105 protein-coding genes and 1 tRNA gene (1 of these 106 only partly in view) are annotated in these 111,653 nt (G+C 62.4%); 48 read left to right on the top strand and 58 right to left on the bottom strand.

Going from position 1 to position 111,653, the window contains the following annotated elements; translation table 11 throughout:
* Positions 1–125 precede the first annotated feature (125 nt).
* The gene (locus BPNPMPFG_RS25270; protein ID WP_258591339.1) at positions 126–1,493 is read left to right on the top strand and encodes a cytochrome P450; all 1,368 of its coding nucleotides are present in this window, start codon (positions 126–128) and stop codon (positions 1,491–1,493) included.
* Between the two features lie 158 nt (positions 1,494–1,651).
* On the opposite strand, the gene BPNPMPFG_RS25275 is transcribed toward BPNPMPFG_RS25270, so the two are convergent.
* The 7 genes from BPNPMPFG_RS25275 to BPNPMPFG_RS25305 all read right to left on the bottom strand — a co-directional run bounded on the left by BPNPMPFG_RS25275 (position 1,652) and on the right by BPNPMPFG_RS25305 (position 8,087).
* Positions 1,652–2,629, bottom strand: coding sequence for a complex I NDUFA9 subunit family protein (locus tag BPNPMPFG_RS25275; RefSeq protein WP_258591340.1), 978 nt, complete (start codon positions 2,627–2,629; stop codon positions 1,652–1,654).
* Positions 2,630–2,797: 168 nt separating this feature from the next.
* Entirely contained in the window at positions 2,798–3,250 is a 453-nt protein-coding gene (locus BPNPMPFG_RS25280; protein WP_258591341.1) for a DoxX family protein, read from the bottom strand.
* 359 nt (positions 3,251–3,609) lie between these two features.
* Entirely contained in the window at positions 3,610–4,611 is a 1,002-nt protein-coding gene (locus BPNPMPFG_RS25285) for an Ldh family oxidoreductase (protein ID WP_258596914.1), read from the bottom strand.
* A gap of 145 nt (positions 4,612–4,756) precedes the next feature.
* Positions 4,757–5,566: an ABC transporter permease gene (locus BPNPMPFG_RS25290; protein ID WP_258591342.1), complete on the bottom strand. Its 810-nt coding sequence runs from the start codon at positions 5,564–5,566 to the stop codon at positions 4,757–4,759.
* Positions 5,566–6,279: an ABC transporter permease gene (locus BPNPMPFG_RS25295; RefSeq protein WP_258596916.1), complete on the bottom strand. Its 714-nt coding sequence runs from the start codon at positions 6,277–6,279 to the stop codon at positions 5,566–5,568. Before BPNPMPFG_RS25295 ends, BPNPMPFG_RS25290 begins: the two co-directional genes overlap by 1 nt.
* Positions 6,280–6,421: 142 nt before the next feature.
* Positions 6,422–7,219 carry a transporter substrate-binding domain-containing protein gene (locus BPNPMPFG_RS25300; RefSeq protein ID WP_258591343.1) on the bottom strand — a complete coding sequence of 266 codons (798 nt, stop codon included), beginning with the start codon at positions 7,217–7,219 and terminating at the stop codon, positions 6,422–6,424.
* A 55-nt stretch (positions 7,220–7,274) separates the two neighbouring features.
* The gene (locus BPNPMPFG_RS25305) at positions 7,275–8,087 is read right to left on the bottom strand and encodes an ABC transporter ATP-binding protein (RefSeq protein ID WP_258596917.1); all 813 of its coding nucleotides are present in this window, start codon (positions 8,085–8,087) and stop codon (positions 7,275–7,277) included.
* 220 nt (positions 8,088–8,307) lie between these two features.
* On the opposite strand from BPNPMPFG_RS25305, the gene BPNPMPFG_RS25310 reads away from it, so the two are divergent.
* From BPNPMPFG_RS25310 to BPNPMPFG_RS25320, 3 genes are all read left to right on the top strand, one after another.
* Positions 8,308–9,156: a dimethylarginine dimethylaminohydrolase family protein gene (locus BPNPMPFG_RS25310; RefSeq protein WP_258596919.1), complete on the top strand. Its 849-nt coding sequence runs from the start codon at positions 8,308–8,310 to the stop codon at positions 9,154–9,156.
* Complete coding sequence (locus BPNPMPFG_RS25315; protein ID WP_258591344.1) at positions 9,153–10,742, top strand: 5-guanidino-2-oxopentanoate decarboxylase; 1,590 nt, start codon at positions 9,153–9,155, stop codon at positions 10,740–10,742. Before BPNPMPFG_RS25310 ends, BPNPMPFG_RS25315 begins: the two co-directional genes overlap by 4 nt.
* 191 nt (positions 10,743–10,933) lie before the next feature.
* A complete protein-coding gene (locus BPNPMPFG_RS25320; protein ID WP_258591345.1) occupies positions 10,934–11,641 on the top strand; it encodes an SDR family NAD(P)-dependent oxidoreductase in 708 nt (235 codons plus the stop codon).
* A gap of 115 nt (positions 11,642–11,756) precedes the next feature.
* On the opposite strand, the gene rpsA is transcribed toward BPNPMPFG_RS25320, so the two are convergent.
* The 3 genes from rpsA to aroA form a co-directional block, all read right to left on the bottom strand.
* Positions 11,757–13,454 (bottom strand): 30S ribosomal protein S1, encoded by a 1,698-nt coding sequence (gene rpsA / locus BPNPMPFG_RS25325; RefSeq protein WP_258591346.1) that lies wholly within the window; start codon positions 13,452–13,454, stop codon positions 11,757–11,759.
* 208 nt (positions 13,455–13,662) lie between these two features.
* Positions 13,663–14,313: a (d)CMP kinase gene (cmk, locus tag BPNPMPFG_RS25330; protein WP_258591347.1), complete on the bottom strand. Its 651-nt coding sequence runs from the start codon at positions 14,311–14,313 to the stop codon at positions 13,663–13,665.
* Between the two features lie 277 nt (positions 14,314–14,590).
* Positions 14,591–15,949, bottom strand: a complete 1,359-nt coding sequence (aroA, locus tag BPNPMPFG_RS25335) for a 3-phosphoshikimate 1-carboxyvinyltransferase (RefSeq protein ID WP_258591348.1) — start codon at positions 15,947–15,949, stop codon at positions 14,591–14,593.
* Positions 15,950–16,156: 207 nt separating this feature from the next.
* On the opposite strand from aroA, the gene BPNPMPFG_RS25340 reads away from it, so the two are divergent.
* Both BPNPMPFG_RS25340 and BPNPMPFG_RS25345 read left to right on the top strand, forming a co-directional pair.
* Positions 16,157–16,546: a TIGR02300 family protein gene (locus tag BPNPMPFG_RS25340; protein ID WP_224663773.1), complete on the top strand. Its 390-nt coding sequence runs from the start codon at positions 16,157–16,159 to the stop codon at positions 16,544–16,546.
* 173 nt (positions 16,547–16,719) lie between these two features.
* A tRNA-Ala gene (locus BPNPMPFG_RS25345) sits at positions 16,720–16,795 on the top strand.
* A gap of 193 nt (positions 16,796–16,988) precedes the next feature.
* Here BPNPMPFG_RS25345 and BPNPMPFG_RS25350 read toward each other — a convergent pair.
* Positions 16,989–17,636: an Abi family protein gene (locus tag BPNPMPFG_RS25350; RefSeq protein WP_258591349.1), complete on the bottom strand. Its 648-nt coding sequence runs from the start codon at positions 17,634–17,636 to the stop codon at positions 16,989–16,991.
* Between the two features lie 1,002 nt (positions 17,637–18,638).
* Here BPNPMPFG_RS25350 and BPNPMPFG_RS25355 point away from each other — a divergent pair.
* Positions 18,639–19,106 carry an ATP-dependent DNA ligase gene (locus BPNPMPFG_RS25355; protein ID WP_258596921.1) on the top strand — a complete coding sequence of 156 codons (468 nt, stop codon included), beginning with the start codon at positions 18,639–18,641 and terminating at the stop codon, positions 19,104–19,106.
* On the opposite strand, the gene BPNPMPFG_RS25360 is transcribed toward BPNPMPFG_RS25355, so the two are convergent.
* Positions 19,033–19,269 carry a DUF6894 family protein gene (locus tag BPNPMPFG_RS25360; RefSeq protein WP_258591350.1) on the bottom strand — a complete coding sequence of 79 codons (237 nt, stop codon included), beginning with the start codon at positions 19,267–19,269 and terminating at the stop codon, positions 19,033–19,035. The two genes, BPNPMPFG_RS25355 and BPNPMPFG_RS25360, sit on opposite strands and share 74 nt — an antisense overlap.
* Positions 19,270–19,495: 226 nt before the next feature.
* Here BPNPMPFG_RS25360 and BPNPMPFG_RS25365 point away from each other — a divergent pair, with 226 nt between their 5' ends.
* Both BPNPMPFG_RS25365 and BPNPMPFG_RS25370 read left to right on the top strand, forming a co-directional pair.
* Positions 19,496–20,215 (top strand): Crp/Fnr family transcriptional regulator, encoded by a 720-nt coding sequence (locus tag BPNPMPFG_RS25365; protein WP_258591351.1) that lies wholly within the window; start codon positions 19,496–19,498, stop codon positions 20,213–20,215.
* Positions 20,216–20,252: 37 nt separating this feature from the next.
* The gene (locus tag BPNPMPFG_RS25370) at positions 20,253–20,657 is read left to right on the top strand and encodes a hypothetical protein (protein WP_258591352.1); all 405 of its coding nucleotides are present in this window, start codon (positions 20,253–20,255) and stop codon (positions 20,655–20,657) included.
* Positions 20,658–21,109: 452 nt separating this feature from the next.
* Here the strand turns inward: BPNPMPFG_RS25370 and BPNPMPFG_RS25375 are convergent, their stop codons facing one another.
* The 4 genes from BPNPMPFG_RS25375 to BPNPMPFG_RS25390 form a co-directional block, all read right to left on the bottom strand.
* Positions 21,110–21,379 carry a hypothetical protein gene (locus BPNPMPFG_RS25375; RefSeq protein ID WP_258591353.1) on the bottom strand — a complete coding sequence of 90 codons (270 nt, stop codon included), beginning with the start codon at positions 21,377–21,379 and terminating at the stop codon, positions 21,110–21,112.
* Positions 21,376–21,597 (bottom strand): SOS response-associated peptidase family protein, encoded by a 222-nt coding sequence (locus BPNPMPFG_RS25380; protein ID WP_258591354.1) that lies wholly within the window; start codon positions 21,595–21,597, stop codon positions 21,376–21,378. Before BPNPMPFG_RS25380 ends, BPNPMPFG_RS25375 begins: the two co-directional genes overlap by 4 nt.
* 846 nt (positions 21,598–22,443) lie before the next feature.
* The gene (locus BPNPMPFG_RS25385) at positions 22,444–22,740 is read right to left on the bottom strand and encodes a hypothetical protein (RefSeq protein ID WP_258591355.1); all 297 of its coding nucleotides are present in this window, start codon (positions 22,738–22,740) and stop codon (positions 22,444–22,446) included.
* 201 nt (positions 22,741–22,941) lie between these two features.
* Entirely contained in the window at positions 22,942–23,316 is a 375-nt protein-coding gene (locus BPNPMPFG_RS25390) for a Rap1a/Tai family immunity protein (RefSeq protein ID WP_258591356.1), read from the bottom strand.
* Positions 23,317–23,626: 310 nt separating this feature from the next.
* Between BPNPMPFG_RS25390 and BPNPMPFG_RS25395 the strand changes: the two genes are divergently transcribed.
* Together BPNPMPFG_RS25395 and BPNPMPFG_RS25400 are read left to right on the top strand one after the other, a co-directional pair.
* Positions 23,627–24,184 carry a hypothetical protein gene (locus BPNPMPFG_RS25395; protein ID WP_258591357.1) on the top strand — a complete coding sequence of 186 codons (558 nt, stop codon included), beginning with the start codon at positions 23,627–23,629 and terminating at the stop codon, positions 24,182–24,184.
* The gene (locus BPNPMPFG_RS25400; RefSeq protein ID WP_258591358.1) at positions 24,181–24,369 is read left to right on the top strand and encodes a hypothetical protein; all 189 of its coding nucleotides are present in this window, start codon (positions 24,181–24,183) and stop codon (positions 24,367–24,369) included. Before BPNPMPFG_RS25395 ends, BPNPMPFG_RS25400 begins: the two co-directional genes overlap by 4 nt.
* Positions 24,370–24,425: 56 nt before the next feature.
* Here BPNPMPFG_RS25400 and BPNPMPFG_RS25405 read toward each other — a convergent pair whose 3' ends face one another.
* Positions 24,426–24,665, bottom strand: coding sequence for a helix-turn-helix domain-containing protein (locus tag BPNPMPFG_RS25405; protein WP_258591359.1), 240 nt, complete (start codon positions 24,663–24,665; stop codon positions 24,426–24,428).
* Between the two features lie 123 nt (positions 24,666–24,788).
* Here BPNPMPFG_RS25405 and BPNPMPFG_RS25410 point away from each other — a divergent pair, with 123 nt between their 5' ends.
* The 3 genes from BPNPMPFG_RS25410 to BPNPMPFG_RS25420 all read left to right on the top strand — a co-directional run bounded on the left by BPNPMPFG_RS25410 (position 24,789) and on the right by BPNPMPFG_RS25420 (position 26,489).
* Positions 24,789–25,556 carry a hypothetical protein gene (locus tag BPNPMPFG_RS25410; RefSeq protein WP_258591360.1) on the top strand — a complete coding sequence of 256 codons (768 nt, stop codon included), beginning with the start codon at positions 24,789–24,791 and terminating at the stop codon, positions 25,554–25,556.
* On the top strand, positions 25,553–25,768 hold the full coding sequence (locus BPNPMPFG_RS25415) for a hypothetical protein (protein ID WP_258591361.1): 216 nt from the start codon (positions 25,553–25,555) through the stop codon (positions 25,766–25,768). The genes BPNPMPFG_RS25410 and BPNPMPFG_RS25415 overlap by 4 nt, the downstream gene beginning before the upstream one ends.
* Before the next feature lie 211 nt (positions 25,769–25,979).
* Positions 25,980–26,489 carry a hypothetical protein gene (locus BPNPMPFG_RS25420; RefSeq protein ID WP_258591362.1) on the top strand — a complete coding sequence of 170 codons (510 nt, stop codon included), beginning with the start codon at positions 25,980–25,982 and terminating at the stop codon, positions 26,487–26,489.
* A gap of 70 nt (positions 26,490–26,559) precedes the next feature.
* Here BPNPMPFG_RS25420 and BPNPMPFG_RS25425 read toward each other — a convergent pair whose 3' ends face one another.
* The 3 genes from BPNPMPFG_RS25425 to BPNPMPFG_RS25435 all read right to left on the bottom strand — a co-directional run bounded on the left by BPNPMPFG_RS25425 (position 26,560) and on the right by BPNPMPFG_RS25435 (position 28,363).
* Positions 26,560–26,922: a hypothetical protein gene (locus tag BPNPMPFG_RS25425; protein WP_258591363.1), complete on the bottom strand. Its 363-nt coding sequence runs from the start codon at positions 26,920–26,922 to the stop codon at positions 26,560–26,562.
* 257 nt (positions 26,923–27,179) lie between these two features.
* Positions 27,180–27,836, bottom strand: a complete 657-nt coding sequence (locus BPNPMPFG_RS25430; RefSeq protein WP_258591364.1) for a hypothetical protein — start codon at positions 27,834–27,836, stop codon at positions 27,180–27,182.
* 47 nt (positions 27,837–27,883) lie between these two features.
* Positions 27,884–28,363, bottom strand: coding sequence for a DNA-packaging protein (locus BPNPMPFG_RS25435; protein WP_258591365.1), 480 nt, complete (start codon positions 28,361–28,363; stop codon positions 27,884–27,886).
* A gap of 124 nt (positions 28,364–28,487) precedes the next feature.
* On the opposite strand from BPNPMPFG_RS25435, the gene BPNPMPFG_RS25440 reads away from it, so the two are divergent.
* Complete coding sequence (locus BPNPMPFG_RS25440; RefSeq protein WP_258591366.1) at positions 28,488–28,733, top strand: hypothetical protein; 246 nt, start codon at positions 28,488–28,490, stop codon at positions 28,731–28,733.
* 254 nt (positions 28,734–28,987) lie between these two features.
* On the opposite strand, the gene BPNPMPFG_RS25445 is transcribed toward BPNPMPFG_RS25440, so the two are convergent.
* From BPNPMPFG_RS25445 to BPNPMPFG_RS25500, 12 genes are all read right to left on the bottom strand, one after another.
* Positions 28,988–31,270 carry a hypothetical protein gene (locus tag BPNPMPFG_RS25445; RefSeq protein WP_258591367.1) on the bottom strand — a complete coding sequence of 761 codons (2,283 nt, stop codon included), beginning with the start codon at positions 31,268–31,270 and terminating at the stop codon, positions 28,988–28,990.
* Between the two features lie 100 nt (positions 31,271–31,370).
* Positions 31,371–31,532 (bottom strand): hypothetical protein, encoded by a 162-nt coding sequence (locus BPNPMPFG_RS25450; protein ID WP_258591368.1) that lies wholly within the window; start codon positions 31,530–31,532, stop codon positions 31,371–31,373.
* 156 nt (positions 31,533–31,688) lie between these two features.
* The gene (locus tag BPNPMPFG_RS25455) at positions 31,689–33,554 is read right to left on the bottom strand and encodes an SGNH/GDSL hydrolase family protein (RefSeq protein ID WP_258591369.1); all 1,866 of its coding nucleotides are present in this window, start codon (positions 33,552–33,554) and stop codon (positions 31,689–31,691) included.
* A gap of 586 nt (positions 33,555–34,140) precedes the next feature.
* A complete protein-coding gene (locus tag BPNPMPFG_RS25460; protein WP_258591370.1) occupies positions 34,141–34,545 on the bottom strand; it encodes a hypothetical protein in 405 nt (134 codons plus the stop codon).
* 225 nt (positions 34,546–34,770) lie between these two features.
* The gene (locus BPNPMPFG_RS25465; protein WP_258591371.1) at positions 34,771–35,562 is read right to left on the bottom strand and encodes a DUF3037 domain-containing protein; all 792 of its coding nucleotides are present in this window, start codon (positions 35,560–35,562) and stop codon (positions 34,771–34,773) included.
* Positions 35,562–36,323 carry a HipA family kinase gene (locus BPNPMPFG_RS25470; RefSeq protein ID WP_258591372.1) on the bottom strand — a complete coding sequence of 254 codons (762 nt, stop codon included), beginning with the start codon at positions 36,321–36,323 and terminating at the stop codon, positions 35,562–35,564. The genes BPNPMPFG_RS25465 and BPNPMPFG_RS25470 overlap by 1 nt, the downstream gene beginning before the upstream one ends.
* Positions 36,324–36,566: 243 nt before the next feature.
* Positions 36,567–37,529: a toprim domain-containing protein gene (locus BPNPMPFG_RS25475; protein WP_258591373.1), complete on the bottom strand. Its 963-nt coding sequence runs from the start codon at positions 37,527–37,529 to the stop codon at positions 36,567–36,569.
* A complete protein-coding gene (locus BPNPMPFG_RS25480) occupies positions 37,519–39,003 on the bottom strand; it encodes a DEAD/DEAH box helicase (RefSeq protein WP_258591374.1) in 1,485 nt (494 codons plus the stop codon). The genes BPNPMPFG_RS25475 and BPNPMPFG_RS25480 overlap by 11 nt, the downstream gene beginning before the upstream one ends.
* Positions 39,000–39,482, bottom strand: a complete 483-nt coding sequence (locus tag BPNPMPFG_RS25485) for a YdaU family protein (protein WP_258591375.1) — start codon at positions 39,480–39,482, stop codon at positions 39,000–39,002. Before BPNPMPFG_RS25485 ends, BPNPMPFG_RS25480 begins: the two co-directional genes overlap by 4 nt.
* Complete coding sequence (locus tag BPNPMPFG_RS25490; protein ID WP_258591376.1) at positions 39,479–40,339, bottom strand: ParB/RepB/Spo0J family partition protein; 861 nt, start codon at positions 40,337–40,339, stop codon at positions 39,479–39,481. Before BPNPMPFG_RS25490 ends, BPNPMPFG_RS25485 begins: the two co-directional genes overlap by 4 nt.
* A gap of 605 nt (positions 40,340–40,944) precedes the next feature.
* The gene (locus BPNPMPFG_RS25495) at positions 40,945–41,616 is read right to left on the bottom strand and encodes a hypothetical protein (RefSeq protein ID WP_258591377.1); all 672 of its coding nucleotides are present in this window, start codon (positions 41,614–41,616) and stop codon (positions 40,945–40,947) included.
* A 95-nt stretch (positions 41,617–41,711) separates the two neighbouring features.
* Positions 41,712–43,055, bottom strand: a complete 1,344-nt coding sequence (locus tag BPNPMPFG_RS25500) for a site-specific integrase (protein WP_258591378.1) — start codon at positions 43,053–43,055, stop codon at positions 41,712–41,714.
* A 561-nt stretch (positions 43,056–43,616) separates the two neighbouring features.
* Between BPNPMPFG_RS25500 and BPNPMPFG_RS25505 the strand changes: the two genes are divergently transcribed.
* Genes BPNPMPFG_RS25505 through BPNPMPFG_RS25510 form a run of 3 tightly spaced genes read left to right on the top strand, consistent with a single transcriptional unit; the run spans position 43,617 to position 44,204 of the window.
* Positions 43,617–43,805, top strand: a complete 189-nt coding sequence (locus BPNPMPFG_RS25505) for a hypothetical protein (protein WP_319945954.1) — start codon at positions 43,617–43,619, stop codon at positions 43,803–43,805.
* Entirely contained in the window at positions 43,769–43,903 is a 135-nt protein-coding gene (locus tag BPNPMPFG_RS42935) for a type II toxin-antitoxin system RelE/ParE family toxin (RefSeq protein WP_319946004.1), read from the top strand. Before BPNPMPFG_RS25505 ends, BPNPMPFG_RS42935 begins: the two co-directional genes overlap by 37 nt.
* Positions 43,904–43,907: 4 nt before the next feature.
* Entirely contained in the window at positions 43,908–44,204 is a 297-nt protein-coding gene (locus BPNPMPFG_RS25510; RefSeq protein WP_258591379.1) for an addiction module antidote protein, read from the top strand.
* 35 nt (positions 44,205–44,239) lie between these two features.
* On the opposite strand, the gene dgoD is transcribed toward BPNPMPFG_RS25510, so the two are convergent.
* Positions 44,240–45,388, bottom strand: a complete 1,149-nt coding sequence (gene dgoD / locus BPNPMPFG_RS25515) for a galactonate dehydratase (protein ID WP_258591380.1) — start codon at positions 45,386–45,388, stop codon at positions 44,240–44,242.
* A 10-nt stretch (positions 45,389–45,398) separates the two neighbouring features.
* Positions 45,399–46,145, bottom strand: coding sequence for a FadR/GntR family transcriptional regulator (locus tag BPNPMPFG_RS25520; RefSeq protein ID WP_413776806.1), 747 nt, complete (start codon positions 46,143–46,145; stop codon positions 45,399–45,401).
* A gap of 200 nt (positions 46,146–46,345) precedes the next feature.
* Between BPNPMPFG_RS25520 and BPNPMPFG_RS25525 the strand changes: the two genes are divergently transcribed.
* The 9 genes from BPNPMPFG_RS25525 (at position 46,346) to BPNPMPFG_RS25565 (ending at position 56,054) form a co-directional block, all read left to right on the top strand.
* Positions 46,346–47,338 (top strand): arabinose ABC transporter substrate-binding protein, encoded by a 993-nt coding sequence (locus BPNPMPFG_RS25525; RefSeq protein ID WP_258591381.1) that lies wholly within the window; start codon positions 46,346–46,348, stop codon positions 47,336–47,338.
* 85 nt (positions 47,339–47,423) lie between these two features.
* Positions 47,424–48,935, top strand: a complete 1,512-nt coding sequence (araG, locus tag BPNPMPFG_RS25530) for an L-arabinose ABC transporter ATP-binding protein AraG (RefSeq protein ID WP_319945955.1) — start codon at positions 47,424–47,426, stop codon at positions 48,933–48,935.
* Positions 48,936–48,946: 11 nt separating this feature from the next.
* Positions 48,947–49,897 carry an L-arabinose ABC transporter permease AraH gene (gene araH, locus BPNPMPFG_RS25535; protein ID WP_258591383.1) on the top strand — a complete coding sequence of 317 codons (951 nt, stop codon included), beginning with the start codon at positions 48,947–48,949 and terminating at the stop codon, positions 49,895–49,897.
* Between the two features lie 24 nt (positions 49,898–49,921).
* Positions 49,922–50,701 carry an SDR family oxidoreductase gene (locus BPNPMPFG_RS25540; RefSeq protein ID WP_258591384.1) on the top strand — a complete coding sequence of 260 codons (780 nt, stop codon included), beginning with the start codon at positions 49,922–49,924 and terminating at the stop codon, positions 50,699–50,701.
* Positions 50,702–50,716: 15 nt separating this feature from the next.
* Positions 50,717–52,429, top strand: a complete 1,713-nt coding sequence (locus BPNPMPFG_RS25545; protein WP_258591385.1) for an IlvD/Edd family dehydratase — start codon at positions 50,717–50,719, stop codon at positions 52,427–52,429.
* Positions 52,430–52,440: 11 nt separating this feature from the next.
* Complete coding sequence (locus tag BPNPMPFG_RS25550; RefSeq protein WP_258591386.1) at positions 52,441–53,346, top strand: dihydrodipicolinate synthase family protein; 906 nt, start codon at positions 52,441–52,443, stop codon at positions 53,344–53,346.
* Positions 53,347–53,597: 251 nt separating this feature from the next.
* Entirely contained in the window at positions 53,598–54,770 is a 1,173-nt protein-coding gene (gene ssuD, locus BPNPMPFG_RS25555; protein WP_258591387.1) for an FMNH2-dependent alkanesulfonate monooxygenase, read from the top strand.
* Between the two features lie 122 nt (positions 54,771–54,892).
* The gene (msuE, locus tag BPNPMPFG_RS25560; RefSeq protein ID WP_258596925.1) at positions 54,893–55,453 is read left to right on the top strand and encodes an FMN reductase; all 561 of its coding nucleotides are present in this window, start codon (positions 54,893–54,895) and stop codon (positions 55,451–55,453) included.
* A 115-nt stretch (positions 55,454–55,568) separates the two neighbouring features.
* Complete coding sequence (locus tag BPNPMPFG_RS25565) at positions 55,569–56,054, top strand: hypothetical protein (protein ID WP_258591388.1); 486 nt, start codon at positions 55,569–55,571, stop codon at positions 56,052–56,054.
* Positions 56,055–56,074: 20 nt separating this feature from the next.
* Here the strand turns inward: BPNPMPFG_RS25565 and BPNPMPFG_RS25570 are convergent, their stop codons facing one another.
* The 6 genes from BPNPMPFG_RS25570 to BPNPMPFG_RS25595 form a co-directional block, all read right to left on the bottom strand.
* Entirely contained in the window at positions 56,075–56,614 is a 540-nt protein-coding gene (locus tag BPNPMPFG_RS25570; protein WP_258591389.1) for a sarcosine oxidase subunit gamma family protein, read from the bottom strand.
* Positions 56,607–59,489, bottom strand: coding sequence for a sarcosine oxidase subunit alpha family protein (locus BPNPMPFG_RS25575; protein WP_258591390.1), 2,883 nt, complete (start codon positions 59,487–59,489; stop codon positions 56,607–56,609). The genes BPNPMPFG_RS25570 and BPNPMPFG_RS25575 overlap by 8 nt, the downstream gene beginning before the upstream one ends.
* On the bottom strand, positions 59,486–59,752 hold the full coding sequence (locus tag BPNPMPFG_RS25580; protein WP_258591391.1) for a sarcosine oxidase subunit delta: 267 nt from the start codon (positions 59,750–59,752) through the stop codon (positions 59,486–59,488). The genes BPNPMPFG_RS25575 and BPNPMPFG_RS25580 overlap by 4 nt, the downstream gene beginning before the upstream one ends.
* Positions 59,753–59,823: 71 nt before the next feature.
* Positions 59,824–61,077, bottom strand: coding sequence for a sarcosine oxidase subunit beta (locus BPNPMPFG_RS25585; RefSeq protein WP_258591392.1), 1,254 nt, complete (start codon positions 61,075–61,077; stop codon positions 59,824–59,826).
* A gap of 82 nt (positions 61,078–61,159) precedes the next feature.
* Positions 61,160–63,571: a GcvT family protein gene (locus BPNPMPFG_RS25590; RefSeq protein ID WP_258591393.1), complete on the bottom strand. Its 2,412-nt coding sequence runs from the start codon at positions 63,569–63,571 to the stop codon at positions 61,160–61,162.
* 178 nt (positions 63,572–63,749) lie between these two features.
* Positions 63,750–64,409: a TetR/AcrR family transcriptional regulator gene (locus BPNPMPFG_RS25595; RefSeq protein ID WP_258591394.1), complete on the bottom strand. Its 660-nt coding sequence runs from the start codon at positions 64,407–64,409 to the stop codon at positions 63,750–63,752.
* 274 nt (positions 64,410–64,683) lie between these two features.
* Here BPNPMPFG_RS25595 and BPNPMPFG_RS25600 point away from each other — a divergent pair, with 274 nt between their 5' ends.
* Together BPNPMPFG_RS25600 and BPNPMPFG_RS25605 are read left to right on the top strand one after the other, a co-directional pair.
* On the top strand, positions 64,684–66,123 hold the full coding sequence (locus tag BPNPMPFG_RS25600) for an aldehyde dehydrogenase family protein (protein ID WP_258591395.1): 1,440 nt from the start codon (positions 64,684–64,686) through the stop codon (positions 66,121–66,123).
* A gap of 90 nt (positions 66,124–66,213) precedes the next feature.
* Positions 66,214–66,789 (top strand): DUF1349 domain-containing protein, encoded by a 576-nt coding sequence (locus tag BPNPMPFG_RS25605; RefSeq protein WP_258591396.1) that lies wholly within the window; start codon positions 66,214–66,216, stop codon positions 66,787–66,789.
* 125 nt (positions 66,790–66,914) lie between these two features.
* On the opposite strand, the gene BPNPMPFG_RS25610 is transcribed toward BPNPMPFG_RS25605, so the two are convergent.
* From BPNPMPFG_RS25610 to BPNPMPFG_RS25625, 4 genes are all read right to left on the bottom strand, one after another.
* Entirely contained in the window at positions 66,915–68,129 is a 1,215-nt protein-coding gene (locus BPNPMPFG_RS25610; protein WP_258591397.1) for a glycosyltransferase family 4 protein, read from the bottom strand.
* A gap of 121 nt (positions 68,130–68,250) precedes the next feature.
* Positions 68,251–69,774 (bottom strand): mercuric reductase, encoded by a 1,524-nt coding sequence (locus BPNPMPFG_RS25615; protein ID WP_258591398.1) that lies wholly within the window; start codon positions 69,772–69,774, stop codon positions 68,251–68,253.
* Positions 69,764–71,095, bottom strand: a complete 1,332-nt coding sequence (locus BPNPMPFG_RS25620; protein ID WP_258591399.1) for a glucoamylase family protein — start codon at positions 71,093–71,095, stop codon at positions 69,764–69,766. Before BPNPMPFG_RS25620 ends, BPNPMPFG_RS25615 begins: the two co-directional genes overlap by 11 nt.
* A gap of 330 nt (positions 71,096–71,425) precedes the next feature.
* On the bottom strand, positions 71,426–72,235 hold the full coding sequence (locus BPNPMPFG_RS25625; protein WP_258591400.1) for an IclR family transcriptional regulator: 810 nt from the start codon (positions 72,233–72,235) through the stop codon (positions 71,426–71,428).
* A 222-nt stretch (positions 72,236–72,457) separates the two neighbouring features.
* Here BPNPMPFG_RS25625 and BPNPMPFG_RS25630 point away from each other — a divergent pair, with 222 nt between their 5' ends.
* Genes BPNPMPFG_RS25630 through BPNPMPFG_RS25655 form a run of 6 tightly spaced genes read left to right on the top strand, consistent with a single transcriptional unit; the run spans position 72,458 to position 79,142 of the window.
* Positions 72,458–73,438: an ABC transporter permease gene (locus BPNPMPFG_RS25630; protein WP_413776886.1), complete on the top strand. Its 981-nt coding sequence runs from the start codon at positions 72,458–72,460 to the stop codon at positions 73,436–73,438.
* On the top strand, positions 73,438–74,280 hold the full coding sequence (locus tag BPNPMPFG_RS25635) for an ABC transporter permease (RefSeq protein WP_258591402.1): 843 nt from the start codon (positions 73,438–73,440) through the stop codon (positions 74,278–74,280). The genes BPNPMPFG_RS25630 and BPNPMPFG_RS25635 overlap by 1 nt, the downstream gene beginning before the upstream one ends.
* A gap of 3 nt (positions 74,281–74,283) precedes the next feature.
* Positions 74,284–75,357 (top strand): ABC transporter ATP-binding protein, encoded by a 1,074-nt coding sequence (locus tag BPNPMPFG_RS25640; protein WP_258591403.1) that lies wholly within the window; start codon positions 74,284–74,286, stop codon positions 75,355–75,357.
* Complete coding sequence (locus BPNPMPFG_RS25645; RefSeq protein ID WP_258591404.1) at positions 75,354–76,385, top strand: ABC transporter ATP-binding protein; 1,032 nt, start codon at positions 75,354–75,356, stop codon at positions 76,383–76,385. Before BPNPMPFG_RS25640 ends, BPNPMPFG_RS25645 begins: the two co-directional genes overlap by 4 nt.
* Positions 76,386–76,421: 36 nt before the next feature.
* Positions 76,422–77,687: a CaiB/BaiF CoA transferase family protein gene (locus BPNPMPFG_RS25650; protein ID WP_258591405.1), complete on the top strand. Its 1,266-nt coding sequence runs from the start codon at positions 76,422–76,424 to the stop codon at positions 77,685–77,687.
* Positions 77,688–77,705: 18 nt separating this feature from the next.
* Entirely contained in the window at positions 77,706–79,142 is a 1,437-nt protein-coding gene (locus tag BPNPMPFG_RS25655; protein ID WP_258591406.1) for an NAD-dependent succinate-semialdehyde dehydrogenase, read from the top strand.
* 86 nt (positions 79,143–79,228) lie between these two features.
* On the opposite strand, the gene BPNPMPFG_RS25660 is transcribed toward BPNPMPFG_RS25655, so the two are convergent.
* Together BPNPMPFG_RS25660 and otnK are read right to left on the bottom strand one after the other, a co-directional pair.
* Complete coding sequence (locus BPNPMPFG_RS25660) at positions 79,229–79,867, bottom strand: class II aldolase/adducin family protein (protein ID WP_258591407.1); 639 nt, start codon at positions 79,865–79,867, stop codon at positions 79,229–79,231.
* Positions 79,867–81,231, bottom strand: a complete 1,365-nt coding sequence (gene otnK / locus BPNPMPFG_RS25665) for a 3-oxo-tetronate kinase (RefSeq protein WP_258591408.1) — start codon at positions 81,229–81,231, stop codon at positions 79,867–79,869. The genes BPNPMPFG_RS25660 and otnK overlap by 1 nt, the downstream gene beginning before the upstream one ends.
* A gap of 131 nt (positions 81,232–81,362) precedes the next feature.
* Between otnK and BPNPMPFG_RS25670 the strand changes: the two genes are divergently transcribed.
* Positions 81,363–82,100 carry a GntR family transcriptional regulator gene (locus BPNPMPFG_RS25670; RefSeq protein ID WP_082525546.1) on the top strand — a complete coding sequence of 246 codons (738 nt, stop codon included), beginning with the start codon at positions 81,363–81,365 and terminating at the stop codon, positions 82,098–82,100.
* A gap of 33 nt (positions 82,101–82,133) precedes the next feature.
* On the opposite strand, the gene BPNPMPFG_RS25675 is transcribed toward BPNPMPFG_RS25670, so the two are convergent.
* From BPNPMPFG_RS25675 to BPNPMPFG_RS25690, 4 genes are all read right to left on the bottom strand, one after another.
* Complete coding sequence (locus BPNPMPFG_RS25675) at positions 82,134–83,363, bottom strand: aminotransferase class III-fold pyridoxal phosphate-dependent enzyme (protein ID WP_258591409.1); 1,230 nt, start codon at positions 83,361–83,363, stop codon at positions 82,134–82,136.
* 117 nt (positions 83,364–83,480) lie between these two features.
* Positions 83,481–85,043: an ABC transporter substrate-binding protein gene (locus BPNPMPFG_RS25680; protein WP_258596926.1), complete on the bottom strand. Its 1,563-nt coding sequence runs from the start codon at positions 85,041–85,043 to the stop codon at positions 83,481–83,483.
* 84 nt (positions 85,044–85,127) lie between these two features.
* Positions 85,128–87,302 carry a dehydrogenase E1 component subunit alpha/beta gene (locus BPNPMPFG_RS25685; protein ID WP_258591410.1) on the bottom strand — a complete coding sequence of 725 codons (2,175 nt, stop codon included), beginning with the start codon at positions 87,300–87,302 and terminating at the stop codon, positions 85,128–85,130.
* Positions 87,303–87,588: 286 nt separating this feature from the next.
* Positions 87,589–88,368, bottom strand: coding sequence for a helix-turn-helix transcriptional regulator (locus tag BPNPMPFG_RS25690; protein WP_258591411.1), 780 nt, complete (start codon positions 88,366–88,368; stop codon positions 87,589–87,591).
* A 184-nt stretch (positions 88,369–88,552) separates the two neighbouring features.
* Between BPNPMPFG_RS25690 and BPNPMPFG_RS25695 the strand changes: the two genes are divergently transcribed.
* From BPNPMPFG_RS25695 to BPNPMPFG_RS25715, 5 genes are all read left to right on the top strand, one after another.
* Positions 88,553–90,640 carry a hydantoinase/oxoprolinase family protein gene (locus BPNPMPFG_RS25695; protein WP_258596928.1) on the top strand — a complete coding sequence of 696 codons (2,088 nt, stop codon included), beginning with the start codon at positions 88,553–88,555 and terminating at the stop codon, positions 90,638–90,640.
* A 13-nt stretch (positions 90,641–90,653) separates the two neighbouring features.
* Entirely contained in the window at positions 90,654–92,858 is a 2,205-nt protein-coding gene (locus BPNPMPFG_RS25700; RefSeq protein WP_258591412.1) for a hydantoinase B/oxoprolinase family protein, read from the top strand.
* Positions 92,855–93,340 (top strand): acetone carboxylase subunit gamma, encoded by a 486-nt coding sequence (locus tag BPNPMPFG_RS25705; protein ID WP_258591413.1) that lies wholly within the window; start codon positions 92,855–92,857, stop codon positions 93,338–93,340. Before BPNPMPFG_RS25700 ends, BPNPMPFG_RS25705 begins: the two co-directional genes overlap by 4 nt.
* Before the next feature lie 77 nt (positions 93,341–93,417).
* Entirely contained in the window at positions 93,418–94,245 is an 828-nt protein-coding gene (locus BPNPMPFG_RS25710) for an SDR family NAD(P)-dependent oxidoreductase (protein ID WP_258591414.1), read from the top strand.
* A 342-nt stretch (positions 94,246–94,587) separates the two neighbouring features.
* Positions 94,588–95,904, top strand: coding sequence for an O-antigen ligase family protein (locus BPNPMPFG_RS25715; RefSeq protein WP_258591415.1), 1,317 nt, complete (start codon positions 94,588–94,590; stop codon positions 95,902–95,904).
* 176 nt (positions 95,905–96,080) lie between these two features.
* Here BPNPMPFG_RS25715 and BPNPMPFG_RS25720 read toward each other — a convergent pair whose 3' ends face one another.
* On the bottom strand, positions 96,081–97,346 hold the full coding sequence (locus tag BPNPMPFG_RS25720; protein ID WP_258591416.1) for a polysaccharide biosynthesis/export family protein: 1,266 nt from the start codon (positions 97,344–97,346) through the stop codon (positions 96,081–96,083).
* Between the two features lie 83 nt (positions 97,347–97,429).
* Positions 97,430–98,107 (bottom strand): sugar transferase, encoded by a 678-nt coding sequence (locus tag BPNPMPFG_RS25725; RefSeq protein ID WP_258591417.1) that lies wholly within the window; start codon positions 98,105–98,107, stop codon positions 97,430–97,432.
* Positions 98,108–98,639: 532 nt separating this feature from the next.
* Between BPNPMPFG_RS25725 and BPNPMPFG_RS25730 the strand changes: the two genes are divergently transcribed.
* Complete coding sequence (locus tag BPNPMPFG_RS25730; RefSeq protein WP_258591418.1) at positions 98,640–98,981, top strand: exopolysaccharide production repressor protein; 342 nt, start codon at positions 98,640–98,642, stop codon at positions 98,979–98,981.
* A 63-nt stretch (positions 98,982–99,044) separates the two neighbouring features.
* Here the strand turns inward: BPNPMPFG_RS25730 and BPNPMPFG_RS25735 are convergent, their stop codons facing one another.
* From BPNPMPFG_RS25735 to BPNPMPFG_RS25760, 6 genes are all read right to left on the bottom strand, one after another.
* A complete protein-coding gene (locus BPNPMPFG_RS25735; protein ID WP_258591419.1) occupies positions 99,045–100,889 on the bottom strand; it encodes an ABC transporter ATP-binding protein in 1,845 nt (614 codons plus the stop codon).
* A 5-nt stretch (positions 100,890–100,894) separates the two neighbouring features.
* Positions 100,895–101,875 (bottom strand): phosphoenolpyruvate carboxykinase (ATP), encoded by a 981-nt coding sequence (locus BPNPMPFG_RS25740; RefSeq protein WP_258591420.1) that lies wholly within the window; start codon positions 101,873–101,875, stop codon positions 100,895–100,897.
* Positions 101,872–103,788 carry a lasso peptide isopeptide bond-forming cyclase gene (locus BPNPMPFG_RS25745; RefSeq protein WP_258591421.1) on the bottom strand — a complete coding sequence of 639 codons (1,917 nt, stop codon included), beginning with the start codon at positions 103,786–103,788 and terminating at the stop codon, positions 101,872–101,874. The genes BPNPMPFG_RS25740 and BPNPMPFG_RS25745 overlap by 4 nt, the downstream gene beginning before the upstream one ends.
* Positions 103,785–104,177, bottom strand: a complete 393-nt coding sequence (locus BPNPMPFG_RS25750) for a lasso peptide biosynthesis B2 protein (RefSeq protein ID WP_258591422.1) — start codon at positions 104,175–104,177, stop codon at positions 103,785–103,787. The genes BPNPMPFG_RS25745 and BPNPMPFG_RS25750 overlap by 4 nt, the downstream gene beginning before the upstream one ends.
* Before the next feature lie 109 nt (positions 104,178–104,286).
* Positions 104,287–104,601 carry a PqqD family protein gene (locus BPNPMPFG_RS25755; protein ID WP_258591423.1) on the bottom strand — a complete coding sequence of 105 codons (315 nt, stop codon included), beginning with the start codon at positions 104,599–104,601 and terminating at the stop codon, positions 104,287–104,289.
* Between the two features lie 136 nt (positions 104,602–104,737).
* Positions 104,738–104,890: a lasso peptide gene (locus tag BPNPMPFG_RS25760; protein ID WP_010913078.1), complete on the bottom strand. Its 153-nt coding sequence runs from the start codon at positions 104,888–104,890 to the stop codon at positions 104,738–104,740.
* Positions 104,891–105,408: 518 nt separating this feature from the next.
* On the opposite strand from BPNPMPFG_RS25760, the gene BPNPMPFG_RS25765 reads away from it, so the two are divergent.
* The 6 genes from BPNPMPFG_RS25765 to BPNPMPFG_RS25790 all read left to right on the top strand — a co-directional run.
* The gene (locus tag BPNPMPFG_RS25765; protein ID WP_258591424.1) at positions 105,409–106,536 is read left to right on the top strand and encodes a nucleotidyltransferase family protein; all 1,128 of its coding nucleotides are present in this window, start codon (positions 105,409–105,411) and stop codon (positions 106,534–106,536) included.
* 109 nt (positions 106,537–106,645) lie between these two features.
* Entirely contained in the window at positions 106,646–107,668 is a 1,023-nt protein-coding gene (locus tag BPNPMPFG_RS25770) for a glycosyltransferase family 2 protein (protein WP_258591425.1), read from the top strand.
* Between the two features lie 289 nt (positions 107,669–107,957).
* Positions 107,958–108,353 carry a hypothetical protein gene (locus tag BPNPMPFG_RS25775; protein ID WP_258591426.1) on the top strand — a complete coding sequence of 132 codons (396 nt, stop codon included), beginning with the start codon at positions 107,958–107,960 and terminating at the stop codon, positions 108,351–108,353.
* A gap of 151 nt (positions 108,354–108,504) precedes the next feature.
* On the top strand, positions 108,505–109,374 hold the full coding sequence (gene exoK, locus BPNPMPFG_RS25780; RefSeq protein WP_258591427.1) for an endo-1,3-1,4-beta-glycanase ExoK: 870 nt from the start codon (positions 108,505–108,507) through the stop codon (positions 109,372–109,374).
* 67 nt (positions 109,375–109,441) lie between these two features.
* Positions 109,442–110,773: a UDP-glucose dehydrogenase family protein gene (locus BPNPMPFG_RS25785; protein WP_258591428.1), complete on the top strand. Its 1,332-nt coding sequence runs from the start codon at positions 109,442–109,444 to the stop codon at positions 110,771–110,773.
* A gap of 99 nt (positions 110,774–110,872) precedes the next feature.
* Positions 110,873–111,653, top strand: partial view of a GMC oxidoreductase gene (locus tag BPNPMPFG_RS25790; RefSeq protein WP_258591429.1) — the 5' portion only. The gene runs 662 nt beyond the window's last position; the window shows 781 of its 1,443 coding nt (coding positions 1–781); the start codon lies at positions 110,873–110,875; its stop codon lies beyond the right edge, outside the window.

Consider the following 111,653-nt stretch of genomic DNA (forward strand, 5'->3'; position numbering starts at 1 on the left):
CAGACTGTCTGCCGCTGCGTCCCCCGGCCGTCGCGGTCCCGGCCTGCCGTCCGGTCACGCTGCCGTTCGGTCACATGGACGCCCGGATTGCCAGCCACTACATTGAGGGATCAGCGGAGCACAAGATGGATATCCAGCCCGCCCCTTTCGTTCCCCCGGCGCCGAAGCCGCGCACGACGCCTCCCTCGACGCTGGAGATGATCCGCATTGTCTACCGCAATCCGCTCGAACTGTGGGGTGAGCATACCTACAACGAGCCCTGGATTTCGGCGAGTGGCGTCGGTGGGCATCTGATCGTCGCCAACGATCCCGGCCTTATCCGCCATGTGCTGGTCGACAATGCCAAGAACTACAAGATGGCGACGGTACGCCAGAAGATCCTGCGGCCGATCCTGCGCGACGGCTTGCTGACCGCCGAGGGCGAGGTCTGGAAGCGGTCGCGCAAGGCGATGGCGCCGGTGTTCACGCCGCGCCACATCTTCGGCTTCGCCCAGCCGATGCTGAAGCGTACGCAAGAATTCGTCACCCGCTACGAGGATGGCGGCACGTCGGACATCGCCCACGACATGACGCTTCTTACCTACGACATCCTGGCCGAAACGCTGTTCTCCGGCGAGATATCGGGCGAGCCGGGCAGTTTCGCCAATGAAATCGACCGCCTGTTCGAGACCATGGGCCGCGTCGATCCGCTCGACCTGTTGCGCGCACCCGACTGGCTGCCGCGGCTGACCCGCATCCGTGGCCGCAAGACCATGGCCTATTTCCGCAAGATCGTCACCGACACCGTCAAGATGCGCGAAGCGAAGTTCAAGCGCGACCCCGATGCCGTGCCGCAGGATTTCCTGACGCTGCTGCTCAAGGCCGAGGGGCCTGAGGGGCTGACACGGGCCGAGGTCGAGGACAACATCATCACCTTCATCGGCGCCGGCCACGAGACCACGGCGCGCGCGCTCGGCTGGACGCTTTACTGTCTCGCGGAATCGCCATGGGAGCGCGACAGGGTCGAGCGGGAGATCGACCAGGTGCTGGCGCGCGAACCCGATCCGACGAAATGGCTCGATGCCATGCCGTTCACGCGGGCGGCTTTCGACGAGGCACTCAGGCTCTACCCGCCGGCGCCGTCGATCAACCGCGAGCCGATCGAACCGGAGATGTGGAAGGATCTCTATATCCCGAAGTACGCCGCGGTTCTGGTGATGCCGTGGGTCGTGCATCGCCACAGGAAGCTGTGGGACCAGCCCGACGCCTTCCTGCCGGAGCGTTTCCATCCGGGAAATCGCGAAAAGATCGATCGTTTCCAGTATCTGCCGTTTGGCGCGGGACCACGCGTCTGCATCGGCGCCAGCTTCGCCATGCAGGAAGCGATCATCGCGCTGGCCATCCTTTTGTCGCGCTTCCGCTTCGATACCACGGACGAGACCAAGCCATGGCCGGTGCAGAAGCTGACCACGCAGCCGCAAGGCGGGTTGCCGATGCAGGTCACGCCGCGTTAGGCGCATCGATATTCAGGTGATGCCGGCCTGCGAACGATAGCCTGCTGCGCTTCCAGTGCTCACGTACTTCAAGTACGCTCCGCTCCGGTTCTCGGACCCCACCGTTCTCGACTCGGCCTGACCTGAATCTCGACACGCCTTGGGGTGGTTGTACTGATTCAGGCTGCGGGCTTGCGCTGCTGGAACTGGCCGGCGGCGCGGAAGCGCCAGAGGTAGCTGGGCAGGATCGTCGCGATCGATTGCGGCTGGATGCCGAGCCCCGCCAATGTCCGGTTGGCCTTGGCCGCCGCGTCGGAAACGATGTTGTGTTCGCGCAGCTGCATCACCTGGTCCTTGGTCAGCAGCGGATTGGGCAGCAGGCCGAGGATCGAGGCCTGGATGTTGGCCACCCACCACGGCACCGGCACCAGTAGGCGCTTGCGCTCGATCACCTCAAGCAGTTCTTCCATGCACTCCTTGAAGGTGAGCACCTTGGGGCCGCCAAGCTCGTAGATCTGGCCGCCACCGACCTTGCCGTCGACCGAGCGCGCCACCGCTTCGGCGACGTCGCCGACATAGACCGGCTGGAACTTGGTCTGGCCGCCACCGATCAGCGGCAGCACCGGCGAATAGCGCGCCATGTTGGCGAAGCGGTTGAAGAAGGCGTCCTCGGGCCCGAAATTGACCGATGGCCGGAAGATCACGGCGTCCTTGATCGTCTCCAGGACGGCCTTTTCACCAAGCGCCTTGGTGCGTGCATAGTCCGATTCGGACTCCCGATCGGCGCCAAGCGCCGAAATATGGGTGAGGCCGGCGCCGACGGCGCGCGCCGCCTCGGCAACGGCGCGCGCGCCGAACTCGTGCACGCTGGGGAATTTCTGCCGGCCGGTCTCATGCAGGATGGCGACCAGATTGACGACATGGTCAGCACCCTGCACGGCACGGTCGACCGACCATCGCATACGCACATTGGCCTGCACCGGCTGGATCTGGCCGACATTGCCGAGCGGCTGCAGATGGCCGGCAAGATCGGGCCGCCGGCAGGCGACCCGGATGCGATAGCCGCGCTTGGCCAGCGCGCGCACGACGTGGCGGCCGACAAAGCCTGACCCGCCAAAGACGACGACGAGCTTTGGGGTCTGCAGGATTTCGGTCATGGCGGGCTCCGGCGCACGTTCCAGATGGCTTGGCTGAAGCCGTTTCATAGTCCGTTTTGCGCCAAAGGCAAAGGGTGACGCGTCGTCGCTGTCCCCCTTGTTTTCAGAGCAATTCCGGGAAAAGCGCATAGCGCTTTCCCTTGGGAATTGCGTCAGGACAAAACCTTGTCAAAACGCCTTGCCGATGCGAGCGTCGACCGAGTGGCGGTTGCCGCCACGAATGACGAAGAAGAGCAGGATCGCGGCCCACAGAAGCGACTTCTCGGCACCCGAAAAGCCTTGGCCCATGGTGATCCAGTGGAACCAGACCGTGACCAACAGCACGAACAGGCCGGCAAAGGCGGCCGGCCGCGTCAAAAGGCCGATGGCGATGAAAATGCCGCCGAAGAATTCGGTGCAGGCGAGCAGCAACGACCACAAGGCGCCGGGATAGAAACCGAGGCCCTCGACCATTTCGGCGGCGCCGAAAGGATTGGTGATTTTTTGCGAGCCGTGGACGGTTAGAAAGATGCCGGCCACCGCGCGCAGCACGGTTTCGGCGGCGTCATGCAGCGACGAATACAGGCGGCCAAGCGCCGGAATGATCAGCTTGCCGCGGGAAGCGTCGGTGGTTACGGACATCGTAGCTCCTGTTTTTGTGATCGTCCTTTGCAAACGCCCGATGGTTTCCGTCAAGTCAAGTTAACAAAAGTTAACTATCATAATCAGGTTTTATCAAATGCGGTCGAAACGCAGAAAACCCCGCCGAAGCGGGGTTTTCCGGGTGAGCTCGGTCGAAATCAGGGTCCAACGAGGCGGCCGACCTGAGACGGTATCGGCATGGCGTGAGACCTCAGCCCTTGACGCATCCGACAGAAGACACCGACCGGGCAAGCCCGACCCGGACAAGCATTGGTCGCTGGAACGCACCGGAAGGTTCAGCGAAGGCGCGGAAAAATCCGTTGGCGCACAGCCGCTCGACCCAGCTTGAGCAGATGTCTTCAAGCGGAATAGCGGGCGGCGAATTCGGAAATGCGCTGCACCACAGCCTTTGACGCGGTGATGCCCCGCGCTTGCGCCTTCTCGGCGGCTTCGGCGCGGGCACGCCCGGGCACGTGCACGCCGAAGCGCCGCCGCAGCCGGTCGAGCTGGTCCTTCATGCGCTGCTCGAAGTCGGGATCGAGCAGCTTGGGCTCGACGGCAAGCACGAACAGCCCGGTTCCGGGACTGTCCGGTCCGCCGGTGAACCATGGCGCGTCGAGCGACCAGTTGGCGCCCGACAGGCCCGCTGCCAGTACTTCGACCATCAGCGCGATGTTGGCGCCGCGCTGGCCGCCAAAGGCAAGCATGGCGCCTTTCATGGCGGCGGCCGGATCGGTGGTCGGGTTGCCGCTGGCATCCAGCGCCCAGCCTTCGGGGATTGTCTTGCCGTCCTCGGCAGCCTTGCGGATGTTGACGAAGGCGGTAGCGCTCGACGACTGGTCGATGACCAGCGGCGCGCCGTCGGCGGCGGGTGCTGCAAACGACATCGGGTTGGTGCAGTAGACCGGCTTGACCGAGCCCGAGCCGGCAAGCACGGCCGGGCCGTTGGTGGCGGCGAACGACACCAGCCCCTGCGCTGCCAGCCTTCCGGTGAAATAGCCGAGCGCGCCGCATGTATAGGCGTTCTTCTGCGAGAAAATGGCGACGCCGAACAGCTTTGCCGCCTTGGCGAGATCGTCGATGGTGCGGTCGAAGCCGGTATGCGCCAGACCGCCGCGCGCGTCGGAAAGAAAGACGGCCAGCGCCGGCCGGGTGATCACCGGATCGGCATTGCCATCGATGCGTCCGGCTTCCAGCGCCTCGAGATAGTCGATGAAATGCGACAGTCCGACGGTCGAGAGCCCTTCCGCTTCGGCTGATATGATCGAGGCGGTGAGCGATTGCGCCGCTTCCTCGTTGGCGCCGGCGCCGAGTGCCGCCATCCGGCACAGTCCTTTTGCCTGTTCGAGACTGAGTTGCATCATGGAAGTCCTAAGGGAGTAGGGGAGTACGGGAGTAGGGGACAGTGGGCAGTGAATAGCGAATGGGGATTGAAATGTGAATGTGAATAGTGGCTGCCTACTCCCCTACTCCCCTACTCCCCTACTCCCCTACTCCCCTACTCCCCTAACCGATCTTGTTGGGGATCCGCGCCTCGATCCTGCTGAAGGCGAAGACCAGAATACCGGTGATCGTCATGTAGATCAGCGCCAGCAGCAGCAGGGGTTCGTAGGTGAGGTAGGTGTCCTGCCGCACCTTGGACGAAACGGCGAAGATGTCGATGACGCTGATCGTCGCCACCAGCGGCGTCGACTTCAGCTGCAGCACGGTTTCGCCGGTCAGCGTCGGCAGCGCCCGGTAGATGGCTTGCGGCAGCCAGATGCGGCGAAATGCCTTCCAGCGGCTCATGCCGAAGGCGCGGGCGGCCTCCAGTTGGCCCTTGGGGACGCCGGCAAAGGCGCCGCGCATCACCTCGCCCTCATAACCGGCGAAAGACAAGGTCAGCGCCAGCACGCCATAAGGCCAGGCTTGTCGCAGATATGGCCACATCCAGGATTCGCGGATCCAGGGATATTGCGGAAACAGCGAGCCGAGTCCGTAATAGAGCAGCCACAGCTGAATCAGCAACGGCGTGCCCCGAATCACCGTGCAAATGACCTTGGCGGGCGCGGCGAACCAGAAGGAGCCGGTCGCCTGCGCCAGCCCGAGCGGCACGGCGAGCAGGAAGCCCAGCACACAGGTGACGGCCAGGATCCACAGCGAGCGCCAGATGCCGATCAATCCCATTTCATAATATTGCGGCAGCCAGTCCCAGCGCATGAAAAAGACGGCGCTCAGCGCCAGGCCCAGCGCGATCAGGATCAGCACGATGCGGTGCGGCTGCAGCCACAGCGACGTCCGCGCGACGATGTTGATGATGGCTGCCTCGTTGGCCATCAGCGCGCCTCCTTGAGCGAAGGCATGCCGCGCCGGGACCAGGCCTCGACACGGCCGATGACGAGATTGGAAAACAGCGACAGCAGCAGATAGAGCACGCCGGCGGCGAAAAAGAAGGTGAAATAAGCTTTGGTGACGCCCGCGGCCTGCCGCGTTGCCAGCGCCAGTTCATAAAAGCCGACGACCGCCAGCAATGCGGTGTCCTTGGTGGCGATCAGCCAGAGATTGGCGAGGCCCGGTATGGCGAAGGGCAGCATTGCCGGCAAGGTGATGCGCCGCAGGAGCAGTCCGGGAGACATTCCATAGGCGCGCGCGGCTTCGATCTGGCCCTGCGGAATGGCCAGGATCGCGCCGCGGATCACCTCGGTCGAATAGGCGCCCTGGACAAAGCCGAGCACGGCGATACCGGCGGCAAGCCCGCTGATGTCGACGCGCTGATAACCCATTGCCGTCAGCGCCTGGTTGATCAGGTCGGTTCCGGCATAATAGAGCAGCAGGATCAGCACCAGTTCCGGCACGGCGCGCACGACGGTGGTGTAAACCGCCAGCAGGTCGCGCACCACCGGCCCGCCATAGAGCTTGCCGTAGGCGCCGCCGGTGCCGATCAGGAGACCGAGGCACGTGGCGCCCACCGCGATCTCGATCGAATGGAGCAGCCCGACCAAAAGAGTTCCGCCCCAGCCCGGCGGGTTGGGCGAGAGAAGTTCGATGATGCCGGCCGCCGAGGCCGAAAGGAATGCGTCGATCAGCGTCGCCCCCGAATTGCTGGCGTCAGCCGCTGTCAAGTGTCGTCAGCGGCTTTGACGAAACCGCACGGCGAGATGCCGTGCGGTTTTTGCTCATGCATGGACGATGTCAGTTCGACTGTGTCGAGCCGCCGTAAATATCGAAATCGAAGTATTTCTTCGAGATTTCGTCATACTTGCCGTTGGCGCGGATAGCCTTGATGCCGGCGTTGATCTTGTTCTTCAGGTCGGTGTCCTCCTTGCGCACGCCGGCGCCGACGCCCGGTCCGAGCACTTCATCGTCTGGAGCCACCATGCCCTTCAGATCGCAGCAAGCCTTGCCCTGATCCGACTTGAGGAATTCGCCAAGCGCGATGGAATCGGCCTGCACCGCGTCGAGGCGGCCGGCGGCAAGATCGTTGTTGGCTTCGTCCTGGGTCTGGTATTCCTTGATCTCGGAAGCCGTGGCGCCGAAGTGCTTCTTGGCGTAGACGGCGTGCACGGTCGACACCTGAACGCCGATGACCTTGCCCTTGAGGTCGGCGGGCGCGGGGCCGAATTTCTGGTCCTTTGGTCCGATGATCGCCGTCGGCGTGTTGTAGTACTTGTCCGAGAAGTCGATCGTCTTCTTGCGCTCATCGGTGATCGACATCGAGCTGGCGATGAGGTCGATCTTCTTGGTCGTCAGCGCCGGGATGATGCCGTCCCAGGCAACCGGCGTGATGACGCAGTCGAGTTTCTCCTCGGCGCAGACGGCGTCGATGAAATCGATCTCCCAGCCGACCCACTTGCCCGAGGCATCCGGCGAGGTGAAGGGCGGATAGGGCTCCGCGGCGACGCCGATCTTGACCGGATCGGCCTTGGCCACGCCCATGGCGGCAACGCCCAGCAGCAACGCTGCGGCGAATGTCTTCAGAACAGTCTTCATTTTCACGACTCCCAGTTTGTTGTTGGTTCCCGGTTTTCTTCCGTCTCGGCCTGTCCTAGCCAATGTTGCGGATGAACTGCTTGAGCCTTTCGGATCTGGGCGCGCCGAAGATCTGCTCCGGCGGTCCTTCTTCCTCGACCAATCCATTGTAGAGATAGACGACATGCGTCGCGACCTCGCGGGCGAACTTCATCTCGTGGGTGACCAGCACCATGGTGCGGCCTTCGCGCGCCAGGTCGCCAATCACCTTCAGCACTTCGCCGACCAGCTCGGGATCGAGCGCCGAGGTCGGCTCGTCGAACAGCATGACACGAGGATTGATGGCCAGCGCCCGGGCGATCGCGGCGCGCTGCTGCTGGCCGCCCGACAGATAGGCCGGATAGACGTCGCGCTTTTCGGCCAGGCCGACGCGGGCGAGCAGCTTTTCGGCCTCGCCGATCGCCACATCGCGCTTGACGCCAAGCACATGGACGGGAACCTCGATGACATTCTCGATCAGCGTCATGTGGCTCCATAGGTTGAAGTTCTGGAACACCATGCCGAGCTTGGAGCGGATGCGCTCGATCTGCTTGCGGTCGGCCGGAACCGTGTGGCCATGGCTGTCGGCCTTCAGTTTGATCTCCTCGCCATTGACGCGGATGATGCCGCTGGTCGGGTTTTCCAGGCAGTTGATGCAGCGCAGCAATGTCGATTTGCCCGAGCCTGAGCCGCCGATGATGGCGATGACCTCGCCGTCGCGCGCCGACAGCGAGACGCCTTTCAGCACATGCAGCTCACCGAACCTCTTGTGCAGGTTCTCGACATGGATGGCTTCGGCGGCGCCGTCCTGCGCCGTGTGTTTCAGTGCGGGTGCGGCGCCTTGCGCCATCATCCCTTCGACGCTCCGTGGAGCGGTCGAGCCCGTCGCTGCTGGAAGTTTTTACTCATTACCCGTCACTGGACAGAGTTCCCATTCTCAAGATGGACCGTTCCGCTTGCCTCCGTCAACCATGGTTTTTGGACTATTGATCACAGCTTGCTGTAGTGGTTAGTGGCGGCAACGGACGTTTCGGGAGAATTGAGTGGGCAAATCATACGGGTCGCAGTCCATGGCCGGACCGCTGCAACGCGTGCTTATGCGGTCCGCCGCCAGCGCCATGCGTCATGCCAAGGCCTCCGAATGGCATTACGGTCCAGGCTTCGATCCACGCAAAGCCGCGGCCCAGCACCAGCAGTTGGCGGGGATGGTCGAGGCCGCGGGCGCCGAGATCGAATGGCTGACGGACGCCGATGACGGGCTGGCCGATTCCGTCTTCACCCATGATCCGTCGCTGATGACCGACCACGGCGCGATCATTCTTGCCATGGGCAAGGCGCTGCGCCGGGCCGAGCCCGGTCTGCACGAGGCCGCCTACATCAGCATGGGCATTCCCATTCTCGGCCGCATCGATGATCCGGGCCAGGTGGAAGGCGGCGATTGCGTCTGGGTCGACGCGAACACGCTGGCCGTCGGCCGTGGCGTGCGCACCAATCAGGACGGCATCCAGCAGCTTTCAAACCTGCTGTCGCCCAAGGGCGTTTCGGTCTTTGGCTTCGATCTGCCGTTGTGGCACGGTGAGGAAGCCTGCCTGCATCTGATGTCGGTTATCAGCCCGCTGGCCGACGATCTGGCGCTGGTCTACGCGCCCTTGCTGCCGGCCGCCTTCTACCAATTGCTGCGCGCGCGCGGCATCACGCTGGTCGAGGGCGATGCCGACGAGTTCTTCGCCTCCAACGGGCTGAGCCTCAACGTGCTGCCGACCGCGCCGCGCCAGGTCATCGCCGTCGCCGGTTTTCCCAAGACCGCTTCTGCCATGCAGGCGGCGGGCTGCGTGGTTTCCACCTTCGAGGCGGATGCGCTCTGCATCGCTTGCGAGGGTGGTCCGACCTGCCTGACGCGGCCGGTGCTGCGCCAATGACCACCATTGGGACGACGGTCGGCGAGGCGCTCATTTCACTGCTCGAGGCCCATGGCGTCGACACGGTCTTCGGCATTCCCGGCGTGCATACGGTCGAGCTCTACCGCGGGCTGGCGCGCTCCAGGATTCGCCATGTCACGCCGCGCCACGAACAGGGCGCCGGCTTCATGGCCGACGGTTATGCGCGCGCCAGCGGCAGGCCGGGCGTCGCCTTCGTCATCACCGGACCGGGGCTCACCAACACCATCACCGCCATGGGACAGGCGCGCGCCGATTCGGTGCCGATGCTGGTGATCTCAGGCGTCAACGCCATGCCGACGCTGGGCAAGGGCCTGGGCTATCTGCATGAACTGCCCGACCAGCGCGGCATGATGGAGAAGGTGGCGCTGTTTTCGCAGCGGGTCACCGAGGCCGGTGAATTGCCCGGCGCGCTGGCGCAGGCCTTCGCCTTGTTTTCATCGGCCCGGCCCGGTCCGGTGCATATCGAAATCCCGACCGACGTCATGGTCAAGCCGGCAGATGGCATCGTTGCCATGCTGAGCAATGCCGCGCCGCCCGCGCCGGATAGCGCGGCAATTGCCGGCGCGGCCAAACTCATCGCCGCGGCGCGCCGTCCGCTCATTCTTGCCGGCGGCGGCGCCAAGCGCGCCGAGGCGCCATTGCGGCGTCTGGCCGAACGACTGGGAGCGCCGGTCGTCCAGACCGCCAATGCGCGCGGCCTCCTGCATGCCCATCCGCTTTGCGTGCCGGCCAGTCCCAGCCTGAAGGCTGTGCGGGCGCTGATGGCCGAGGCGGATCTGGTCATTGCCGCCGGCACCGAATTCGGCCCGACCGACTATGACGGCTACAGCGATGGCGGTTTCGTCCTGCCCGCCAACCTGATCCGCATCGATATAGGCGCGGATCAGCTTGCCCGCCGCCCAGCGACGGTTTCGATTCAAGCCGATTGCGCCGAGGCGCTCGAAGCGCTGCTCCTGGAAATCAGCCATGTCAGGCCAAGCGAAAGCGGCCCATCGCGCGCCGCCGCGACACGGAAAGCGGCTTTTGCCGAGCTCAGTCCGACGCTGCAGGCGCAGGTGCGCGCCGTCGAGATGATCCGCGACGCGCTGCCGGGTGCGCTCATCGTCGGCGATTCGACGCAGCCGATCTATGCCGCCAACCTCTACTACGACCATGACCGCCCCGGCGGCTGGTTCAATGCCGCCACCGGTTTTGGCGCACTCGGCTACGGCCCACCGGCGGCGATCGGCGCCGCCCTTGCTGTGCCTGGTGCGCCGGTGGTTTGCCTGACCGGCGATGGCGGTTTCCAGTTCACGCTGCCTGAACTGGGCGCGGCGCTCGACGCCCAGGCGCCGGTCATTTTCGTCGTCTGGAACAATCGTGGCTACCGCGAGATCGAAACCTCGATGCTCGATGTCGGTGTCGAGCCGGTCGGCGTGTCGCCGGCGCCGCCGGATTTCTGTAAGCTGGCCGAAGCCTATGGCATAGGCGCCGAACGGCTTGCCGATATCGACGCGCTGGCGGACGCGCTGAAACGCGCGCGGGCAACCGGACTGCCGCGCGTCATCGAAATCACAGTCGACTGAGGTGTGGCGGCGCAACCTGCTTCCTGTCTCGGCAGTCATGAATCACGGCTGGCTGCGGCGCGACGCATGCAAAGACGCAACATCTGCCATGTCGAGATTTCAGTTGAGTGATCGTGCAAAAGGCGCGACGCTTTGCGTCGGCGCGGCATAAAAAACGACATAATCATAAAAAATGACAGGAGCTGTCCAGGATGACGGAAACACTTGAAGGCAGGCATATCGTTGTGACCGGTGGGACCGGGGCGCTCGGTGGCGCGGTTGTCGGCAAACTGCTGGATGGCGGCGCGATCTGTCATGTGCCCAATGCCCATGCCGCCACGCCCACGCATTTCCCCTTCACCGAGCATGACCGCGTCAAGCTGGTCCACAATGTCGATCTCTCGGACTCCGCCAAGGTAGAGGCCTTTTACCACCAGGTTCCAGGCCTGTGGGGCTCGATCCATTTGGCCGGTGGCTTTGCCATGGCGCCGGTGGAAAAGATCGAATCCGCGTCCTTTGCCGAGATGATGGACACCAATGCACGCACTGCCTTCCTGTGCTGCCGCGCGGCCGTGCGCTCGATGCTGTCATCGGGCACCGCGGGCCGCATCGTCAATGTCACCGCGCGCGCCGGGCTCGACCCGCGGCGCGGCGCCGGCATGGTCGCCTACGCCGCCAGCAAGGCGGCGGTGGCGGCAATGACGGTGGCGATGGCGGAGGAACTGAAGGCCAAGGGCATCCTGGTCAATGCCGTGGCGCCGTCGACGCTCGACACGCCGGCAAACCGCGCCGACATGCCGGATGCAGACTTCGGCAAATGGGTCAGTCTCGAAGCGGCGGCTGAAGCCATCGCCTATCTCGCTTCGCCGGCCAATCAGGCGATGAGCGGCACGCTGGTGCCGCTTTACGGCCGGGCCTGAGCCATCGGTAAAGGTCTTCAGTTTCAGGCGTGAGCCAAAGAAAAACCCCGCCGGATCGCTCCGGCGGGGTTTTTATGACGGGCCGCGCGCAAGGCGCACGGCAGGCGGCTGAGGCTTAGCTGCCCTGCTTCTTCAGCGCGGCGCCCAGGATATCGCCCAGCGAAGCGCCGGAGTCGGTCGAGCCGTACTGGGCGACCGCTTCCTTCTCTTCGGCGATTTCCAGCGCCTTGATCGAGACCTGCAGCTTGCGGGTCTTCTTGTCGAAGGCGATGACGCGGGCATCAACCTTCTGGCCGACGGTGAAGCGCTCGGGGCGCTGCTCGTCGCGGTCACGGCTCAGATCGGAGCGCTTGATGAAGGTCTCGATGCCGCTGTCGACCAGCCGCACTTCCAGACCGCCATCCTTGACGCCGATGACTTCGCAGGTGACGACCGCGTTCTTGCGCAGTTCGCCGCTCGTCGCTGCTTCGCCGACCGAATCCTTGGCCAGCTGCTTGATGCCGAGCGAGATGCGCTCCTTGTCGATGTCGACGTCGAGTACCTGCGCCTTGACCATGTCGCCGCGATTGTACTCTTCGATGACCTGCTCGCCTGGACGGGTCCAGTCGAGGTCGGAGAGATGGACCATGCCGTCCACGTCGCCTTCGAGGCCGATGAACAGGCCGAACTCGGTCTTGTTCTTGACCTCGCCCTCGACCTGGCTGCCGACCGGATGGCTGCTGGCGAAAGCCTGCCACGGGTTCTCGAGCGTCTGCTTGAGGCCGAGCGAGATGCGGCGCTTGGCCGGATCGACTTCGAGCACCACCACGTCGACTTCCTGGGTCGTCGAAAGGATCTTGCCGGGATGCACGTTCTTCTTCGTCCACGACATTTCCGAAACGTGGATGAGGCCCTCGATGCCCGGCTCCAGCTCGACGAACGCGCCGTAGTCGGTGATGTTGGTGACGGTGCCCTTGATCTTCTTGCCGATCGGGAACTTGGTGCCGATCTCGGACCACGGATCGCTCTCGAGCTGCTTCATGCCGAGCGAGATACGGTGGGTTTCCTGGTTGATGCGGATGATCTGCACCTTGACCGTCTGACCGATGTTGAGGATTTCGGTCGGATGGTTGACGCGGCGCCATGCCATGTCGGTGACATGCAGCAGGCCGTCGATGCCGCCGAGGTCGACGAACGCACCATAGTCGGTGATGTTCTTGACGACGCCTTCGACAACCTGGCCTTCTTCGAGGTTCTGCACGATTTCCGAACGCTGTTCGGCGCGGCTCTCCTCGAGCACGGTACGGCGCGACACCACGATGTTGCCGCGGCGGCGATCCATCTTGAGGATCTCGAAGGGCTGCGGGTTGTGCATCAGCGGGGAGACGTCGCGGATCGGGCGGATATCGACCTGGCTGCGCGGCAGGAAGGCCACGGCGCCGTCGAGGTCGACGGTGAAGCCGCCCTTGACCTGGTTGAAGATGACGCCTTCGACGCGCTCACCCTTGGTGAACTTCTCTTCGAGGCGGACCCAGCTCTCTTCGCGGCGGGCCTTTTCACGGGAAAGCATCGCTTCGCCAAGCGCGTTCTCGATGCGCTCGACATAGACTTCGACCGTATCGCCGACCTTGAGGGTGGTGTCCTTGCCCTTGACGCCGAATTCCTTCAGCGGCACGCGGCCTTCGACCTTCAGGCCGACATCGATGATCGCCATGTCTTTTTCAATGGCGGTGATGATGCCCTTGACGACCTGGCCTTCGCCGGAATGGCCGGCGGTAAAAGATTCTTCAAGCAGGCTCGCGAAATCGTCGCGAGTGGGATTTGCAGCTGACATTGTTTCTCCTGGAATGCCCCGCATCTGTTGCGGGACGGGCGCCGTGGGTTAGCGTTGCGTTGGCCTGCCGGCGTTCCGGGCTACAAAAGCCCTGGGCCGCTCTCTAAGCGGCAATTCCGGCGCATGAAGAATGCTGGCAGGCTGGTTCGTGCCCGATATGGGTATTTTCTTCGCCTCCGACAACGGAAACACGAGGGAAAAACCCGGCTCAGGCCTTGTCTCTCTTGGCCAAGGCGTCGTCGATGATCGCCATGGCTGCAAGAAACGCGGCTTCTATAGCCATTTCGCTGGTATCAAGCAAGTGCGCGTCAGGGGCGGGCTTCAGCGGCGAGTCGGCGCGGCCCATGTCGCGCTCGTCGCGGCGCACGATGTCGGCAAGGATTTCGGTGAAATCGGCGGTGCCGCCAATACTCTCGATCTCGGCAAGCCGCCGCCGTGCCCGCACCTCGGCGCTCGCCGTCACATAGAGTTTAATGTCGGCGTCGGGGCAGACGACAGTGCCGATGTCGCGCCCGTCGAGCACGGCGCCGGGTGGTGCCTTGGCGAAGTCGCGCTGCTTTTCGACCAGGATGCGCCGCACGGTCGGATACACCGCGACTTTCGAGGCCGCCTCGCCGACCGCATGCGCCGACAGCACCGCCCGGTCAAGCTTCGTCATATCGACCTGGCGCGCCGCGGTTTCGGCGGCCGAGACATTGTCGAGCGGCAGCGCGTGCTGGATCAGCGCGTAGGCCACCGCGCGATAGGTGAGGCCGGTGTCAAGCAGGTTCAGCCGGTAGTGGTCGGCGAGCCGCCGCGCCAGCGTGCCTTTGCCGGCACCGGCCGGGCCGTCGATGGCGATGGTGAAGATTTGTGTCATTGGTAGGCCGCCATGAGCGGAATCGAAAAGCGCAGCGGTCGAAACAGGGGTAGCGATCCTTCGCGCCCCCCTCTGTCCTGCCGGACATCTCCCCCTCGACGGGGGAGATTGGCAGCTTCAGCGCTGCCCTCAATCCTGCAACGTTTGTAGTTGGCGAAAGCAAACGCGACATCCGATCTCCCCCCTTGTGGGGGAGATGCCCGGAAGGGCAGAGGGGGGCGCTGTCCCGCCGACATTCCAGTCGGGCCGCAATCTCCAAGGTCCGCGATTGCCACTGTCACCCGATCTCCGCGCCCAGCCCCTTCATCAGGCCCATGAATTCCGGAAAGCTGGTCGCGATCATAGCCTGGTCGTCGATTGTGACCGGCTTTTCCGTCGCCAACCCCATGACCAGGAAACTCATGGCTATGCGGTGGTCGAGATGGGTCTGCACGGTCGTGTCCTGGCCGTTGGGGTGGCCGCCTAGGCCCTTGCCGCCCGGTTTGCCCCGTACCGCGAGCGAAGCCTCGCCCTCGGTGCAGTCGACGCCGTTGAGCTTCAGGCCGTTGGCGACGGCCGACAGCCGGTCGGATTCCTTCACTCGCAGCTCTTCCAGCCCCTGCATCAGCGTTTCACCCTCGGCGAAGCTGGCGGCGACGGCGAGCACCGGGTATTCGTCGATCATCGACGGCGCCCGTTCCGGCGGCACGGCGACACCCCTGAGTTCGGAATAGCGCACGCGCAGATCGGCGACATCCTCGCCGCCGGCGTTGCGCGGGTTGAGGATCTCGATCTTGCCGCCCATTTCCTGCAGCGTCAGCAGAAGTCCGGTGCGGGTCGGGTTCATCAGCACATTCTCGATGACGATGTCGGAGCCCGGCACGATCAGCGCGGCCACCAGCGGGAAGCCGGCCGAGGAGGGGTCGCCCGGCACCGCGATGGTCTGGCCGGTCAGCTTGCCCTGACCTTCGATGAAGATGTGGCGCACGCCGCGCTCGTCGGTCTCGACCGACAGGTTGGCGCCGAAGCCTTTGAGCATCTTTTCGGTATGGTCACGCGTCATGACAGGTTCGATCACGGTGGTGATGCCGGGCGTGTTCAGCCCGGCGAGCAGCACCGCCGACTTCACCTGCGCCGAGGCCATCGGCACGCGGTAGGTGATGGGTGCGGCGTGCTTAGGCCCATGCAGCGTGATCGGCATGCGGTCGCCGGGCGTCGCCTTCAACACCTGCACGCCCATCTGGCGCAAGGGTTCGAGTACGCGGCCCATCGGCCGGCCGGACAAAGAGGCGTCGCCGATGAAGGTCGTTTCCATGTCATAGGTGCCGACCAGGCCCATGGTCAGCCGCGAGCCGGTGCCGGCATTGCCGAAATCGAGCGGGCCTTCAGGCTGCAGCAGCGCGCCATTGCCGGTGCCGCGGATCACCCATTCGGCGCCGCGCTTCTCTATATGCGCGCCCATCGCCTTCATGGCGGCACCCGTGCGCATCACGTCCTCGCCTTCCAGCAGGCCGGTGATACGGGTCTCGCCCGAGGCCAGGCCGCCGAACATGAAGGAGCGGTGCGAGATCGACTTGTCGCCCGGCACACGCGCGGTGCCGGCAAGGGCTGGTGATTTGCGGGCGGTGGCCGACTTTGGGGCGGCGGCGTGAGACATGGAATTTCCCTGGACGGATTGCCGGCGGGCCGGCGCTTTTCATTTGGTGCGGCGGTCTCCTATCACGGTGGGCCGAAATGGTCATCCCCCATGGTCGTCACTTGACGCGAGGCCTTTCAATGCATGGTTTTGTGACGCCGGCTTTTCGCTTTGACAGCGCTGCAAACTGTGGTTAAGGGGACCACTCTTTTATTGACGAGGCTTGCCGTGGCAAAAACTGAACTTGGCACAAAACGCATCGACCCGGAGACGGGCCGAAAATTCTACGACCTGAACAAGGACCCGATCGTCTCGCCCTACACCGGCAAGACCTACCCGCGTTCCTATTTCGAGGAAGGCAAGATTGCCGCCATCGAAGAGGAAGAGGAAGTGGCCGAGAAGGAAGTGGACGCCGAGGAGGAAGAGGGCGTTGAGGTCGTCTCGCTCGAAGAGGCCGACGAAGACGTCAAGGCCGACGACCTGCCGGATCTCGGCGACGACGAGGACGATGTCGACCTCGGCGACGACGAGGATGACACTTTCCTTGCCGACGAAGAGGAAGAAGACGACGACGTCGCCGACATGATCGGCGTTGGCGACGACGACGACGAGGTCTGATCGGCCTTAGGAACCAGGCGTTTGCAGGCTTTCGTGGCCTGTGGAGAAAAAGCGGCTCTCGAAGGCTTGATATCTGGGAAAGGCGGGGTTAGAAGCCGCCAGCACGAACGGCGCGGTCACCAACCCGCGCCGGATCTCTTCGCCGGAAACGGCGCCGGTTGACTGCCGGAAGTGGGGCCATAGCTCAGTTGGGAGAGCGCTTGAATGGCATTCAAGAGGTCGTCGGTTCGATCCCGATTGGCTCCACCAAGTTTCTTCAAAGAAATCAATGTGTTGAACGCAGGCCCATCCTGGGCCGAGAGTCTGCTGTGGCGCTGGGCACCCCCCGGGCACCCCCGAAAAGAAATTCGGCGTGCTTTCCGATGCGACGAGGTGGGAATAGCCGGGATCTGCCGGGGATGGCCGAGTGAGGTACCCGAGTCCGCATAGCAACGGGTAGGAGTTAGTTCCAGAGAGGCAAAGCTTGCCAATTTGGCGGGAATCCGGCGGAAGCTATTGTGATATGCGGGCTTTGAGGAAATGTGGCCACGTGCGCCTTCAATCTGTCAGCCCACTTGGTTCTCGGATTAACCGTTTTTAGCAGCGTCTGCATGATCGCCAAGGCCGCGTAGAGACGCTTGTTCGAGTCCGGATCTCCCAACAGGTGATCAAGGTGTGGAACCTCTTGGGCTCTTGGAAGGCTTGGCTGGTCGACCAAAGGCCGGTTCCAAAACCTCGAATGATGCGCGCAAACATTCCGAATTCCACACAATGCCCGGACCCAGGACTTTATCAGATGGGGCCGTAGGCCGCCATAACTGGCCGAAATGGCCATCAGATCGGGATATTTCATGCCAGATAGGAAATGAGATAGAGGGCCAAACTCTAGGAGTTCTACCGCAAAACTGGGCGCGTCGTCACCTTCACCGGCCTGCAGAAAATCTATCAACGTCTCCATCAGACGCTCGGCGATCAGCTTGTTCATAACGAGGCTGATCGGACCGGTGTCGGTATCGAGTTCCAGCAGCCCAAGCAGCCTATCTCGCGAGAGCAGGGTAACGTCGGTGGCCAACAGCTTATTGAAGCCGGTCGCGCTAGGCTTGCGTGTCATGTCGAAGGCCACCCCCGTTTAAAGCCCGAGTTCCACATGCCCATGGAACCTTAGGTTGGGAAAGCCTCTGATGCTTCGCCAAAATTGGATAGTAGCCGGCGACATAGGGGGCGGGGGGCGTTGGGGTTCCTAGCAGCGCCCCCTCTGCCCCGATCCGCAGCCCAGAAATTACAATTTGCGGAGTACGCTTAACGACAATCTCATATTTCGACGCCCATGTATCAGGTTTGCGATTTGGGTGGTTCAATGAAGTTCGTCTTCGCGGCAATTGCATTGGCTCTTTCGGCAACCCATAGCTTGGCAGACCAACAAAGGGTCGACAAGAAATGGCCGTCAATCATCTACTATGGCAACGCGACGAACCAACCGAAGAGTGAATGGCTATACGTTCTGGGCGCCGGACCCTCGGCAACTCTGCCTCCCACAGATTCCAGGACAAGCACAGGTGCGGTCCCTCCAGGGCCACCTAACGGGTACCCGCGCCGAGGTAAGATCGTTCAGCCCCCCAATGGCAACGCCCGAAAATAGCAAGGGTCCCGGCGAGGCGCGGGCCATCCCCTTCAGGTAAGACGAAGCGATGAAAATCCGTAAGTGTTGGCGCTTACCGTTTTCTAAGGTAACGCGCGAAAATCGTCAGCTTCTCTTCGTAGCCGATCCGCACAATAGCCATGCAGCCGTCGCATCTGAAGCTCGCGATCGTTCTAAGCCAAGAGCCCGTCTTCACCATTGGATGTGAACAGTCGGGGCATCGAAAGTCGAGCGGCACATCGCGCAGTTCGTCAGTTAGGGGCATCCTGCATCTTTCTCCGGTCAGCACTCAACAAACGGCATGGCCAATGCAGCTAATCTCGCCATCTAAATTAGGTTCCGCTGAAATAGGGATTTTGCGCCCGTTGGCTCCGGCCGGCGGGCTTTTTGCATTTTGGAACCAATTCAGCGCAAGCTAATTGAATCGCGGTCTTTGCGAGTCAGTGCATGCGTTTGAAGTTCATCCCGCCCTTGATGCCGACCCTTGTCGAGCAGCCTCCCGAAGGCGACGACTGGATTCACGAAGTCAAATTCGATGGCTACCGCTCACAGATCATCATCGACGAGGACGGTACCCGGATCCACACGCGCAACGGCATTGACTGGTCTGCCAAATATCGCGACCTGGTGAAAGAGGCGCCAAGTCTGGGCGCCGAAAGCGCCATCGTCGACGGCGAGATCGTCGTCCTGAACGCCGCCGGCCTGTCCGACTTCGGCGAACTGCGCAAGGCGATCACGCGCCGGCAGCAAGACCTCTATTTCGTTGCCATCGATCTACTCCACCTCAACGAGATTCCACATACAAAGGCCAGGGAGGTCCATCATAGGTCAAAGTTAAATGCGGGGAACGATTTAGCGAGCGCTGAACTCAATCACACCACCCAGAAGAGACCACCAGCGATGCCTCGAAGATATGGCGCCCGGTCTCGTCCCGCACCTTGACGGTAATGGCGGTGCGGTCGTTCTCGATCATCTCGTCGCGGACAATGTCGGGCAGGATGCGTATCGCCTCTCGCCGTAAGCGTTCGCGTGTTTCGAAAACCTGGCCGTCATCGTCGACCGTGAGACCGTCGCCATTGTACAGGTCGAGATAATATCGAGGCATGATGGGCTGAACCTCAAAACCGTTGTTGTTGACGAGAGAGATTCAACGGACAATTCCCGGACTGAGTTGTTGTTCCGCCAGCGGTGGCATTTTCCGGGGAACAACGCGCTCCAACAAATGTTAATGCCTTGCGTATTTCGAACGTTTAGTGCTGCCGCGCGGCCCGCCCTTGCATCCGACAGAAACAGTTGGCGATCAACTCTGAGCCCCTTCGCTGGAGATAGCGGTGCTTGAATCCCTTTATCTGAACCTTGGTCAGCACGACGCTCTTTCAGACGCCGAGAAGGCGTTGCTGGCCGGCGCCATGACGTTCGAGCGCCATTTTGCCATCGGCCAGGACATCGTCGCCTCGGGATCGCGGCCGACCTACTCGACGCTGATTCTTGATGGCCTCGCGGCGCGCTACAAGGTGCTGGAGAATGGCGGGCGACAGTTCACCTCATTGCAGGTACCTGGCGACTTTGTCGATCTCCATGCCTTCCTGTTGAAGACGATGGATCACGGCATCGTCGCCCTTTCGCCCTGTCATGTCATGTTCGCCGATCATGGCCGGCTTCGGACCATCACCGAGCAGGCGCCGCATCTGACCCGGCTGCTGTGGCTGGACACGCTGGTCGACGGTGCCATCCACCGCGAATGGATCGTCGCCATGGGCCGGCGCTCCAAGACGTCGCATCTGGCCCATCTCGTCTGCGAGCTTTTTGTGCGGCTGCAGGTCGTCCAGCGCACCAATGGCATGAGCTTCCATCTGCCACTCTCGCAGGCTGAAATGGCTGACGTGCTCGGCCTATCGGTGGTGCATATGAACCGCGTCATCGGCGCCTTGCGCAAGGTCGGTGTCGTCAGTTGGGCAAACCATACGGTGACCATTTTGGACTGGCACCGGCTACAGGAAATCGCCGAGTTCGACCCGACCTACCTCAGCATGATGCGGGAGCCGCGCTAGCGTCGAGCGTGAGGCTGGCAAGCCGGCGTTCGCGCTGATGGCCGACCGCGCGACCGGGCGCTATGTCGGCTCGGCCTTCATCAACTCCAGCCGGCCAATCCGCGAGCGGCTATGGAAGCGCGTGCAGGAACACGCCGGGCCGCCACCCGAGGGCATGAAGCGGCCGGCGGCGCAGTGGGTCAAGCCGGGCCTGATCGGTCGCGTGAAGCACTTGCGCGGCGAAGAGAATTTGCGGCACGCTTCGCTTCAAGATTTTCGGGAGGAAGACGACAATGGCCACGGCAAGGGGCGGGTCGTTCCCGAGTATTGGCAGGAATACGCCGACGCATGGGTCCAAGGCTTCGACGGCGTCCCCCTGGCCGTGACCAATAGGATCAAGCCGATCGGCGACCAGATGGAAGCAGAAGTCGACGAAGCCGGGGTGAACGAAGCCGAAACTTAGGCCTGCGGAACCATTTTCCCCGGTCGGAATTTCATGGGTCGACCAGCAAGGGGAGGCCCATTTGACTCAACGGCACATGGACAAAGAAAGATGGGAGCGTGCAGACCGCGAGTATCGAATTGCGGTCGATGCCGAGCGTAAAGAGCGCGAAGCGAAATCGGAGCGACTGCGAAAGCAGCGCCTAGCGCTTGAAGCGGCAGCTCCTAGGCCCGCTCCCGTCAAGAAATGCTCGGTGCAAAGGGTAAAGAAGCCGGTGCGAAAAATAATTGAAGTCGACTGATCCAGCCGCCGGCCATTGAAATCTCGTCGGCGGCCGATTATCGATCTGCAACGGTCGCGCCCCCTTGCGCACCTTTGCTGCAACCCCTCATGCTCGCAGACGTGGTTTTCGATCCGCGCACGCTCGCGTGGCGCGGCCGTCATGCCTTCGGCAAGTCTGGCAGGTTCGTCGCTCATCCGTAGACCTCTAGGATGTCGGTGATAGTCCATGCCGTTGGCGTCCAGACCACGGCATGAAATTCGACGTCAGTATCCCAACGCGCCCAGTGCGGCCGCTCGCCCGGTTCCAAGTCTTGGTCGGCGCGCCAACGAATATGGGCGACATTGCCTTCCCGGTCGCGAGCGGTAATCGGGGTCCCATCCATCGGCGCCAGCACCATGGAACGAATGACATCTGCCGCCGCGAACTCCGCTTTCGGGCTTATGCGTTCCTTGAGGCTCATAGCGGGTTGATCGGGCCGACTAGGGCAGGATGGTCGTTCGGTAGCTTGTTGACGACTGTCTTGTTGACGTCGCGGCCGACGCGGTTGAACTGCAGCTGGCCGTCGATATCGTGGCTGAGGATGTCTTTCAGGCTGTCCTTCGGCGTCGCCGGGTCCAGCCAGGCATCATAATAGGCCTGGTCGAGAATGACGGGCTGCCGGTCGTGCAGGTTCTTCATAGGTTCGCCGGCTGGCTCCGTGATGATAGTGCAGCTGGTGATGTCGAGATTGGAGTTGTAAGAAGGAATATATGGACGCCGAGCTATTTCACCCGGTCGGGCAGGAGCTTGAGACCATCCGGTTCCGGCGACTGGTCGAGATCAGGTGGGAGAAACGCGTGATCTGGAAAGACGAGTGACAAAACATCGGCTTGATGGAACATTAGCCATCACTAACAGTTTCTCGCTTGCGGCAGGAGTGCCTCCATCACGCTGCCGAAGATCGGGCCAATAAGCCCTGATCGGCCCGCGCCCTTCTGGCCGAGGGCACGGGCTTTTTCAACTCGACCAGAGCGGAAGCGATGACCGACAAGCCCGCGACGACATACGTCGCGAAAAGGGGGTGTGTCGCTGTTGCGGCCCTCCGGCGGCCCGGCAACCCCATAGCGGGGTAGAGTCACTGGGTTGCCGGGCCATTGACCAGCGAGTTGAAGAGGACGCCGTGCTGGCTGACCAAACATACGCTCAAGCTAACGGAACTAGCATCATGCGAATGACCGATAAGCCAGTAACGACCCATAGCCCCAACCAGCGTCATCACAATGAAGGGCGACGCTAGCAAGCGTTCGTGGGACCATGTCTCAGAGTGAGATAGGTGCGTTTCACGGAGAGAAGACTGATGGCAGCAGTGGGCCTTTACCGATGCCCGGGAAATCCGCCGTGGGCCTGTGTGCTGGAAGGGGCGAAAGGCACCTACGTCGCAGAGCATCATTATCGCGAAGGTGGCTATCAGCCAAACTTTGACAACTTGCCATGGGAGAGCGACTACAAGGCCGCTAAGGAAAAAGCGCTGGCCGCAGCTAGATCCTATCCATTTCCGTCGGTTGTAGAGCCTTCGTCGATCGTAAAGACAGGCAAATAAGCGTTGGCGATCAGCCATTCGGTTACGATTGTTCGGATCAATTCCGCCTTCAAAACGCACATCTCTGCGGCTAGCCCATCTAGGGTTTCCTCGATTTTCGGCTCCAGGTCCACGCCACCATCGCCGGCATTCCGGAGCATCAGCGCCGCCCGGCGCAGTAGGACCTTGAGTTTCGCGGGCGAGATCTCCGCGTTGCGATCGGCGGCACCTTCAAGCTCTTCGACAAATGATTGGCGGCTCATTGCGACTTGTTTGCCACTCCCTTTGTCTGCAGGTCGTCACCATCGCGCGGTGCGTGGTTGAATGCAAGGCGGTTGGCAAGGGATCGCTTCGGCCGGATGCGCCGGCCAGACGTCCCATTAGGTCCGCCGCGCCTCAGATATATCTGAGTCTTTCCGTTGCATCATGTCGGCGCAAGTCGGAGGTCGGGCGGGTAGATCGATCTATTGGCAAGGCCAAGTCTGACTTAACGCTTCCATCACCCCATAGCCTAGCGATTCCTGCCAATTCTTCGGGTGAGCCTGCGCCCAATTCACAAATGCCTGTACGTAGGCGCCATAAGTAGGGGCCGGGCTGCTGATACAAGTCATGCCCAATGTCGCCGGGGTGCCGGCTTTCTTCGCCGCCCATCCGTTGACTGCCATCGTGTCGGCCGTGCCACCGACATATCCGAGACAATAGGTAAAATCAAAGCTTCTACTGTCTTCCGTGCAAGCCGCCAAAAGGGTTTGGACATTGGAAGTACGCTCGGCATTCGCCTGAGGTGCGAACAAGGGTGACATCATAAGTGCGATTAGGCCGATCAAGCTCCGTTTCATGTTGCCCACCCCGAATTGATACCTAGGCTAACATCGCCCGATCAGAGCAACAACACGAGCAGTTTCCAAAAGCGTGCATGAGATCCGCCCGAGACTTTATCATCGCTGCGATCTGCGGCGCTCTCAAGCTCTTCGGCGATGGAAAGGCGCGTCATCTGAAACTCAAATCACCTTTTGTTGCCACCACTCAATTCCCGTCGACTTTTCCCAGCCTGTGGAAGTCGGAGAGTGCCGAAAAAAGGCGCTGCCCTCGCTGTAGATCTGCATCAGACTTTGTCGAAGCGGTGGGTGAATGGAACCGGAGATAACGATGCACGGTAATTTCCCTACTTTCCGTCGCGCTCGCATTGTGCGCCGGGATGACACTTGGACCTTCGTTGAAAGCGAATTGCTCCGCAAGCACTGGCCCGATGTTGAACTGTTGCGAAAGCTTCTCCCTCATCGCAAAGAGACCGCAATGCGTCATATGGCAAAGCGTTGCGGCCTCATACCCGACAAGGTGCAAAACATCTGGACCGGCGCCCAAGATTCGAAGCTACGCCGGTTTGCCGCCCAAGGCATCGACCGCAAAACCATAGCGCAAGAACTGGGCCTGACTGTCCAGCAGGTCGCCAACCGTCTCAACTACAGGAAATTGAACCTTGCCAAACGCCCGCCGCTGCCCACAGGGAACCACTTGGTCGACGCCATCCGGCGCAGAGCATTTGATTTGCGGATGACATCAGCCGACCTAGACAGGTCGCTGGGCGGAAAGAAAGTCTTCCGAAATTGTTACAAAGGAAGAGGTAAGCCCATACCAGCCGCGCACATTCAGCAGGCGGTTAGTGCCCTGGGCGGTCGTCTCCTGATCGAATGGATGGAGGAATGAGCAAGTTCTTCCGACGCCGTGTCGAGGCGACTATTGAGCACATGATCGGCATGCTGGACGAGATGGATGGTGACGCCGATCTTGAGCCCGAGACCGTGGAGGAGCGGCACGACCGCGAGGCCGTCGACATCATCAGCTTTGTCATAACGGAGATATCCAAACGGAGGCGGCTTTCTCGTCACTGACATTGAACTGGCGAAGGTCGGCCGGGGTTTGAAACCTCCAGCCGGCTTTTTTGTGCCTACAGCTTGGCCTTCAACCTGACGCCTGGGCTTCCATGGTTCAGGAACTCGATGCCGGCCGCTTCAAGCGCCCGCTGTACTGCCTGAACGTTCTGCGCACGTCCGGTAATTGGGGACGGCCCCGCCGCTTCCATGCTCCTTATCGTGTTGACGTGTACGCCGGCTGAAGAGGCGGCGTCCTGTTGCTCCATGCCGATAAGTGCACGAGCCGCTTTGAGCTGATTTCCGGTGGTAAGCATTGATGTCCCCAATTTTCAAAAATGTGTACCATACACAGAAATAAGTTGACAACATACATTTCTAGATTAGGTTAATGATACACAGCTTACCGTGTGTGAAACACAAAAACCGGAGATTTTGCAATGTCGAACGCCCCCGTTCTGGCAGCCGCCGAAGGTATGCCCAATCTCAATCGCCGTACTGCTCTGGCCGTGACCAGCGCCGGCATCGTTTCCGCTATCACCGTCCTCTCTACGCCTGCCAAGGCAGTGTCCGCCGAACCCGCCGGAGTACCGGCCGAGTTGCTGGCGCTGATCGAGGCCAAGCATGCTGCCTACACCCGCTTCATCGTGGCGATCGACCGCGCCACACCCTTGGAAGAGGAATACCTGCCGAAGACAGCCGAGATGTATGTTCCGCTGTCGATCGGGGGCGGGCAATCGCGCAGCCTCCGCTATTCCGAACTGGAGCGCGTGGAAGACGATCTGCGCGACGAAATCAAGCGCCGCTACCGCGAGCAGGGGCAGAAGCTGGCCGCGCTGCATAAGGTCGCCCCTGATCTGGCGAAACAATCGACCGCGGCGCTTCGCAAGGCGGAACAGTCCGACCTGCGAACCTTGAAGCGCCTCATCGAGGAAGAGCGCGCAAGGCGTAGTGCTGTCGGCCTTGAGCAGGCTCTTCAAGAGCGCGACGCGGCTTCCGACGCCGAGCGCAGTTCGATCAACGCCGTCTGCGCCTACCGGTGCACCATCATGGAAGAACATCGGATCAAGGCAGAATTCTTGCTGGAATTCTGCACTGGCAAATACGGCGACCTCCAGTCCGAAGACATTGATGCGCTGCTCTGGTCGTTCCTTCCGGTCGAGGCCTTGGAAAGCGCGGTTAAGGCCTCGGAAGGCGGTGCAGCATGAGCGGCCCTTCCGACAACCTCAACGACCTCGAAGGCGACATCCTCAATCTGTCGACGCTCATGAGCGTCATTTTTGATGTCGTGGTGGAGAGCGATACGGACGCTAACATCCAGCGGCTTTTGTGGATTGCCCGCGATCTGGCTGAGCAATTGACCGCCACCGCGTCGGCCTGCCACCACAAGGTAATGAGCGAGCGCCGAGCCGCCGCCTGATCAATTGCCCTTCGGACACTTGAAGCCCGCTGCCTCACGGTAGCGGGCTTTTCCATTTCATGGGCTTCAGGGTTCAATGTACGCAGAGCCTTAACTTGAGAGTTTAAAGCCCGCTACTTCGCTTCCTTTTTGGGATACGGTGTCCAAAAAGCCTCGCATTCTCGACTCTTCCAAAGAGTGACGGCATGATCCCTATTTTGGGGAGGGGACAATGCCGCGTTATTTATTTCTGCCGCTTGCACTACTTTTGTCCTGCGATCCCGCCCTTGCGATTCAAAACATGAGGCGAAGCCTCGTTTTGCTGGTTTTGCTATCCCTCTCCGCATGTGATGCCGGCGACGGCAATTCGGCCTCGCGCATCGTTGCCGAATGTCTGCTGCCATCCTCACAAACAGCGATCTGCGGCGACAACACCGAATATTCTGTCGACAAATTCACGGTCAATCCGGCCGGAAATGTCGTCCGTCGGGAATGGCGGACGTTGACAGGCCCCTACGTGGGGAACAACGGCGCCTTTTTTCTGGATGGGTGTAAGGTTCTGGATACGACCAACTGGCGATGCGAGAAGGCTGTTCCGAACGGCCTTGATGTCTGGAAAATGGAAGACGGGATTTACTCAGAAACCTATATCGGCACGGGGATGTCGGTTAGCTCGTCTGAGCTCGAATATTACCTCTACGAAATTGGATTTCACGCGCCAGCAGATGGTTTCAAGCCCTAGACCCGAGCTCGACCTCTGCCAGTAGCCAGCCAAACACGGCTAACGGGGTGTATTGGCGCGACCGAAAGCCTCAATTCACCGCCGGGCCCGCGCCAGTGAATGTTTCAGCCCGCATGCCGGAAATACCCTCCAAGGTCTCAATAGTGCGATCAATTAGGTGTCGGACACACTCCGTTGCCATGCGCTCGCCGGCATCATTCACAGATGCGAATGCCAACGGTAGCAAGGTGCGGGCCGTGGCCGCGAAAGCCAGTGCGTCGGCTGGGGTTTCAGATCGTGAACCAATCAGGCTAACCAGCAATTTCAGCATGTGATCGCCCTGCGTTGGCGCACCCAGGGAATTTAGGCGAACCGCCGAAGCCATCTCCTGCGCTACATTGGCTGCCCGTCGAAGATCTCCACTGGCAGTCGGTCGCTGAAGCTCGTCATTCATAAGCGCCTCCGGTAATGTTACGGATCGTTTCGTTTGCACACGCCACGAGCGCGGCACAGGCGCGTCGAGCGGCCACTGCCTCGCACGTGTAACGACCGTGCTTGTATTGGCCATGAGCGGACCCCTTGGGTGCTCCAGCTCGCGCTCCATGCATACGGCAGACCTGTTTTCCCCGAACAGCAGGAGCCTGACACTTCACGCCGCTGCGCTTGCTTTTTGCGTGACACCTGGGGGCAGCGTGGGCGCTTTGCATGCGGTTACCGGTCATCTTCTTGAGCCACCCCACCCCCATGAGCAACGTTGCCAACGATGGCCTGCCCACCTTTCTCGACGGTGACACGCTCCACAATCACCCGCTGCTCGCCCTTGCTGCGATAGCGCTTCAATGCCTCTACCTGGGCCGCAAAGGTGCGTGCGAGCTTATTGAACGTCTTCTCTGCGCTGTCCTGTTGCGGAATGGTGTCGACGTTCGCGAGCCGCCTGGCGAAGGTCATTGTCGCCATATGCACCGCTGCCATCTGGGCGGCCAGCATCGCCTCTACTTGGTCCTGCGGTGCAATGCCACCAACGATTGCAAGGGCGAAGTTGGTGCCGGGTTCGTCCGGTACCTGGCCTTGGCTGCCGATGTTGACCAGTTGCCCGATCATGCCTTTTGCGAAATCGTCGCTTGTGGTGCCCATTGCCTCCTTCAGCAGGGCGCAGCCCACATCTGGGTCAGTATGGTCGTTTGTTATCTTGATGCCGGAAACCTTGATCCGAGGTACGACGGGCGCCTTTCTGCGACGAGAATAGTGCTTGGCCAGTGTTCCCTTTTCGCGCTCAGTCTTCTCGGGCGAGATGGCCGGAACTGACTTATCGGCGCCATTCTGGGGCGAGGCGTCTAGTTGTTTCTTGAGCGGAACGACGGTGTTCAAAGACGTATCTCCGTGAAGAGCGCGATCAGATTGAATGTGAGACTTTTTCACTTTCCACTCGGGAGGCCCCTTGTGGCTCCGTCCACGGCTGCGAGCAGTTCGGCAACACCGTCAGAAAGGCCATGCCTGTGGTCCTGCTTCTCAGCCAGGCCAAGTTCACGCGCGATTATATTCGGATTCAGCAGATCAGCAGCGGCGCCTTCGAACTTCTGAGTTCGGATGATCTCATCCACGCGCGATGTGATGTCAGAAAAATCTTCTCGGGACCGATAGTCCGTCCACGTCTGGAGCGTGATATCGAGGAAGATGCACAGACCGGAAATGGTCATGGCCCGCATCTTGGGCAGGTCAGTGACAGTCACCGCGCCCCGGAATGCAAACGGCTTGGCTTCCCATAGCGGATTGGCTTCGACCCAATCGAAATACTCTGCCGCCGCCTCCCACAAGTCACCTGGAGAGGCGAAGATCGGGCCTCGACCATGAGAGCTGCGCGCTTTCCAGAATTCGTTACCGAGTGGAGCGGCCATTACCAGCCCCTCTCGCGAAGTTCATAACGCTCTTGACGCCTTTTGAGATGTTGCTTGATCGGATCGACCGTCAATTGCGTGTCTCCTGGTGAAACGGCATGATCCTCACTTTCAGGAGGGGACCATGGACGATTGGAAAGACAATGAAGTGCTTTGTGCTTTCTTCGCTCAAAATGCGCTCGCAGTGGCTCTGATAAACCTAGGCATATTGAACCGAGAGCGATTCATTGATCAATTGCTTGATCTGATGGCCGGAATGCCTCCTGAACAGAAGGCAAGCCACTACGGTCGATACGTCGAGATAATGATACAGGTCTTTGAGAGGACCCAATTTCCCTACCCTGGATCAGAGCCCAAACCCGTCGATTGAACTCTTCCGCTGAGATGTGATCTTCCGCTTTCATTGGATCTCTCCTATATTTCCCAGCCATGATCCCGAGATGGCTCTACTACGCGTTCTGCCTTGCCGTGTTCCTGCCGATGATGTGGGTAGTTGGGGTCGTCCTTCGGCCAATTACCAACTGGACCTCTAATGAATTCGGCTGGACCGGTCTTGCTGTGGCGCTTGCGGCTTGCGTGGCGCTCATGGGTTTCGGCTATCTCCGCAATCGCCGTGCTGGCCGGCTACCATGGCAACTCGAAGCTGCGCGTCGGACGAGGCAAGACAGCGGGCGCTAGTGTCTGCCCATTTGCGCCGCCTTCCATCATCATTGCTCGCGCAATCATCTTTGCCTTCTCGCTTATGGCAGACGCCACAGGCGACGACCGTTCGTAGGCCAGGAGCGCATCTGCAACCTTCTGGCGCGTTGGTGATGTCAGAACCTGTGCCATGCTGGACTTGGCGGCATCATTGGCGGCAGCGCGCCCGGAATTGATCGCATCCGCCACCATGCCGGCGCCCTTGCCGGCAAGCCAGCTCACCGGGAGCCCGGCCACAGATCCTAGAACCGGTGGCAAACCAAGAGAGGTTGCTAGTTGCTCGCCAATGAGCACGCCCGAAAGAGCGCCGCCACCGTGACCACCGGCACTCGCGCCCGCCTGGTTGATCAGATTAGGCTGCGGAATATCTGCATCCGCTGCCGTAGCCATGGCAGTCTTCGAACCGTTCAAGGCGGCATTGTTCGTGGCCTGCATGGTGGCTTGGTTGTCGAGTTCCTTTAGCAGGCCGTCGGTCTGCTGATCCCCGATCACCTGCCTCAACTTCTGCACCGGATAGCCGTTTTCGTTGGCGAGGCGCGCCTTGACCCCCGCAGCGTCGGTGCGAGCTTGCCCCATCGTATCGGTCAGCGCTTTACGGGTGCCAAGTTGAAATGCTTCCTTTTCCGGCTGCGACATTGAGGAGAGGCGCGATTCCAGCAGATCGGGATCATAGACCTGGCCTTCCGAACGCGGCGCGAAGATCGAGCGGCCGTTCTCGAAGGCATTCTCGATCGATTTGTCGGATGCATATTGGGAACGCGCCGTAGCATAGTCTGGATTGGCTGCGTCCATCTGGCCAAGAAGCTTGGTCCTGACGCCCCAGAGCGCCTTAGCTTTGGCGTTGTCACCACTACGGAAGGCCGAGGACGCCATGTCGTCAATCACATCCTGGGCGCGGTGTAGGACTTCGGTGCTGCCGTTTGTGAAATCGGGGCCTGCGATGTACCCCCTCGCCTGCTTCAGTGCCGCCGAGATCGGATCGAGCGTCGTACCGGCCATAGCGCTTGGCATGATCTGGGAATCGATCTGAGCGACTACAGGCGTAACATCGATTTTCTCCGGACTTGCTTCGGCCTTCGTGTAAGCCGCAGCGCCGTTGGTCGTCGTGGTAGCCTTGAGACCAGCCATCTGCTGCGGTGCGTTGATATCTGGGCCAGCTGCTGCATCTACGGCCGAATTGATGCGAGGGCCGAATTGATCGGCGCGGGTCGTGAGATTTTGCACCATCTGCGGCGAAACACCGGTTTCGGTCGTGGCCATGCGTGCGGTAAGACCCTGCGCCGCCGGTCCCGTGTCGGCCAAGACTGCACCGGGCCCAAGATCAGCCTGTTTCTGAAGGGCCGACGAAACCGTGTCGCCTTGGCGGCTTAGATTGCTCACAAGGGATTTCGCAGATTGACCCGGCACATCTCCCCCATGCATCAAGCCATAGTAAGCGTCGATGACCTTTTGAGCGCCCGCGCCGATAACCTTACCCGCTACGGCGCCACCAGGCACGGCTGCCATGCCAAGGCCAAGACCCCATTCTGCGCCCGTCTTGGCATCGGACAGCCGATTGCCGGGATCAGCACTCAAAGCGCCCTGAATGGCGCCCATGCCAGCACCTACGAGGCCGTTAGCGCCCAACACGGCGGGAATGCCGCCGCCAAGTATCCGCGCCCCTGTAGACGCCAGCGCAGCACCGCCAAGGCCCGGAAGCAATGCGCCCGCCAATTGTCCACCTGCTGACAGGTAAGGGTGTTCCGCAAACTGGCGATCCTGCACCTGTTTTTGCGCGGCCTGGTTTACATCGTAATTATCTTGGAAATTGCCGCCCTTGGCCGCCGCAAGGGCCGCCGCCGCAGCGGATACCGCCTCGTCGCCACCGCCAAGCGAAACGCCCTGGAATGTCGGGGCGAGGCCGCGAGTGCTATCGAGCCCGGAACTAGCGCGCTTGAGCAGCGCCATTTCCTGAACCGCGGTGTTGCGGTCGCCGCCATTGTCGCTCGGCCGAACGATCGAGAGGTCGGGCCGATCGGAAATTGAGTCCGTGGTAGCGCCGTGGATGATGACGCCGGGAGGTGGGGCGCCATAGGGCTCGGCAAACGGATCATGGTCGACCGGAACTAGATGAAACCCATCAGGGGGCGGCGGGACCGTGCCCTGCGGGTCTTGGAGGACAAACCCAGGCGGGGGAGGAGGAATATTTTGCGGCGGGGTCTGGCCCATCTGAACCGGAATTCCTTGGAAGCGCGGACCTTTTCCGGCGCCCCCGGGAGGCGCGGCCGGCGCCCACGGGTCATTATCGACTGGGACGAGTTGGACCATCCTAAAATTCCCCAACCCTGCGGGCCTCGAACAGGCTGCCGGCCTGTCGAAGCATCTCGCTCAACGACATATTGCGCTGACGGGCAACGGCCATCAGCTTGCGCTTTTGTTCAGCCGGGATTCGAACGATGATCCGATCTGTCATTCCCGCTTTGGAACGCATCTGTAGGGCCTCCTTTAGGCTCTCGGTTCGCTGGATCGAAATACCTGCTATCGCGGGGTCAGCGGCTGGCGGGGGATTAAAGAAACGGGCCCCCACCATAAGCGACCTAGTTCAGGTGTCCGATAACGCAACGAGCCTCCCTGAACCGACCTTAACTCAAGGATAGAAACTCAACCCATCTAGACTGGTCCATGTCGCGCTCGCGGTGCCGACCCAGTACATGGTGCCGTTTGTCCTGACGCCGATGCCGATAGGCGTGCCTCCGCTGGTCATGGCACCGCCAAGCCTCGCTTCAATGGATGCGCGAAAGCCAACCGGGAGGGTACCGAAATCAGTGCCGCTGGTGATTGTGCCATTCTTGATGGCGCCTTGCAGATGAACTTTGCCGTCGATTCCGATGCGACAACCAATAAGAGTGCCGGTCGCATCCTGGACCCATGTGTTGGCCAATGTGATTGTCGCGAGTGAGCCGGTAAATGCGGTCCATGTATTTGCGCCGGTGTTTTTGCGACGAATGAAGGTGGTGCCAGAGCCATCGACGTGAAGGATTTGCGTTGTCAAGTCGAGGTCGCCGGACTGGAACGCAGTCACCATGCCGTTTGCCGGCCAGCCGTTAGCTGTCGTCACGCGATACTGACTGATGCCCTTTTGGAAGGCGTTTGGGAGAGCGGAGAAAGCAAGAGCCGCCACGGCGGCCACAGGAGGGTTTAAAAACTTATTGGTCTTGTTGTCGGGCGTGACAAGAGCCTGATCAAGGTAATACTTGACCGCGCCCCAAATGGTCGACCATCCAATATCGTTTGGGTGAAGCGGGCCGTAACCTGGAATGGTGTTGGTCGGATAGTCTGACCAAGCCCCGTCAGTCCAGCGATAATTCGAAGTGTATGCGTCATTCCACCGATGATAGGTGTCGATGTACATGACGTTGAATTCTCGGCAGATCTGCTTAATCAGCTTGATCGCAGTTTCGAGATAGCGGAAATCCTGATAGCCGGTATTCTGCGCAGCATTCGGGCCGAAATATATAATAGAAGTCGCGTCCAGAGTCCCGTATGTCTGCGAGCGGATTGACGCTAAGCCGGCGCGCAAGTCGGCAGCCAATTGCGTCCACGCCGCCACCAGCCCCGCTGTACGAGGCGCTCCACCGGTCGGATAGCCGGGCGAACCTTTGTTGGCCTCGTTCAGGCCAAATTTCATCATAATAAGTTTTTTCGTCGGCCCCAGGTTGGAGACTATGCTTGTTGAATCTTTTGTGTTGCCGCTTATGGCGTCGTTAAAAGTGGTGCCAGCCTTCGCAATATTGTTCATAGAAAACGCAGTAGGCAGACCGATCTGCGCTGCTATCGCGTTCAGCGCGTTTTCAGGATAGTTGTTCGTATTGGAAATGACCGCAGACGGATTGGCAAAGGTGCTGTCACCATAGATGGTGCCGGTGATGTTGTTGCCTGCCAGAATCTCTTTGCGAACAGCGTACAGATATTCTTCGCCAAACACGTCCATGTTGGCGTCGTTACCCCAGTTAAGACGGGCAAGACCACCCAGCAGCGCTGGGGAATTCGCGGCGACCGTGGTGACAATTTCGCCCGGCCCCGTGTATTGGGCTGCGTTAAAATTCTGGTAGCCTGTGACGTTGTAAGATTTTGATAGATAAACTTCGCCGCCGATAGGCACGGCATGGAGCATGGCCAAAATAGCAGCCGTGTCATCCCCAGGAGAAGCATCCGAGGTGAAGCCAACAGCACCGGAACCGGACTGTTCGGGGGTGGTAGCCGCCGTGAGATCGACATAACTCTTCGTGGCCGCGTCCGTCCCCGAGATCGGATTGGCCACGCCGGTGACGCGATTGTTGCCCATGGGCAGGTTCGCAGTCATGGCCTTGACACCGTTTATCGGTAGCGAACCGGTGATCTCGTTGCCGATATCCGCGATCAAATTGTTGTACGGCGTGCTCTGGATCGTCGTATTCGGGACGGCTGCGGTGCCCGCTGGCTGGACGAATGTACCTGAACCATTTCTGGGCAAATGCCGCCTCCTGCTCGTTTCGGGTTCGTGCGGCTGTCAGCCGCAAATTACTGTACGCACAGTACCATCAAATGCGTCTCGGGAGCAAATTTAGCTTGTTATTTCAATTGGTTGTCCTGGTGCGTCCCTAGGTGTCCCGGCGTATCCCCATGTGTCCATTTTGGACGGCAGCCTTGGGCGTGCAGTGTCAAAAACGCAAAAAAATTCCCAAAATAACGCGGATCAGAAAATGTCTTCTAACTTCAGAAGGGAATTCTGGGGGGTCGGCGAGCCTTCAGCGCCAGATCTGCAAAAAATTGCGGAGCTTTCCAAAAGTTGCTCAAATCGGCGTGCGCAGTTGCGCTCGTCATACGTGCCCAGCTTCGCCCATAAGCAGGATGGAGGTGAGTGCGTGCCCGTCTCGACGATTGCCGCATGGATTTTCGCTATTGCGGTTTCGATATACCGCCATGTCGATCGGGAGATCCGCGCATCCTCGAGAAAAGAGCGCGCTGGATCTCGTCCGGTACGCGAGAAACCGCGATGTCGACCGCGTCGACTCCTCAGTCACCGCCGCGATGGCGTAGAAGGCGGCGATTATTTCAAGCTAGTTGCCGATCGGCGGCACATCGACCCCTAAACTGGCGCAGCGTTTTATCAGATCGTCGGTTTCCGATTGATTTTCAGGCATTGTGAGAATGTCGAAGGCTGGCAGATATTTTGTCCCGCTGTCGGCGCTATCGAACTGGCCCCTATAGGCCGTCTCGCCGGAATACCCGGCAAAGCCGCTCTTTGCATAATACCTACCGCAAACAATGATTGACCCGGTTGAAGTCGTAGTGGCACCGGGTTTGCCGAATGTTACGTTTGTTTGGTCTTTCAGCAGGGATCTGATGGTCTGCTCTATGACTCCGATTTGATCGGCGGTCAGTTGAACCGGCTTCGCCTCGGTAGCAATGATACCCAGTGCCAGGGTGCCCATCGTCAAGATGCTGAAGTGCAAACGTTTCATTCCCGATCTAGCCGTCTTTTCCCAATAGCCACAAGCCCTGGACGCAATATCAGCGGTTTGCATGCCACACCTGGCAGCTGGCCGTCGTCACATCCATTTCATCATCCGATTGATTAGGGACGGTCTTCGATTGCCGCCGTGTTCATGGTGTAGGTCGCGCCGTTGCGCTCAACCTTCCGCTCCATCTGTCCACCGTTGACAGATGGGCGAGCGGTTCAAAAAAATCTACCGGATAGCCGCATTCTTGCGAATATCGACAATCAAAGGGCCTATTTCGTCTAACCTATAGAACGTGACATCGTGGCGTTCCATTTGATCAGCCACCATGTTTACGAAGTCTGAATCTAGCTCGTCCACGTCGCCCACAATAACCAGCTTTTTCTGCTCCGCCGCCCGCGTTGCGTCGAAAAGCAACCTGCCCTCAATCATATGAGGGCTTGCCTTTTCCAACGCATGGTCGGGACCGCCGTCAAGCGTGACGGCCTTGATCAGGTTGTAATTGCCGTTTTGATATCCGTATGCCGCCTTCACCTCCACGCCAGAGGGAAGCAAGATCGGATCTGGTTTCTGCAAAAGGCCTTCGACGCCCTGCAACCGAAGCTGTTCTTTCAGTTTGGTGCCGGCGCGTCTTCCGTACGTTTGCTGAGGCAACTCCCCTACCAGATCATCAAATAGTCGTTTAACGGCGTCCTGCGGGCTCTCAACGAATATCGACCGAGCGGGTAAAAGCCTTACCTTTCCAGACCTAAGTTCGATGAATCGGTCGACGGAATCGCGGTTCCATCCCCTAGCAAATTCGAGTGCCAGCCTATCCTTTAGGGAGTCTCTGATATTACGAAAATGCACTCCCGGATTGGAACGGAAAACCCTCTCGACACGGCTTGGGCGCTCAACAAATTTTGAAAACACAAACGGGCTCACGTCGGCGAAGAGCACAACACCAATGTTCACAAATTCAGCCCGCTCCGGGTACTCGGAGTACTGAATCAGCGAAAAATATCCTTGATGTTCACGCATTACGATTGCAATCCGGGGATGGGCGGATCGTCAACTAAGCGAACCGCTATTGTCTTCACCACATATTCTGCACGCCTGCAAATCAATTCCATAAGCGAGGCAGACGCCTGCTGGCCCAAGCCCCATTGTGGCGGCACGGAGTTAACGACTTCCTCTACAAATGCGCCGTCAAGCTGGGCTAGCCGAGCCAGTGAGTTCGCTACCGAGCGATGAGTGATATATGGGTCGAACTCAGGAAACTTGCCATAGACCGTCGTCTCTTCGATGGCGTCGATTTGAGGGGAGGCTATGGGGAAGTCTGCATCAAATGCCCAAGCATGATCGATAGGCACAAGATCATATTTGCGGCTCTCCCCCCTGCGGACGAAAAGCAGATTGTCTGAATTGTCGTCCGCGAGACCATGTCTGTCCCAATTTTTTACCCATGTATCGAAGATGACCAACTTGGCTACATCATCGCGGTCCCGAAGCTTCGAGAGGAAGATATCTGTTCCGTCGCGCGGGGAGCCATCGACCTGCATTGAGAAGAACAGCGGACCCTGCATAATCTGCCCGTTCTTTCTCATGACAAGCTCGATATTGCATTCTGGAATAATGGCAAACGGCGGCACCTTAAGGCCGAGCCAGGTTCCCAATTCCGCCGCGACCAATTCGGCGATGAGGGCCGCGCCGCCATATGGATTGTTCAGGGCCTTGATGAACCCGGGCGCCACGTCAGTAACAACCTGAATTGGGCTCGCGCTCGATGTAAATGCCTGCACCTCTCGCTCGATCCGAGTTGGCTGACAGATCGCCCCACATGCAAGTGCCATCGCTCGTCCCACACGGCCCGAACGTTGCAATACTGCGCATCCCACGAAAAATCGAGTCTTTGGTACGCGAAGTACAATATGCGGCTCAGAAGTGTCAGGACGGCGCGACGTTTGTCTTCGGTTGTGCGACGCAGACCATGTTCGGCATTGGCGCCACCGATGAACCAGGAGTGCCTACCTCACGTCTGACTATCAAGACGTTCGACCGTCTTTCCCATGTCTCAGTAGAACATCGTTCCAGTCCTGGCCAACCACGGGTGGCAATTCGACGAAGGCGCTCAGTCCTTTCGCCTTGAGGCGCTGGCAGAGGGAGTAGGCAGCGGCTTGGCCGGTGCTGCTGGCATCGTTGTCGCCGAAGATAAACACCGTCTCGACCGATGCCGGCGGCGTCCATTCCTGAAGCAGGCCAGCGGTTAGAGCGGCCCATACCGGCATGTTGTAGAGGACCGAGGCCGACAGTGCTGTTTCGATTCCTTCGGCAATGCCAAGCGTGTCTTGGTGCGGCATCAGCCGCACAGCTGCACCTGTCGGCATCGCGCCGAGCATCTTTCGCGGCGCCAGCACATCAGCCTTGCCCCCAAATTTGTCGAGATAGGTCCGATGTATCGCCGCGCGCTCGCCCTGCGCGGCCGCCTGATCGCTTGGGTCTACCTTCGCGACCATCGCCGGGTGCCAAGATGGCTTCGCCCCGGCATCAACATATCGCTCATCTTCGGTGAATCTCAGGCTACTCGGGAATTCCACCAGTCCTGTGCGGCGGTGAAGATACCGGCCGGCGTGATCATCGAGAGAAATCGGCTTCGACCGCTTCCATAGCGAAGTCATCTCGTTGCGCTTCTGGTCGTCGGTCGCCGGCTGTCTGTTGCCCGGCGCCATGATTGGAGCGGCCCCGATATATTTCTCGATCTCGACGGCGGCCTCTTTGAAATCGAGACCCCGGAACAGCTTGACCAACTCGATGCCGTCACCGGCACCACAGTGCGAACAGAAGAACGTGCCGCGTCCTCCTTTGTCGTCGAACCGAAAACGGTCCTTACCCCCGCAGATCGGGCATGGGCCGTGCTTGTTCTTGAGGCTTTTCGACGGAATGCCGATTGCGGAAAGGATGCTAAACCACCGACCTTCCGCCCGCGTTTTCAAAGGCTCACGCTGCATGGCGAGCCTCCTTTTCGCGGCGCTTGGCGTAGGCGATCTGCCGCGATTTGAGCCAGTTGAGGAACGGGGCGTCAGGCGCCATCGGCATTTCGTGCAGGTTGCGCGGCCACTCGGCATAGCGATCGAAGAACTTTGCTTTTGCGAACTTCGGGCTGTAGTCGCGCTCTTTCTGCAACCACAGCAGCATCGAATACACTTCCTGCTTCGAATGCGGCGCGGCGTTTTCCTTTCGCTTTTTCGTGCCCTTGAGCTGCACGAGTTCGCCGGCCTTCTCCTCGATGAGCGACTGGCGCTCTGGCATGAAACCGCACGCCGGGCACTTATGCACGCCTGCCGGCCTCAGGAACGAACAGGCCGAGCATTCCTTGGGTAGCTGAGTCGCCTTCTCCTTGCGTTGGTTGGTGCTCTGCTGGTGCTTGCTCATGTCCAACGTGGTGTGGTGGATATCGTCGACGAAGCCGAGCCGCAGTGTCGTGTCGGAATGATCGAGGATCAGGCACTCCGCTTTTCCTTCGGCGGTGCGAAGGCCGCGCCCGATGATCTGGGTGAACAGGATTTCGCTTTTCGTGGGGCGCGCCAGGATGATGCAACGCACGTCCCAATCGATGCCAGTGGTCAGCGTGTAGATGTTGACGACGACCTTGATCTGACCATGGGCCAGACGCTCTCTGATCAGCCTCCGTTCATCGGGCGGCGTGTCCATGTCAACATAAGCCGTCGGTACGCCAGCCGCTTCGAACTCGCCCGCCAGTTTTTTGGCGTGAGCCCGATCGACCGCAAAGCATAGCGTCGGCCTGTCCTCGCCAAGCCGAAGCCAAGTCGAAACCGTATCGGCCACCAGCACCGGTTCGCTCATGGCCGTTGAAAGCTCGCCTTCGTGAAAGTCGCCGGCAACGGTCCTCACCTTTGACAGGTCGGGGTGGGACGGCGCAAACACCTTGAACGGCGAGAGCAAGCCCTTGGTGATCAGCTCTTTCGTCGTCGTCGGGATCAGAAGATCGTCGTATTGCTTGCCCAGGCCTTTGGCCCATGGCGATGCGCTGAGGCCAACAAACGGGATCTTCTGCCATTCGGGCATAGCCATCCATTTGCCGTAGAAATCATACCAGCGGTGCGCCTCGTCGATCAGGACGATACCGGCCTTCGGCAGAGCGCGTCGCATCAGGGTCTGAACGCTGGCGACCTGCACGGGCTGCTCGTGGTCGGTCTGCGGGTGATAGCCTTGCATGACGCCGACGCTATGAATCCCTTGCTCGGCGAACTTGGCAACGGTCTGATCGACCAGTGACAAGAACGGCACGACGAATAGCGCGGGATTGCCCTTGCGCAGCGCGCCCTCGACAATCGCAGCGGCGATCACCGTTTTGCCGAAGCCGGTCGGGGCTTGCATCATCGGTCGGCGATGCCCGGCCAGGATCGAAGTGCGAAGCAGGTCGAGTGCGTGGTGCTGGAGCGGATGGAGGTCGAACTTCATTGTCCGTCCTCCCTGCCGTTTACCACCGCAAGTGTTGGTCTTGTCCTGTCTCCTGCTCTACCTTCTCTACCTTCTCCTAGGTCTTTTTCCCCTTGGCTTGGACTCTTATGTGATGGTGATTGTGATTGCGATCCCATTGCGATCGCATTGCGATGGGTTCCCCACCGCTTTTCATTGCCCTTTATGCCCGCCTTTGACCGTTTTTCGTACTGCTCGACGGCGTTACGAATCTCCACATCGACGCGGCTGTGTCGCCAGCCGTCCTTGAAAAAAGCCCGGATCACAGGCCTGTTCTTCTTCCATTCGGCAAGTGTCATGCTGGCAATGCGTGCTAGCTGCTCGTCATCATCAGGCAGGCCGCCCTGCTGCCAATAGTGCAGGATTAAAAGGAAGTAAGCGCCGTGCTGGGCTGCGCTTAGGTGTGCGGTATCCCTTCGGTAGTCGCCGACATAGAGCGGCATCCAGGCCAGGGCGCTCATTGGTCGAGGCCCTCCATGATCGCGCTCATGCGATCAGCGAGGCCGGATGCTCGTTGTCCCAGGACGGCGCGCTTACGGTCGGCACCAGTGATGAGATCCGGTATTGAGAACGCCTCGATCTCGTCGACAAGCTTTATGAAACGATCGAATATTTCGGCCGCGGTAGGCATCTGTGACGCCGCAGCCGCATAGCGTCCAGCTATGCCGCCTTGGCGCGGTTGATCGGCCTTCGATCGTTCATAGGCAAGGTCGCGCTTGGCGGCAAAGACCTGCTCGTTGGGCCGCAATCCTTTCAGCCTGTCGAGATAAGATCCGGTGTCGAGCTTGGTCCCGCGAATGAGGTCCACAACCTCGTCAATGACCTTCTCACCGCGTTCCGCGTTAAGCTGCACCAGACGTTCGGATTGGCCTGTGACGGTCGCGGTGGCTGCTGTGAACCTAGGGATTTCAGGAGTCGCAAAGTTTGCGACACCAGAGCCTTCAAGGTTTCCGCCATGTTTCGTTTCTGGGTGCAGCTCGATGTAGATCGCTTTGCGACGCGCGGTTTGCTTCGCCCGATCGACTGGAGAAAGCTCCGCTCGACAAAGGTTCTCATCGATCATCACCAGTTCGGCGTGAAGGTCGTCGTCGTCCACTATCGTGGCGTCGATCTCGGTCCAGCCGAGCGAGTCGCAGGCAGCAAACCGATGATGACCGGCTATGACTTGGTAGCCGTCGCCGTGACGCCGGACGCGGATTGCATTGATAAGGCCTACTTCGGCGATGCTATCCGCAAGGCCGAGCAGACTTTCGTCGTTCAGAGGGCGAGCGCCTGGATGACGGCGGATGTCCTCAATTGGGATTTTGACGGCGGTCATTGCGCACCGCCGATCTTCGCCAAGGCGCAAACGAGCCTTGCTGTCGGCAATGTGAGCCGAAAGCGTCGGGCGATCGTGGCTACAGCGTAGGAGGCAACATCCGGGTCGATTGCAATTTTTGAGTGGTGGGAGTAAAGGGGAGCCGCAACAGCAATCCTATCTACTGAGCCGCCGCACCTGATCCGTGCGGCGGTTTTGCTATGTAGGGCCATGTTTCACGCCGCCTCCCTTTCGGAAGTGGAGGCGCGTTTGCGAGCCTCGACCCATGCGGTTAGATCCTTGGGATCGTAACAGACGGCGCGACCCAATTTAGCGTAACGGGGTCCACCGCCAGTCAGCCGAAGTTTTTCAAGAGTAGAGATAGATAGCCCGGTGAGACGTGCCGCACCGTCGGTGCGAAGCATCTGGGGTCCATCGGTCATATTTTGCATTTTGCTTCCTCGTTTCAAGTGCCGCGCAAGTGCAGCGAACACGAGGAAAGTCAGCGATAGTAAGCGTTGTTACAATCGGGCGGAGGGTCGTGACCTTGGTGAGCCGATGGACCTGACTTTGGGTCCGACCCATCGGTAAGTGTCTGTTCCTAAGATGCTATTTGGGTCCGACCCTTATGCTGGCTTTTTATCGCTTTTTACCTTTTCGCGGGCCGTCTTGATTCCGGCTTGGCTCTCGAAATCACGGATTAACGTCGCGGCAGCCTCCCTTAAGGTCTTTGACAAGGGAGGGTACCCTGGGAGCTTGGAAAGCCGGACCAAGGTTGCTTCTACAAGGTCTTTGGATGGCTGATTATCTTGGGTGATACCTAAGGTATCACTGACGGCGATCATGAGCCTGATGTAAGGCGAGAGGTAGCGACCGTCATCCTTCGGCATGGGAGCGCCAAGGCTTGCTAGACGCCTATCAAGACTATCTCGGCTCACATAAATCCAACATTGATCGCGATCCCCCCATTCGGCTTCTTGGGCGTCGATCGGGTCAAAGCGATCGCGACCGTTCAACAGCCCAAATTTGAAGCGGCTCGCGATATCTTCCGTGTGCCAATAGTCCACAGACAGAACCTCGATCTCCCCGCCAAATCGGTCTCGTATTCCGCTTTCCAACACCCCAGCTATGAGGTCTTTGTGCACTTGGTCAATGACAACTGGTGAAGACCCCTGGGCGGGAATGTCGTCGCCAGTGATCACTTTGCCAAGCTGTTTGACCGCTCTACGCAGGAACACGTAAGACGGGGTATCGACGGGCCACGACTTTTCGTCGTCCAATGAAAATTTAGTCGCCATCGCAGCACCTTCGCGATTGCACCGTGAGGGCTGCGAGGAAACCGGCGGTGCTGCCGGCTTGTCGGACGCCTCCTATCCCCGCAGGTTCGTAGCCTTCACCCCTTATCGGCGCGAAGTTTAATGACCTTCTCAGCCGATGGCGGTTCAGAATCGCTCATGGCTTCGGAAATGCGCTTGCCGATTGCGTTCGACGCCTTGCGCAGCGGATCGGCTTCGAGGTGCGCATAACGTTCTGTCGTGCGGGACTGCGTGTGCCCGAGCAGCTTGCCCACGATAGGCAGGCCGAGGTTGGCGCCTACACCGATTGACGCGTGAGTGTGCCGCAAATCATGGATGCGTACCCTAAAGCTTGGATTGTCAGCCTGGGCGGCGAGGCCGGCCCGCTTACGGATCATCTGCCACGGCCGCTTGAGGTCGGAGCGGGGGCGGCTTTCCATCTTGCCGTTTGGGAGTTTTCGAGGCTTGCCTGGAATGACGTATCGATCGACATGCGGCAGCTCGGACAGAACCATCTGGGCCGGAGCGTTCAGGATGATTGTCTTCTGGCCGGTCTTGCTGTCGGGAAGGAGTAGCAGGCCGCGCTCCAGATCCACCATGGACCATTCCAGATGGAGGATTTCGCGCAACCGAGCGCCGGTCAGGATGAACAGCCGAAGTGCCGCCGCCGATGCCGGGTCAAGCTTCACGATGCGATTGCCGGCCTTGGGGGCATGCTTTGTCTGTTTCGCCGGATCAGGCTCCCATGCGATGCCTACCGTCTCAGCTTCGCGGATTGCATTCCCCAACTGCAAAATTTCCTCCGACGACAGAAACCGCTCGCGCTTCGCCTCCCGATATTTGGCGATGCCGGCGGCCGGGTTTTCCATCTTGGGCAGGATCTTGCCCTTTATGGCCCATCCGTACATCGAGCTGACCACGTCCCGAACCCGGTTCGCGGTTATGGGCTTGGCTTTCAGATCCAGGTGTAGCGCGGCGATATCGCTAGGGGTGACGGCAATGGCTTTGCGCGTTCCAAATTTCGGAATGGCATATGCGTTGAGCATGTGGGCGTACTGCGCATGCGTGTTCGCTTTCTTTAGCGCTTCGACATGGTGCAAAAATCCCTCAGCTAGCTTCGCGAACGTGATTGCGTCGCGCTCATCCGCTCTGTCCTTGGAAGGATCTTGCCCTTTCACCACAGACGCCAACAGGTCTTTTGCTACATCGCGGGCTTGATCGGGCGTGACCTTGCCGACCTTGGCTATGGTTACGCGCTTTGCGGGCGCGCCTCTACCAAACCCTGCGCGGTAGCGAACGATATAGGACATGCCTCCGTCGGCGCGGACACGGATGCCGAAGCCGACCAGTTCACTATCGAACACATAGAAATCCGAGCCGTTCGGCTTGATAGCGTCCACCACCCGCTTGGTGATCTTCACCGACTTCTCGCGGTCCGACATTTCCGACATCCGTTTTTAGGCTTTGGGCACCCCCCGGGCACCCCCGGAAAGGAAAGACCGCGATACAGTCGGAAACATCATAGCTGATTTGCGTTGAAAACAATAGGTATTCGGATACAGGGGGAAACGAACGGAAACAGAACGAAAGTCAGACCCTATGAATGGCATTCAAGAGGTCGTCGGTTCGATCCCGATTGGCTCCACCAAGTTCTCATTTAACATTTTCAGCTAGTTAGGTTGCTGCCCAGTCTAGGCGGGGCGGCTGAGAATGGCTCGGCACGCCGCCAGGCGCGGTTTCGGTCGCGCAACAATATTTTTTTGCTATCTGTCCCCTTGTCTCGGTTTCTGTTGTGAGCCGGTCGGAGGTGTCGCCAAGTTGGCGACTGCTCGAATGTTGGTTACTTCGATGAATGGTTTCGGGATGTTTTGCTTCGTAGGCATCCTTCCTTCGCGCGGTGAATTCAGTCCGCTCGGAGGGCGCTAGGTGAGGTGCGCGGAGATTTTCATCGCGCTCGGCACAGGCCAGTTGACATATAGGGATATGTAACTTATAAGTTACGAATGATCGAAGTTCGCCAAACAGCTGAATTTCGCAACTGGCTTAACGGCCTCGCCGACACGAACGCGGTGAAGAAGATTACCATCCGCATTGCGCGGGTACAGTCGGGCCTTATGGGCGATGCCAAGTTTTCGACGGCATTGGCGAACTGCGGATCGACTTCGGCCCCGGCTATCGCCTCTACTTCGTGAAGCGCGGGAACGCGGTCATCATCCTGCTTTGCGGCGGCGCCAAGTCCAGCCAGAAGCGCGATATCAAGAAAGCCCTCAACATGGCCAAGGAGGCCTGACACCATGCCCCTCGAAACCACACCCTTTGATGCCGCTGAATATCTCGACACCCCCGAAGCACAAGCCGAACTCCTGGCCGATGCTTTTGCGTCTGGCGATACCGGCTATATAGCAAACGCGCTTGGCATCGTTGCCAGAGCGCGCGGAATGACGAGCGTGGCGAAGGAGGCCGGCGTCACTCGTGAAGCATTGTACAGGGCACTCAGCCCTGAAGGTGATCCTCGTCTGTCAACACTGCTTGGAGTCGTGCGGGCTCTTGGCGTCACTCTGACGACAGAGCCGGCGAAAGTCGGGCAATAAACCCCCGCGCCCTGCGCGACTGACGCTCGCTCCCATCACCACTCGGCGAAAGAACCGTCCTTGTGGCGCCAGATCGGGTTGCGCCAGCGGTGGCCTTCCTTGGCGCGCTCCTTGACGTAGTCCTCGTCGATCTCGACACCGAGGCCCGGGCCATCGGGAATGGCGACATAGCCGTCCTCGTATCGGAAGACATCCTTGTTGGCGGCGTAGTCGAGCAGGTCGTTGGCGGCGTTGTAGTGGATGCCGAGGCTCTGCTCCTGGATGAAGCAGTTGTAGCTGACCGCGTCGAGCTGCAGGCAGGCGGCGAGCGCGATCGGTCCCAGCGGGCAGTGCGGCGCCACCGCCACGTCATAGGCTTCCGCCATGGCCGCGATCTTGCGGCATTCGGTGATGCCGCCGGCATGCGACAGGTCTGGCTGGATGATGTCGACGACGCCTTCCTCGAACACCGACTTGAAGTCCCAGCGGCTGTAGAGCCGCTCGCCGAGCGCAATCGGCGTCGAGCCAAGGGCGGCGATTTCCTTCAGCGCCTCGCGGTTTTCGCTCAGCACCGGCTCCTCGATGAACATCAGCCTGTAGGGCTCGAGCTCCTTGACCAGGATGCGCGCCATCGGCCGGTGCACGCGGCCGTGGAAGTCGACGGCAATGCCGATGTTGGGGCCGACGGCCTCGCGCACCATGGCGACCCGCTCGATCGCGGCATCTATCCTGTCATGGCTGTCGACGATCTGCAGTTCCTCGGTGCCGTTCATCTTGAGCGCCAGGAAGCCGCGCGCCACCACTTCCCTGGCGCCCGCCGCAACCTCGGCCGGCCGGTCGCCACCGATCCAGGAATAGACTTTGATCGTGTCGCGCAGCTTGCCGCCGAGCAGTTCATGCACGGGAACCCCGAGCGCCTTGCCCTTGATGTCCCACAGCGCCTGGTCGATGCCGGCAATCGCGCTCATCAGGATCGGCCCGCCACGGTAGAAGCCGCCGCGATGCATCACCGTCCAGTGATCCTCGATCAGCCGGGGGTCCTTGCCGATGAGATAATCGCCAAGCTCCTTGACCGCCGCCTCGACGGTCAGCGCCCGGCCTTCGACGACCGGCTCGCCCCAGCCGGTGACGCCGGCATCGGTCTCGATCTTCAGGAACAGCCAGCGTGGAGGGACGATGTAGGTGGTGAGCGAGATGATCTTCATGCGGTCTGTCTCAGTTGCTCTTGAGTTTCTTGGCGCTGACGAGGTCGCGCGCCGCGAGGTCGAGAATTCGGTTGGCCGCGACACGCGCGGCTTGCGCGTCGCGCATGCGCAACGCCTCGACCACCTCGCGGTGCGCCGCCACCGCTTCCATGCGCCGGTCGAGCGAAATCACCGCCGTCGCCTCGAGCGAGAATTTCAGCCCCGTGTCGATCAAATTGCCGATCTGGCGAAAGATCGGGTTGTGGCTCGCGGCATAGACGATCTGGTGGAAAGCGATGTCGCTGCGCGAGAAGGCGGCGAGGTCCTCGCCGGCGCCTGCCATGCCGCGCCAGGCCGCTTCGAGATCGGCGATCTCCTGCAGCGTCGCGCGTGTGGCGGCGAGTTCCGCGACCAGCGGTTCGATGGCCCGGCGTGTTTCCAGGATCGCGTCGAAGAGCTTGTCGTCCAGCGCATGCGGTGCGTGCCAGGCCAGCACCTGCGGGTCGATGATGTTCCAGTCGTCTTCGTTGCAGACGATGGTGCCGACGCGCGGCCGTGACAGCACCAGCCCCTTGGCCGCCAGCACCTTCAGGGCCTCGCGGATGACGGTGCGGCTGACGCCGTACTCGACGCCGAGTTCGTTTTCGGTCGGCAGGGAGGACCCGGCCGGGTAACGTCCGGAAAAAATGTCCGAGGCCATCGCCTTGGTCACGTCGGGCATGACGCGCGGACGGCGTGTGGTCGCGCCGCCCGGTGCCTTCTTCAAAATCTCGGTCACCTCAGCCCTCCTCCAAGGCCGCGAACCTGCCAGTTCGCACAACCGGCCCGGCATTAGCCGATGCAAATGCGTTGCGCCAGCGATCGTTGGTCAGAGCATGTACATTAATTATCATACCAGATCAATTGACGAGTATGATAAAAGCGATTAGAGACTCCGACACCCGGGCTGAGCGCCCGGCCTATCGCTGGGAGGTAATCATGCGACTTTTGAAGACCGCGCTCGTCGCGGGCGCGCTTGCCGTGCTGTCCGTCACGACCATCGCTTCTGCCTATGCTCAGGACACCAAGATCGGTTTCATCGTCAAACAGCCCGAGGAACCTTGGTTCCAGGACGAATGGAAATTCGCCGACCAGGCCGCCAAGGAAAAAGGCTTCACCCTCGTCAAGATCGGTGCCGAGGACGGTGAGAAGCTGATGTCGGCGATCGACAATCTCGGCGCCCAGGGTGTCCAGGGCTTCATCGTCTGCACCCCGGACGTGAAGCTCGGACCCGGCATCGTCGCCAAGGCCGCCGCCAACAATCTCAAGCTGATGACCGTCGACGACCGCCTGGTCGGCGCCGACGGCAAGGCGCTGGAAGAGGTGCCGCATATGGGCATCTCGGCCACCAAGATCGGCGAGGCCGTCGGCCAGGCGATCATCGATGAAATGAAGGCGCGTGGCTGGAAGGCCGACGAGGTCGGCGCCATCCGCGTCTCCTACGACCAGCTGCCGACGGCGGTCGATCGTGTCGAAGGCGCCATTTCGGTGCTGAAGGCGAACGGCTTCAAGGCCGAGAACATCTTCGACGCGCCGCAGGCCAAGACCGACACGGAAGCCGCGCTCAATGCCGCGACGGTCGTGCTGAACGCCCATGCCGGCATCAAGAAGTGGGTCTCCTTCGGCCTCAACGACGAAGCCGTTCTGGGTGCGGTGCGCGCCTCCGAAAGCGTCGGCATTCCGGCCGATGGCATGATCGGTGTCGGCATCGGCGGCGCGGATTCGGCGATCAACGAGTTCAAGAAGCCGACAGCCACCGGCTTCGTCGGCACCGTGATCATCTCGCCGAAGCGTCATGGCTATGAGACGGCGCTCAACATGTACGACTGGGTTGCCAACAACAAGGAACCGGAGAAGCTGATCCTCACCTCCGGCGCGTTGGCCAAGCGCGACGACTATCAGAAGGTCCGCCAGGGCCTCGGCATCGAATAATCCTCCCTGTAAAAACAGGCGGCGGCTCATCCCGCCGCCTGTTTGTCATGGCCCAAGAAGGATGGCACAAGAAGGATCGACGCTCGTGTCCTTTCTCGACTTCTCGCACATCACCAAGACCTATCCGGGCGTCAAGGCGCTGTCGGACGTCTCGTTCGGCGTCGACAAGGGTGCCGTGCATGGCCTGATGGGCGAAAACGGGGCTGGCAAATCCACCCTGATCAAGATCCTGTCCGGCGACCAGCATGCCGACGAGGGCGAGATAAGCATCGACGGCAAGGTCCAGGCCTATGCCTCGACCCGCGATGCCTTCGACAACGGCGTCATCGTCATCCACCAGGAACTGCAGCTTGTCCCTGAGTTGACCGTTGCCGAAAACCTCCGCCTCGGCCGCTTTCCCGCCAGCGCCGGTATCATCGCCGGCAGCAGAATGCTGGAAGACGTCGGCGCTAAGCTGAAATCGGCCGGCATCGACATCGACATGCGCCGCAAGGTCAAGACGCTGTCGATCGGCGAACGCCAGATGGTTGAGATCGCCAAGGCGATCATGCTCGACGCGCGTGTCATCGCGCTGGACGAGCCGACTTCGTCGCTGTCGTCGCGCGAAAGCGAAATCCTGTTTGCCCTGATCGATCGGCTGCGCGGCGAGGGCAAGGTCATCATCTACGTCTCTCATCGGCTCGACGAGGTGTTCAGGCTCTGCGACAGCCTGACCGTGCTGCGCGACGGCAAGCTCGCTGCGCACCATGCTTCGCTGAAAGGTGTCACCCGCGACCAGATCGTCGCCGAGATGGTCGGCCGCGAGATTTCGGACATTTGGGGTTTTCGTCCGCGCAAGGCAGGCGATATCAGGCTGAAGGTCGAGGCCCTGTCAGGGGCAAAGCTGAGGACGCCGGCCAGCTTCGAGGCCCGCGCCGGCGAGATCGTCGGCTTCTTCGGCCTGATCGGCGCCGGCCGCTCGGAACTGATGCGGCTGGTCTTCGGCGCCGATCCGCGAACGGGCGGCGCCATCACCGTCGACGGCAAGATCGTCCGCGCCACCGATCCGCATGGCGCGATCCGGGCCGGCATCGTGCTGTGCTCGGAAGACCGCAAGCATGACGGCATCATCCAGGGCCGCTCGATCGAGGAAAACATCAACATCTCGTCGCGGCGCCATCACACGCGTTTCGGCGTCTTGAACCGCGCCAGCGAGATTGCCACCGCCGAGACCTTCATCCAGAAGCTCAAGGTGCGCACGCCGTCGCGCAAGCAGGACATCATCAACCTCTCCGGCGGCAACCAGCAGAAGGTCATCCTGGGCCGCTGGCTGTCCGAGCAAGGTGTGCGGGTCCTCATCGTCGACGAGCCGACGCGCGGCATCGACGTCGGCGCCAAGTCGGAAATCTACGAACTGCTCTACCAGCTTGCCGAAGACGGCATGGCGATCGTCGTCGTCTCGTCCGAACTGCCGGAGGTGATGGGCATCTGCGACCGCATCCTGGTGATGTGCGGCGGGCGCATCAGCGCCGAACTGACCCGCGACCGGTTCGCCGAGAAGGCGATCCTCGCCGCCGCTCTTCCCGACACAAAAACCCCCGACGCGATCGCATCCTGAGGACCTCTGCCATGACCGACCGGTTGAAGAAGATCCTGCTCGGCGAACAGGGGCTCGTCGTCATCTTCGCCGTTGCCTTCGCGCTGGTGTCGGCTCTGGTGCCGAACTTCCTCACCGACCGCAACATGCTCGGCCTGCTGCAGTCGGTGGTCACTGTCGGCATCGTCGCCTGCACCATGATGTTCTGCCTGGCGGCGCGCGACTTCGACCTGTCGGTGGGTTCGATCGTCGCCTTTGCCGGCATGGTCGCTGTGATGGCGTCGAACGCCACCGGCTCTATCCTGCTCGGGCTGCTGGCGGCAATCGCCTGCGGCGCCTTCGTCGGTTTCATCAACGGCGTCGTCATCGCCAAATTCCGCATCAACGCGCTGATCACCACGCTGGCCACCATGCAGATCGTGCGCGGCCTCGCGCTGATCGCGTCCGACGGCCGCGCCGTCGGCATCAACAGCCCGGACTTCTATCAGCTCGCTCTGTCGAAGTTCTTGGGCGTACCGACACCGATCTGGGTGCTGGCCGTTCTCTTCGGCATTTTCGGCTTTGTCCTCAACCGCACCGTCTTCGGCAAGAACACGCTGGCCATCGGCGGCAATCCGGAGGCCTCGCGTTTGGCCGGCGTCAATGTCGACCGGACGCGCATCTGGATCTTCGCGCTGCAGGGCGTCGTCTGCGGCATTGCCGGCATCCTGCTGGCGTCGCGCATCACGTCCGGCCAGCCCAACGCGGCGGTCGGGCTGGAGCTGTCAGTCATCTCGGCTTGCGTGCTCGGCGGCGTCTCGCTTGCCGGCGGCCGCGCCACCATGTCGGGGGTCATCGTCGGCGTGCTGATCATGGGCATCGCCGAAAACGCCATGAACCTGCTCAACATTCCGGCCTTCTACCAATACATCGTGCGCGGCGTTATTTTGCTCCTGGCGGTGTTGCTCGACAATCTGCGCTCCTCGGCTTTGGGCCGACGTTGACCGTCTTCGACTTGAGGGACAAAAATGGCTGAGCGTCTGCCCGGCAAACGCATTGTCCTGACCGGCGCCGCGCAAGGCATCGGGCTCGCCATCGCCGAGGCCTGCCTCGCCGAAGGGGCGAAGCTGTTCCTGATCGACCAGGATGGCGGGTTACTCGACAAGACCGTCGCCGGCCTTGCCGCACCGCAAGGCCATGTCGGGCATGTGTCAGCCGACATCAGCGACGGCGCCGCGATCGCCGCTGCCGTCAGACGGGCAGGCGACGAGATCGGCCCGATCAATGCGCTGATCAACAATGCCGGGGTCAATGTGTTCTCGACGCCGCTCGAAGCGACCGAGGCGGAGTGGAACCGCAATTTCGACGTCAACGTCAAAGGCGCCTGGAATTGCAGCAAGGCCGTGTTGCCGGGAATGATCGCCAGCGGCGGCGGCGCGATCCTCAACATCGCCTCGACGCACAGCTTCACCATCATCCCACACACTTTCCCTTATCCCGTCGCCAAGCACGCGCTGCTCGGCCTGACCAAATCGCTGGCGCTCGAATATGCGGGCCAAGGCGTGCGCGTGAACGCGCTGGCGCCCGGCTATGTCGAAACGCAGAAGGCCATCGATTACTGGAACAGTTTTGCCGATCCGGTGGCGGCGCGCGCCAACACGATGGCGCTGCATCCCGGCGGCCGCATCGCATCAGTGCGTGAGATCGCGCTTGCCGCGGTGTTCATGATTTCCGACGAGTGTCCGTTCATGAACGCGGCCTGCCTCGTCGTCGATGGTGGGCTCAGCCAGCTGCAGCATCCCGCCTGAACACTGGGAAAGATCATGACCAAGAGACGATCGCAGCACTGGTTCGGCGGCCTGGGCAAGGATGCCTTCATTCACCGTAGCTGGATGAAGAACAACGGCCTGCCCGACGACGCTTTCGACGGTCGACCGGTGATCGGCATCTGCAACACGTTTTCCGAATTCACCCCGTGCCACGTGCACTTTCGCGGCCTAATCGAGCACATCAAGGCGGGCGTGCTCGAAGCCGGCGGTCTGCCGCTCGAATTCCCCGTCTTCTCCTGCGGCGAATCCAATCTGCGCCCGACGGCAATGCTGTTCCGCAACCTCGCTTCGATGGATGTCGAGGAGGCGATCCGCGGCAATCCAATGGACGGCGTCGTGCTGATGGCCGGCTGCGACAAGACCACGCCGTCGCTGGTCATGGGCGCGGCTTCCTGCGACCTGCCGTCGATCGTCATCTCCGGCGGCCCGATGCTCAACGGCCGCTTCCACGGCCGCGAGATCGGCTCCGGCACCGATGTGTGGAAGTTTTCCGAGGACGTCCGCGCCGGCGTGATGAGCGAACAGGATTTCGCCGATGCCGAGAGTGCCATGTCGCGCTCGCCCGGTCACTGCATGACCATGGGTACCGCCTCAACGATGGCCTCGATGGTCGAGGCACTCGGCCTGGCGCTGCCCGGCAACGCCGCCTATCCCGCGGTCGACGCCCGCCGCAGCCGCATCGCCCGCATGACGGGGCGGCGCATCGTCGAGATGGTCAACGAGGATTTGCGCCCATCGGCCATCCTCACGAAGGCGGCCTTCGCCAACGCCATCCGCCTCAATGGCGCCATCGGCGGCTCGACCAATGCGGTCGTGCACCTGCTGGCGATTGCCGGCCGCGTCGGCACCGAGCTTACGCTGGACGATTGGGACCATTATGGCCGCGACGTGCCGACCATTCTCGACCTGATGCCGTCCGGCCGCTTCCTGATGGAGGATTTCTGCTACGCCGGCGGCATTCCGGCTGTCATGAAGGAGATCGCCGACCTGCTCGATCTTGACGCGTTGACGGTCACCGGCAAGAGCGTGAGGGAGAACATCGCCGGCGCCAGGAATGATAATCCGGAGGTGATCCGCCCGCGCGACAAGGCACTGACGCCGCATGGCGGGATCGCGGTGCTGCGCGGCAATCTGGCGCCCGATGGCGCCATCGTCAAACCGTCGGCCGCTACACCTGCTTTGATGAAGCATCGTGGCCGCGCCATCGTCTTCGAGGACATCGACGACTACAAGGCGCGCATCGACGATCCCTTGCTCGACATCGACGAGAACTCGATCATGGTGCTGAAGAATTGCGGCCCGAAGGGCTATCCCGGGATGGCCGAGGTCGGCAACATGGCGCTGCCGCGCAAGCTCCTGACGAAGGGTATCCGCGACATGATCCGCATCTCTGACGCCCGCATGTCGGGCACCGCCTTTGGCACGGTCGTGCTGCACGCGGCACCCGAAGCCGCCGTTGGTGGCCCGCTGGCGTTGGTGCGTAGCGGCGACATCATCGAGCTCGATGTCGAAGCGCGCAAGCTGCATCTCGACGTGCCCGAGCAGGAGCTCGCGAAGCGGCGTGCCTCCTGGCTGCCGCCCGTACCGGCTATGCACGGCGGATACCAGGGCCTCTATGTCAACCATGTCCTGCAGGCGGATCGTGGCGCCGACCTCGACTTTCTGGTGGGAAGCCGTGGCCATGCCATCCCGCGCGAAAGCCACTGAGGGTGACCGGGATGCCAAATGTCCGGCCCGACGATATCCATGGCATTCACGCCATCCTCTACGCGCTCTTTGACGAGAGCGAACGGCTCGATCGCGCGGCGATGCGCCGGCAGGTCGAGATCTGCCTGGCCAGCGGCGTGCATGGCATGGCGGCGCTCGGCCTGGCGACGGAAGTCGCCAAGCTGACCGAAGCCGAGCGCCGGACGGTCATGGACTGGACGGCGCAGGACACCGCCGGCCAAGTGCCGCTCGCCTTCACCATCTTCGGCGCTTCGGTGGCCGAGCAGGTATCCCAGGTTCGCCATGCCGAAAGCGTCGGGGCGGATTGGGTGATCCTGCAGCCACCACCCGTCGGGTCCTATGGCGCATCGGAATATATCAAGTTCTTCGGCCGCGTCGCCGAGGCCACCGACCTGCCGGTGGCGATCCAGAATGCGCCGGCTTTTTTCGGGCGCGGCCTGACGTCGGACGAAATCCGCGAACTGGTGACGCTTCATCCCAACATCCGGCTGATCAAGGGTGAAGGCCCGGTCACCGACATTGCCGGATTGATCGAGCGCACCGAAGGCCGCATTCCCGTCTTCAACGGGCGCGGCGGTCTGGAACTGATCGACAATTTGCGCATCGGCTGCCGTGGCATGATCCTGGCGCCTGATGGCATCGACCTGGCTGTGCGGGCCTATGACGCCTTCCGCGCCGGAAATGAGGCCGCGGCCGAGTCCGCGTATGAAAAAATGCTGCCGGCGGCGGTCTTCGTCATGCAAGGCATCGAGAACCTGATCTGCTACGGCAAGCGGCTGTTTGGCGCCCGTGCAGGCATTCCGATACACGACCGGGCGCCGGCGATGCGGCCCAGCGAGGTCGGCCTTGCGATGGTCGAGCGTTTTGCTGCCCATCTGGGTCGATTGCCGGGCTAGCGCCAATGGCCGTGGCCTGAACGTGCCGGGCGGTGGGGGCGCCTGATTGGTATCGCCAGCCTGAAGAGAGAAATTCTAATCCCGGCCACGGATTTGGAATAAACTAACTCTACAGAATTTGTGGAATAAGCAAACTGCACTGGCGATCTGGTTTTCCCCGGACAGGACCACGCCATGCCCGCCCCTTTGCGCTTGCCTTCAATCCCATCGGGCATTTCCGGCCACCGCCGTCAGGCCACGGGAGGCAAGCCATGACCCGGGACATTCCAGACCGTATCAAGGTGCTCTGGTTCCTGCCGACACATGGCGACAGCCGCTATCTCGGTACATCCGAAGGCGGCAGGGCCGTCGACCTGCCCTATCTGACGCAAGTGGCAAAGGCCGCGGACACGCTGGGCTACTACGGCGTGCTGTTGCCGACCGGCCGGGCCTGCGAGGATTCCTGGGTGATCGCCTCGGCGCTGGCGCCGCTGACCGAGCGCTTGCGGTTCCTCGTCGCCGTGCGGCCCGGCCTGCAATCGCCGACGCTTGCCGCGCGCATGACGGCGACGCTGGACCGCATCTCCAATGGCCGCCTGCTGATCAATGTCGTCACCGGCGGCGATCCGCTCGAGAACAAGGGCGACGGCATCTTCCTGTCGCACGCCGAGCGCTACGAGGTGACGCAGGAATTCCTGCGGATCTACAAGCGCGTGCTGAGCGGCGAGACGGTCGAGCACCAGGGCAAGCATTTCCGCATCGAGGATGGCCGGCTGCTGTTTCCGCCGGTGCAGACGCCGCACCCGCCGCTCTATTTCGGCGGCTCGTCCGATGCCGGATCCATGGTGGCGGCACAGGAGGTCGACAAATACCTGACCTGGGGCGAGCCGCCCGCCGATGTCGAGCGCAAGCTGGACGGCGTGCGTGAACTGGCCGAGAAGGCCGGCCGCCAGCTGTCCTTCGGCATTCGCCTGCACGTCATCGCGCGCGAAACGACCGAACGGGCCTGGGCAGCGGCCGACAGTCTGATCAGCCGGCTCGACGATGCGACGATCGCCTCGGCACAAAAGGTCTTTGCCCGCATGGATTCGGTCGGCCAGGCGCGGATGAGCGCGCTGCATGGCGGCAACCGCGCCAAGCTCGAGATTGCGCCCAATTTGTGGGCCGGCGTCGGCCTGGTGCGCGGCGGCGCTGGGACGGCGCTTGTCGGCGACCCCGACACGATTGCCGAGCGCATCGACGAATACCGCCGCCTCGGCATCGACACCTTCATCCTGTCCGGCTATCCGCATCTGGAAGAAGCCTACCGCTTCGGCGAACTAGTGCTGCCGAAACTGCCGACCGATCATCCGGTGAAAGTCGCCGGTTCGACTGGCGACACCGGCCCGTTCGGCGAGACCATCGCCGGCGACCACCGGCCGAAGTCGCTCGCCAGCGCCTTGTGAACGCGCTCCCTCCGGCCCGCCTGTTGCGCGTCGCCATGGTCGGCGGCGGCTTCTCCGGCGCCGCGGTGGCCTGGCGGCTGGCGCGCACCATAGCAAATCTCGACCGTCCAAGAGGCCCCGCCATGTCAAATCCAACAGTCGTCGGCTTTTCCGGCAACATCACCCGGCCGTCAAAGACGCGCGCCTTCGTCGATCTGGTCGTGAGGGACATCGCCGTCCGCCACGGTCTGTCGGCGAGCGCCTATGACGTCGAGGACATCGGTCCGTCGCTCGGCACGGCGAGACGGGTCCGCGATCTCGACGGCCAGGCGCGCGCAATCCTGGAGCAAGTCCTGACCGCCGACGTGCTCGTCGTCGGGTCGCCGACCTACAAGGGCAGTTATACCGGCCTGTTCAAGCATTTCTTCGACCTCATCGATCCGGCCGCCTTGCGGGGAAAGCCCATCCTGTTGACCGCGACCGGCGGTGGCGAGCGCCACGCCCTGATCGTCGAGCATCAGCTGCGGCCGCTGTTCGGCTTCTTCGAGGCCTTTACGCTGCCCACTGCGGTCTACGCCGCCGACAAGGATTTTACCGACGGCGTGCTGCGCTCCGACGCGATCCTGAAGCGCGCGGCGCAGGCGGTGGACGAGGTCGGCCTCGTGCTGGCCAACCGCTCGGCAGGCAGGATCGCCGCCGAGTAGCCTGCCCTCGGCGGATTGCGCCGATAAATTCGCGTCGGCTCTGCCCTCGCTTACGCGCAGTTTACGACCGGCCGCTACATCTGTTCCTGTCTGATTCGTCTGGGACAGGAACACAATGAGCAAAGCCCTCATCTCTTTCGCACTGGTCGCCGTGCTGACCGCCTTGCTCATGGCGTTGAGCCTGGCCGTGGCCAGGCACGGCTATCCCTATGGCGCGATCGGCGCCAGACGGCTCGATGGCATTGCCGATGCCGGAACGTTCGTTCCGCTTGCATCAGTCTATTTCTTCAGCGCGCTGTTGATGATGATCCTGCCGATCAGAGCGGCCAGCATCGTTCTCACCCATGCCGCCGACGCGATCTTCTGGACGGTGATCGTGCTGTTTGCCGCCATCGTCGGCTGCCTCGCCGCAAGATGGGCCTTCGGCCAGGGCAGCGCTCTGTGGGCGCTGCTCAACTGGCGGTTCCTGTTTGCGGCAGGGATCGTCGGTTGCCATTTCGTCCTGAACGAGCTGCGCCGCAACGTGCTGCTACGCAGCCTGTTCTTCGTGGTTTTCGCCGCCGCGACGCTGGCTTGCCTCTTCTGGTCGTTCACGCTCTGACCAGGGCTAGATGTAGCCGGCTAATTATGCGATCCGGCGGCAATGTTGCCGACGGCCGTCTCCATCCATGTCCAGAGATAGGTCGCGAGACCGCGATCGACATGGATGCGCAGCTTGCTTTCATGGCGATAGACGACGGCGCTGATCCCGGCGAAGGAAAGTGCCGCACTGGCACTCGCTTGCGCTGAATCGAGCGTCGTTCCGCGCACGATGAAAGCATCCAGCGCGGCGCCCTCGACCTCGAACACCCGCAGCCCGGCGCTGATCGTCGTCACCGCGAAGCCGACCGTGTGCCAGCCCGTCGCGATGGCGAGCGGGGTACTCGACACGACAAGCAGCCGGTCGCGCGCCAGCCGCGCCGCATAACGGTCGCCCTGCGCAGTACCGAAGGCACCCACGCCTTTCCCGTCCATTCCGGATGTTCGCGCCCAGGCGTCGAGGTCGCCGCTGACCAGCAGCTGATTGAGGCCGGCGATTACGCGAACCACAAGGCCGGGTGCCGTGATGACCGCCGACTGCCAGTCCGGCACGACGGACCATTTTTCCGCGAGATCACGCATGCAGCCGGTCTCCTGCCGGGTCGAAGGCGCAAGGGGCGGCGATCATTGCCGTCCTGACCTTGCCGAGGTGCTGGATTTCGATCGTCTCACCGTGACGGGCCGCGCCGCGCTCGATCAGGCCAAGCGCCACGGCGCGGTCAAGCGTCGGGCTGTGGTAGCTCGAGGTGACAAAGCCCTGGCTGCGCAATCTGCCGTCGATCCGTCTGATGCCGTGCGCGCCGGTTGGCAACGGCGCTTCGCCTTGCGGCACCGCCAGTCCGACAAGCTGCATGCGGTCGCCGCGCGAGGCCTCTTCGGTAAACAGCGAGCGGCGGCCGACGAATTCGCTCTGGCGTCTGGCGCGCGGGCCGTCGACGCCGAGATCATGCGGCAGCGTCGTGCCGTCAGTGTCCTTGCCGATGACGATAAAGCCCTTCTCTGCCCGCAGGATCATCAGCGCCTCGAGGCCGATGACAACGGCGTCGAACGCCTGGCCGGCCTGGCGCAGATGCGCCCACAAGGGCTCGGCGCGATCCGACCGGACCGAGATCTCGTAGCTCCTGTCGCCGGTGAAGCTGACACGGGCGATCCGAACCTCGTCACCGGCATAAGAGCCATGGCTGACCGCCATATGCGGCAGGTCAGCATCGTCGAGCGAGAGGCCGAGATCCAGCGTTTCCAGCAACCTGCGCGCGTTTGGGCCAGAGACGGTCAGCGTCGCCATCTCTGATGTGGCGTTGTGGATGTAGACGGCGCCGCGCCCGAAGCGGTCCTGGCGCCATTCCTCCAGCCGCGCATGCACCGCAGTGACATGCGAGGACGAGCACGACACGACGAAGCGATGCTCGTCCAGCCGCACCAGCACGCCGTCGTCGAAAACCACGCCATTCTCCGACAGCATGAAGCCATAGCGGCAGCGGCCGGGCTTCAGCGTCGACATGGTGTTGTAGCAGAGGAAATCGACGAATTCGGCCGCCTTCGGTCCGATCACCTCGATCTTGCCGAGCGTCGAGCCGTCGAACAGCGCAACCGACTGGCGCGCGCGCCGCGCCTCGTCCGCGATAGAGCGTTCCGCGTCGGCGCCACCGCCATAGTGGGCAGGGCGCAGCCAGCCGCCATATTCCTGGAAGACGCCGCCACTGGCGCGATGCACGTTCTCGAGTGGCAGCCGGCGCACCGGCGCCATCAACTCACCGACGCGCGCGCCGGCAAAGCTCGCCAGCGGCACCGGCGTGAACGGCGGACGATAGGTGGTGGTGCCGACTTCAGGCACCGTGCGGCCGGTGATCCCGGCCATCAGCGCGAGACCCGGCAGGTTGGAGGTCTTGCCCTGGTCAGTTGCCATGCCGAGCGTCGTGTAGCGCTTCAGATGTTCGACCGAGACGAAGTTTTCGCGTGCCGCCAGCTCGACATCCTTCACCGTCACGTCGTTCTGGTAGTCGATCCAGATACGTCCCTTTGAGCCGGGCATCGGCCAGGCGGCAACGATGCCACCCGTCGCTTCCGGCCCGGTGCTGCGCGGCCTCGCTGCTTGCGTTTGGCCAAGCGATGCAATCGCCTTGCCGGCACCGGCAAACACCTCCGACAAGGAAACCATGCCGGCGGCGGCACCGGCAACGGCGATGCCATTGACCGGATCGCCCGGCAGGAAGGCGGCGCGCGCTTCGCTCCAGGCAAGCTTCCCCTTGGCCTGGCCGAAGAGATGGATGGTTGGCGTCCAGCCGCCCGAGACCAGCACGCAATCGGCATCGAGCCGGGTGTTGTCATCGAGCGTCACGCCATCGACGCGCAATTTGCCGCCGGCGGACGCAAGGGCGCGCCCCTTGATCAGCCGGACATTGGCAGGCGTGGCGGGCGTGCCGTCGCGCCGCGCATCGACAAGCGCGACATCGGCTCCAGCCTCGGCGAGTGCTCCCGCAACTTCGTAAGCGCTGTCATTGTTCGTGGCGAGAACGATGCGGCGGCCGACCAACACCGCGTGGCGTCTGAGATAGGCGAGCGCCGCATCCGCCGACATGATGCCGGGCAGGTCATTGTTGGCGAAAGGCAGCGGCCGCTCGATGGCGCCGCTCGCCAGCACGATCTGGCGTGGCCTGACCCGCCACAGCGTATCTGGCCGGCCGTCGAAATGGCGCTGGTTCAGCCCGACCAGATTGTGGTCGTAAATGCCGAAGGCGGTGGTCGAAGGCAGGATGGCGTGGCCGGCCGCGGCAAGGCCGGCAATCGTCTCTTCGATCCAGATGGCCGCCGGCTTGCCGTCGATCTCACTAGTCCGGTGGCCGAGCGATCCGCCAGCCTTCAACTGGTCGTCGACCAGCATGACGGAGCGGCCTGCGCCTGCCGCCAGCTTTGCAGCGGCCAGCCCGGCCGGTCCGGCGCCGACCACCAGCACGTCGCAATGATGGTTGATCTGGTCCGCCGTGCCTGATGAGGTCCAGTCCGTATCAACCTTGCCCAGCCCAGCCATGGCTCGGATGCGTGGTTCGAACATATGCCAGTCCGGCCACATGAAGGTCTTGTAGTAGAACGCCGCCGGAATGAAGCGCGCAAAACGGTCGAGGAAGGCGTTGCGGTCGGCCTGTGCGGTTGGCGTGGCGTTGACGCTTTTCGCCACCAGCCCGTCGCGCGCCGGCTCGGTCGTGGCGCGCGTGTTCGGTGCCGCCCGCAGGCCACCGACATCGACCAGCGCGTTCGGTTCCTCGACGCCGGCGCCCCATATGCCGCGCGGCCGGTGATATTTGAAGCTGCGGCCGACGACCGCGACATCGCCTGCCAGCAGCGCCGAGGCGATGGTGTCGCCGGCAAAGCCATGCACGGTAGCGCCGTCGAAGCTGAACCGGATCGGGCGCGAGCGGTCGATGGCGCTGCCGCCAGTGGCAAGACGCGAGGCGGTCACGCCGCGCGCTCCCCGCCGAGGGCGGCCGAGGACAGCACCTTGTGGGTGACGGTGTCACGTTCCATGACGAAGAACTCGCTGCAATTCATATGCACCCAGATTTCGCGCGCCGTGCCCTTCGGATTGGTGCGCAGATAGAGGTAACCGGCCCAGCGATCGATCGGCACATCGGCGCCGTCCGGCCGCGTGTTGCCGGCATCGCCGCCATAGTGGAATTCTGTCTCGTCGCGCGGGCCGCAGAACGGGCAAGGGAAAAGCTGCATGATTGCCTCTAGTCTTTGTCTTTATGCATGTCGTTATCCCAAAACCGATGCACACTTTTGGGCGACATGCATTAGTGCGCGATGCCGGAGCCGGCGGCTTCGTCGATCAGCCGCCCGCTGGTGAAGCGATCCAGGTCGAAGGGACGGCTGATGTCGTTGTGCTTGCCGGTCGCCAGCAATTGCGCCAGCAGCGTGCCGCCGGCGGGAATGGCCTTGAACCCACCGGTGCCCCAGCCGCAATTGAGGAACAGGCCTGGCAAAGGCGATTCGCCGATGATCGGCGAGGAGTCCGGCACGACGTCGACGATCCCCGCCCATTGCCGCATCAGCTTGAGCTGACCGAAGATCGGGAACATTTCCAGCAGACCGGCAATCACAGTTTCCAAGGTCGGCAGATTGCCGCGCTGCGCATAGGAGGGGATGCGGTCGAGCCCGCCGCCGATGACGATCTCGCCCTTGTCCGACTGGCTGACATAGACGCCGGTGCCGGGCGACAGCACCACCGTGTCGAGGATCGGCTTGACCGGCTCGGAAACGCAGGCCTGCAGCGCATAGGAGTTGATCGGCAGGCGAAAACCGGCCTTGACCGCCAGCACCGAGGAATGCCCGGCCACCGCCATGCCGATGCGCTCGGCACGGATCGCGCCACGCGTCGTCTGGACGCCGCGGCAGCGGCCGCCCTCGATGATGAAATCGGTGATCTCGCAGTTCTGGATGATGTCGACGCCAAGCCGGTTTGCCGCCCGCGCATAACCCCAGGCGACCGCGTCATGGCGCGCTGTGCCGGCCCGGCCTTGCCAGATGCCGCCAAACACCGGGAAGCGAGCCTTTGGCGAGAAATTGTAGATCGGCGCCACCCGGCGCACATCCTCGGGCGAAAACAACTCCGCATCGATGCCGTTGATCTGCATGGCGTTGACGGTGCGCGCGCCGACTTCCATCTCGGCCGTGCTGTGGCAGAGATTGACCATGCCGCGCTGTGACAGCATGACGTTGTAGTTCAGGTCTTTGGACAGCCCTTCGTAGAGCCGGTGCGCCAGCCCGTAGAGCTCGACGCTTTCCGGATAATAGTAGTTGGAGCGCACCACGGTGGTGTTGCGGCCGGTGTTGCCGCCGCCGATCCAGCCTTTTTCCAGCACCGCCACCCGGCCGATGTTGTGGTTCTTGGCCAGATAATAGGCCGTCGCCAGCCCATGGCCGCCGCCGCCGATGACGATCGCGTCATAGGATGGCTTCGGCTCAGGCGAGCGCCAGGCCGGCTGCCAGCCGGTCTGGCCGGCCAGGCCCTCCTTGATGAGCGATAGGGCAGAATAGCTTCGGGTCATGGCGTGCCGGACAAGCCTGATTTTTGGAATTGGACGTGGGTCATTGCATAGTCTTTTGCAAGGATGCCATCGGTTCGATCGGTCACGCCCGCATCGTCTTGCCTTGCGGATCGTATGGCGACGAAGCGATGACGCGCGCACCTCTTTCGACGCCGACGATGTGGGTTGTCAACTGTGTATCGATGTCAACCGCATCGCGCTCGACCAGCGCCATAGCGAGGCTCTTGCCGACCGTATGGCCGTAGCCGCCGGAGGTGACGAAGCCGGCCAGCCTGCCCTTGCTCCAGACCGGTTCGTAACCGCTGGCGTCGGCATCCGCCGCGTCGATTTCGAGCGTCACCAGCGTGCGCCGGGACATGGCCTTCTGCTGCTTGAGAGCCGCCTCGCGGCCGATGAAATCGCCCTTGTCGAAGGCGATCCAGCGATCCATGCCGGTCTCGGCCGGCGTATAATCCTGCGTGAACTCGCGCGACCAGATGCCGAAGCTCTTTTCAAGCCGCAGCGAATTGACCGCGCCGAAGCCGTATTCAGTCACGCCGAGGCCGTCGCCCGCGGCCAGCAGCGCGCGGCGCAACGCCGCGTGCTCATTGGCTTGGCAATGAATCTCGTAACCGAGTTCGCCGATGACCGAGAGCCGCCCGACCTTGGCCCGCACCAAGCCGACATCCAGCGTCTTGCAGGCGAGGAAGCCGAAGGCCTCGTGCGAGACATCCTGATGCGTCAGCCGTTCGAGTAGCCGGCGCGCATTGGGGCCGGCCAGCGAGAAGCCGACGACCGTGTCCGAGATGTCGCGGACGGTGACGCCGTCGCCGGGATGCTGTTCGAACCAGCGCATGTGCCACTGGCGCAGATAATAGGACCCCATGATCCACCAGGTGCCGTCGCCCCAGTTGAAGACGGTGAGGTCGCCCTTGAGCTTGCCGTTTTCGCCAAGCATCGGCGCGAGTTTTGCGCGTCCCGGCTTGGGCAGCGCACAGGCAAGCATCCGGTCGAGCCAGGCCTCGGCCCGCGGCCCGGTGATCTCGTAGCGCGAGAAGGCAGTGATATCGAGCAGGCCGACGCCTTCGCGCACCTTGCGGCATTCCTGCGCGACGATGTCGAAGGCGTTGGAGCGCTTCAGTGTCGGCGTTTCGACGAACCCTTGCGGCGCGAAATAGAGCGGCACTTCCATGCCCCAGGAATTGCCCCAGCGCGCGCCGGCCGCATCCATGGCGTCATGCGCGCCGGCCGTCTTCAAAGGCCGTCCCGCCGGCAGCTGCTCATTGGGATAGCTCATGACGAAGCGGCGCGAATAGAACTGTCCGGTGGTCTGCCTGATGTATTCGCGGTTGGAGGCGAAGTCGCCATAGCGGGCGATGTCCATACCGTAGACATCGGCTTCCGGCTCGCCATGGATCATCCATTCGGCGAGCGACTTGCCGACGCCGCCGCCTTGCAGGAAGCCGGCCATGACGCCGCAGGCCACCCAGTAATTGGGCACGCCACGCACCGGGCCGACCAGCGGATTGCCGTCCGGCGAGAAGGTGAAAGCACCGTTCACCCAGCGCTTGATGCCGGCATTCTCCAGGCAGGGGTAACGGCTGAAGCCGAGCGCCAGCTCGCCGGCGATACGGTCGGTGTCTTCCTGGATCAGTTCGATGCCGTAATCCCACGGCGCGCCGTCCATGTTCCAGTGCTTGTGGTTGATCTCATAGATGCCGAGCAGCAGGCCTTTCTGCTCCTGACGCATATAGGTGAAACCTTCGAGATCGACGATCAGCGGCAACTCCCGGTCCAGCGCCTGGATTTCGGGCAGCGCCTCGGTGACGAGATAGTGGTGCTCCATCGGCGATACCGGCAGGTCGATGCCGGCCATCCTGCCGACCTGCTTGGCCCACAGGCCGCCGGCATTGACGACGTGCTCGGCAATGACGGTGCCCTTCTCGGTGACGACGTCCCAGCTGCCGTCGGCGCGGCGGTTAAGGCCCAGCACGCGGTTGTGCTCGATGATATCGGCGCCGCGCCGCTTTGCCGCCTTGGCATAGGCGTGGACGACGCCCGAGGGATCGATATGGCCCTCGCGCGCGGCATAGAGGCCGCCCAGCATGCCGTCGGTGTTGAGGATCGGGCAGCGCTGCCGGATCTCGTCGACGCCGACCAGATGAACATCGTCAATGCCCATGGTCTGGAAGATGCGGTAGGAGGCCTTGAGCCATTCCCAGCGCTCCGGCGCCGAGGCGACCGAGATGCCGCCGGTCATATGCATGCCGATGCTCTGGCCCGATTCCGCCTCGACCTCCGAAAGCAGGTCGATCGTATAGGCCTGCAGCGCGGCGATGTTGGGATCGGCGTTCAGCGCATGGAAGCCGCCGGCCGCGTGCCAGCTCGATCCTGATGTCAGCACCTCGCGTTCGATCAGCGCGACGTCGCTCCAGCCGAACTTGGCCAGGTGATAGAGCACCGAGGCTCCAACCACGCCGCCGCCGATGACGATCGCCCGGTATTGGGATTTCATCTTCTTGCACTCCACCCAGTCACTGCGGCACAGCCTATCGGCATTGTACATAGGTGTCTAGTGCCTGCCCAACGTCGATGCAAGAAGCCGTTCCGGCGTCGTGGCAGGAACCAAACGTGCTGGCTATTGAGGTGTCGCGCCAGGCGAGGTTGTCAGGGCGCGGCGACCGATGGCTGCGCTACCGGTTGCCGGAAATGGTCTTTTCCACATAGCGCGAGAACTCCTCGACATCCTCTGCCGGGGGCTCCTGGCCGGTGAAGCTGCGCAGATAAGCGGCGACATGAGGCAGGCGGCTGCCCATCGGCTCGTTGAGTTCGAGCGAGTAATAGCCGATCTGCATGAAATAGAGCACGCGGGCTCGCACGAACGCGTCTTCCTCGTCGTAGCCATGACGCATGAACATCTCGCGAATGGCATCGACGCGCTCCTCGTCGGCCTCGTCGAGCACGCGCCTGATGGCAGGCGAGCGACGGGCCCAGGCCCTGATCGCGAAATCGAGCTGCGGATCGAACAGCCTTTCGTCCACCCAGCATTCGAAAATGCTCATCACCCCGCGGATGACGGTCGCGGAGGGGCGCCTGGCGCGTTCGACGATGAACCTGGTGTTGGTCTGCCGCCAGTAATCCAACAACTGGTCGAGCAGGTCCTGCCGGCTCTTGAAATACCAGTAGAAGCTGGAGCGCGACACGTCGAGCTTCTGGCCGAGCGTCAGCACACGGACGCGTTCGACGCCATCCGAGATCAACGTTTCAAGCGCAAGCTTCAGCCAGTCTTCGCGGGTGGCCTTGACGTTGCCGGTGGCGCCGGCGCGCTGGATCGTCGTATCGGTGGCTTCCATCGACATGACGCATGACACGCTGCATTAGGCAAATCAAGGCTATGGACACTTCTGTCCAGGGCAATTCGATCTGGCCCGGATGATGCGTCGGGGATGTCAGCTGGATCGAGGTCGATGCGGCATCGCGGCCGCCGCACCGTCGGCGTGCCGCCAAGTCGAGGGATTTTTGTCGCGGCGGCTAGTCCACTGCGTGCTTTCCCGCAAGACAATTGTCTGTCAAATACCAGTTCAGACAGATGCCGCCGCGCGGCCAGCCAGCAGGGACGACACGAACATGACGCTGTTTCGACAGAACCTCATCGATGGCGAATGGGTCGGCGACGCCGGTTCCCGCAACATCAACCCCTCGGATACCGGCGATGTCGTCGGCGACTATGCCTCGGCGGGCGCCGCGCAGGCGGGGCAGGCGATCGCCGCGGCCAAGGCGGCCTTCCCGACATGGTCGCGTTCCGGTCCGCTGGCGCGCCACGCCGTGCTGAAGAAAGCGTCGGACGAGATTATGGCGCGCAAGGACGAGATCGGCCGCAACCTGGCGCGCGAGGAAGGCAAGACGCTGGCCGAAGGCATCGGCGAGACCATTCGCGCCGCCCAGATCTTCGATTTCTTTGCCGGCGAAACATTGCGCCTGTCGGGCGAGGTCGTTCCAAGCGTGCGCCCGGGCGTCGGCGTCGAGATCACCCGCGAAGCGGTCGGCGTGGTCGGCATTATCACGCCGTGGAATTTCCCGATCGCCATTCCGGCCTGGAAGATCGCTCCGGCCCTGGCGCATGGCAACACCATCGTCTTCAAGCCGGCCGAGCTCGTTCCCGAGAGTGCCTGGTCCATCGTCGACATCCTGCATCGCGCCGGCCTGCCGAAGGGCGTGCTCAATCTCGTCATGGGCAAGGGCTCGGTCGTCGGCCAGGCCATGCTCGACAGCCCCGATGTCAATGCCATCACCTTCACCGGCTCGGTCGGCACCGGCAAGCGCGTCGCCGCGGCAAGCATCGAGCACATGCGCAAGTTCCAGCTCGAAATGGGCGGCAAGAACCCTCTGGTCGTGCTCGACGATGCCGATCTTGCGGTCGCTGTCGATTGCGCCCTCAACGGCGCCTTCTTCTCGACCGGTCAGCGCTGCACGGCATCGTCCAGGCTGATCGTGACCGACGCCATTCATGACCGTTTCGTCGATGCCCTCAAGGATCGCATGGGCAAACTGGTCATCGGCGACGCGCTCGACGCGCAAACCCAGATCGGTCCGGTCGTCGACGCAACCCAGCTGAAGCAGGACGAGGATTACATCGCCATCGGTCGCGCGGAGGGCGCCGAGCTGGCCTTCGGCGGTGAGCGGCTCGACCGCAAGACGCCGGGCTTCTACCTGCGGCCGGCGCTGCTGACGCAGGCCACCAACGCCATGCGCAGTTCGCGCGAGGAGATTTTCGGGCCTGTCGCCAGCGTCATCCGCGTCAAGGATTACGACGAGGCGCTGGCTGTCGCCAACGACACGCCGTTCGGCTTGACCTCGGGCATCTGCACCTCGAGCCTCAAGCATGCCACCCACTTCAAGCGCAATTCGGAGGCCGGCATGGTAATGGTCAACCTGCCGACGGCGGGTGTCGACTTCCACGTTCCGTTCGGCGGCCGCAAGGGCTCGAGCTATGGTCCACGTGAACAGGGCCGCTATGCGGCGGAATTCTACACCACGGTGAAGACCGCCTATACATTCGCAGGCTGATCGGCCACTGGCCGATCATGCCGGCTGATCGGCCGTCAGCCGATCATGCTGGCGGCACGCACATCAAGGACACCGGACCGACGCAAAGCGATGACATTGCAAGACCTGACCTGGCTCAATCCGCCGCCGCATCATGCCATCGACGGCGATGCCGTTCGTGTGCGCACCGGCAAGGAGACCGATTTCTGGCGCGAGACCTTCTACGGTTTCTGGCGCGACAACGGCCACTTCCTTTACCGGCGGGTCGAGGGTGATTTCACCGCCGAAGTCACCGTCGAGGGCCGCTACGAAGTGCTCTACGACCAGGCCGGATTGATGGTCCGGCTCAGCGAAACGCACTGGATCAAGGCCGGCATCGAATACACCGACGGCGTGATGTATTTTTCCGTCGTCGTCACCAACGATGCCTCGGACTGGTCGCTGGCCACCATTCCGGCCGGTCCGCACGGCGTACGGATCCGGTTGACCCGTCATGCCGAGACGATCCGCATCCAGTACCTCGATGCCTCCGATGGCCACTGGAAGCCCGTGCGGCTCGCCTATTTTCCGATCTCGAAGGCTGTCGATGTCGGCATGATGTGCTGTTCGCCGCAACGCGAGGGTTTCGAGGCCACATTCTCCGGTTTCTCGGTCGGTCCGCCGATATCGCGCGAATTGCACGATTGAAGCCTGCGCCTGTGCATGTCGCCCAAAAGTGGTCCCGGTTTTTGGGACAACGACATGCATCAAACAAAGACCTGAAGCGCGTCGCCTAGGTCCGTTTCAACGCGACGCGCTTCAGGCGCCTCAAATCATGCGCCGGCCTCGCCCAGCCCCAGCCCGTTGCGGACCGCATTGCGGATGGCTTGCGGGCCGAACCTTGCCCATACGGCTTGATGCGCCAGGATGCGTTGTCGCGCTCTGCGTTCGGCGTCGAGGCAAAGTCCGACAGCCATGTCGGCAAGCTCTTCATCGCTCTCCGACAGCAGCAACTCTTGGTTCTCGACAAAGCCTAGTCCTTCGGCGGCCAGCGGCGTCGCGATCACCGGCACGCCCCAGGCCATCGCCTCCAGGATCTTGATGCGCGTGCCGCCGCCTGCCGCCAGCGGGATGATGGTGAGATGCGCCCTGGACAACAGCGGCGCCATGGTTTCGGGATCTTCGACGAGCTCCACACCAGGCAATCGCGCCAGCGCCCGCACGGCGGGCTTCGGGCTGCGCCCGGCAATAACCAGTCTTGCCGCCGGCAAAGCCTGCCGGATGCGGGGCAATATGGTGCCGGCCAACCTCTCGACGGCATCGACGTTTGGCGGATAGTCGAGATGGCCGACGAACAGGTTGACCGGAAAGCCGTTGTCGGCCGCAGCCTCGGCGGGCAGCGTTTCGGGGATATCGCCGGCGTGAGGAATTCCGTTCGGAACGACATCGATCGGCACCTTGTGCGGGAAAAGGGCGATCAGCCTTTCGCGATCCTCGTTCGAGCAGACCCAGATCCTGTCGACGAGGGCAAGCGCCTTGCTTTCGAGGCGCCTGATGGCAATGGCCGCGGCAAACCTGGCCGCGGCGGATCGCGCCTTGTCGGCGCGATGCAATTGCCCCGCCAGGTCGGACTCGACATTGTGCATGTCGAGGATGAGCTGTTTCGTCAGGGGTCGCAAGGGCCGCAGCAGTTTGAACAGGCCTATGCCCTCGACCATAATGCTGTCCGGGCGGAAGTCTCGAACCAGTCTCTCCAGCCGCGCCAGGGCGGAGCGCGAAATGCGATGCTCTGCCCTTATGCGCCACCAGCCGATCGAGGCGGAGCGGGCTTCGCCTTCGATCGATAAGGCCTCGATGCGGATATGCGGATCGATGGCTTCCACGACCTGCGGCCGCACCGATGCCAGGCAGACAGGTCCGAATGCGGCTGCCGCCACGGCATTTCGGTGGTTCCGCAGATCCGTGCCGGAGGCTGGTGGAAAGGCAGGATCGTGCGACACGACCAGCACACGCCGTTCGGCGCTTCGCGGCTCGTTTCCAAAAGGCATTCCAGATGGCTCCGCGATCACAAAAGCTGCTTCGACTTGTTCAGTTGAACGGTGCTTTCGTCAAGCGCTGCAATCAGCCTGGCCACGGCCGGCCAGCATGCAACCTTCTATTGTCGAACAGTCATCGCCTGGACCACGCCAGCCAGCGCGCCGACAGCTGCCGCCAAAACGAGGTGAACCGGGTTCGCCGGTAGGCGTCGCCGGCCATCTTTATGCCTTGTGCCTGCGTCGGAAAGGGATGGATGACATCGGCCAGCGCGTGCAATCCCATACCGGATTTGATGGCGAGCGACACCGCATTGATCATCTCGCCGGCGTGGCTGGCGACGACCGTGGCGCCGAGGATGCGGTCGGACCCTTCCCTGACGTGGATTTTGACGAAACCTTCTTCCTCGCCGTCCATGACCGCGCGCGCGACATCGTGCATCAGCACCGTATAGGTCTTGACCGGGATGTCGTTCCGGCGCGCGTCCGCCGGATAGAGACCGACATGGGCGATTTCCGGATCGGTATAGGTGCACCACGGCACGACCAGTTCACTGAGCTTTTTTCGACCGAGAAACAGGGCGTTGTGCACGACCATGCGGGCCGTTGCCTCGGCGGTATGGGTGAATTTGTAGTCGAGGCAGACGTCGCCCGCCGCATAGATGCGCGGATTCGTGGTTCTCAGATAATCGTCGATCCTGATGCCGTTGGCGTCATATGCCACCCCGGCATTTTCCAGGTCGAGACCGTCGACATTGGGCGAGCGGCCGATGCCAGTGACGATCTCGTCGACGGAAATCGTCGTCGTGTCGCCGTCCCGCATGAGGTCGGCAAGCTTCTTGCCGCCTTCCGTCCGTACCGCCACAACCTCGGTGTTGAGGCGAACCTCGACCCCTTCGCGCGCCAGCGCATCCGAGAGGATCTGCGCGGCGTCGCGTTCCTCGCCAGGCAGGAACATCGGGTCGCGCTGCGCCAGGATGACTTTCGCGCCCAGCAGGCAGAAGGCCTGCGCCGCCTCGCAACCGAGCGGTCCGCCGCCGACGACCAGCAGCCGTGGCGGGCATTCCGTGAGGTCGAATATGGTCTCGTTGCTGAGATAGCCGGCCTCGACCAGCCCGGGAATTGCCGGCAGGCTTGGACGCGTGCCCGTTGCGATCAGCGCCTTCCTGAAATGCAGCGTCTTGCCCGCGACCATGACTGCGTCCCGCCCGGAAAATCGCGCTTCGCCGAAATAGAGGTCGATGCCTTCCGACGCGATGGTCGCCGCCGAATCGGCGCGGCTGATCCGCTGCCGGATCTGCCGCATGCGCGTCATTGCCCGCTGAAAGTCGACATGAAGATGCTCCGGCGTGTCGCCGCCAAAACTTTCGGCATCGCGCATATCGGCATAGAGCCTGGCCGTGCGGATGATCGACTTCGACGGGATGCAGCCGACATTGACGCAAGCACCGCCGATCAGGTTGCGCTCGATGAGCGCGACCTTGGCGCCAAGGCCGGCCGCTTCGCGGGCGGCGGTCAGCCCGGCCGGTCCGGCGCCGATGACGACGAGGTTGTATGGACCGTCGGGCTCCGGGTTCTTCCAGTGTGGCGGATGAGCGCTCTTGATCAGCTCGATGTCGTTGCGGTCGACAGGGAAGGCGTTGGTCCGGTCACGCGCCATCGCCGCCATCCTTCGACAGCCATCCACCCGTGAAGCCCGCCTTGCTCAGGCCGCGGCGGATGTGCTGGTTGGACCGCATCAGCTTCCAGATCATGCGTGATCGGTGGTTCTCGATCATCATCACCACGATACCCTGGTCCAGTCCGTAATGGCCTTCCGACACCCAGCCGTGCCGGCCGAATTTTCGCCGGTTCGCCAATGTCGGATTGAAGCCGCTCGGCAGCCGGAAATTGTCGATCACTTCGGGGTAGCGATCCCCGAGATGGCGCAGCGCCGCGAGACAAATGTCCGGCGCGAAAGGCAGCGACGCCGGATAGGACCATGGGGCGATCGTCCCGTCATCCGGCCCGAAAGGCGCACCGCGCGCGGCATAGCCGGAAAACCGGTGCGGCCGTCGCTCCACCCTGGCACGGAAGCCGCCCGGCCCGTCGCCCGCCGAAAGCCCCCACAAATTCTCTCCATAGCCGTCAAAGCTATAGGGATTGTGGCGTGCATAGTCGCGGTGAAGGTAGGTCGAGCGGCGACTGTTTTCGAAATAGTCCGAATTCTTCTCGCGCATGAACGCGTCGCGGATGCCGGCGAAATCGATCCAGGCATGCGAGAACTGGTGCATGAACAGCGGGCCGCCATAGAGCACATCGTAGCCGTAGATGTTTTCCCACTGGTAGGTCGCCGTCCAGCCGGCATAGCTGTCGTCCGAGGTCGGGCTGTCGGGCGAGGCCATCGACAGCACATAGAGGATCGTCGCCTCGTTGTAGCCCTCCCAGCCATAGTGCAGAAAGCCGCTCTTCGGCTTCCAGCCCTGCCGCAAGGTCGGCGTGCTTCCTTGCGCCCAGCGCCAGTCGACGCGGCGATAGAGCGCCTCGGCCAGTTGCCGGATTTCGCACTCGTCTTCACCGGCGTCCGAGAAATAGGCGCCCGCCACCAGCATGCCGACGACCAGCAGTGCCGTGTCCACCATCGACAGTTCGCAGCGCCAGACGCGCAGGCCGCTCCGCATGTCGAGGAAATGGTAGTAAAAACCCTTGTGGCCGGTGACCTCGTCGCCATTGCCTTGCGGGCTGGTCCAGAAGAAACGCAGCGCCGCGAGCGTCAGCTTCACGGCCGCCTCGCGCGTCATCCAGCCGCGCTCGACCCCGATCGGATAGCAGGACAGCGCGAAGCCGACGACGGCGATGCTGGCCGGCGAATTCGGCCGCGACGTATCGGCGACCAGCCCGTTTTCCGGGTTCACATTCTCCAGGAAATAGTCAAAAGCGGCGCGCTGATAGCGGTCCAGAAGCTCGTCGTCGGACAGCGCGGCGGGTTCGGCTCTAAGCAAACGATGCAAACTCCAGCCTGATAACCGAAACCGTCCGCCGCACGGCGATGACGAGCCGCCGGCGGCTTATGGCGCATGCCGAACTTTCACTCCGTGTCATGGCTTTCCTGCATACTCCACCTGCATCATCGTCGATTCGAGCGTTGGCAACTATACGCATGTCCCGCTTCGTTCGTTGCCCGTCACGCAGAATTGTAGTTACAACCGCCCGACGAGGGGGATGTTTTGACTTGGCCAGTCGGCGGCGCGGCTGCCCCACCACCAGAGGTCACCACCAGGCACATTCAAGTTGGCATCCAAGCCGATCGTCCGGGCCGATCCCGGCCGGTATTATATCGGATTTCCCTCGAGCTCTCTGCGCAATGTTTCCACCATCGCCACCAGCGCCGGTCCGATTTCGGCATGCGCGCGGTCCTCGGTGATGATCTCGCCGATGCCGCCGCAGGTGATGGCGACCAGCGGCGAGCCGTCGCGCGGGCGGAACGGCACGCCGACCGCATGGATGTAGCTGTGCCAGGCACCGAACGACGTCACATAGCCGAACCGTGCATACTGGGCGATCGCGTCGGTGAAGGCCGCTTCTATCGTCTTGATGCTTTCCGGCTCTGCTGCCTGCAACGCTCGCAGAAGATTGGCGCGCTCCTCGGGCGAAAGAGCCGCCACATAGGCCAGTCCCATCGATGTCTTCCAGATCGGCAGGTAGGAGCCTGGATTGAGCCGCAGCGTGACAAGGCTCTCCGACCGGCAATTGGCCAGGTAGACCATGTTGAGGCTGTCGCGCGTGCCAAGCGCCACCGCCGCCCCGGTGAGGTCGGCCAGCGGCTGCATCAGCGGCCGGGCGACGTGAACGACGGCGCTGGAGCTGAGCGCCGAATAGCCGAGCGCCACGGTGGCCGGCCCCAGGCTGTAGCGGCCGAGATCCTTGTCATACAGGAGGTAGCCGAGCGCGCTCAGCGTATAGGTGATGCGCGACACCGTCGCCTTCGGCAGGCCGGTGCGGGCGATGATGTCCTGGTTGCCGAGCGAGGCATCGCCCGGCCTGAAGGCGCGCAGGATGCCAAGCCCGCGCACCAGCGACGACGAAAGCTGCGCGCCTTCGCCCTCAAGCTCCGTCTCGTCCTTGGTCGCTCGCTTGCGCACGCTCCGGGTCTTTCTGGCGACGGTGTCCGCCTGTCAGGCCGGTGCCGCCGGCGCGGTCTGATCGAAAAATGAAATTAAATTCCATTTATATTGACAGCGGCTTTCCCGGACTGTCAATATGCCCGCATCGGTGGCATGTCCCAGCGCCTTGTGCCATCCTACGAAGCCCGTCCTTGTGAAGGTAGCCACGTGTCCCGCTATATTTTGCGCCGGCTTATCGCGATGCCGTTTCTGGTGCTCGGCATCGTCACCATCGCCTTCCTGATCACCACGGTGACCAAGGGCGATCCGCTGACCGCCATCGTCGCCGAACAGCAGATGAGCAATCCCGAAGTGGTTGCCGCCGCCAAGGCGCGCTGGGGCTTGGATCGTCCGTTGCCGGAGCGCTATATGATATATCTTGGCAATCTTTTGAGCGGCGATCTCGGCACCTCGTTCATCACCAAGCGCAATGTCGGAACCGACATCCTCTACCGGTTGCCGGCAACGCTCGAGCTGGTCGTCGCCGCGATGATCTTCGGCACCACGCTCGGCATCGTGCTTGGCGTGCTGGCCGCCTATTTCCGCAACAGCCTGATCGACCACGGCGCGCGGCTGTTCGCTCTGTTCGGCTCGTCGTTGCCGGTGTTCTGGTCGGGTCTCGGCCTGCTGTTCATCTTCTCCGTCTTGCTGAACTGGCTGCCGGGACCGGGCCGTCTCGATGCCCGCCTGGCGCTGCCGCCCGGAATCACCGGCTTGCTCACCATCGATTCGCTGCTGGCCGGCAATCTCACCGTCTTCAAGGACGCGCTCTGGCACCTGCTGCTGCCGGCCTTCGTGCTCGGCTGGACGGTTTCGGGAACCATATCGCGGCTGGTGCGCGCCAACATGCTGGACGTGATGAGCCGCGAGTTCGTGCTGACCGCGCGCGCCAAGGGGGCGAGCGAGTTCCGCGTCGTCATCGTGCACGCGCTGCGCAACACCATGGTGCCGACCTTGACCGTCATCGGCTATTCCTTCGCCTATCTGATCACCGGCGCGGTGCTGACCGAGACCATCTTCTCCTGGCCGGGCATGGGCTCTTACGCCGTCGAGGCGGCACGCGCGCTCGACTTCCCGGCGATCATCGGCGTCACCATCGTCGGCGGCCTGGCTTTCCTGGTCACCAATCTCATCACCGACATACTCTATGTCGTCGCCAACCCGCGCGTGAGATTGAGCTGATGACAGCCGTCGTCACCAAGTCTCGCTCCTCTACGGTCCCGGAATGGCTGACCGCGCCGTTGGTCATCGGCACCGTCGTCATCCTGTTCTGGCTGTTCATGACCGTGTTCGCCAACCTGGTCGTGCAGTTCGATCCGCTCGAAATGGTGGCGCGACGCTTGCAGCCGCCGAGCTGGGCGCATTGGTTGGGTACCGATGCGCTCGGCCGCGATGTTCTGAGCCGCACCTTGCACGGGGCGGCGCATTCGCTGCCGATCGCGGTTCTGGTCGTCGTCTCGGCGGTGGTCATCGGCTCGCTGCTCGGGGCGATTTCCGGCTTCGTCGGCGGCCTGACCGGTGCGGCGATCATGCGGCTGGTCGACGTCACCCTGTCCTTCCCGCCAATGCTGCTGGCCATGGCCGTCGCGGCCTCGCTCGGGCCGGGCCTCGGCAACGCCGCCATCGCCATGGTGCTGGTGTGGTGGCCTGTCTACGCCCGGCTGATGCGGGCGCAGGTGCTGGAGGTCAAGGAGCGCGAGCATGTCGAGGCGGCGATCGCCGCCGGCGCCAGGCCGCGTCGCGTGCTGTTCACGCACATCTTGCCGCTCTGCTGGACCCCGGTTCTGATTAGCGCCACGATGGATCTCGGACAGGTCGTGCTGCTCGCCGCGTCGCTGAGCTTCATCGGTCTCGGCGCCACGCCGCCGACGCCCGAATGGGGCTCGATGATCTCGGACGGCGCCGTCCATTTCTATCAGTGGTGGATCGCCTTCGGTCCCGGCGTCGCCATCCTCACCATCGTGCTCGGCTTCAATTTCATCGGCGACGGCTTGCGCGACATTCTCGATCCAAGGTCGGACTAGGCGATGAGCGCACAATTATCTCCGCGCTCCGGCGCAACCGACAAGGCAGCCGAGCGCGAGCCGCTGCTGTCCATACGCGGGCTGCGGGTCGGCTTCCGGCGGGCGGGCAGTCAGTTCGAGGCGGTGCGTGGCATCGATCTCGACGTCGCCAAGGGCGAGGTGGTCGGCATTGTCGGCGAGTCCGGTTCCGGCAAATCCGTCGGCATGCTCGCCGCGCTCGGTCTGACCTCCAAGAACGCGGTGGTCACCGGTTCTGTACGTTTCAACGGCGACGAACTGGTCGGCAAATCATCGCGCGAGATGCGCAAGATCAGGGGCGCGCGCATCGCCATGATCTTCCAGGATCCGCTGTCCTCGCTGAACCCGGTGATGACCGTCGGCGCCCAGATCGCCGAGGCGGTCAGGCTGCATCAGCGCGTCACCCGCAAGCAGGCCATGGCGCGCGCGGTGGAACTGCTCGCTTTGGTGGCGATCCCGCAACCGGAGCGCCGGGTCAACCAGTATCCGCATGAGTTCTCCGGCGGCATGCGCCAGCGTGCTGTCATCGCCATGGCGGTCGCCAACGACCCCGACCTGTTGATCGCCGATGAGCCGACCACGGCACTCGACGTCACCGTGCAGGCGCAGATCCTGGCGGTGCTGCGCTCGCTGCAGGAACGGCTCGGCCTTGGCCTGGTGCTGATCACCCATGATCTCGGCGTCGTCGCCGGTCATGCCGACCGCGTCGCGGTGGTCTATTCCGGTCGTGTCGTCGAGCAGGCGGGTGTGTCCGAGCTGTTCGCCGATCCGCGCCATCCCTATACGCGCGGTCTCATCGCCTCGATCCCCAATCTCGAGGAAAGCCGCGAGCGGCTGTTCTCGATCGATGGGTCGCCGCCCGCGCTTGGCCGCTTGCCGGGCGGCTGCGCCTTCCATCCACGCTGCATCTATTCCGAGGCACGCTGCCGGACCGAAGACCCGCCGCTGCGCGACATTGGCGGCCGGTTCTCGGCCTGCCATTTCGCGACGACCTTGCCGCCCTTCCACAGCGCCTCGCTGGCGGCGGCAAGCCTGGACAGTGGAAACGTGGCCCCATGAGCGCAGCAGAGCAAATTCAGGCGCAAGCCACACCGGCGCCGGCACTTTCGGTCCGCCATCTGGTCAAGGATTTCCCGGTTCGCGGCGGCCTCGTCTTCGACCGCGCGGTTGCTCATGTGCGGGCGGTCGCCGATGTTTCCTTTGACGTTGCGCCCGGCGAGACATTGGGGCTGGTCGGCGAATCCGGTTGCGGCAAGTCGACCCTTGGGCGCTGCCTGATGCGGCTAATCGAGCCGACCAGCGGCGAAAGCTGGTTCCGTGGCCAGAACCTGCTCGCCCTCAATCACGAGGATATGCGCCTGATGCGGCGCTACATCCAGCTGGTCTTCCAGGATCCCTACGGTTCGCTGCATCCGCGCATGCGCATCGCCGACAACATCGCCGAGCCGCTGCGCATGAGCGACATGTCGGCGGCCGACCGCCGCGCCCGCGTCACCGAACTGCTCGAACTGGTGCGGCTCAATCCCGAGCATGGCAAGCGTTATCCGCATGAACTCTCGGGCGGCCAGCGCCAGCGGGTCGTCATTGCCCGCGCGCTCGCGCTTAACCCGCAAGTGGTGATCCTCGACGAGCCGGTGTCGGCGCTCGACGTTTCGGTGCAGGCCGGCGTGCTCAACCTGCTCAAGGACATCCAGCAGTCCTTCGGCACCTCCTACCTGTTCATCGCCCATGATCTCTCGGTGGTGCGTCACATCTCGCACCAGGTCGCGGTGATGTATCTCGGCAAGATCGTCGAGATCGCGCCGGCGGCCGAACTCTATTCCAGGGCGCTGCATCCCTACACCCAGGCGCTGCTGTCGGCGGTGCCGCTCGCCAATCCCGAAAAGGAGCGCAAGCGAGAGCGGATCGTTTTGACCGGCGACGTGCCGAGCCCGCTCAACCCGCCATCCGGTTGCCGTTTCCGCACCCGCTGCTTCAAGGCGCAGGCGATCTGCGCCTCCGTCGAACCGCCGCTCGATCCGGCCGGTGGTGCGCATCGCGTCGCCTGTCATTTCCCGGAGCCCGTCAACACCTTCAGGACTGTTTGACAGACCCCGCCGAATTCACCCGCGAAGGATTCCGATGTGACTGAAGACCAAACCAAAAGTGCCGGCACGGCAGGCCGCCTGCCGCTCGAAGGCATCAAGGTTCTCGATCTCTCGCGCGTGCTGGCCGGTCCCTGGGCGACGATGAGCCTTGCCGATCTCGGCGCCGAGGTCTGGAAGATCGAGAACATCGATGGCGGCGACGACACCAGGGCGTGGTCGGTGCCGAACTACAAGGGTGTCTCGACCTACTATCTCTGCGCCAATCGCGGCAAGCAGAGCATCGCGCTCGACATGAAGAACCCCGAGGGCCTGGCGATCGTGCGCGCGCTGGCGGCGAAGGCCGACATCGTCGTCGAGAATTTCCGCTCCGGCACCGCCGAGCGGCTCGGCGTCGGCTATAAGGAACTCAGCGCGTCGAATCCGCGGCTGATCTACTGCTCGATCTCCGGCTACGGCCAGACCGGGCCCGATGCCGGACGGCCCGGCTATGATTTCGTCATGCAGGCTGAAAGCGGCCTCATGGCCATCACCGGCGAGCGCGACGGCGAGCCGATGCGCGTCGGCGTCGCCATCACCGACGTGGTCTGCGGTATGGTCGCAACGCAATCGATCCTGGCGGCGCTTTTCGAACGCGCGACGACCGGCAAGGGTCAGTTCCTCGACCTGTCGCTGATCGACTGCGCGCTCAGCCTGCTGATCAATGTCGGCAGCGGCTACCTCAACACCGGTCGCGAGGTTGCCCGCTACGGCAATGCCCATCCGACCGTTGTCCCCTACCAGATCTTCGAGGCCTCCGATGGCGGCTTTGCGCTGGCGGTCGGCAATGACCGCCAGTTCGCGGCGCTCTGCGAGCAGGTCGTGCACCTGCCGCATCTGGCCAAGGATCAGCGCTTCATCAGGGCAGGCGCGCGCGCCACCAACCGCGAGGCGCTGATCCCGCAGCTTGCCGCCGTCTTCAAGACCAAGACGCGTGACCACTGGATGGCGGCCTGCGCTGCGGCCAGCGTGCCCGCCGGCACCGTGAAGTCGATCCCGGAAGTCTTTGACAGCCCCAATGTGCGCGAACGCGGCCTCGTCCAAACCTTGCCGCATCCGCATCTAGGCTCCGTCGCCATGGTGCGTCCGGCGCAGGGCCTTGCCGCGCAGCTGACCGCCGATTTCACCGCGCCGCCAATGCTGGGCCAGGACACGGAGGCCGTGCTGGCCGGCGTCCTCGCCTACAGCGCCGAGACCATCGATCATCTGATCGGGACGGGCGCCATCGGCGTTTACGCGCCCTCCGCAGAACCGATCCCAGCCTGATTTTCCGAGGAACCTGACATGTACAACAACGTGCTTCTGCACATCGACGGCTCGTGGCGCGGCGCGCGCGACGGCCGCACCATGCCAATCGTCAATCCAGCGACCGAGGTTGAGCTCGGCTCGCTCGCCCATGCCGGCATCGAGGATCTCGACGAAGCCTTGGCTGCCGCCGCAAGGGGGTTCGAGGCCTGGCGCCGCATCTCGCCCTTCGACCGCTCAAAACTGATGCGCAAGGCCGCTGCCATCCTGCGTGAGCGCAACGAGCACATCGCCATGCTGATGACGCTGGAGCAAGGCAAGCCGATCGCCGAATCGCGCATGGAGGCCTTCGCCGCCGCCGACATCATCGACTGGTTCGCCGAGGAAGCACGCCGCAGCTATGGCCGTATCGTGCCGGCGCGCTTCGATGGCGTCAGCCAGTCGGTGGTCAAGGAACCTGTCGGCCCGGTGGCGGCTTTCACGCCGTGGAATTTCCCGCTCAACCAGGCGGTGCGCAAATTGTCGGCCGCTCTTGCGGCAGGCTGCTCGATCGTCATCAAGGGACCGGAAGAAACGCCGGCCTCGCCCGTCGAGCTGGTGCGCGCCTTTGTCGATGCCGGTCTCCCCAATGGCGCCTTGAACCTGGTCTACGGCACGCCGTCCGAAATCTCCGCCTATCTCATTCCACATCCGGTGATCCGCAAGATCTCGTTCACCGGCTCGACGCCGGTCGGCAAGCAATTGGCATCTCTTGCCGGCCTGCACATGAAGCGGGCGACGATGGAACTCGGCGGCCACGCGCCTGTCATCGTCCTGCCCGACGCCGATCTCGACCGCGCCGCGCGCTCGATGGTGGCGGCGAAATTCCGCAACGCCGGCCAGATCTGTGTCGCGCCGACGCGCTTCCTCGTCGACCATGCGGTCTATGATGATTTCATCGGCCGCTTCGCCGAGGCGACCCGCCAGATCAAGGTCGGCGACGGCCTTGCCGAAGGCACCACCATGGGTCCGCTCGCCAATCCGCGCCGCGTGCAGGCGATGGAGGAACTGGTCCACGACGCCGTGCAGAAAGGCGCCGAACTCGTCACCGGCGGCAAGCGCATCGGCAATTCCGGCTATTTCTTCGAACCGACGATCCTGTCAAACGTCGGACCCCATGCCCGTGCCATGAACGAGGAGCCGTTCGGTCCGCTGGCGCTGATGACACCGGTGAGCGGACTGGACGAGGCGCTGGCCGAGGCCAACCGGCTGAACTACGGGCTTGCCGCCTATGGCTTCACCCGCTCAGCGGCGAGTGCGGCGAAAATGTCGTCCGGGATCGCCAGCGGCATGGTGTCGATCAACCACTATGGCCTGGCCCTGCCGGAGGTGCCGTTCGGTGGCATCAACGATTCCGGCAATGGCACCGAGGGTGGCGCCGACGCGCTGGAGAGTTATCTCAACAGCAAGTTCGTCTCGCACCTGCAGCTCGATTGAGCGGTCTCTGACGCGATTCCCTAAGGGAAAGCGCTACGCGCTTTTCCCGGGAAAACGTTTCACACTTTTCCTGGAATTGCTCGCGGTCACTTCTGCTGGCCATAGGTCTTGTAGCGCCCGCGAATGGCGGCGAGCTCGGTGCCCTCGATCAGCACCGGCGTGCCGGCGCTGCGCGTCAGCAGATACTGCCGCGCCAGGGTTTCGAGCTTGATGGTGCGGATGAGCGCCATGTCGAGATCCGCGCCGAAGGCGATCATCCCGTGATTGGCGAGCAGGCAGGCTGAGCGATCCTTGAGCGCCACGACCGCAACCTTCGCCAGTTCGCTTGAGGCGAACAGCGCATAGTCCGAGCAGCGCACATCGTCGCCGCCGAAGCCCGCCACCATGTAATGGAACAGCGGCAGCGGTTCGCGCAGGCACGACAGCGCCACGCAATGGTCGGGATGGGCGTGGACGACGGCGCCGGCCTCTGGGAAGGCCTTGTAGATTTCGGCGTGCATTTCCCATTCGCTCGACGGCCGGAATACGCCCTCCCAGGATCCATCGAACCGCATCGCCACCATCTGCTCCGGCAGCAACGCGCTTGTGGCTATTCCTGTCGGCGTGATCAGCATGCCGCTTGTCGTGCGGACGCTGATATTGCCGGTGGTGCCGACATTCATTCCGCTGGCGTCCAGCGTCTGCGTCGCGGTGATCAGCCTGGTGCGTGTGGTCTCGGTATCCATCACGATGCTTTCCCCATGGTGGCCCTGGTCGGTGGCCATGTATCGATTGCCGGCGCGATCGCGCTTGGGCGTGTCATGTCTTGCAGAACGTCGGTGAAGATGTCGGGACCGCCAAGCTTTCCCGATTTCAGCATAAGCGCCAGCGGATCGGAGGGCAGGCCAGGGAGGTGGGCGATGGCGCGAGACAATCCGGGGCCTTCATAGGCGCCCATGGCGATCCGGTCGATGCCGAGCGCCTTGACCACCGAACCGGCGGTCTCGCCACCGGCGACGACCAGCCGCCGCACGCCGAGATCGCGCACCAGAACCTGTGCGATCCCGGCCAGTATCTCTTCCGCTCTTGCCGCTACCGCGTCGCGGCCATGCGCCTGCTGCAACGCCTCGACGGTTGCCTGTGGTGCGGTCGTGGCGATGGCGATCATCGCCCCTGGCAAATGCCGCTCGGCAAAAGCGCGCGCCTCCGCGACGACATCGGCGCCGGCGAAGGCACTGCTGAGATCGATCGTCAGCAGCGGGTTGTTCTGCGCAAAGCGTTCGAGCTGTTCGATGGTGCGGTCGGCGACACTGCCGGCCAGCACGGCTGCGGGCCCTTCGACGGCCGGAAGGCTGGCCGCAACGAGATCGCCGGCCTTCAACAGCCCATGTGCCAGCCAGGCCGGCGGCAGATGCGCCGCGACCGAGGAATTGCCGGTCATCAACGGCAGGTCGAAGGCGGCCTCCGCGATCGCCGCCAGATCGCGTTCGCGGATGGTGTCGGTGATCAGCAGCGTCTCGCCGCGCGCGCTGTGCTGGCGCACGGCGTTGCGGATGGCTTCAGCCCCGGCATCGACGGTGAGACAGGGCACCAGCCCAACCTTGGCCTTACTCTGCGCCTGCAGCACGCGAACCAGATTGGAATCGGTCATCGGCGTCAGCGGGTCGAACCGCTTGGGCGACTCGGCCAGCAACTGGGCGCCGCCGAACATATGCCCCTGATAGACGGTGCGGCCGGTTTCGCACAGCGCCGGGGTGAACAGCGTGACGCCGCCACCAAGCCGTTCGAGCAGCGCTTCGGCACAGGGGCCGATATTGCCAGCCGGTGTCGAATCGAACGTAGCGCAGTATTTGAAGAAGATCTGCCGCGCGCCCGCCTCGACCAGCCGGTCGGTCGCCTCGAGCACTTGGCGCACCGCATCGCCGGCGGCGATGACACGCGTTTTCAGCAGGATGACATGGGCAAGGTTGCCGGGCGGGATCGGCGGCTCCAGCCCGACCGTGCATCCGGTGGAAATGCCGCGCGCCACCAGCATCGAGGCGAGTTCGGTGCCGCCGGTCAGATCGTCGGCTATGGCGCCGAACAACAGGGAAGGCATCGACGCGGTCATGCGACCCGTCTCATGTCCGCCCGTCTTACGCCCGCTTGTCTCATGTCGATGGTCAGGCCATTCGTGGTATCATATACACAGCTCAAGCGACGCAGGCGACGCCTGCGCGGCTGCAAGGACGGAGAGCGGATGTGACTGCTTCTATCGCGCCGATCGCGCGCGACAATCTGACGACGCGCGTCTACGAGGAGCTTCGCCGCGCCATGATGGAAGGCCGTTTCTGGCCGGGCCATCGCTTCAAGATCCGTGACCTTGCCGCCAGCCTTCAGGTTTCCGAAACACCGGTGCGCGAGGCGCTGATGCAGCTGGTGCGCGAAAAGGGCCTGGAGATGGAGGCCGGCCGCTCGATCACTGTCGCCCAGCTTTCGCTGGCTCAGTATCTGGAACTGCGCAGCATAAGGCTGCATCTCGAAGGCATGGCGGGTGCGGCGGCGACGACGCGCATCGAGCCGCGCGAGATCGACCGTCTGGCGGCGGTGCATGACAGGCTGATCGCCGACGAGGACAATGGCCGCTGGTTCGAAGCCGTCCGCGACAATTGGGAATTCCACCACTCGATCTATCAGGCGGCGCAAATGCCGGAATTGTTGGCCATCATCGAGGGCATCTGGCTGCGCAACGGGCCGCTGGTGAACTATCAATACCCGCACGCCAGGCCGACCTATGACGGCCGCCACCGACATCTCGACATTCTCGACGCGCTGCGCGCGCGCGACGAGAACGGCGTGCGCAAGGGCATTCAGCAAGACATGATCGAAGGCGGTCGCCTGCTGGTCAAGGTCCTCGAACGGCTGAACGACGGCGCGGTCACGCCCGAGGAACTGCGCCGCGCGGCGCAGAACGGACGGTTGGTTTCCGCTGCGGGCTGAGCGATCTGTTTCTCCCCACCGCATAGGATGCCTTCACGCCACCTGTGCCGCCGCGGCCATGCCGGAATCGGCCGCCTGCAGGGCGAGATCGATGTCTTTTGCGGTATGAGCGGCGCTCAGGAACATGTTGTGCCGGGGATGGAAATAGGCGCCTTCGCGCAAGGCGGCCGAACAGAAGGCGTCGGCTTTCCTGAATTCGGCATCGCCGTCGAACAGCACCATCGGCATTGACACCGGACCGGTCTGGCGCAGTGACAGGCCATGCTTCTTCGCCGCCGCGTCAAAGCCCGAGCGCAGCCTGTCGCCGGCCTCGGTCATCCGGGTGATGGCGTCGGTGTCGCGCAGTGTCTTGATGGTGGCGATCGCGGCAGCCATGGCAACCGCGCCATACCAGAATGATCCCGTCACATAGACCTTGGTCGCCGCTTCGCGAAACCGGTCGGTGCCGGTGATTGCGGCAAGCGGATAGCCATTGGCGATCGCCTTGCTGAAGGCGGACAGATCCGGCTGCACGCCGAGCGGCTCCCAGCTGCCGGCGAGATCGATGCGGAACCCGGCCCGCACATCGTCGACGATCAGCGCCGCGTCGGCGGCGGTGCAAAGCTCGCGCGCCCGCTTGGCGAAGGCTGCGCTCGGCAGTTCCTGGTCGCGGGCGATATCGTGCCGGAAGGCGGTGACGACTATTGCGGCAAGGTCGGTGCCGGCCTGCCCGACCGCTGCCTCGAGGCTCGCAACATCATTGTAGTCGAAATGGATCAGATGGGCGCGGTCCTCGGCGGTGACGCCGGCGATCGAGGGCGTGCACCACGGCACGGCGCCATGATAGGAGCCACGCGCCACCAGCACCTTGCGCCGGCCGGTGCCGGCCCGCGCGATCGTCACGCAAGCCGTGGTGGCGTCGGTGCCGTTCTTCTGCAGCATCGCCCAGTCGGCATGCGCCACGGTCTTGACCAGGAGTTCCGCCAGTTCGACCAGCACTTCGCCCGGTCCGTTCATCGCATCGCCCAGCCGGCGCTGCCGCTCGGCGGCCTCTTCGACCGCCTGGTGGTGGTGGCCGAGGATGTTGGGGCCCCAGCTGCACATCAGATCGATGTATTCGCGGCCGTCGACGTCCCAGACCCGGCAACCATCGGCGCGCTCGAAGAACTGCGGATAGGCCGAACCGAGATAGCGCGTGGCCATGTGTCCCCACATGCCACCCGGAATGACCGAGGCCGCCCGTTCGCGCAGCATCTGGTCCTTGGAGTTGATCAGGGAAGGCATCGAAGGTCTCCGCTCATTGATATATCATATATTGATTTTGATGCTAGAAGAACCGAATTTGCTGGTCTTCTCCGGGGAACAGGGAGGCGGCTGCCCGCCTCCCTGTCATCTGTTCGCTCAGTGGCTGAGTTCTGCCAGCGGCAGGTTGCAGCAGGCACTGTAACGCACGCCCTTGACGTCGGTCTTGTAGGCCAGGATCAGGTTCGGGCTGACCAGCGGCAGGATGATCCTGTCCTTGATCATCTCTTCGCCGGCCTGGTGCCAGAGCTTGGCGGCCTCGTCGCCGCTCGCTGCCAAGGCTGCTTTGTAGAGATCCGCTTCCTTCGGATTGATCACCGACGGGTCGCGCTCCGCCCCCGCGCGCCGCGACCAAGGGCTGCCCTTGGTCATGGCGAAGTAGTCGACATATTGCGAGGTGCCGTAGTAATCCGGCGCATAGAACACCGCCGTCATCGGAATGCCGTCGCCATTGACGCGCTCGCGCCAGTTGGCGAAGGGGATCGGCTGCAAATCGAGCTTGATGTTGATCTTGGCCAGATCCTGCTGAACCTTCTGCATCAAGAGCGACAGGTCGACACCGTAGACGTTCATGCCCGGGAATGCCGCTTCCATCTCGAAGCCGTCGGCATGACCGGCCTTGGCCAAAAGCTCCTTCGCCTTGGCAACGTCATAGGACTGCGCCTCGAAGCCCGAGCCGCCGGGGAAGCCGAGCGGGATCGGCGCGCTGATCAACTGGCCCTCGGAGCCGATGGTGAAATCGAGGATGCCTGGACGGTCGAGGCCGAGCGAGAGCGCCTCGCGCACCTCGGGCGTCAGCGGCACCTTGTTGGCCTTGGCGCCCGGCGACAGCGCCACATAGATGAAGTTGTAGGATGGCACGGTCTCGATCTTGACGTCGCTGCCGGTCATCGTCTTGGCCGTATCCGGGTCGATCTGCATGGCGATGTCGGCGGTGCCGCTCTGCAGCATCTGCGCTTGCGCCACCGCATCCTTGGTCTGGCGGATGACGACTTCGCTCAGCGCCGGTGCCGTGCGCCAGTACTTGTCGTTGCGCGCCAGGCGCAGTTCCGAATTGGGCTCATAGGATTTGAGCACGAACGGGGCACTGCCGGCCGAATGCGCCAGGAACCAGGCCTCGGCATTGTCCGTGGTCGAGGCGTCCGCACCGGCCTTGGCGCCGGCTTCGGAAGCAACCTTGCTGTTGACGATGGCCGTGTAGGGTGCCGCCGCGATGTTGAGGAATTCCGAGCTCGGCGCCACCATCTTGACGACGACCGTATGCGCGTCCGGGGTCTCGATCGAGGCCACATTGTCCATCAGGAACGAAGCGCTGCCCTTGAGGTTCTTCAGGCGCTCCCAGGACCATTTCACGTCCTTGGCCTCGACCGCCGAGCCGTCGGAGAATTTTGCGGCCGGATCGAGCGTGAAGGTGAAGCTGGTCTGGTCGGCATTGCCTTCCCACTTCGAGGCCAGCAGCGGGATCAGCTTGTTGTCCTTGTCGAGCGTCAGCAGCGATTCATAGACGCTGGAATTGTAGATCTGGCAGGTGTCGCAGAAGGCGCGGTGCGGATCGAGCGAGTTGAGGTCGATGTTGCGCGCGATGACCAGCGGCTTGCTGTCCTGCGCGAACGTCGCCGGTGCCCAGAAGGCACTGGTGGCCAGCAGCACAGCCGCCAGCATCGTCGCCCTGGTCTTGCGTCTTGGTAGGATGGTCATGTCAGTTCTCCCATTTTCTTGTCGGATCTTTGTGGCAATGCATTCGCTCTATCCACCCACGGCAGTGAGGGATCGAAGCGCGGCCTTGAGCTGTTCAGCGCCGCCCAGTGCGGCCCGGTTGAGCGGGGCCGATACGACGGGAGCCGAGAGGCTTCCCGTCACATGCAGGATCTCGTGGTCGAGATAGTCGAACACGCGGTCCTGAATCTCCTGTGTCAGCCGTCCGCCAAGCGACAGCCCGCGCTGCACCTGCTCGACGACGGCGACCCGGTTGGTCTTGCGGATCGAGGCTTCGACCAGCGGCCAGTCGAGCCCGGTCGGGTCAAGGCTGCGCAGGTCGATGATCTCGGCATCGATGCCGCTCTCCTCGACCACCTGCCTGGCGACGGAGACCATGCTGGCGGTGGTCAGCAACGTGCAGGCGCGGCCGGACCTGACGATCTTGCCCTTGCCGAGCCGCACGCAGTAGTCGCGGTCGTCCGCAGGCACAGGCCCTTCGCTCGGGAACAGTTCGACATGCTCGATGACGACGACCGGATCGTTGCATTTCAAGGCCGAATTCATCAGGCCGATATAGTCGAACGGCGTCGTTGGCACGACGATGCGCCAGCCGGGGAACAGGGCGAACAGACCGGAGGGATCACCGGAGTGCTGCGAGCCGTAGCCGGTGTGCGGCGAGACGCGGACCCTGACCACGATCGGCACCGGGAAACCGCCGCCGAACATGTGGCGCACCTTGCTGACCGCGTTGAACAACTGGTCGGCGGCGACCAGGCAGAAATCGCCGAACATGATCTCGACGATCGGCCGCAAGCCGCAAAGTGCGGCACCCAGGGCGACACCGACAAAACCGTTCTCGGCGATCGGCATCGCCAGCACGCGTTCGGGCCAGCGCTCCAGCGCACCTTTGGTGGCGCCGGAGACGCCGCCGCGCAGCCGGTGCACGTCCTCGCCCATGATGATGATGCGCGGGTCCTGCTCCATGGCGCGGGCAATGACCTCGGACGCGGCAACCATGAACTTGACCGGTTTCGTCTCGGCCGGCGGCACGTCCTCGATCTCGAGGAAGCGCTCATCCCTGAGTTCCGACAGGTCGCCGCGGATCTGGTTGTCGACTTCGTTTGGGTCCGGCCACAGATGGTCGGAGATGCGCAGAGCGTTGCCGCTCATCTCGGTCAAGGAGTCGGCAGCGGTGTTGACCACGTCCATGACGCGCTGGTCGAGTGTGGCGAGGTCAGCGGCGTCGAGAAGGCCCATCGTCTTCAGCCGCACCGCCATCGTGGCAAGCGGGTCGCGCGCTTTCCAGGCGTCTTCCTCGGCGCGCGTGCGGTAGCCGAATTCACTGCCGGGACGGGCGCCGCTCTGGTGCAGGAAGCGGTAGCAGAGCGCCTCGACCAGCACCGGGCCGCCGTCTTCCTCGATCGTCCGGCGCGCCTCGCGCATGGCATGGTGGACCGCCACCACATCCATGCCGTCGCATTCGATGCCACAAAAACCCAGCATCGGGCCGCGCGAGGCCAGCCGCGTCTCGCGCGTCTGCTCGTTGATGTGCGTCGAGACGGCATAAAGATTGTTTTCGGCGAAGAAGATCACCGGCAGCCGGTAGAGCGCGGCGATGTTCATCGCTTCATAGGCCGGCCCTGCCATCATCGTGCCATCACCGAAGAAGGCGACCGAGATGTTGCCCGTGCCGAGCAGCTTGTCGGCGAGCGCGTAGCCTGCCGCATGCGGCAGGTTGCCGCCGATGATGGCGCTGGTGCCAGGAATGCCGGAGGCATCGTCGCGCATATGCATCGAGCCGCCGCGGCCGCCGCAATAGCCGGCGTTGAGACCCATGATCTCGGCCATCAGGCCGCGCACCGAGCCCTGCATGTCCGGATTGAAAGCGTCGTGCAGCGGATCGAAACTTTTTGGCGTCTGTGCATTGACCAGCTTGGCCAGCACCTGATGGTGGGCGCGGTGTGTGCCGTTGATGCGGTCGCCGGTGCCGAGCATGGACATCGCGCCGACCGCCGTCGCCTCTTGTCCGATGCTGGCATGCGCCGGACCATGCACCAGTCCGGCATTGGCGAGGTCAAGCACCTTTTCCTCGAAACGGCGGATGAGCAGCATCTGGTGATACCAGCGCACCAGGCTCGAAACCTGGGTGTCGTTCCAGTCCGAATCGTCGACGTCGAGCCGCAACCAGGGCGCCGATGGCTGGATCGATGTCTGCTGGACCATGTCAGCTATTTCCGTTCTGGTAGATGATATATCAAATATTTTCTCAGTCGATTGCGGGCGGTCATTTTTCTGGGCAAAGGCGCTGGCTAGAAGGTTCACGCAAATGGAATTAAATTTCATTTTTGTGTTTCGCCGAGACTAAGCCGGGACGGCGCCGTTCCGCAAGAGGAATTTTGAGGGCCTGCTCGAGGCATTCCAACCCTCGAAATCGGAATGCGAAGCTGCGGCGGCAGCGATAAACCGTCTTGCAATCATTAGCCGTTCGCGCGGCGGATTGGGTTCGCGCCTATCGCTCCACCCGATGCTGAAAAAACTGCAAGAACAGTTCCCGCTCGGTGGTGATGTCGAGTTTTTCGTAGATGCGCCGGCGATGGTTCTTGACGGTGCCGACGGCGATGCCGAGACGCTCGGCGATGTTGGCCGTCGGATGACCGGCCAGGATCAGCTGGACCAGTTCCCGCTCGCGCAGCGACAGTTCGGGCCACAGGCTGGCCGGGATGGTCGGCTCTTGCCGGGGCGAGGCGCCGGGGCCGGTCGGTGCCGACGTGCGAGAGAACTCGGCGCCGCGAGCCTTGATGTCGAGCGCGTGCAACGCCTCGAACACCGGCAGCCGCTCATCCAGCAAGGCGATCTCGCTGTCTTTGAACGACGTGGTCGAGCGGTCGAGGAAGATGCCCAGGCACCAGTCGCCACCATCGGCCAGCATGATGCCGACTTCGTCGCAGATTTCCGACTGTGCCAGGAAGCCGGCTATGTATTGGCCGCGCTTGGCCGCGTCGTCGGCTAGCCGTTTCAGCGGCATGATGCCGAGCCTGCGCTCGCGCCGCCACGAGGCATAGAACGGGTCGAAGACATAGTAGCTGGCGAGATAGCGCTGCACCATCTCATCCGAGAAGCGCCGGTGCTTGATGAATTCCGGCGTTTGCGTCGCCGAATAGCGCGTCACGGTGACGAGGTCATGCTCGATATCCGCGCCGATCAGGTCGATCAGGCAGTCGACATGCCTGTCCGTGCCGGTGGCGGCGATCGCCCTGGCGAGCGGCGCCCAGATGGTCCCCATGCGCATGCCTCGTTTCTCGGCGATATCGGCCCGACCGTCATTGTGTCTTTAGGCATATGGCGCAAGGCCGCCCATCGAATCTAGCCTTGGATATCTTAGACCACATCCTGAGGCGACCGTGACCCAACCCAACCTCACCAGCCCCATCGTCGGCAATCCAATCGTCATCGGTATCGACGCCGGCGGCACCATGACCGACACGATCCTTGTCGATCAGGACGGCCACTTCAAGATCGGCAAGTCTGCGACAACGCCGAAAAACGAGGCTGAGGGTTTCCTGGCTTCGGCGGAGGACGCGGCGGACGCCTGGGGCATCTCGCTGGAGCAGCTCTTCTCCGGCGTCAACGTCGTTCTCTATTCCGGCACCGGCATGCTCAACACGCTGTTGTCGCGCACCGGGCGCCGGCTCGGCCTGATCACCACCAAGGGTCTCGAAGACATGATCCTGATGGGCCGCGGCCTGCAGGCCTGGGCCGACTATTCCTATGCCGACCGGCTGCATGCGGTGACGCATCATCACCCCGATCCGCTGGTGCCGCGCCGCCGCACCCATGGCGTCACCGAGCGCATCGACCAGTTCGGCGACATCGTGCTGCCGCTCTACGAGCACGAGGTCTCCGCCGCAGCGAAAAAGCTGATCGCCGACAAGGTCGAAGCGATCTGCATCATGACCATCTTCTCGCATGTCAATCCGGTGCACGAGAAGCGCATCGCCGCGATCTGTCGCGCGGAAGTCGAGAAGGCCGGCGCCGACATCATCGTCTACACCAGCCACGAGGTGCGCCCAGTCATCCGCGAACAGTCGCGGCTGAACTCGGTGCTGATCGAAGCCTACGCCACCTCGCGCGGCCGCAAGCAGCTCAAGGGGATAGAGGACGTCTCGAAAAAGTATGGCTTCAAATATGGCGTGCAGACGCTGCTCTCCTTTGGCGGCCTGACCTCGATCAATCATCCGCGCCTGCACGAAACCATGATCTCCGGCCCGATCGGCGGTATCCTCGGTGCTGCCTATGTCGGCAAGCTGATCGGCAACGGTTCGCTGATCTGCTCGGACATGGGCGGCACCTCCTTCGACATGGGCGTCATCACACGCGGCCAGACGCGGATCGAGAACGAGCCGTTGATGGACCGCTTCAAGCTCAATGTGCCGACGCTGCATCTCGACACCATCGGCGCCGGCGCCGGCATGATCCTCAAGGTCGACCCGCTGACCAAGAAGGTCTCGCTCGGGCCGGAAAGCGCCGGCTCCGATCCAGGCCCGATCTGTTTCGATCGCGGCGGCACCGAACCGACCATCGCCGATTGCGACGCCATCCTGGGACGCCTCAACCCGCACTACTTCCTTGGCGGCAAGGTCGTGCTGCAGGTCGAAAAGGCTCGCCGCGCCTTCCAGGAGAAATGCTCCGACATATTGGGCGTCGGGCTGGAGGAAGCCGCCGAAGGCATGATCGACATGCTGGAGGCCGATGCCAACAACGCGCTGCGCCGCGTCATCTCGGGTCAGGGCATCCACCCGTCGGAATTCACGCTGCTCTCCTATGGCGGCTCGGGTCCGCTGCATCTGGCCGGCTGCTCGCGCGGCATCGGCTTCAAGGACATCATCACCTTGCAGTTCGCCGCCGCCTTCTCCGCCTTCGGCTGCACCACGGCCGATTTCATGCGCCGCCATTCGGTATCGACGCAGCACGACATCCCCTCGCGCGCCGACGAGGCGACGCTGGCCGGCTTCGGCGCGAAGGTCACCACCGTCTGGAACGACCTGACCAAGGCGGCGGTCGACGAGATGATCACCGACGGCCATGCCCGCGACAAGATCAAGACGGTGCCGTTCCTGATGATGCGCTACACCGGCCAGCTCGAGGACGTCGAAGTCATGGCGCCGCTTGCCGAGGTCAACTCGGCCGACGACATGCGCAGGGTTATCGATGAGTTCGAGGCGGTCTACGCCAAGGTCAACCACCGCGTTTCGCGCTACGGCGAGGCCGGCTTCACCATCACCGAACTCGGGCTGATCGCCACCGCCGACAAGGTCAAGCCGGTGCTGCTCAAGCGGCCGCTCGGCGCCTCCAATCCGGCAGCCGCCCAAAAGGGCGTGCGCGAGGCTTATATTGGCGGACGCTGGCACAAGGCCAATCTCTACGAGATGGATCTTCTTCAGCCCGGCCATGAGGTGATTGGCCCGGCCATCATCGAACATCCCGCCACCACGCTCGTCGTCCATCCGCAAGACCGTGTCTTCGTCGATGAATGGACGCTGCTGCACTACACCCACGCTTGAGAGGGCGACCGCCATGTTGGACAAACCTGCCTCGGCCCTGCGCCTTCGCGAAAGACTGCTCGATTCCGAGCGGCTGATGGAAGAGACCGGCTGCTATGACGGCATCACGGAACTCACCCTGCGCAACCAGGATCCGCTGAAATTCGAGACGCTGCACACCAAGCTGCGCGCCTATTGCGTCTCGGCACGCGAGATGGCCCGCCGCATCTCGGCCTCGCCCGGCGTGCGCGAGGTCGGCGAGATGGTGGTCGCCATCTACACCCCCGAGGGCGATGCCATCGCGCTCTCCAACGGCATTATGGTGCATGTCCATACGATGAGCCGCTTCATCAAATGGATGATCAAGAACAATTACGAGGAAAACCCTCGTATCCGCGAAGGCGACATCTTCGCCAACAACGACGCCTTCATCGGCACCGTGCAGGTGCCCGACGTCATGGACGTGGTGCCGATCTTCCATGAAGGCACGCTGGTCGGTTGGGCCGGTGCGGTCTGCCACGAGCTGGAGGCCGGCGGCATCACGCCCGGCGGCGATGTGTGTCTCGCGCAGGAGCGCTTCACCGAAGGCCTGTTCGTCTGCGCCGAGAAGATCGGCGAGAACGACGAAATCCGCCGCGACTACGTCATCCGCTGCGAGCGCAATCTGCGCATGCCGATCTACTGGGTGCTCGACGAAAAGGCCAAGGTCGCCTCCTGCATCGACATGCGCGAAAGCGTCAAGCAGCTGATCTCGGAGATCGGCCTCGACTACTGGATGAAAGTGTCGAAGGAGTTCATCGAGGAAGGCCGCCGCGCCCAGCTTGCCCGCACCTGCCAACTCACCGTGCCCGGCATCTATCGCGGCCACACTTTTTACGGCCACGTCACCGCGGGCAAGCCCGGCTTTCAGCTGCTCGGCGATCCGGACTGGCTCTACAACATCCCGATCGAGATGGAGATCACCACCGACGGCAAGATCACCATGGACTTCGAGGGCACCCAGCCCTGGGGTTATCATTCGATGAACTGCACGCCAGCCGGCATGGATGGCGGCATGTTCGTGACCTTGACCCAGCACATGAATTTCGAGGGCTTGGTCAATGACGGCGCCTGGATGGCGACCGAGCTCAAACTGCCGCATGGCACTTGGACCAACCCCGACAACGAGATGGTGGCCACCGCCACCTCATGGGCGCTGCTGCTGCCGGCCTACGGCGTCTTCCAGCGATTGCTGTCGCGCAGCTTCGTGGCGCGCGGCTTCGTCGAGGAGGCTTTCGTCGGCCAGGTCAACAGCCCGATGATCGAGATGGGCGGCGAGAGCCAGTACGGCACGCCGTTCGGCATGGCGCATTTCGAATGCGCCGCCGCCGGCTCCGGCGCGCTGGCCATCAAGGACGGCCTCGATACCGCCTATGTCGGCTGGAACCCGGAATCCGACATGGGCAACATCGAGGTCTGGGAACAGTCGATGCCGATGGTCTATATCGGCCGCTCGATCGTCCCCAACTCAGGCGGCGCCGGAAAATATCGCGGCGGCTGTTCCTTCGTCTCGACCTGGCTGATCAACAAGACCCCGCATCTCAGGCTCCACACCTCGGAACACTCTTCCAGGGTGTTCGACAATGGCGGCATGTGCGGCGGCTATCCGGCGCCGACCTGCCAGAAGCATCGCGCGGTGCGCAATTCCAATATCCATGAACTGGCCGCCAGGGGCGCGCCGCTGGCGCATGCGCCGGGCATCGACCCGCAGGTCTCGGACTATGAGAAGAACATCGGCGGCGACCATGTCGTGGTCGAAGGCCCCTACATCACCTCGCCGCACAAATCAGGCGATATCTTCAGCCATTCCTACAATGGCGGCGGCGGCTATGGCGACGTGCTGGAACGCGATCCGGTCAAGACGGCCTGGGATGTCGAGAACGGTTTTCTCACCCGCGAAGCCGCGGACCAGGTTTTCGGCATCGTGCTGAAGGATGATGAAGACTGTTATCCCACAGCCGATATCGACGCCACGGTCGAACGCCGCGCCGCCATGCGCAAGGAGCGTCTTGCCAAGGCGATCCCGGTTTCGGACTGGATCGCCACCGAGCGCGGCAGGGTCGAAAAGGCCAACTTCGCGCCAGAAGTGAAGAAAATGTATGCCAGCGCGATCAAGCTGTCGTCCCGCTTCACCAAGGATTTCAGCGATTTCTGGAACGTCGACGCGAAATCGATCTTCACGCCGGGAGCAAAGCCATGACCTCATACAGCAAGGAAGTCCTCCGCGATCTGGCCGGCGGCCAGCTGCCCTGGCCGCAGACCCGGCGCATCATGAGCGCCTACAAGGACGACGACCGCTTCTTCAAGATGGTCGCCGTCTACCAGGACCGCGTCGTCTGGAAGGATCCGATCCTGCTGCCGGTCTCGGATCATCTGTTCATCTGCCAGAGTGGCGATGAGCGGATAACCCGCTGTGAATGCGGCCATTCCTTCGGCGATTACCGCAAGAACTGGAAGCTCAAGGCCGCGATCAACGTTCGCAACACCGAGGAGTCCCTGCGCGAGATCTACCCGAACAGCGATCTGCCCGATCCCGAATGGATGGAAATCCGCGAATTCATCTGCCCGCAATGCGGCACGTTGCACGAGGTCGAGGCGGCCGCGCCAGGCTATCCGATCGTTCATGATTTCGAACCCGACCTCGAAGGTTTTTATCGTGAATGGCTGGGCAAACCACTCTGAGGGCGTTGATCTTGTGAACCGCGTCGCAGGCAAGGTAGCCTGGTTGCCCGCGCCAAACTGTCTGGAGACGATGCCCGATGACAAACCTTTCCGGCCGCGGCGCGATCATCACCGGTGGGTTTTCGGGCATGGGTTTTGCCATCGCGACGGCGCTGGCGGAAGCCGGCGCCAACGTTGCCGTCGGCTCCTACATCGCGCCCGCCGGCACTGATAAATCCGATGCCGCCTACTATCCCGGCGCGGACGAGATCGAGCGCGTGCGTTCGGCTCTTGCAGCGCATGGAACCAAGGTCCACGCCGCCCATCTCGACGTCCGCGACAGCGACGTCACCAACCGTTTCGTTGCTGAAGCCGAGGCGGCCATTGGCTCGGCCGATATTCTGGTCAACGCTGCCGGTACAACCGCCGAGCAGCCCGTCTGCGGTCATTCAGATGCGCTGTGGGACAAGATCGTCGACACCAACCTGACCGGCGCGTTTCGTGTCACGCGTGCCGTTTTGACCGGCATGATCGAGCGCGGCTGGGGCCGTATCGTCAACATAGGCTCGACAGCGGCCTCTGTCGGCTGGAAGGACAACCCGGCCTATTGTGCTTCGAAGGCCGGCCTTCTCGGCCTGACCCGCTGCGTGGCGCTGGAAGGGGCGGCCCACGGCGTCACCTGCGTCATGATCAGCCCGACCTGGGTCGAGACCGAACTGATGCGCCGCAATGTGGCGCAGGTCGTCGAGCGCGAGGGCAAGGGACGCACGGCAGAGGAAGCGATGGCCGAGATCGCAAGGGGCAACCCCCAGCAGCGCATGCTGCAGCCGCAAGAGATCGCGGCTCTGGCGGTGTTCCTGTGCTCGGATCTCGCCAAGGGCATCACCATGGAAAACATACAAATCACCGGCGGGGCGCTGTGGTAGCGTTCACGCGGGATGGTTGCGGCCTTCATGGGAGGAGGTCGGTATAAGGCAAGGAAAAAGTCCAACCGACAAGGGGGGCCGACTTGCCGGCGGCTGGCTCTGTCGGTCACCTTCCGGGCGGATTGCCGGATCCAGGCGGCTGTGGCCGGACGCACAGCCAGCCGATCTCTCCGCAAATGCCTCGCTGTAAGACAAGGTGACTGGATTTGCCATTGAGCGCGGGGCGCAATAGGTTATATTGCACTGCACAATGGAGACGCCGTTTATTGCACGCCCTTGTTTGCGGATATGCCGGCTGGCCTGTGGCTCGCCGGCCCCGGGTCGCGGCGACGGGACTCTGAGATGAATATTCCAAAGTCCTTGCTGGTCGATCCAGAGAAGAACTCGGTCTATGGCGCCTTTGCCGTGGCCGTCTCGATCTGGGCGTTTTCCTACTCGGTCATTTTCGGCCAGGTGCTGATCCTCGCCTACTACGCGGTCTGGCTGCCGCTCATCCTGGTCGACTACCGGCGGTTCCTGCGCCAGCTGTCCAGCGCCTGGCTGCCGCTGCTGTTTGCGGCCTATGTCTGCTTCTCGGTCTTCTGGTCGCAGGCGCCCGGCGTCACGGCGAGGACGGCCGTCCAGTACTTTTCCCATATTGCCTGCGCCTATGTCGCGGCGCGCACCGTCAGCGTGCGCACACTGACGATCGGTGCCCTGATCGGGATATTCGTCGTCCTGCTCTATTCGCTGCGGGTCGGAGCCTATTCCGAGGACGTCCTCGACGGCACCTACAATTTCGTCGGCGCCTTCGCCTCCAAGAACCAGATCGGCTTTGTCGCCTCGCTCGGCATCTATTTCTCCATCGTCTTCCTTGCCTTTTTGCGGCACGGTCGGCTGAGCTTCGTCCTGGCGGTGCCTGTCGTGCTGTTGTCGGCCTATCTGCTGGCCATTTCGCATTCCGCGACCTCGATGGCCTCGATACCGGCTGTTCTGGCGCTGGTGGCGCTTCTCGCCATGAGCAAACTGCTGTCACGGCGCTATCGCCGGGTGATCTTCCTGGTCGGCGCCGGCCTGCTGGTCGTGGTTGCCTTCGTCGCCTTGAATCTCGGACTGATGGACTTCATCCTCGGCATCTTCGGCAAGGATTCGACGCTCACCGGGCGGACCTATCTGTGGGAGCAGGGCTGGAACGCCGCGCAAAGATCGCCGCTCCTCGGTGTCGGCTATGCCGGCTATTGGGTGCAGGGCTTCGCCGAAGCGGAGCGGCTGTGGAACGAATTCTACATCGCCACCCGCACCGGCTTCCACTTCCACAACACCTATATCGAAGCGCTCGTCGAACTTGGCTTCGTCGGGGCGGCGATGGTCTCGCTGATCATGCTGCGCGCCCTCTACGGCCACGTCGCTGCGGTGATCTTCGGGATATGGCAGGCGGATTCGGTGATCCTCATCGGCGTGATGGTGCTGCTGTTCATCCGCTCCTTCGTCGAGGTCGAGATCCTCAACCCCTACATCATGGGCTCTTTCCTGATGTATTTCAGCTACTTCAAGCTGGCGCGGCTGCCGGTTACGCGGACCCGGTGGTCGCCGGCCTTCGAGCCGGCGGAAGCGGCGAAGAAAGAGGCTGCCTGGCCTCGGCATGCCGGGCGTCCGGCGGCAGCCGACCAGCAGACATGAGCGATCGTTTCGCGGGCTGAAGTGGGATCCGTGGAAACATCGCTCAGGCAGGCATGGCGCTGGAGCAATTCCAGGAATGTCAAACGGTTTCCGTCGAGAATTGCGTCAAGGCAAGGGGCGGAAAATCCATCCCTTTGCGGGATGGATCAAAACGCGGATTGTCCCGATGCTCAGGCCTACTGGCTGGCCAGCGGCGCCAGCTTGACCTTGATCACGTCGCCAGGCAACACCGGCGTATCTTCCTTCGCCGCGATTTCGCTGGTCTTGCCGTCGACGACCCGCACCAGTGCGTAGAGCAGGCTGGATTGCTGGTCAGTGTCGCTGGCGACTCTCATCGCGGGATCGCTGGCCTGGGCCATCAGGCCTTTCTGCATGTTCACCTTCAGCGCGGCCTCGTTCAGGTCGGCTTCGGTCTGCTGCCGGTCGGTGGCGAGACTTGAACTCAAGGTGTTCTGGGCATCGATGGCGTCCTGCTTCGCCTTGCTGATCGCCTGCTTGGCGGTGAGGATGGCGGTTTCGTAGTCCAGGATCTTACCTTGCAGGTCGGCGACGGACTGCCGCGAGTCCAGCAGCCGGGCGTTGGCGATCAGGCCTTTCTGAGCCAGCGGGCCGATGCTGGCGAGTTGCTGCTGTGCCAGGTCGACCTGCTGCTGCTGGTTGACGATCTTCTTCTGCAGCGATTCGATCTCGGACTGCAAAACCCCCTTCAGATCGTCGAGCGCCTCAAGTTTCAGCTTCAGCGCCTTTTGGTCTGATGTGAGGATCGTCATCTCGTCCGCGATGATGGCCGGCAGTCTCGGATCGCCCTCGACCTCCTTCGGCACGTCGAAACTCGTCTTGCCGGACATATCCGCGTCGATCCGCGCGCGCTTGACGATCAGCCGAATGCGCTGGTCGTCGGAGATATCGAAGTTGCCCTTGGCGGTGACCAGGTCCTTGCCGAGTTGAGGGCCGTAGTCGGCGTTTCGCCTGATGCCGCCGGCGACGCTGATGGCTTTCAGCACTGTCAGGTCGGGCACATAGGGAAATTGGCCGGGGTTCTGCACTTCGCCCGAAATGTAGAATGGGCGGAACTGAGCCATTTCGACCGAGGCTTCCGGCTTGTCCGACAAAGCGAGCTTGCGCTGCAGCGCCTCGCCGATCGCCGCGGCGATTTCGGACGTGGTCTTGCCGGATGCCGGCAGCTCGCCGGCGAACGGCACTGACAGCGTGCCGGATGGACCGACCGTGTACTCGCCATTCACGGCCGACCAGTCACGAAATGTGCCTTCCACGGTCTGCCATTCGGCAACGCGGATGGTGAGCTTGTCCTGCGATCCGAGGCGGTATTCGCCGGCGGCGGCGATGTGGGGGATGACCAGCGACACGGCAACGCATGTGGCCAGCAAACGCGCCCGCCGCAGGCGGCCGGAAAACGGGCCGCTGCGAAAGGCTTCGAACATATCTGTTTTCAACTCAACGTTCCGATCCGCTTCAGCCCCATCGCCCGATGAGCTTGCCGCCGTGTGTTTGCGCCGCCGGCCGGTCAGTAAGAGCCGCGCGACATCCAGACGGCCGGCACGGTCTTGATGATGATGCGAACGTCCTCGAACAGCGACCAGTTCTCGACATAGTGGCGATCGAAGGCGACGCGGCTGTCATAGGAAACGTCGTTGCGGCCGCTGACCTGCCACAGGCCGGTCAGGCCGGGGCGGGATTTCAGGTAATAGACGGCCGATGTGCCATAGATCTCCAGTTCGTCGCGCACGACCGGACGAGGCCCAACAAGGCTCATGTCGCCCTGCAGGATGTTGATGATCTGCGGCAACTCATCGAGGCTGAGTTTCCTCAGCACCGCGCCGACACGGGTGACGCGCGGGTCGTTCTTCAGCTTGCGGGTGGCTACCCATTCCGCGTTGGCGTCCGGGTTGGCGGCAAGATAGGCGGCCAGCACCTTGTCGCCGTCCGGAACCATGGTGCGGAACTTCAGGCAAGGAAAAACCCGCCCGCCGCGCCCGATTCGCCTGTGGCCGTAGAAAATCGATCCGCCGTCGGAAAATTTGACGAGCAGGGCGATCATGACAAACAGCGGGCTGAGAGCGATCAGGCCCATCAGTGAACCGGTGATATCGAAGCCGCGTTTGAGCAGGCCGCCGATCGGCGGCGGAAAATCGATGTCGACCTGCGAAAAGCCCGCGGTGGCCGACTTGGCAACGTCCCTCATGCCGTAAACTCCATGCGTTGAACGAATGGTTCACCACACGATACCAAAAAAATGCTGCAGCGCAACACGCAATTTCCCGGCCCGTTGAAATAGTCACGTCATGAATTGACTAAATAATAAGCTAGACATGCACAAATTTCGGGATATTTAGCACATTTGTGACAATAAACGGGCACGGTCGAAAAAATAAGGACATTTTTGGGGCGATTTTTGGGCAAGCCTACCTATCTGTCTGGGTGAGGTGCATATTAGTGCTTTAGCATACCGTGATACTAAGGCCAAATCGTATAAAATACTACTTAATGTGCTCAGTTTACTGAAAAATGATGACCGCCGGAGATCGGCTCAAATCCCGTCGCGTGCATTGCAGCATGGCGGAGTCCATCGCAAAAGCTCAATCAAAAATATCCGGAGTTGCCCTTGCCGCCTATTGCTCGCCTTAATAGAATTGCAAATTATACCTGTCAGAGTAACGGCAGGTGGAAAAGGCCGGAAGCAACCGGCCGAGAGTGGGCGACCTTAACAAGCCCGCGTGACAAGGGACGGCGCTCGGGTGGGGCTATCGTTGGATATACCCGAGCCGGTTTATGGGCTGTTGGGTATGGCGCTTCCAAAATTCATCATCGGGATGATTTTCGCTCTGGCGATCGTCGTTGGCTGGTCCTGGCTGGACGGCGCGTCGATCGGCACGACGCTGGTCCGCGTCATCATCTGCGCTGTTGTCATTCAAGCGGGCTACTTCGTGCTCGTCTATGCCATGATCGCCAGGAGCGCACCGACGCAGGCCGACAGGATTCGCGACGCCGAAAGAAAGCTGAATGCGCCCGAGGTGACCGAAGGCGAGAAGTTGAGCGCCAGGCGCAGCCTGCACTAAGGTGTGTCGATATTCAGGTGATGCCGGCCTGACCTGAATCTCAACACACCTTAGCCTGGACCCTCAGGCCACGTCGGCGGGTTCCCTTTCGGATTGCTCGCCCGACAGCATCCTCGATAACCGGCTGCCTGCCTTTTCCTTCAGCCGCTGATATTGCCCGACTTCGACGACACGGCCGTTTTCCATCGCCACCACCCAGTCGGCGAAGGCGATCATCGATGGCCGGTGCGCAATGGTCAGGATCGTCATCGTGCCGCGCAATCCGTCGATCGATTTGGCGATCAGCGACTGGTTCTGCCAGTCGAGCGCGCTGGTGGCCTCGTCGAGAATCAGCAGCGACGGCTTGCGCAGCAGCGCGCGCGCCAGCGCAATGCGCTGGCGTTCGCCGCCCGATAGCCGCACGCCGCGGTCGCCAACCACGGCCTCCAGCCGGAGGTCGAGCCGTTCGACGAAGTCGCCGGCATGCGCCGAGCGCAGCGCGGTCCACAGATCGTCATCGCTGGCTTGCGGCGCGGCAAGGCGCAGGTTCGCCGCGATCGTGTCATGCAGCAGGAACACGTCCTGCGGCACATAGGCCACCTGATCGCGCCAGCGACGGCGATTGCCGGCATCGATCTCGACGCCGTCGGCGAGGATCTTGCCGGCGCTCGGTTCGAGCAGGCCGAGCAGCATGTCGGCGATCGTACTCTTGCCAGATCCGGAGGGGCCGATCAGGGCGGTGACCTTGCCGGCCGGCAGGCCGAAGGTGATTCCTGTGACGACCGCCTTGGCGGGGTCATCGCCATAGCCGAAGGAAACGTCCCTGATGTTGAGCCCGGTGACGAGCGAGAGCGTGTCGCCTTCCCCGGCGCCGCCGTCGTCCGGCTCGCGTTCGGCGTCGAAGCGCGCCTGCATGCTGCGCATCGCGGTATAGGCGGGCAGATTGATCAGGACTTGTTGCGCCTGCGCCTGCATGTCCATGAAACGCGGCGCGATGCGCATGAAAACCAGCAGCAGGACGACGATCTCGGCCAGCGACAGGTTGAAGCGGACCAGCGCCACATAGATGAAGAGGCTCAAGCCGACGACGCTCGCCACCTGGAACACCGCTGTGCCGATCGTGCTGTTGCGCACATAGTCGATGTTGTCGGCTTTCATCTTTTCGAGCGTCGTCTGCAACTGCGCGAAATAGCTCGCCTCGACGTTCAAGCTCTTGGCCACCTTGATGCCGCCGAGGAATTCCGAAACCGTCCGGTACTGATCCTGCCGATTGGCCGTCAGAACCCGGCCAAAGGCGGTTGCGCGCGATCGAAACGGCTTCAGCGCCACGAACATCAGGATGCCGATCACCACGGCAAACAGCGTCATGACAGGCGAGATGAACACCGAGACCAGCAGATAGCCGGCCAGAAGCACGGCGATTTGCACCAGCATCAGGAGCGAGAAGGCGGCGCCCTGCACGCGGTCGATGTCGCCCGTCAGGGCATGGTCGAGATCGGAACTGCGCATGCGCGTAAAGACGCCCCAGCGCGCCTTGCCAATGCTCTCGAACAGGTTCATGCGCACGCGGTTGATGAAATCGAACAGCAGTTTGGCCATATAGACCGACTTGAAGCGGTTGAACGCCGCCTGCACGGCGACAAGCCCGACCAGCATGCAAAGCACGGTCGTCAGTTGCAGCGTTCCGTCCGGCACCAGCCAGCGCACGAAATCACTGTTCGGCAGCCTGACCGCGAAATCCTGGTCCGCGCGTCCGACCAGATGCAGCAGCGGGATCAGCAGCAGGATCGAGATGCCCTCGGTCAGGCTGCCGAGGATGAGGAAGACCAGCGCTGTCCAGGTTCGCCGCCCGCCGATCTGGGCGATGACGGCGCCGAACGCGGCGACGTCTCGAAACAGCGACAGGCGAAGAATTGAGGACTTCGACATTGCGCTCACGGATGCCCAGCCGCCAGATCGCGCTCAATCAGCGTCACGGCCTCGCCGATCCTGTCGAGGCCCGTCGGGACTTCGAGGCGACAGACGCCGACACGGTCCGCGAGCCACGCGCATTGCCGAAGATGCATTTCCGCAAAATTGCTGGGCAGGGCCGCGCGGCCGAAGCGCGTCACATAGGAGAATTTGATGATGGCCGGCAAGGCGGCGATGCCTGGCAAGGGCGTGACATCGGCCCGTTCGCCGCGCTCGAGGATGTAGATCCTGGTCGCCGGCACCTTGGCATGGGAAAAGGCGCCATGCAGGCGATGCTGCATCTTGTCGATTGCCGGATGCACTTGCGGCCGCACCTCCGCTTCCCCTGGCGAGATCGCCGCCGCGGCGTCCGCCGCCAGCTTGATCTGCGGGAAACCCGGAACGATCATCGGGTGGTTCGGGTTGGTCATGTCCAATGCCACCACGTCATCGGTAAGCAGTTCATGTCCGGCCCGGATCATGGCGCTCGCCGTCGTCGATTTGCCGGCGCCCTTGTCGCCCATGAAGATGGCGCTGGAGCCGGCGACCGCTATGGCGCTGGCGTGCAGGACGAGCAGGCCGCGCCGGTGCAACAGCAAAGCCATGACCGGGCCAAGCAGCGGAAACGCGATCAGCGTGTCGTCGACGCCAGGTGCCGGCTCGATCTCGATGCGGCAGCCATCGGTGATCAGGAACGCGCCGACGGCATGCCACGCCAGATATTGCCGGTCCGGCTCGAAGCGAAAATCGGTCGCCGCCTCCAAGGAGGGTTTTGGCAGGTCGATCGGGCCGATGGTGATCAGCACATCCGCCGCTGCCGGCGCTGCCGGCTCCAGCTCGGGCAACGTCACCTCGGACGCGATGGTCAAGCCATAGGCACGGTAGAAGCGACGGTCTCTTGCAGCCCTGCCGTGCCGAAGGGGAAGATCATTGTATGCGGCGAGCGGCGCGTTCCCGGACATCATGCGGGGCTCCCGTTGTGCTGGAGCTGCCGCAGCCAGAGCGACAAGGAGGCCGAGCGCCAGACATATTGGACATCCAAAGGCGCTGCCTGATCGGGCCGGTGCTGCAGCCGCGCATAGGCGGCATTCACCTGAGGCAGGTTGACATAGGGCGCGATGCGGCCCGCATCCGAGACCAACAGCTGTTCCAAGAGGTCGCGATGGTTGCGCAGCATGCCGTTGACGAGATTGGCCGTGAAGTCGATCTTGTCACGCCGCCACTGCACGGCCGCCGGCAAGACGCCTTCCATGGCGCGGCGCAGCACATAGCGGCCAAAGCCGTGGCTGAGCTTCTCCTCGCCCGGCAACGCCAGGCAGAACTCGACCAGCGGCTTGTCCCAGAACGGATAGCGCGGCTCGACGCCAAAATTGGCCGCGGCCTTGTCGAGAACCTCGAAAGCATGCGGGACATAGCCGTTGGACAGGATCCAGCGATGGCTCAAGGCGTCGCTGGCCTGGACGCCGGGCGGCATAGTGCCGGCCCGATGGAATCGGTCGACAAGCTCGGTGCGCCTGGCCAGATCCGGATTGATCAAGTCGCGCCAGCTTCGGCCGCGCGGCGCCGGCTTGCGGATCCTGTTCAGCGCACGGGTCGCCATCTGCCTCAGCTTCGCGATGCGCCAGGCCGGGCCGTAGAGGGTCAGGAACTGGAAATACAGGCCGAGTGTGCTGTCGCCATAGGTGTCGGAGGCGCTGCGGACCTCGCGCCACAGATCCATCCATCTGCCGGCATTGGCAAGCTCGTGCAGATGGCCATGGCCCTGTGAAACGACCTCGTCGCCGCCATGGCCGTCCAGCAGCACCTTGATGCCCTTGGCGCCTGCCGTCCGGTAGATGTCGCGGGTCAGCGTCAGGCCCGGCGCCAGGAACGTTCCTTCCTGTTCTTCCAGAACGCGTTCGAATTCGGCGAATGGCGCATAGTTGCCAACCGGGATCAGCGTTCCATCAAACTTCTGCTGGTCGAGAACGGCATCGATGAACAGGCGCTCGTCCATCGACGAGCCCTTCTCGAAAACCAGCGAGAAGGTCGGCAGCTTTGGTTTCCGCTCGGCGGCGTTCTGCAGGCCGGCGACACAGGCGATCGAGGACGAATCGAGGCCGCCGCTCAGCATCGCGCCGACCGCCTGACTTCCGCGCATGCGGTTGCGCACCGATTGCGCAAACAGATGGGCGAATTCCTCAGGCGCATCCGACCGCATCGGCCGTGGCGAGGGTTCGATCTGCCAGTAGCGGCGCAGCACCACCTGTTGGCTCGTGACGGTGAGGCTGTGGCGGGCCGGCAGGCTGAAAATCTCGCTGTAGGGTGTCGACTGCGGGTCGTCGGGAAGCCCGGCCAGGAACCCGGAAATCCGGTGCTCGCTGACACGCGCGTCGACCCCCTCGACGCCAAGGATCGGCCCGATCTCCGAGGCAAAGGCAAAACGCCGGTCCGCCGCGTGGTAATAGAACGGCTTGACCCCGAAATGGTCGCGCGCGCAAAACAGGAGCTGCCGCTCGCCATCCCAGATGGCGAAGGCGAAATCGCCTTGCAGATGCACGGGGCAGGCTTCGCCCCAGCGCAGATAGGCCCGCATCAGCAAGGTCGCATCGGCGACCGACCTGTCGCGGATCCCGAGCCTGGCCAGCAGTTCGTCGCGATTGTCCAGCCGGCAATCCGCTGTGATGGCGAGCTTGCCGCCGGCCATCGTCAGCGGGCCGGGGCCGGCTTCATCTGACGTGTTGAGCCAGGCGTGGCCAAGGGCGATGCCGGCGTCCAGCCACCACGAACTTCCGTCGGGGCCGCGATGGCGCATGCGCGCCAGCATCTGCTGGATGTCCACTGCGGCGACCGCTGGTGCGTGTCCCTGTCGCAGCAGGATTCCGGCCAGGCCGCTCATTGGCTGCCGTGGTCGACGAGATGGGCGAAACCGTCGATCGATCCGCCAAGCACGATATGGTTGTCGCTGACCAACCAGGCATGCGCCTTCAGCTGCCCTCCCGTGCCGCGTTCGATGCCGATGCGTACCGTCGAGGCATTGCCCTGGCGGGCGAGGATGTACTGGCCTGAAAGCGCCTGCGTCAGGCAAGTGGCGTAGGGGACGAAGCGGGAAGCGGCGGCAACCCCCCAGGCGACGCGCCGCAGTTCGCCCATGCTGGCGCACTGATGGGCGTCGAGCCGGGTTACAAAGCTGCGAACGCGGTTATAGGACAGCAGCGTCAGCCCAAGCCGAACCGCCGAGACCACCAGCAGGCAGCGGCCGAGGAAGATGATTTCCGAGCCGCTCAACGAGAGAACCCCAAACAGACTTCGCCGGCTTTGCCGACGCTTCGTGCGCGTTGGGTTTCTTTCCGTCGCGGGTTCCTGCCGCAAAACCATCGCCTTTTGCGGAACCTGCCTAGACACGTTCCTCATGATGCAGCCTCGCAAGCCCGTTGTCGGCCAGGCCCTTCAGCAACGCGTCGACGTCGGCCTTGCAGCGCTCGGGGTCGACATTGTAGCGCGCCAGCACGGCGCCACGGATGTCCAGGATCGACTTCGGCTCCTGGATCAGGTCCCAGATGAAGGCGCCGACGCCGTTCAAGCTGTAATAGATGTTGGATTTCAGATTGAGGAGCGCCCGGCCATCGCCGAACTCGCAAGCCACGGCATCCTTGGTCGCGCTCACACAATCGTGGTCGGCCAAATCATGGTGGGATAGCTTCCAGTTCATCCCAAAACCTCGCTTACAATACGCTTCGGCAGTTCGAGGCAACAAAGGCGGAGTCGGAGGTTTTTGGTCCCCCGACTCTCTTATTTTTGGATCCAGAGTCCCAACGTCGTCACTCTGGAAAAGCTGCGATAGACTTTCAGGAAAACGTCAGGTCGCCGATCGGCGTATGGGCAGGAAACGATGCGTCGATCGCCGTGCTGCCGCCGCCGCCCTGGGTGATGGTTTCGATCGAACCATGCACCGTCAGGCTTGGCGTTTCATATTCATGCTTTTCAACATTCTGTTCCATTTTACTCTCCGATAAGGACTGGAAACGGCCTGTCGAGTGCCGTCAGCACTTACATGCTGCAGCGCAATAGCTGCATGGCAGCATTTATGAGTCAAGCCTGATTTACCAGGCGTTAATCAATTACGGGTTGCGGGCGTCACCATATGTGTGAGCCGTGCCTAAAACCTGACTTTTTTTAAGCCAATTACATGTGCACTGGGGTCGTGTCGATGGCGATTCTTTAAGAATTTGATTTTGCTTGCATAAAACATTTGCTGGTGCGCCTGTTTTTTAGGCATTGCTAATATGGCGGATTTCATTTGGTAAATCCTTGGTGATGCCCGGCTAGGACGCCTTGCCAAGGCGGCATTTCCACTGCGGGAGCCGCCGCCCTCCGGACAGTGCCGATAAACGCTATGGTTGCAAAATTCCGCACTGCAAAAGGAAAGCCTTTACGGCATAGAGGTTTTTGGTGATGCTTGCTTCGCACTTGCAGCATACCAGCCGCGCAAATCGCTTTTTGGGAGACTGTGCGCTAAATGGCCTTGCCGGAAAGTTCCTATGAACGATTGCGCGCCGCCGATTGTGCCGACGAGGTTGCTTATGTGCAGGCTTGCCTCAGGTTGTATTTCGCCGGGGCGGGAGCCGCCGCCGTCTCTACGCCCAGCCTCTCTGTTGCCAACGTCGCCGACATTGCCAGGTTGAACAAGGTCGCGACCTTTGTCCTCAAGGCCCTGTCGCGCGCACCTGCACAGGGAAGACCGGCCGAGCTTTTCCACTGGCTCGACACCTACCGCAGGAGGACAGTTTCGATGAACGCGTCCTGCATCATGGATTCGATGGCGATCCATGACGTGCTGCGCGCAAACCAGATCGATTTCGTCTTTTTGAAGGGCCCGTTCCAGCAGCTGCTGCTCTATGACGACCACTTCATGAAGCCTTCGGGCGATGTCGACATTCTGGTTTCGCCGGTCGGGTTTTTCAGCGCGCGTGATGCGCTGCGCTCGATCGGCTACGAGGTCGCCGGCAAGTCGCGCTCGGTCTGGTGGGTCCGGTTCCTCGGCGAACAGCATATGACGCGCGGCGATGGACCGAGGCCATCCACGGTCGATCTCCACTATCGCCTTCAGCAGCCGGGATCGCCGAGCCCGCGCGACGCGGACGGGTTTCTGCGGCGCAAACGTCAGGTTGAGATCGCCGGCGCGACCGTGCCGGTCACCTCGGCCGCCGATACTTTGCTGTTGTCCTGCATCAGCGTCGCCAAGGCGCTGTTCAACCGGGAACCCTGCGCCGGCTATGTCTGCGATATCGGCGCCAGCGCCAGCCGCCTCGGCGAGGCGGATCAGCAGCTCGTGCTCGACGCCGCGGTGGCGCAGGGGCTGGACGATACGCTGCTGCTTGGTGTGCGCGCCGCCGATGTGCTGCTCGGCGGCGCCGGCACGCTGCTGTCGCAGCGGGCGACACGGATCCTGTCACGCATCGGCAATGAGGACCTGCTCAACATGGTCATCGCGCCGTGGCTGTCGTCCTTGCGATGGCCGCAGCGGCGAACGGTGCTGTGGGAACTGTGCGGCCGCGCGCCCGTGCGTTATCTGGCCGAGGCCGGCTGGGCAGCGTCCGCCGACATCAGCCGCCGCATCTTTGAACGGCCGGGCAATCGCGAATGAAGACTGGGCGCCGAACGAAGACAGATCGGGCGCTGATGGCAATCCTATCGGGCATCGAACGGGCAAGGGGCGAACACAGATCGATATCACCTGTATGAGAGGCCAATCCATGTCGATGACGAAACCCCAGGTCTGCGTGATCATCGCAGCCAAAAACGCGGCGGCGACAATCGCCGTCGCCATCGCGTCCGCGTTGCGCGAACCGGAAGTCGCGGAGGTCGTCGTCGTCGACGATGCCTCCACCGACGACACCGCGACAGTCGCGCGATCCGCCGACGACGGCAGCGGCCGGCTTGCGGTGATGCGCCTCGACGTCAATCGAGGCCCCTCCTTCGCCCGCAATGTCGCGATCGCCGGCTCGAAATCGCCTTTCATCAGCATTCTGGACGCCGACGATTTTTTCCTCGAAGGCCGGTTTCGCAACCTGTTTGCCGGCGCCGATTGGGATTTCGCCGCGGACAACATCATGTTGATCAGGGACGATGCGACGGGCGACGCGACGAAAATCGTTGCCCCGCAATTTGCCGCCGATCCGGAATTCCTCGATTTCGAGCGCTTCGTCGAAGGCAACATCTCCACGCGCCGCGTGCAAAGGGGCGAGCTGGGCTTCCTCAAGCCGGTGATCAGCCGTGCTTTCCTCGACCGCCACGGCTTACGCTACGACGAGAGCCTGCGCCTGGGCGAGGACTATGAACTCTACGCCCGCGCGGTCGCCCGCGGGGCTCGGTTCAAGGTCATCCGCTCCTGCGGCTATGGCGCCATCGTCCGCGCCGATTCGCTGAGCGGTCGCCACAAGACGCAGGACCTGAAGCGTTTGGCCGATGCCGATCTGGCGCTGCTGGCGATCGACAGTCTGCCGGAAGGCTCGAAAGCGGTGCTGAGACGGCACGAGCGGCACGTGCGCGACAAGTACCGCTTGCGGAATTTCCTCGACGTCAAGGCCGAGCGCGGGCTGGCATCCGCGGCGGCCTATGCCTTCGCAAGTCAATCCAATCTGGTCCCCATCGTCCAGGGCGTGGCTTCTGACAAGCTCGAGGCGCTGTTTCGCCGCGTCGGCTTTGTGTCCAGGCACAAGCACGTGCCGCCATTGCGTTTTCTGATGGCCGGAACCAGCGCGGGCAAGGAGCGGTAGGGTGTCCGGCGCGTGCGGTTCGTCCGCCAGCGCCGCCCCGTCGCGCAAACCATTTCGGACGGATTTATGAGTTTACGAATTGGGTGGTTGCCTCACGGCTCCGACGATGGCAGTCTATGTTGCGGTGCAGCAAATTAGACGACCAGCCGAACTGGCCCCCGATCCGATTGGTCCGATGTGTCGCTCCCTCAGAGGAGCAGGGCATGCAACGCGCGTTTTTCAGCCCCGGCTGCGGGGATCGGCCAGAAGCCCGGCCCCTCTAAGCCGGCGATGACAGGAAGCTGAGCCCATGGCCTCGATATTCGGTTTCAGATCAAGGGATCCGGCCCGCGACCGGCAGAACGATGTTTCGCGTCTTGATCGTCTGGCAAAGCTGTTCGAGCAGGTCACGGCCGAGATCGAGGCCGAGAGAGATGGGCTTGAGAATCGTTACCGGACCAAAGCGACCAACGCCGCCTTCCTGGTCGAAGCGATGGAAAACGGCTCTGCCTCCGAGCGACGGTCGTCGGAAGTCAGCGCGCTGACCAAGTCGATCCTGGATTGCGAACGCCGCATCGCGGCGCTGTCGCGCCAGAACGGCATGATGAAGGAGGTTCGTCACTCGCTGGATATGGTCTTCGACGAGAATTCCGATTCGGCCGGCACCGCCGAATTCGCCAGGCCGGCAGGCGCTGGCAGAGGTTGAACGTGAAGGCTCGGAATTGGTGCGGCAGATTTGATGCGAGGCGGGAAAAGGAATTCGGGAGGGTCAAGCAGGAGGTCAAGGTTGACCCGTTCAGGAGCGGTTCGAACGTCGACTTTGGGTTGGGGACGCACAGCACAAAGGTGAGTTTGGTATGAATTCGGATCCGAAAACTACGTCCACCATCGCAATCCCGAGGACGCCGTTCGCGCGCCAGGCCAGGCAAACGTGCCCGAGGCGGTGGAGTTCGATCAGCGCGTTGCTGCTGGCCGCTCTTGGCAGCGTCTTGTTGGCTCAGGCTCCTTCGCATGCCCAGGACATTCCGACATCGCCGTCGTTCGTCGATGATTTCAAAAGCTTCGATCGTGCGCGCTGGTATGTTTCCGACGGCTGGTCGAATGGCAGTCATCAAAATTGCACCTGGTCGAAGGGCCTGGTCGAGCTCTCCGACGGCGTGCTGTCGCTCGGTTTCGAAAAGCAGAAGCTGAAGGATCGCGACTACGCCTGCGGCGAGGTCCAGACCAAGCAACGCTTCGGCTACGGCACCTATGAGGCGCGGATGAAGACCGACACCGGCTCCGGCCTCAATGCGGCTTTCTTCTCCTACATCGGCCCCACGGACAAGCAGCCCTGGGATGAGATCGACTTCGAAATCCTGACCAAGGATACCTCCAAGGTGCAGGTCAACGCCTATATCGCCGGCAAGGGCAACAATGAGAAGCTGGTCGACGTGGCCGGCGGGACTGAAAATGCCTTCAACGACTATGCCTTCGTCTGGGAGAAGGATAGCTTGCGCTGGTATGTCAACGGCCAGCTGGTCAACACGATCACCGATCCGGCGAAATTGCCGACGCATGCGCAGAAGATATTCTTCAGTCTTTGGGGCAGCGACAAGATGACCGGTTGGATGGGAGCGTTCGCCGATCCGGGCCGCAAGCTCAAATTGCAGGTCGAACGCGTTGCCTTTACGGCCCTGGGCGAACCCTGTCAGTTTCCGGAATCGCTGGCATGCAGCATAAAGTAGTTGGGAAAGTCGAATTGAACTGGCCGGACCGAAATCGGTCCGCTGCCTTGCATGGGAACGAAACCGAATGAATTTGACGGTCTTTGGAATTGGCTATGTCGGTCTCGTGCAGGCGGCGGTGCTTGCCGAAGTCGGGCACCAGGTGGTGTGCGTCGACATCGACGCCGACAAGGTCGAGCGGCTCAACCAGGGCCTCGTGCCGATTTTCGAGCCCGGACTGGAAAGCCTCGTCAAGGAGAACCACGCCGCCGGTCGCATCAAATTCACCACCGATGCCCCGGCCGCGGTCAGGCATGGCGAAATCCAGATGATCGCGGTCGGCACGCCGCCTGGCGAGGACGGCTCGGCCGACCTCAAATATGTGCTGGCGGTGGCCGAGACCATCGGCCGCGAGATGGACACGCCCAAGATCATCGTCGGCAAGTCGACCGTGCCGGTCGGCACCTGCCAAAGGGTAAAGGCCAGGGTCGCTGAGACGCTGAAGGCGCGGGGACGAGAGGACCTGACTTTCGACGTGGCCTCCAATCCGGAATTCCTCAAGGAGGGTTCCGCCGTTGCCGATTGCATGAAGCCCGACCGCATCATCGTCGGCACCGACAGCGAGGACACCGAGGCGGTGATGCGCGAGCTCTATGCGCCGTTCAACCGCAACCACGAGAAGATGATCGTGATGGACGTGCGCAGCGCCGAATTCACCAAATACGCCGCCAATTGCATGCTGGCGACCAAGATCAGCTTCATGAACGAGATGGCCAACCTGGCCGAGCAGCTCGGCGCCGACATCGAGGAAGTTCGCAAGGGCATCGGCAGCGATCCGCGCATCGGCTACCATTTCATCTATCCGGGTCTTGGGTATGGCGGCTCGTGCTTCCCGAAGGACGTACGCGCCCTGATCAAGACCGCCGAAGGCGTCAAGTTCGACGCCAAGCTGCTGCGCGCCGTCGAGGAGCGCAACAACGAGCAGAAATCCGTCCTGTTCGACAAGGTGAACCGCTATTTCAAGGGCAATCTCAAGGGCAAGACCTTTGCGCTGTGGGGGTTGGCCTTCAAGCCCAACACCGACGACATGCGCGAGGCGCCGGCGCGCACGCTGATGGAGGCGCTCTGGAACGCCGGCGCCAAGGTGCAGGCCTATGACCCCGAGGCCATGCAGGAATGCCAGGCCATCTACGGTCTGCGCGACGACCTGCTCTTGTGCGGCACCAAGGAAGCAGCACTGCGCGGCGCCGATGCGCTGATGATCGCCACCGAATGGAAGAGTTTTCGCGCCCCGTCCTTCGATGCGCTGAAGAATGCGCTGACCACGCCGATCATCTTCGATGGCCGCAACCTGTATGATCCCAAGGTCATCGCTCGTCACGGCATCGAGTATCACTCGATCGGCAGAGTGGCGGCGTGAGCCAGGGCTTTGACAGGCGGAGGCAAGATCGAGCGGGTCGCGTCCGGCGGGTGAGATGGCCATGACGAACGCGCCCGGCGCGGAAAGGAGTTGCAGCTGATGGTGCTGGACGTAAAGCCCGAGCAAATCACCAAGGATCATTTCGATCTTGTCGCGATCGGTTCCGGTTTCGGTTCGGCCTTTTTCCTGCATGAGTTCGCCAGGCGCCGAAAGGCACGCGTTCTGATCCTGGAGTGGGGCCGCCACAACACCCACGAACGGCAGCTCGAGCAGAATGCCAACACCGATATGGCCGACGAGACGACCTACAAGACCAATTCCGACAAGCCGTGGAATTACACCATCGGTCTGGGCGGCGGCACCAATTGCTGGTTCGCGCAGACGCCGAGGTTCCATCCCAATGACTTCAGGCTGAAAAGCGCCTATGGCATCGGCAACGACTGGCCGATCAGCTATGACGATGTCGAGCCATTCTACTGCGACGCCGAAGACATCATGTCGATCTCGGGCGATCCCGACATGGCGGCGATGCTGCCGCGCTCGAAGCCGTTTCCGCAACCGCCGCACCGCATGTCGACGCCGGACCGGATGATGAAGGCGGCGCAGCCCGGCCAGCATTTCGTCATGCCCACCGCTCGCGCCCGTGTGCCGACCGCGCAGCGCACCTCGTGCTGCGCCAATCTGCGCTGCTGGCTGTGCCCGGTCGACGCGAAATTCACCGCCAACAACGGGCTGAAGCACGTCTTCGAGCATCCCGACATTTCGGTCTGCCTGGGTGCGGAAGTGCGGCGACTCGATCATGTCGGCGGCACGGTCCGCTCGGTCACGTTCACGCATGACGGCAAGGAATACCAGGTCAGCGGCGACCTTTTCATTCTCG

Origin of the sequence: Mesorhizobium sp. AR07 (assembly GCF_024746815.1) — a bacterium.
GTDB lineage: Bacteria > Pseudomonadota > Alphaproteobacteria > Rhizobiales > Rhizobiaceae > Mesorhizobium.

What these genes read in the sequence shown, in the direction of transcription:
- BPNPMPFG_RS25270 (WP_258591339.1), top strand. Translation starts at nt 126, where the DNA reads ATGGATATCCAGCCCGCCCCTTTCGTTCCCCCGGCGCCGAAGCCGCGC.
- BPNPMPFG_RS25275 (WP_258591340.1), bottom strand. Translation starts at nt 2,629, where the DNA reads ATGACCGAAATCCTGCAGACCCCAAAGCTCGTCGTCGTCTTTGGCGGG.
- BPNPMPFG_RS25280 (WP_258591341.1), bottom strand. Translation starts at nt 3,250, where the DNA reads ATGTCCGTAACCACCGACGCTTCCCGCGGCAAGCTGATCATTCCGGCG.
- BPNPMPFG_RS25285 (WP_258596914.1), bottom strand. Translation starts at nt 4,611, where the DNA reads ATGCAACTCAGTCTCGAACAGGCAAAAGGACTGTGCCGGATGGCGGCA.
- BPNPMPFG_RS25290 (WP_258591342.1), bottom strand. Translation starts at nt 5,566, where the DNA reads ATGGCCAACGAGGCAGCCATCATCAACATCGTCGCGCGGACGTCGCTG.
- BPNPMPFG_RS25300 (WP_258591343.1), bottom strand. Translation starts at nt 7,219, where the DNA reads ATGAAGACTGTTCTGAAGACATTCGCCGCAGCGTTGCTGCTGGGCGTT.
- BPNPMPFG_RS25305 (WP_258596917.1), bottom strand. Translation starts at nt 8,087, where the DNA reads ATGGCGCAAGGCGCCGCACCCGCACTGAAACACACGGCGCAGGACGGC.
- BPNPMPFG_RS25310 (WP_258596919.1), top strand. Translation starts at nt 8,308, where the DNA reads ATGGCCGGACCGCTGCAACGCGTGCTTATGCGGTCCGCCGCCAGCGCC.
- BPNPMPFG_RS25315 (WP_258591344.1), top strand. Translation starts at nt 9,153, where the DNA reads ATGACCACCATTGGGACGACGGTCGGCGAGGCGCTCATTTCACTGCTC.
- BPNPMPFG_RS25320 (WP_258591345.1), top strand. Translation starts at nt 10,934, where the DNA reads ATGACGGAAACACTTGAAGGCAGGCATATCGTTGTGACCGGTGGGACC.
- rpsA (WP_258591346.1), bottom strand. Translation starts at nt 13,454, where the DNA reads ATGTCAGCTGCAAATCCCACTCGCGACGATTTCGCGAGCCTGCTTGAA.
- cmk (WP_258591347.1), bottom strand. Translation starts at nt 14,313, where the DNA reads ATGACACAAATCTTCACCATCGCCATCGACGGCCCGGCCGGTGCCGGC.
- aroA (WP_258591348.1), bottom strand. Translation starts at nt 15,949, where the DNA reads ATGTCTCACGCCGCCGCCCCAAAGTCGGCCACCGCCCGCAAATCACCA.
- BPNPMPFG_RS25350 (WP_258591349.1), bottom strand. Translation starts at nt 17,636, where the DNA reads ATGACACGCAAGCCTAGCGCGACCGGCTTCAATAAGCTGTTGGCCACC.
- BPNPMPFG_RS25355 (WP_258596921.1), top strand. Translation starts at nt 18,639, where the DNA reads ATGCCGACCCTTGTCGAGCAGCCTCCCGAAGGCGACGACTGGATTCAC.
- BPNPMPFG_RS25360 (WP_258591350.1), bottom strand. Translation starts at nt 19,269, where the DNA reads ATGCCTCGATATTATCTCGACCTGTACAATGGCGACGGTCTCACGGTC.
- BPNPMPFG_RS25370 (WP_258591352.1), top strand. Translation starts at nt 20,253, where the DNA reads ATGGCCGACCGCGCGACCGGGCGCTATGTCGGCTCGGCCTTCATCAAC.
- BPNPMPFG_RS25375 (WP_258591353.1), bottom strand. Translation starts at nt 21,379, where the DNA reads ATGAGCCTCAAGGAACGCATAAGCCCGAAAGCGGAGTTCGCGGCGGCA.
- BPNPMPFG_RS25380 (WP_258591354.1), bottom strand. Translation starts at nt 21,597, where the DNA reads ATGAAGAACCTGCACGACCGGCAGCCCGTCATTCTCGACCAGGCCTAT.
- BPNPMPFG_RS25385 (WP_258591355.1), bottom strand. Translation starts at nt 22,740, where the DNA reads ATGAGCCGCCAATCATTTGTCGAAGAGCTTGAAGGTGCCGCCGATCGC.
- BPNPMPFG_RS25390 (WP_258591356.1), bottom strand. Translation starts at nt 23,316, where the DNA reads ATGAAACGGAGCTTGATCGGCCTAATCGCACTTATGATGTCACCCTTG.
- BPNPMPFG_RS25395 (WP_258591357.1), top strand. Translation starts at nt 23,627, where the DNA reads ATGCACGGTAATTTCCCTACTTTCCGTCGCGCTCGCATTGTGCGCCGG.
- BPNPMPFG_RS25400 (WP_258591358.1), top strand. Translation starts at nt 24,181, where the DNA reads ATGAGCAAGTTCTTCCGACGCCGTGTCGAGGCGACTATTGAGCACATG.
- BPNPMPFG_RS25405 (WP_258591359.1), bottom strand. Translation starts at nt 24,665, where the DNA reads ATGCTTACCACCGGAAATCAGCTCAAAGCGGCTCGTGCACTTATCGGC.
- BPNPMPFG_RS25410 (WP_258591360.1), top strand. Translation starts at nt 24,789, where the DNA reads ATGTCGAACGCCCCCGTTCTGGCAGCCGCCGAAGGTATGCCCAATCTC.
- BPNPMPFG_RS25415 (WP_258591361.1), top strand. Translation starts at nt 25,553, where the DNA reads ATGAGCGGCCCTTCCGACAACCTCAACGACCTCGAAGGCGACATCCTC.
- BPNPMPFG_RS25420 (WP_258591362.1), top strand. Translation starts at nt 25,980, where the DNA reads ATGCCGCGTTATTTATTTCTGCCGCTTGCACTACTTTTGTCCTGCGAT.
- BPNPMPFG_RS25425 (WP_258591363.1), bottom strand. Translation starts at nt 26,922, where the DNA reads ATGAATGACGAGCTTCAGCGACCGACTGCCAGTGGAGATCTTCGACGG.
- BPNPMPFG_RS25435 (WP_258591365.1), bottom strand. Translation starts at nt 28,363, where the DNA reads ATGGCCGCTCCACTCGGTAACGAATTCTGGAAAGCGCGCAGCTCTCAT.
- BPNPMPFG_RS25440 (WP_258591366.1), top strand. Translation starts at nt 28,488, where the DNA reads ATGGACGATTGGAAAGACAATGAAGTGCTTTGTGCTTTCTTCGCTCAA.
- BPNPMPFG_RS25445 (WP_258591367.1), bottom strand. Translation starts at nt 31,270, where the DNA reads ATGGGCCAGACCCCGCCGCAAAATATTCCTCCTCCCCCGCCTGGGTTT.
- BPNPMPFG_RS25450 (WP_258591368.1), bottom strand. Translation starts at nt 31,532, where the DNA reads ATGCGTTCCAAAGCGGGAATGACAGATCGGATCATCGTTCGAATCCCG.
- BPNPMPFG_RS25460 (WP_258591370.1), bottom strand. Translation starts at nt 34,545, where the DNA reads ATGAAACGTTTGCACTTCAGCATCTTGACGATGGGCACCCTGGCACTG.
- BPNPMPFG_RS25465 (WP_258591371.1), bottom strand. Translation starts at nt 35,562, where the DNA reads ATGCGTGAACATCAAGGATATTTTTCGCTGATTCAGTACTCCGAGTAC.
- BPNPMPFG_RS25475 (WP_258591373.1), bottom strand. Translation starts at nt 37,529, where the DNA reads ATGCAGCGTGAGCCTTTGAAAACGCGGGCGGAAGGTCGGTGGTTTAGC.
- BPNPMPFG_RS25480 (WP_258591374.1), bottom strand. Translation starts at nt 39,003, where the DNA reads ATGAAGTTCGACCTCCATCCGCTCCAGCACCACGCACTCGACCTGCTT.
- BPNPMPFG_RS25485 (WP_258591375.1), bottom strand. Translation starts at nt 39,482, where the DNA reads ATGAGCGCCCTGGCCTGGATGCCGCTCTATGTCGGCGACTACCGAAGG.
- BPNPMPFG_RS25490 (WP_258591376.1), bottom strand. Translation starts at nt 40,339, where the DNA reads ATGACCGCCGTCAAAATCCCAATTGAGGACATCCGCCGTCATCCAGGC.
- BPNPMPFG_RS25495 (WP_258591377.1), bottom strand. Translation starts at nt 41,616, where the DNA reads ATGGCGACTAAATTTTCATTGGACGACGAAAAGTCGTGGCCCGTCGAT.
- BPNPMPFG_RS25500 (WP_258591378.1), bottom strand. Translation starts at nt 43,055, where the DNA reads ATGTCGGACCGCGAGAAGTCGGTGAAGATCACCAAGCGGGTGGTGGAC.
- BPNPMPFG_RS25505 (WP_319945954.1), top strand. Translation starts at nt 43,617, where the DNA reads ATGATCGAAGTTCGCCAAACAGCTGAATTTCGCAACTGGCTTAACGGC.
- BPNPMPFG_RS25510 (WP_258591379.1), top strand. Translation starts at nt 43,908, where the DNA reads ATGCCCCTCGAAACCACACCCTTTGATGCCGCTGAATATCTCGACACC.
- dgoD (WP_258591380.1), bottom strand. Translation starts at nt 45,388, where the DNA reads ATGAAGATCATCTCGCTCACCACCTACATCGTCCCTCCACGCTGGCTG.
- BPNPMPFG_RS25525 (WP_258591381.1), top strand. Translation starts at nt 46,346, where the DNA reads ATGCGACTTTTGAAGACCGCGCTCGTCGCGGGCGCGCTTGCCGTGCTG.
- araH (WP_258591383.1), top strand. Translation starts at nt 48,947, where the DNA reads ATGACCGACCGGTTGAAGAAGATCCTGCTCGGCGAACAGGGGCTCGTC.
- BPNPMPFG_RS25540 (WP_258591384.1), top strand. Translation starts at nt 49,922, where the DNA reads ATGGCTGAGCGTCTGCCCGGCAAACGCATTGTCCTGACCGGCGCCGCG.
- BPNPMPFG_RS25545 (WP_258591385.1), top strand. Translation starts at nt 50,717, where the DNA reads ATGACCAAGAGACGATCGCAGCACTGGTTCGGCGGCCTGGGCAAGGAT.
- BPNPMPFG_RS25550 (WP_258591386.1), top strand. Translation starts at nt 52,441, where the DNA reads ATGCCAAATGTCCGGCCCGACGATATCCATGGCATTCACGCCATCCTC.
- ssuD (WP_258591387.1), top strand. Translation starts at nt 53,598, where the DNA reads ATGACCCGGGACATTCCAGACCGTATCAAGGTGCTCTGGTTCCTGCCG.
- msuE (WP_258596925.1), top strand. Translation starts at nt 54,893, where the DNA reads ATGTCAAATCCAACAGTCGTCGGCTTTTCCGGCAACATCACCCGGCCG.
- BPNPMPFG_RS25565 (WP_258591388.1), top strand. Translation starts at nt 55,569, where the DNA reads ATGAGCAAAGCCCTCATCTCTTTCGCACTGGTCGCCGTGCTGACCGCC.
- BPNPMPFG_RS25570 (WP_258591389.1), bottom strand. Translation starts at nt 56,614, where the DNA reads ATGCGTGATCTCGCGGAAAAATGGTCCGTCGTGCCGGACTGGCAGTCG.
- BPNPMPFG_RS25580 (WP_258591391.1), bottom strand. Translation starts at nt 59,752, where the DNA reads ATGCAGCTTTTCCCTTGCCCGTTCTGCGGCCCGCGCGACGAGACAGAA.
- BPNPMPFG_RS25585 (WP_258591392.1), bottom strand. Translation starts at nt 61,077, where the DNA reads ATGACCCGAAGCTATTCTGCCCTATCGCTCATCAAGGAGGGCCTGGCC.
- BPNPMPFG_RS25590 (WP_258591393.1), bottom strand. Translation starts at nt 63,571, where the DNA reads ATGAAATCCCAATACCGGGCGATCGTCATCGGCGGCGGCGTGGTTGGA.
- BPNPMPFG_RS25595 (WP_258591394.1), bottom strand. Translation starts at nt 64,409, where the DNA reads ATGGAAGCCACCGATACGACGATCCAGCGCGCCGGCGCCACCGGCAAC.
- BPNPMPFG_RS25600 (WP_258591395.1), top strand. Translation starts at nt 64,684, where the DNA reads ATGACGCTGTTTCGACAGAACCTCATCGATGGCGAATGGGTCGGCGAC.
- BPNPMPFG_RS25605 (WP_258591396.1), top strand. Translation starts at nt 66,214, where the DNA reads ATGACATTGCAAGACCTGACCTGGCTCAATCCGCCGCCGCATCATGCC.
- BPNPMPFG_RS25610 (WP_258591397.1), bottom strand. Translation starts at nt 68,129, where the DNA reads ATGCCTTTTGGAAACGAGCCGCGAAGCGCCGAACGGCGTGTGCTGGTC.
- BPNPMPFG_RS25615 (WP_258591398.1), bottom strand. Translation starts at nt 69,774, where the DNA reads ATGGCGCGTGACCGGACCAACGCCTTCCCTGTCGACCGCAACGACATC.
- BPNPMPFG_RS25630 (WP_413776886.1), top strand. Translation starts at nt 72,458, where the DNA reads ATGCCGTTTCTGGTGCTCGGCATCGTCACCATCGCCTTCCTGATCACC.
- BPNPMPFG_RS25635 (WP_258591402.1), top strand. Translation starts at nt 73,438, where the DNA reads ATGACAGCCGTCGTCACCAAGTCTCGCTCCTCTACGGTCCCGGAATGG.
- BPNPMPFG_RS25640 (WP_258591403.1), top strand. Translation starts at nt 74,284, where the DNA reads ATGAGCGCACAATTATCTCCGCGCTCCGGCGCAACCGACAAGGCAGCC.
- BPNPMPFG_RS25645 (WP_258591404.1), top strand. Translation starts at nt 75,354, where the DNA reads ATGAGCGCAGCAGAGCAAATTCAGGCGCAAGCCACACCGGCGCCGGCA.
- BPNPMPFG_RS25655 (WP_258591406.1), top strand. Translation starts at nt 77,706, where the DNA reads ATGTACAACAACGTGCTTCTGCACATCGACGGCTCGTGGCGCGGCGCG.
- BPNPMPFG_RS25660 (WP_258591407.1), bottom strand. Translation starts at nt 79,867, where the DNA reads ATGGATACCGAGACCACACGCACCAGGCTGATCACCGCGACGCAGACG.
- otnK (WP_258591408.1), bottom strand. Translation starts at nt 81,231, where the DNA reads ATGACCGCGTCGATGCCTTCCCTGTTGTTCGGCGCCATAGCCGACGAT.
- BPNPMPFG_RS25675 (WP_258591409.1), bottom strand. Translation starts at nt 83,363, where the DNA reads ATGCCTTCCCTGATCAACTCCAAGGACCAGATGCTGCGCGAACGGGCG.
- BPNPMPFG_RS25680 (WP_258596926.1), bottom strand. Translation starts at nt 85,043, where the DNA reads ATGCTGGCGGCTGTGCTGCTGGCCACCAGTGCCTTCTGGGCACCGGCG.
- BPNPMPFG_RS25685 (WP_258591410.1), bottom strand. Translation starts at nt 87,302, where the DNA reads ATGGTCCAGCAGACATCGATCCAGCCATCGGCGCCCTGGTTGCGGCTC.
- BPNPMPFG_RS25690 (WP_258591411.1), bottom strand. Translation starts at nt 88,368, where the DNA reads ATGCGCATGGGGACCATCTGGGCGCCGCTCGCCAGGGCGATCGCCGCC.
- BPNPMPFG_RS25695 (WP_258596928.1), top strand. Translation starts at nt 88,553, where the DNA reads ATGACCGACACGATCCTTGTCGATCAGGACGGCCACTTCAAGATCGGC.
- BPNPMPFG_RS25700 (WP_258591412.1), top strand. Translation starts at nt 90,654, where the DNA reads ATGTTGGACAAACCTGCCTCGGCCCTGCGCCTTCGCGAAAGACTGCTC.
- BPNPMPFG_RS25705 (WP_258591413.1), top strand. Translation starts at nt 92,855, where the DNA reads ATGACCTCATACAGCAAGGAAGTCCTCCGCGATCTGGCCGGCGGCCAG.
- BPNPMPFG_RS25710 (WP_258591414.1), top strand. Translation starts at nt 93,418, where the DNA reads ATGACAAACCTTTCCGGCCGCGGCGCGATCATCACCGGTGGGTTTTCG.
- BPNPMPFG_RS25715 (WP_258591415.1), top strand. Translation starts at nt 94,588, where the DNA reads ATGAATATTCCAAAGTCCTTGCTGGTCGATCCAGAGAAGAACTCGGTC.
- BPNPMPFG_RS25720 (WP_258591416.1), bottom strand. Translation starts at nt 97,346, where the DNA reads ATGTTCGAAGCCTTTCGCAGCGGCCCGTTTTCCGGCCGCCTGCGGCGG.
- BPNPMPFG_RS25725 (WP_258591417.1), bottom strand. Translation starts at nt 98,107, where the DNA reads ATGAGGGACGTTGCCAAGTCGGCCACCGCGGGCTTTTCGCAGGTCGAC.
- BPNPMPFG_RS25735 (WP_258591419.1), bottom strand. Translation starts at nt 100,889, where the DNA reads ATGTCGAAGTCCTCAATTCTTCGCCTGTCGCTGTTTCGAGACGTCGCC.
- BPNPMPFG_RS25740 (WP_258591420.1), bottom strand. Translation starts at nt 101,875, where the DNA reads ATGATGTCCGGGAACGCGCCGCTCGCCGCATACAATGATCTTCCCCTT.
- BPNPMPFG_RS25745 (WP_258591421.1), bottom strand. Translation starts at nt 103,788, where the DNA reads ATGAGCGGCCTGGCCGGAATCCTGCTGCGACAGGGACACGCACCAGCG.
- BPNPMPFG_RS25755 (WP_258591423.1), bottom strand. Translation starts at nt 104,601, where the DNA reads ATGAACTGGAAGCTATCCCACCATGATTTGGCCGACCACGATTGTGTG.
- BPNPMPFG_RS25760 (WP_010913078.1), bottom strand. Translation starts at nt 104,890, where the DNA reads ATGGAACAGAATGTTGAAAAGCATGAATATGAAACGCCAAGCCTGACG.
- BPNPMPFG_RS25765 (WP_258591424.1), top strand. Translation starts at nt 105,409, where the DNA reads ATGGCCTTGCCGGAAAGTTCCTATGAACGATTGCGCGCCGCCGATTGT.
- BPNPMPFG_RS25770 (WP_258591425.1), top strand. Translation starts at nt 106,646, where the DNA reads ATGTCGATGACGAAACCCCAGGTCTGCGTGATCATCGCAGCCAAAAAC.
- BPNPMPFG_RS25775 (WP_258591426.1), top strand. Translation starts at nt 107,958, where the DNA reads ATGGCCTCGATATTCGGTTTCAGATCAAGGGATCCGGCCCGCGACCGG.
- exoK (WP_258591427.1), top strand. Translation starts at nt 108,505, where the DNA reads ATGAATTCGGATCCGAAAACTACGTCCACCATCGCAATCCCGAGGACG.
- BPNPMPFG_RS25785 (WP_258591428.1), top strand. Translation starts at nt 109,442, where the DNA reads ATGAATTTGACGGTCTTTGGAATTGGCTATGTCGGTCTCGTGCAGGCG.